The sequence below is a fragment of the Pseudoflavonifractor capillosus genome, from assembly GCF_016899775.1.
Taxonomy (GTDB): Bacteria; Bacillota; Clostridia; order Oscillospirales; family Oscillospiraceae; genus Lawsonibacter.
On sequence record NZ_JACJJE010000002.1, the window covers coordinates 1 to 110793 of the forward strand.

Annotated in this window: 114 protein-coding genes, 8 tRNA genes, 1 pseudogene and 1 other annotated feature (1 of these 124 only partly in view); of the genes and pseudogenes, 61 read left to right on the plus strand and 62 right to left on the minus strand. The window is 62.1% G+C overall.

Going from position 1 to position 110793, the window contains the following annotated elements:
* Positions 1-30: 30 nt before the first annotated feature.
* Positions 31-657: pseudogene (locus H6B31_RS00810) on the plus strand (stage V sporulation protein AD); the annotation flags it as partial.
* Between the two features lie 29 nt (positions 658-686).
* Positions 687-1043, plus strand: a complete 357-nt coding sequence (spoVAE, locus tag H6B31_RS00815) for a stage V sporulation protein AE (RefSeq protein WP_204896772.1) — start codon at positions 687-689, stop codon at positions 1041-1043.
* A gap of 41 nt (positions 1044-1084) precedes the next feature.
* On the opposite strand, the gene H6B31_RS00820 is transcribed toward spoVAE, so the two are convergent.
* Positions 1085-1255, minus strand: a complete 171-nt coding sequence (locus tag H6B31_RS00820) for a hypothetical protein (protein WP_204896773.1) — start codon at positions 1253-1255, stop codon at positions 1085-1087.
* A 211-nt stretch (positions 1256-1466) separates the two neighbouring features.
* On the opposite strand from H6B31_RS00820, the gene H6B31_RS00825 reads away from it, so the two are divergent.
* The 3 genes from H6B31_RS00825 to H6B31_RS00835 all read left to right on the plus strand — a co-directional run bounded on the left by H6B31_RS00825 (position 1467) and on the right by H6B31_RS00835 (position 3025).
* Entirely contained in the window at positions 1467-1823 is a 357-nt protein-coding gene (locus H6B31_RS00825; protein ID WP_204896774.1) for a helix-turn-helix domain-containing protein, read from the plus strand.
* Positions 1824-1838: 15 nt separating this feature from the next.
* Entirely contained in the window at positions 1839-2207 is a 369-nt protein-coding gene (locus H6B31_RS00830; RefSeq protein WP_204896775.1) for a helix-turn-helix domain-containing protein, read from the plus strand.
* Positions 2208-2383: 176 nt separating this feature from the next.
* Positions 2384-3025, plus strand: a complete 642-nt coding sequence (locus H6B31_RS00835) for a YitT family protein (RefSeq protein ID WP_204896776.1) — start codon at positions 2384-2386, stop codon at positions 3023-3025.
* Between the two features lie 166 nt (positions 3026-3191).
* Here the strand turns inward: H6B31_RS00835 and cysK are convergent, their stop codons facing one another.
* Positions 3192-4121: a cysteine synthase A gene (cysK, locus tag H6B31_RS00840; protein ID WP_204896777.1), complete on the minus strand. Its 930-nt coding sequence runs from the start codon at positions 4119-4121 to the stop codon at positions 3192-3194.
* A 156-nt stretch (positions 4122-4277) separates the two neighbouring features.
* On the opposite strand from cysK, the gene H6B31_RS00845 reads away from it, so the two are divergent.
* Positions 4278-5129 carry a patatin-like phospholipase family protein gene (locus tag H6B31_RS00845; RefSeq protein ID WP_204896778.1) on the plus strand — a complete coding sequence of 284 codons (852 nt, stop codon included), beginning with the start codon at positions 4278-4280 and terminating at the stop codon, positions 5127-5129.
* Here the strand turns inward: H6B31_RS00845 and H6B31_RS00850 are convergent.
* Entirely contained in the window at positions 5116-5298 is a 183-nt protein-coding gene (locus H6B31_RS00850) for a hypothetical protein (protein WP_191343037.1), read from the minus strand. The two genes, H6B31_RS00845 and H6B31_RS00850, sit on opposite strands and share 14 nt — an antisense overlap.
* Positions 5299-5398: 100 nt before the next feature.
* Between H6B31_RS00850 and H6B31_RS00855 the strand changes: the two genes are divergently transcribed.
* Complete coding sequence (locus H6B31_RS00855; protein ID WP_204896779.1) at positions 5399-5818, plus strand: DUF3842 family protein; 420 nt, start codon at positions 5399-5401, stop codon at positions 5816-5818.
* 53 nt (positions 5819-5871) lie between these two features.
* On the opposite strand, the gene rpmB is transcribed toward H6B31_RS00855, so the two are convergent.
* Entirely contained in the window at positions 5872-6060 is a 189-nt protein-coding gene (gene rpmB, locus H6B31_RS00860) for a 50S ribosomal protein L28 (protein WP_087288054.1), read from the minus strand.
* A gap of 227 nt (positions 6061-6287) precedes the next feature.
* Here rpmB and hprK point away from each other — a divergent pair, with 227 nt between their 5' ends.
* Together hprK and H6B31_RS00870 are read left to right on the plus strand one after the other, a co-directional pair.
* Positions 6288-7238: an HPr(Ser) kinase/phosphatase gene (gene hprK, locus H6B31_RS00865; protein ID WP_204896780.1), complete on the plus strand. Its 951-nt coding sequence runs from the start codon at positions 6288-6290 to the stop codon at positions 7236-7238.
* A 2-nt stretch (positions 7239-7240) separates the two neighbouring features.
* The gene (locus H6B31_RS00870; protein ID WP_204896781.1) at positions 7241-8188 is read left to right on the plus strand and encodes an ROK family protein; all 948 of its coding nucleotides are present in this window, start codon (positions 7241-7243) and stop codon (positions 8186-8188) included.
* Between the two features lie 341 nt (positions 8189-8529).
* Here H6B31_RS00870 and H6B31_RS00875 read toward each other — a convergent pair.
* Positions 8530-8606, minus strand: a tRNA-Arg gene (locus H6B31_RS00875).
* Between the two features lie 193 nt (positions 8607-8799).
* Here H6B31_RS00875 and rlmD point away from each other — a divergent pair.
* The 4 genes from rlmD (at position 8800) to H6B31_RS00895 (ending at position 13149) form a co-directional block, all read left to right on the plus strand.
* Positions 8800-10161: a 23S rRNA (uracil(1939)-C(5))-methyltransferase RlmD gene (rlmD, locus tag H6B31_RS00880; protein ID WP_204896782.1), complete on the plus strand. Its 1362-nt coding sequence runs from the start codon at positions 8800-8802 to the stop codon at positions 10159-10161.
* 151 nt (positions 10162-10312) lie between these two features.
* Positions 10313-10981 carry a response regulator transcription factor gene (locus H6B31_RS00885; protein WP_204896783.1) on the plus strand — a complete coding sequence of 223 codons (669 nt, stop codon included), beginning with the start codon at positions 10313-10315 and terminating at the stop codon, positions 10979-10981.
* Positions 10959-12479, plus strand: coding sequence for an ATP-binding protein (locus tag H6B31_RS00890; protein WP_204896784.1), 1521 nt, complete (start codon positions 10959-10961; stop codon positions 12477-12479). The genes H6B31_RS00885 and H6B31_RS00890 overlap by 23 nt, the downstream gene beginning before the upstream one ends.
* Positions 12480-12519: 40 nt before the next feature.
* Positions 12520-13149: an alpha/beta fold hydrolase gene (locus tag H6B31_RS00895; protein ID WP_204896785.1), complete on the plus strand. Its 630-nt coding sequence runs from the start codon at positions 12520-12522 to the stop codon at positions 13147-13149.
* Positions 13150-13264: 115 nt separating this feature from the next.
* On the opposite strand, the gene H6B31_RS00900 is transcribed toward H6B31_RS00895, so the two are convergent.
* On the minus strand, positions 13265-13786 hold the full coding sequence (locus tag H6B31_RS00900; RefSeq protein WP_204896786.1) for a methyltransferase family protein: 522 nt from the start codon (positions 13784-13786) through the stop codon (positions 13265-13267).
* Positions 13787-13952: 166 nt separating this feature from the next.
* Here H6B31_RS00900 and H6B31_RS00905 point away from each other — a divergent pair, with 166 nt between their 5' ends.
* The 3 genes from H6B31_RS00905 to H6B31_RS00915 are packed head-to-tail and all read left to right on the plus strand — an operon-like array spanning position 13953 to position 17705.
* Positions 13953-14813 carry an ABC transporter ATP-binding protein gene (locus tag H6B31_RS00905; protein ID WP_204896787.1) on the plus strand — a complete coding sequence of 287 codons (861 nt, stop codon included), beginning with the start codon at positions 13953-13955 and terminating at the stop codon, positions 14811-14813.
* Positions 14810-16999 carry a M1 aminopeptidase family protein gene (locus H6B31_RS00910; RefSeq protein WP_204896788.1) on the plus strand — a complete coding sequence of 730 codons (2190 nt, stop codon included), beginning with the start codon at positions 14810-14812 and terminating at the stop codon, positions 16997-16999. Before H6B31_RS00905 ends, H6B31_RS00910 begins: the two co-directional genes overlap by 4 nt.
* Positions 16992-17705 carry a hypothetical protein gene (locus H6B31_RS00915; RefSeq protein WP_204896789.1) on the plus strand — a complete coding sequence of 238 codons (714 nt, stop codon included), beginning with the start codon at positions 16992-16994 and terminating at the stop codon, positions 17703-17705. The genes H6B31_RS00910 and H6B31_RS00915 overlap by 8 nt, the downstream gene beginning before the upstream one ends.
* 102 nt (positions 17706-17807) lie before the next feature.
* Here the strand turns inward: H6B31_RS00915 and folD are convergent, their stop codons facing one another.
* Genes folD through yfmF form a run of 4 tightly spaced genes read right to left on the minus strand, consistent with a single transcriptional unit; the run spans position 17808 to position 22186 of the window.
* Positions 17808-18653, minus strand: a complete 846-nt coding sequence (folD, locus tag H6B31_RS00920; protein ID WP_346014020.1) for a bifunctional methylenetetrahydrofolate dehydrogenase/methenyltetrahydrofolate cyclohydrolase FolD — start codon at positions 18651-18653, stop codon at positions 17808-17810.
* A gap of 3 nt (positions 18654-18656) precedes the next feature.
* Entirely contained in the window at positions 18657-19619 is a 963-nt protein-coding gene (gene lgt, locus H6B31_RS00925) for a prolipoprotein diacylglyceryl transferase (protein WP_204896790.1), read from the minus strand.
* A 2-nt stretch (positions 19620-19621) separates the two neighbouring features.
* Complete coding sequence (gene yfmH / locus H6B31_RS00930) at positions 19622-20899, minus strand: EF-P 5-aminopentanol modification-associated protein YfmH (RefSeq protein ID WP_204896791.1); 1278 nt, start codon at positions 20897-20899, stop codon at positions 19622-19624.
* A gap of 6 nt (positions 20900-20905) precedes the next feature.
* On the minus strand, positions 20906-22186 hold the full coding sequence (gene yfmF, locus H6B31_RS00935; protein WP_204896792.1) for an EF-P 5-aminopentanol modification-associated protein YfmF: 1281 nt from the start codon (positions 22184-22186) through the stop codon (positions 20906-20908).
* Between the two features lie 240 nt (positions 22187-22426).
* Between yfmF and ylxM the strand changes: the two genes are divergently transcribed.
* The 8 genes from ylxM to H6B31_RS00975 all read left to right on the plus strand — a co-directional run bounded on the left by ylxM (position 22427) and on the right by H6B31_RS00975 (position 29302).
* Positions 22427-22792, plus strand: a complete 366-nt coding sequence (ylxM, locus tag H6B31_RS00940; protein ID WP_204896793.1) for a YlxM family DNA-binding protein — start codon at positions 22427-22429, stop codon at positions 22790-22792.
* Between the two features lie 3 nt (positions 22793-22795).
* Positions 22796-24181, plus strand: coding sequence for a signal recognition particle protein (gene ffh, locus H6B31_RS00945; RefSeq protein ID WP_204896794.1), 1386 nt, complete (start codon positions 22796-22798; stop codon positions 24179-24181).
* Between the two features lie 66 nt (positions 24182-24247).
* Positions 24248-24487: a 30S ribosomal protein S16 gene (rpsP, locus tag H6B31_RS00950; RefSeq protein WP_087287972.1), complete on the plus strand. Its 240-nt coding sequence runs from the start codon at positions 24248-24250 to the stop codon at positions 24485-24487.
* Between the two features lie 17 nt (positions 24488-24504).
* The gene (locus H6B31_RS00955; RefSeq protein ID WP_162612506.1) at positions 24505-24735 is read left to right on the plus strand and encodes a KH domain-containing protein; all 231 of its coding nucleotides are present in this window, start codon (positions 24505-24507) and stop codon (positions 24733-24735) included.
* A gap of 88 nt (positions 24736-24823) precedes the next feature.
* Positions 24824-25321 carry a ribosome maturation factor RimM gene (rimM, locus tag H6B31_RS00960; RefSeq protein WP_204896795.1) on the plus strand — a complete coding sequence of 166 codons (498 nt, stop codon included), beginning with the start codon at positions 24824-24826 and terminating at the stop codon, positions 25319-25321.
* Between the two features lie 80 nt (positions 25322-25401).
* Entirely contained in the window at positions 25402-27012 is a 1611-nt protein-coding gene (locus tag H6B31_RS00965) for a sensor histidine kinase (RefSeq protein WP_204896796.1), read from the plus strand.
* A gap of 2 nt (positions 27013-27014) precedes the next feature.
* A complete protein-coding gene (locus H6B31_RS00970) occupies positions 27015-27722 on the plus strand; it encodes a response regulator (RefSeq protein WP_204896797.1) in 708 nt (235 codons plus the stop codon).
* Between the two features lie 374 nt (positions 27723-28096).
* The gene (locus tag H6B31_RS00975) at positions 28097-29302 is read left to right on the plus strand and encodes a sodium/glutamate symporter (protein WP_204896798.1); all 1206 of its coding nucleotides are present in this window, start codon (positions 28097-28099) and stop codon (positions 29300-29302) included.
* Positions 29303-29486: 184 nt separating this feature from the next.
* Here the strand turns inward: H6B31_RS00975 and H6B31_RS00980 are convergent, their stop codons facing one another.
* On the minus strand, positions 29487-30002 hold the full coding sequence (locus H6B31_RS00980) for a nitroreductase family protein (protein WP_204896799.1): 516 nt from the start codon (positions 30000-30002) through the stop codon (positions 29487-29489).
* Positions 30003-30224: 222 nt separating this feature from the next.
* On the opposite strand from H6B31_RS00980, the gene nrdR reads away from it, so the two are divergent.
* Positions 30225-30680, plus strand: coding sequence for a transcriptional regulator NrdR (gene nrdR, locus H6B31_RS00985; protein WP_087287948.1), 456 nt, complete (start codon positions 30225-30227; stop codon positions 30678-30680).
* A gap of 108 nt (positions 30681-30788) precedes the next feature.
* Here the strand turns inward: nrdR and rplL are convergent, their stop codons facing one another.
* From rplL to H6B31_RS01005, 4 genes are all read right to left on the minus strand, one after another.
* Entirely contained in the window at positions 30789-31166 is a 378-nt protein-coding gene (gene rplL, locus H6B31_RS00990) for a 50S ribosomal protein L7/L12 (RefSeq protein WP_087287946.1), read from the minus strand.
* 55 nt (positions 31167-31221) lie between these two features.
* Entirely contained in the window at positions 31222-31767 is a 546-nt protein-coding gene (gene rplJ, locus H6B31_RS00995) for a 50S ribosomal protein L10 (protein WP_204896800.1), read from the minus strand.
* Between the two features lie 248 nt (positions 31768-32015).
* Positions 32016-32213, minus strand: coding sequence for a 50S ribosomal protein L32 (rpmF, locus tag H6B31_RS01000; protein ID WP_087287942.1), 198 nt, complete (start codon positions 32211-32213; stop codon positions 32016-32018).
* Positions 32214-32270: 57 nt separating this feature from the next.
* Positions 32271-32774 (minus strand): YceD family protein, encoded by a 504-nt coding sequence (locus H6B31_RS01005; RefSeq protein ID WP_087287937.1) that lies wholly within the window; start codon positions 32772-32774, stop codon positions 32271-32273.
* Positions 32775-32940: 166 nt separating this feature from the next.
* Here H6B31_RS01005 and H6B31_RS01010 point away from each other — a divergent pair, with 166 nt between their 5' ends.
* The 5 genes from H6B31_RS01010 to H6B31_RS01030 all read left to right on the plus strand — a co-directional run bounded on the left by H6B31_RS01010 (position 32941) and on the right by H6B31_RS01030 (position 38297).
* Positions 32941-33930 carry an RluA family pseudouridine synthase gene (locus H6B31_RS01010; RefSeq protein ID WP_204896875.1) on the plus strand — a complete coding sequence of 330 codons (990 nt, stop codon included), beginning with the start codon at positions 32941-32943 and terminating at the stop codon, positions 33928-33930.
* Positions 33931-34195: 265 nt separating this feature from the next.
* Positions 34196-35371, plus strand: a complete 1176-nt coding sequence (locus H6B31_RS01015) for an ABC transporter ATP-binding protein (protein WP_204896801.1) — start codon at positions 34196-34198, stop codon at positions 35369-35371.
* Entirely contained in the window at positions 35361-36233 is an 873-nt protein-coding gene (locus tag H6B31_RS01020; RefSeq protein ID WP_204896802.1) for an ABC transporter permease, read from the plus strand. Before H6B31_RS01015 ends, H6B31_RS01020 begins: the two co-directional genes overlap by 11 nt.
* Positions 36230-37090, plus strand: coding sequence for an ABC transporter permease (locus tag H6B31_RS01025; protein WP_204896803.1), 861 nt, complete (start codon positions 36230-36232; stop codon positions 37088-37090). The genes H6B31_RS01020 and H6B31_RS01025 overlap by 4 nt, the downstream gene beginning before the upstream one ends.
* Positions 37091-37175: 85 nt before the next feature.
* Complete coding sequence (locus H6B31_RS01030) at positions 37176-38297, plus strand: ABC transporter substrate-binding protein (RefSeq protein ID WP_204896804.1); 1122 nt, start codon at positions 37176-37178, stop codon at positions 38295-38297.
* A gap of 435 nt (positions 38298-38732) precedes the next feature.
* On the opposite strand, the gene H6B31_RS01035 is transcribed toward H6B31_RS01030, so the two are convergent.
* Positions 38733-40751, minus strand: a complete 2019-nt coding sequence (locus H6B31_RS01035) for an LTA synthase family protein (protein ID WP_204896805.1) — start codon at positions 40749-40751, stop codon at positions 38733-38735.
* A 539-nt stretch (positions 40752-41290) separates the two neighbouring features.
* On the opposite strand from H6B31_RS01035, the gene H6B31_RS01040 reads away from it, so the two are divergent.
* The 4 genes from H6B31_RS01040 to H6B31_RS01055 all read left to right on the plus strand — a co-directional run bounded on the left by H6B31_RS01040 (position 41291) and on the right by H6B31_RS01055 (position 45460).
* Positions 41291-42808 carry a carbon starvation CstA family protein gene (locus H6B31_RS01040; protein WP_204896806.1) on the plus strand — a complete coding sequence of 506 codons (1518 nt, stop codon included), beginning with the start codon at positions 41291-41293 and terminating at the stop codon, positions 42806-42808.
* Between the two features lie 191 nt (positions 42809-42999).
* Positions 43000-43341 (plus strand): PadR family transcriptional regulator, encoded by a 342-nt coding sequence (locus tag H6B31_RS01045; RefSeq protein ID WP_204896807.1) that lies wholly within the window; start codon positions 43000-43002, stop codon positions 43339-43341.
* Positions 43334-43984: a DUF1048 domain-containing protein gene (locus H6B31_RS01050; RefSeq protein ID WP_204896808.1), complete on the plus strand. Its 651-nt coding sequence runs from the start codon at positions 43334-43336 to the stop codon at positions 43982-43984. Before H6B31_RS01045 ends, H6B31_RS01050 begins: the two co-directional genes overlap by 8 nt.
* A gap of 96 nt (positions 43985-44080) precedes the next feature.
* Positions 44081-45460: an alanine/glycine:cation symporter family protein gene (locus tag H6B31_RS01055; protein WP_346014021.1), complete on the plus strand. Its 1380-nt coding sequence runs from the start codon at positions 44081-44083 to the stop codon at positions 45458-45460.
* Positions 45461-45489: 29 nt separating this feature from the next.
* Here H6B31_RS01055 and nrdG read toward each other — a convergent pair whose 3' ends face one another.
* Together nrdG and nrdD are read right to left on the minus strand one after the other, a co-directional pair.
* The gene (gene nrdG / locus H6B31_RS01060; RefSeq protein ID WP_204896810.1) at positions 45490-46014 is read right to left on the minus strand and encodes an anaerobic ribonucleoside-triphosphate reductase activating protein; all 525 of its coding nucleotides are present in this window, start codon (positions 46012-46014) and stop codon (positions 45490-45492) included.
* A gap of 267 nt (positions 46015-46281) precedes the next feature.
* Entirely contained in the window at positions 46282-48408 is a 2127-nt protein-coding gene (nrdD, locus tag H6B31_RS01065) for an anaerobic ribonucleoside-triphosphate reductase (RefSeq protein WP_204896811.1), read from the minus strand.
* 279 nt (positions 48409-48687) lie between these two features.
* Here nrdD and mnmA point away from each other — a divergent pair, with 279 nt between their 5' ends.
* The 4 genes from mnmA (at position 48688) to metG (ending at position 53264) form a co-directional block, all read left to right on the plus strand.
* Positions 48688-49779 carry a tRNA 2-thiouridine(34) synthase MnmA gene (gene mnmA, locus H6B31_RS01070; RefSeq protein ID WP_243418782.1) on the plus strand — a complete coding sequence of 364 codons (1092 nt, stop codon included), beginning with the start codon at positions 48688-48690 and terminating at the stop codon, positions 49777-49779.
* Between the two features lie 40 nt (positions 49780-49819).
* Positions 49820-50134, plus strand: coding sequence for a hypothetical protein (locus tag H6B31_RS01075; RefSeq protein WP_204896812.1), 315 nt, complete (start codon positions 49820-49822; stop codon positions 50132-50134).
* A 273-nt stretch (positions 50135-50407) separates the two neighbouring features.
* Positions 50408-51265, plus strand: a complete 858-nt coding sequence (locus tag H6B31_RS01080) for a hypothetical protein (protein ID WP_204896813.1) — start codon at positions 50408-50410, stop codon at positions 51263-51265.
* A 31-nt stretch (positions 51266-51296) separates the two neighbouring features.
* Positions 51297-53264: a methionine--tRNA ligase gene (gene metG / locus H6B31_RS01085; protein ID WP_204896814.1), complete on the plus strand. Its 1968-nt coding sequence runs from the start codon at positions 51297-51299 to the stop codon at positions 53262-53264.
* 820 nt (positions 53265-54084) lie between these two features.
* Here the strand turns inward: metG and H6B31_RS01090 are convergent.
* From H6B31_RS01090 to H6B31_RS01100, 3 genes are read right to left on the minus strand one after another with little or no spacing between them, the layout of a single operon-like run.
* On the minus strand, positions 54085-54558 hold the full coding sequence (locus H6B31_RS01090) for a stalk domain-containing protein (protein WP_204896815.1): 474 nt from the start codon (positions 54556-54558) through the stop codon (positions 54085-54087).
* Entirely contained in the window at positions 54559-55482 is a 924-nt protein-coding gene (locus H6B31_RS01095; RefSeq protein WP_204896816.1) for a hypothetical protein, read from the minus strand.
* 3 nt (positions 55483-55485) lie between these two features.
* Entirely contained in the window at positions 55486-55962 is a 477-nt protein-coding gene (locus H6B31_RS01100; RefSeq protein ID WP_204896817.1) for an RNA polymerase sigma factor, read from the minus strand.
* Positions 55963-56144: 182 nt separating this feature from the next.
* Positions 56145-56384 (plus strand) — a binding site (T-box leader).
* 54 nt (positions 56385-56438) lie between these two features.
* Here H6B31_RS01100 and ilvB (H6B31_RS01105) point away from each other — a divergent pair.
* The 7 genes from ilvB (H6B31_RS01105) (at position 56439) to H6B31_RS01135 (ending at position 62843) form a co-directional block, all read left to right on the plus strand.
* Positions 56439-58067: a biosynthetic-type acetolactate synthase large subunit gene (gene ilvB / locus H6B31_RS01105; RefSeq protein WP_204896877.1), complete on the plus strand. Its 1629-nt coding sequence runs from the start codon at positions 56439-56441 to the stop codon at positions 58065-58067.
* 18 nt (positions 58068-58085) lie between these two features.
* Positions 58086-58571 carry an acetolactate synthase small subunit gene (gene ilvN / locus H6B31_RS01110; protein ID WP_087289898.1) on the plus strand — a complete coding sequence of 162 codons (486 nt, stop codon included), beginning with the start codon at positions 58086-58088 and terminating at the stop codon, positions 58569-58571.
* A gap of 176 nt (positions 58572-58747) precedes the next feature.
* Positions 58748-60457, plus strand: a complete 1710-nt coding sequence (gene ilvB / locus H6B31_RS01115; RefSeq protein WP_207752227.1) for a biosynthetic-type acetolactate synthase large subunit — start codon at positions 58748-58750, stop codon at positions 60455-60457.
* 15 nt (positions 60458-60472) lie between these two features.
* The gene (gene ilvN, locus H6B31_RS01120; protein WP_087289894.1) at positions 60473-61039 is read left to right on the plus strand and encodes an acetolactate synthase small subunit; all 567 of its coding nucleotides are present in this window, start codon (positions 60473-60475) and stop codon (positions 61037-61039) included.
* Positions 61040-61202: 163 nt separating this feature from the next.
* Entirely contained in the window at positions 61203-62222 is a 1020-nt protein-coding gene (ilvC, locus tag H6B31_RS01125; RefSeq protein WP_204896819.1) for a ketol-acid reductoisomerase, read from the plus strand.
* A 132-nt stretch (positions 62223-62354) separates the two neighbouring features.
* On the plus strand, positions 62355-62519 hold the full coding sequence (locus H6B31_RS01130; protein ID WP_191345794.1) for a CopG family transcriptional regulator: 165 nt from the start codon (positions 62355-62357) through the stop codon (positions 62517-62519).
* Between the two features lie 108 nt (positions 62520-62627).
* Positions 62628-62843, plus strand: a complete 216-nt coding sequence (locus H6B31_RS01135) for a hypothetical protein (protein ID WP_204896820.1) — start codon at positions 62628-62630, stop codon at positions 62841-62843.
* A 38-nt stretch (positions 62844-62881) separates the two neighbouring features.
* Here H6B31_RS01135 and H6B31_RS01140 read toward each other — a convergent pair whose 3' ends face one another.
* Positions 62882-63304, minus strand: coding sequence for a hypothetical protein (locus tag H6B31_RS01140; protein WP_204896821.1), 423 nt, complete (start codon positions 63302-63304; stop codon positions 62882-62884).
* 386 nt (positions 63305-63690) lie between these two features.
* On the opposite strand from H6B31_RS01140, the gene pyrB reads away from it, so the two are divergent.
* The 7 genes from pyrB to H6B31_RS01175 all read left to right on the plus strand — a co-directional run bounded on the left by pyrB (position 63691) and on the right by H6B31_RS01175 (position 67022).
* Positions 63691-64752, plus strand: coding sequence for an aspartate carbamoyltransferase (gene pyrB / locus H6B31_RS01145; protein WP_087289886.1), 1062 nt, complete (start codon positions 63691-63693; stop codon positions 64750-64752).
* A 308-nt stretch (positions 64753-65060) separates the two neighbouring features.
* Positions 65061-66395, plus strand: a complete 1335-nt coding sequence (locus H6B31_RS01150) for a CNNM domain-containing protein (RefSeq protein WP_204896822.1) — start codon at positions 65061-65063, stop codon at positions 66393-66395.
* 127 nt (positions 66396-66522) lie between these two features.
* Positions 66523-66596, plus strand: a tRNA-Gly gene (locus tag H6B31_RS01155).
* Between the two features lie 3 nt (positions 66597-66599).
* A tRNA-Arg gene (locus H6B31_RS01160) sits at positions 66600-66676 on the plus strand.
* A gap of 50 nt (positions 66677-66726) precedes the next feature.
* Positions 66727-66803: transfer RNA gene (locus H6B31_RS01165), tRNA-His, on the plus strand.
* A 59-nt stretch (positions 66804-66862) separates the two neighbouring features.
* Positions 66863-66937, plus strand: a tRNA-Gln gene (locus tag H6B31_RS01170).
* Positions 66938-66946: 9 nt separating this feature from the next.
* Positions 66947-67022 (plus strand) — tRNA-Lys (locus tag H6B31_RS01175).
* 515 nt (positions 67023-67537) lie between these two features.
* On the opposite strand, the gene H6B31_RS01180 is transcribed toward H6B31_RS01175, so the two are convergent.
* Positions 67538-68683, minus strand: coding sequence for an aldo/keto reductase (locus H6B31_RS01180; protein ID WP_204896823.1), 1146 nt, complete (start codon positions 68681-68683; stop codon positions 67538-67540).
* Positions 68684-69033: 350 nt separating this feature from the next.
* Between H6B31_RS01180 and H6B31_RS01185 the strand changes: the two genes are divergently transcribed.
* Positions 69034-69110: transfer RNA gene (locus tag H6B31_RS01185), tRNA-Pro, on the plus strand.
* A gap of 847 nt (positions 69111-69957) precedes the next feature.
* Here the strand turns inward: H6B31_RS01185 and H6B31_RS01190 are convergent.
* The 5 genes from H6B31_RS01190 to H6B31_RS01210 all read right to left on the minus strand — a co-directional run bounded on the left by H6B31_RS01190 (position 69958) and on the right by H6B31_RS01210 (position 74527).
* A tRNA-Ala gene (locus tag H6B31_RS01190) sits at positions 69958-70033 on the minus strand.
* A gap of 168 nt (positions 70034-70201) precedes the next feature.
* Positions 70202-70384, minus strand: a complete 183-nt coding sequence (rpsU, locus tag H6B31_RS01195; protein WP_008981822.1) for a 30S ribosomal protein S21 — start codon at positions 70382-70384, stop codon at positions 70202-70204.
* Positions 70385-70535: 151 nt separating this feature from the next.
* Entirely contained in the window at positions 70536-72959 is a 2424-nt protein-coding gene (gene leuS / locus H6B31_RS01200; RefSeq protein ID WP_204896824.1) for a leucine--tRNA ligase, read from the minus strand.
* Positions 72960-73378: 419 nt separating this feature from the next.
* The gene (locus H6B31_RS01205; protein WP_204896825.1) at positions 73379-73939 is read right to left on the minus strand and encodes a 4'-phosphopantetheinyl transferase family protein; all 561 of its coding nucleotides are present in this window, start codon (positions 73937-73939) and stop codon (positions 73379-73381) included.
* Between the two features lie 72 nt (positions 73940-74011).
* Positions 74012-74527 (minus strand): DUF6512 family protein, encoded by a 516-nt coding sequence (locus H6B31_RS01210; protein WP_204896826.1) that lies wholly within the window; start codon positions 74525-74527, stop codon positions 74012-74014.
* Positions 74528-74673: 146 nt separating this feature from the next.
* Here H6B31_RS01210 and H6B31_RS01215 point away from each other — a divergent pair, with 146 nt between their 5' ends.
* A complete protein-coding gene (locus H6B31_RS01215) occupies positions 74674-75114 on the plus strand; it encodes a SpoVA/SpoVAEb family sporulation membrane protein (RefSeq protein ID WP_204896827.1) in 441 nt (146 codons plus the stop codon).
* A gap of 138 nt (positions 75115-75252) precedes the next feature.
* Positions 75253-76470 (plus strand): serine/threonine transporter SstT, encoded by a 1218-nt coding sequence (gene sstT, locus H6B31_RS01220; protein ID WP_204896828.1) that lies wholly within the window; start codon positions 75253-75255, stop codon positions 76468-76470.
* Positions 76471-76737: 267 nt separating this feature from the next.
* On the opposite strand, the gene H6B31_RS01225 is transcribed toward sstT, so the two are convergent.
* Positions 76738-77916 (minus strand): YibE/F family protein, encoded by a 1179-nt coding sequence (locus H6B31_RS01225; protein ID WP_204896829.1) that lies wholly within the window; start codon positions 77914-77916, stop codon positions 76738-76740.
* Positions 77917-78278: 362 nt separating this feature from the next.
* Positions 78279-80285 (minus strand): S-layer homology domain-containing protein, encoded by a 2007-nt coding sequence (locus H6B31_RS01230; protein WP_204896830.1) that lies wholly within the window; start codon positions 80283-80285, stop codon positions 78279-78281.
* A gap of 341 nt (positions 80286-80626) precedes the next feature.
* On the opposite strand from H6B31_RS01230, the gene H6B31_RS01235 reads away from it, so the two are divergent.
* Positions 80627-81559 (plus strand): Ppx/GppA phosphatase family protein, encoded by a 933-nt coding sequence (locus tag H6B31_RS01235; protein ID WP_204896831.1) that lies wholly within the window; start codon positions 80627-80629, stop codon positions 81557-81559.
* A gap of 19 nt (positions 81560-81578) precedes the next feature.
* Positions 81579-83705, plus strand: a complete 2127-nt coding sequence (ppk1, locus tag H6B31_RS01240) for a polyphosphate kinase 1 (RefSeq protein ID WP_204896832.1) — start codon at positions 81579-81581, stop codon at positions 83703-83705.
* A gap of 44 nt (positions 83706-83749) precedes the next feature.
* On the opposite strand, the gene H6B31_RS01245 is transcribed toward ppk1, so the two are convergent.
* The 19 genes from H6B31_RS01245 to H6B31_RS01335 form a co-directional block, all read right to left on the minus strand.
* Entirely contained in the window at positions 83750-84472 is a 723-nt protein-coding gene (locus H6B31_RS01245; protein WP_204896833.1) for a hypothetical protein, read from the minus strand.
* Complete coding sequence (locus H6B31_RS01250) at positions 84469-85278, minus strand: hypothetical protein (protein ID WP_204896834.1); 810 nt, start codon at positions 85276-85278, stop codon at positions 84469-84471. The genes H6B31_RS01245 and H6B31_RS01250 overlap by 4 nt, the downstream gene beginning before the upstream one ends.
* A gap of 24 nt (positions 85279-85302) precedes the next feature.
* Positions 85303-86031 carry a hypothetical protein gene (locus H6B31_RS01255; protein WP_204896835.1) on the minus strand — a complete coding sequence of 243 codons (729 nt, stop codon included), beginning with the start codon at positions 86029-86031 and terminating at the stop codon, positions 85303-85305.
* Positions 86028-86789: a permease prefix domain 1-containing protein gene (locus H6B31_RS01260; protein WP_204896836.1), complete on the minus strand. Its 762-nt coding sequence runs from the start codon at positions 86787-86789 to the stop codon at positions 86028-86030. Before H6B31_RS01260 ends, H6B31_RS01255 begins: the two co-directional genes overlap by 4 nt.
* 15 nt (positions 86790-86804) lie before the next feature.
* The gene (locus H6B31_RS01265; protein ID WP_204896837.1) at positions 86805-87566 is read right to left on the minus strand and encodes a hypothetical protein; all 762 of its coding nucleotides are present in this window, start codon (positions 87564-87566) and stop codon (positions 86805-86807) included.
* On the minus strand, positions 87563-87751 hold the full coding sequence (locus tag H6B31_RS01270; RefSeq protein ID WP_204896838.1) for a hypothetical protein: 189 nt from the start codon (positions 87749-87751) through the stop codon (positions 87563-87565). The genes H6B31_RS01265 and H6B31_RS01270 overlap by 4 nt, the downstream gene beginning before the upstream one ends.
* A gap of 42 nt (positions 87752-87793) precedes the next feature.
* On the minus strand, positions 87794-88351 hold the full coding sequence (locus tag H6B31_RS01275) for a permease prefix domain 1-containing protein (RefSeq protein ID WP_204896839.1): 558 nt from the start codon (positions 88349-88351) through the stop codon (positions 87794-87796).
* Between the two features lie 40 nt (positions 88352-88391).
* Positions 88392-89033 carry a hypothetical protein gene (locus H6B31_RS01280; RefSeq protein WP_204896840.1) on the minus strand — a complete coding sequence of 214 codons (642 nt, stop codon included), beginning with the start codon at positions 89031-89033 and terminating at the stop codon, positions 88392-88394.
* Positions 89030-89911, minus strand: a complete 882-nt coding sequence (locus tag H6B31_RS01285) for a permease prefix domain 1-containing protein (protein ID WP_204896841.1) — start codon at positions 89909-89911, stop codon at positions 89030-89032. Before H6B31_RS01285 ends, H6B31_RS01280 begins: the two co-directional genes overlap by 4 nt.
* A 45-nt stretch (positions 89912-89956) precedes the next feature.
* Complete coding sequence (locus H6B31_RS01290; RefSeq protein ID WP_204896842.1) at positions 89957-90691, minus strand: hypothetical protein; 735 nt, start codon at positions 90689-90691, stop codon at positions 89957-89959.
* Entirely contained in the window at positions 90688-91566 is an 879-nt protein-coding gene (locus H6B31_RS01295) for a permease prefix domain 1-containing protein (RefSeq protein ID WP_204896843.1), read from the minus strand. The genes H6B31_RS01290 and H6B31_RS01295 overlap by 4 nt, the downstream gene beginning before the upstream one ends.
* Before the next feature lie 36 nt (positions 91567-91602).
* On the minus strand, positions 91603-92124 hold the full coding sequence (locus H6B31_RS01300; protein ID WP_204896844.1) for a hypothetical protein: 522 nt from the start codon (positions 92122-92124) through the stop codon (positions 91603-91605).
* Between the two features lie 78 nt (positions 92125-92202).
* Positions 92203-92346: a hypothetical protein gene (locus H6B31_RS01305; RefSeq protein ID WP_204896845.1), complete on the minus strand. Its 144-nt coding sequence runs from the start codon at positions 92344-92346 to the stop codon at positions 92203-92205.
* Positions 92343-93194 (minus strand): permease prefix domain 1-containing protein, encoded by an 852-nt coding sequence (locus H6B31_RS01310; RefSeq protein WP_204896846.1) that lies wholly within the window; start codon positions 93192-93194, stop codon positions 92343-92345. The genes H6B31_RS01305 and H6B31_RS01310 overlap by 4 nt, the downstream gene beginning before the upstream one ends.
* Before the next feature lie 22 nt (positions 93195-93216).
* Entirely contained in the window at positions 93217-93981 is a 765-nt protein-coding gene (locus H6B31_RS01315) for a hypothetical protein (protein WP_204896847.1), read from the minus strand.
* Positions 93978-94763, minus strand: a complete 786-nt coding sequence (locus tag H6B31_RS01320; RefSeq protein ID WP_204896848.1) for a permease prefix domain 1-containing protein — start codon at positions 94761-94763, stop codon at positions 93978-93980. The genes H6B31_RS01315 and H6B31_RS01320 overlap by 4 nt, the downstream gene beginning before the upstream one ends.
* 31 nt (positions 94764-94794) lie before the next feature.
* Positions 94795-95544 carry a hypothetical protein gene (locus tag H6B31_RS01325; protein WP_204896849.1) on the minus strand — a complete coding sequence of 250 codons (750 nt, stop codon included), beginning with the start codon at positions 95542-95544 and terminating at the stop codon, positions 94795-94797.
* Complete coding sequence (locus tag H6B31_RS01330; RefSeq protein ID WP_204896850.1) at positions 95541-96389, minus strand: permease prefix domain 1-containing protein; 849 nt, start codon at positions 96387-96389, stop codon at positions 95541-95543. The genes H6B31_RS01325 and H6B31_RS01330 overlap by 4 nt, the downstream gene beginning before the upstream one ends.
* Before the next feature lie 13 nt (positions 96390-96402).
* On the minus strand, positions 96403-96732 hold the full coding sequence (locus tag H6B31_RS01335) for a PadR family transcriptional regulator (RefSeq protein ID WP_191345235.1): 330 nt from the start codon (positions 96730-96732) through the stop codon (positions 96403-96405).
* Between the two features lie 266 nt (positions 96733-96998).
* Here H6B31_RS01335 and H6B31_RS01340 point away from each other — a divergent pair, with 266 nt between their 5' ends.
* A complete protein-coding gene (locus H6B31_RS01340) occupies positions 96999-97619 on the plus strand; it encodes a cytidylate kinase-like family protein (protein ID WP_204896851.1) in 621 nt (206 codons plus the stop codon).
* A gap of 73 nt (positions 97620-97692) precedes the next feature.
* Here the strand turns inward: H6B31_RS01340 and H6B31_RS01345 are convergent, their stop codons facing one another.
* From H6B31_RS01345 to H6B31_RS01385, 9 genes are all read right to left on the minus strand, one after another.
* The gene (locus H6B31_RS01345; protein ID WP_243418784.1) at positions 97693-98850 is read right to left on the minus strand and encodes a bifunctional histidine phosphatase family protein/GNAT family N-acetyltransferase; all 1158 of its coding nucleotides are present in this window, start codon (positions 98848-98850) and stop codon (positions 97693-97695) included.
* Positions 98851-98938: 88 nt separating this feature from the next.
* A complete protein-coding gene (locus H6B31_RS01350; RefSeq protein ID WP_204896853.1) occupies positions 98939-99259 on the minus strand; it encodes a DUF1622 domain-containing protein in 321 nt (106 codons plus the stop codon).
* A gap of 51 nt (positions 99260-99310) precedes the next feature.
* The gene (locus H6B31_RS01355; protein WP_191343130.1) at positions 99311-100234 is read right to left on the minus strand and encodes a dihydroorotate dehydrogenase; all 924 of its coding nucleotides are present in this window, start codon (positions 100232-100234) and stop codon (positions 99311-99313) included.
* Positions 100227-101006 carry a dihydroorotate dehydrogenase electron transfer subunit gene (locus H6B31_RS01360; protein ID WP_204896854.1) on the minus strand — a complete coding sequence of 260 codons (780 nt, stop codon included), beginning with the start codon at positions 101004-101006 and terminating at the stop codon, positions 100227-100229. The genes H6B31_RS01355 and H6B31_RS01360 overlap by 8 nt, the downstream gene beginning before the upstream one ends.
* 72 nt (positions 101007-101078) lie before the next feature.
* Positions 101079-101666, minus strand: coding sequence for a hypothetical protein (locus tag H6B31_RS01365; protein ID WP_204896855.1), 588 nt, complete (start codon positions 101664-101666; stop codon positions 101079-101081).
* Between the two features lie 13 nt (positions 101667-101679).
* On the minus strand, positions 101680-102105 hold the full coding sequence (locus H6B31_RS01370) for a hypothetical protein (protein WP_204896856.1): 426 nt from the start codon (positions 102103-102105) through the stop codon (positions 101680-101682).
* A gap of 56 nt (positions 102106-102161) precedes the next feature.
* On the minus strand, positions 102162-103088 hold the full coding sequence (gene pyrF / locus H6B31_RS01375; RefSeq protein WP_204896857.1) for an orotidine-5'-phosphate decarboxylase: 927 nt from the start codon (positions 103086-103088) through the stop codon (positions 102162-102164).
* A 4-nt stretch (positions 103089-103092) separates the two neighbouring features.
* The gene (locus H6B31_RS01380) at positions 103093-103443 is read right to left on the minus strand and encodes a hypothetical protein (RefSeq protein WP_204896858.1); all 351 of its coding nucleotides are present in this window, start codon (positions 103441-103443) and stop codon (positions 103093-103095) included.
* Positions 103444-103472: 29 nt separating this feature from the next.
* On the minus strand, positions 103473-104753 hold the full coding sequence (locus tag H6B31_RS01385; RefSeq protein WP_204896859.1) for a dihydroorotase: 1281 nt from the start codon (positions 104751-104753) through the stop codon (positions 103473-103475).
* A 243-nt stretch (positions 104754-104996) separates the two neighbouring features.
* Between H6B31_RS01385 and H6B31_RS01390 the strand changes: the two genes are divergently transcribed.
* Both H6B31_RS01390 and cdd read left to right on the plus strand, forming a co-directional pair.
* Positions 104997-105173 carry a hypothetical protein gene (locus H6B31_RS01390; RefSeq protein WP_191342565.1) on the plus strand — a complete coding sequence of 59 codons (177 nt, stop codon included), beginning with the start codon at positions 104997-104999 and terminating at the stop codon, positions 105171-105173.
* Positions 105174-105262: 89 nt separating this feature from the next.
* Positions 105263-105658, plus strand: a complete 396-nt coding sequence (cdd, locus tag H6B31_RS01395) for a cytidine deaminase (protein WP_204896860.1) — start codon at positions 105263-105265, stop codon at positions 105656-105658.
* 76 nt (positions 105659-105734) lie between these two features.
* Here the strand turns inward: cdd and H6B31_RS01400 are convergent, their stop codons facing one another.
* The 4 genes from H6B31_RS01400 to gluQRS all read right to left on the minus strand — a co-directional run bounded on the left by H6B31_RS01400 (position 105735) and on the right by gluQRS (position 110418).
* Complete coding sequence (locus H6B31_RS01400) at positions 105735-106268, minus strand: VanZ family protein (RefSeq protein ID WP_204896861.1); 534 nt, start codon at positions 106266-106268, stop codon at positions 105735-105737.
* Between the two features lie 39 nt (positions 106269-106307).
* On the minus strand, positions 106308-107663 hold the full coding sequence (locus tag H6B31_RS01405; protein ID WP_204896862.1) for an MATE family efflux transporter: 1356 nt from the start codon (positions 107661-107663) through the stop codon (positions 106308-106310).
* 220 nt (positions 107664-107883) lie between these two features.
* Positions 107884-109290, minus strand: a complete 1407-nt coding sequence (locus tag H6B31_RS01410) for an alanine/glycine:cation symporter family protein (RefSeq protein WP_204896863.1) — start codon at positions 109288-109290, stop codon at positions 107884-107886.
* Between the two features lie 207 nt (positions 109291-109497).
* Positions 109498-110418, minus strand: coding sequence for a tRNA glutamyl-Q(34) synthetase GluQRS (gene gluQRS / locus H6B31_RS01415; protein ID WP_204896864.1), 921 nt, complete (start codon positions 110416-110418; stop codon positions 109498-109500).
* A 191-nt stretch (positions 110419-110609) separates the two neighbouring features.
* Between gluQRS and H6B31_RS01420 the strand changes: the two genes are divergently transcribed.
* Positions 110610-110793, plus strand: partial view of an RNA polymerase sigma factor gene (locus H6B31_RS01420; RefSeq protein ID WP_204896865.1) — the start only. It continues 395 nt past the right edge of the window; only the first 184 of its 579 coding nucleotides appear in the window; the start codon lies at positions 110610-110612; its stop codon lies off the right edge, out of view.

Sequence of the window (110793 nt, forward strand, 5' to 3'; positions counted from 1 at the left end):
AGATGTGTATAAGAGACAGGCTTTGGGGAGCGGGCGGGGGTGGTGGTCTCCTCCCACTTCTGCACGGCGGAGCGCCAGTACCGCACTCCCCTGGAGTACGGCTGCCAGCGCACCCCCACCGCCCAGTGGACGGTGACGGGGGCGGGAGCGGTCATTCTCCAGCGGGGGGGAGACGGCCCCTGCATCACCCATGTCACGCCGGGAAAGATCGTGGACAAGGGCGTCACCGACACCAACAACATGGGGGCGGCTATGGCCCCCGCTGCCTATGACACCCTATGCACCCACTTTCAGGACACCGGCCGGGGGCCGGATTTCTACGACTGCATCGTCACCGGCGACCTGGGGGAGCTGGGGGGCGAGCTGCTGTGCGAGCTGTTCCGCCGGGATGGGGTGGACCTCTCCCCCAGCTACACCGACTGCGGCAGGCTGATATTCGACAGCCGGCGCCAGGACGTCCACTGCGGGGGCTCCGGCTGCGGCTGTTCCGCCGCGGTGTTCACCGGCTATCTCCTTCGGGAGCTGCGGGCGGGGCAGATCAAGCACCTGCTGTTCTGCCCCACCGGGGCCCTCCACTCCCCCACCACCGCCTTTCAGGGGGAGAGCATCCCCGGCATCTGCCACGCCGTGGCTGTCTCCGCCCGGCGGGACGGCTGACGGTTTTTTGGGAAAGAAGGGTTTTTTGTATGGAGTATCTCAACGCCTTTCTCTGCGGCGGCGCGCTGTGCGCCCTGGGCCAGCTGCTCATTGACAAGACCAAGCTCACCCCCGCCAAAATTCTGGTTTGCTATGTCACCGCCGGGGTGATTCTGAGCGCGCTGGGGATCTACCAGTACGTGGCGGACTGGGGCGGGGCCGGAGCCGCCGTCCCCCTCACCGGATTTGGGAACACCCTGGCCAATGGGGTGCGGGAGGCTGTGGCCCAGCAGGGGCTTCTGGGGGCTCTCACCGGGGGCATCACCGCCACCGCCGGCGGGATCGCCGCCGCCATCTTCTTCGGCTTTCTGGTGGCCCTGATTTTCAAGGCCAAGCCGAAGCGCTGACACAGAAAAAACGTGCGGGCGGTTTCCATCCGCCCGCACGTCTATTGCTCCGGCCAGCGGTCCTCCAGCCGCTTGGTCTGGAGGGCCAGCGCGTGGACCCGCTCTCTGGACAGTCCGGTCCAGCGGGCAATCTGCGCTGAGGGAATCAAGGTCTCTTTCAGCATTCGGACCGCGATCGCCTCCCGGACCCGCGTATCTTCTTCCATACACATATACATCTCTCCTTTATCCAACCGCTCTGCCTATTATTGGTGTATTCTTTTCCTGTATTCCCTCTTCATCCCCGCTCTGCCGGTATTAAAGCATGTATAACTATCATAACTCACACGCGTGTATTGCACAATATTTTTAAGTGCATTGAACACTGTTTTTGAAACTGACCATCTCTTATGCTGAGTGCATCAAACGCAGGAGGGTATGGGCATGCGACAGACCTATAAGCCAAGCAACGTGGAAATCGGCGCCCGAATCCGCGCCGCCCGGGAGGCCGCCGCTCTGACCAGGGAGCGCTTTGCCGAGCTGACGGGCATTTCCGCCCAATTCGCGGCAGACCTGGAGCGCGGGCGTACCGGGGCCTCTCTGGAGACTATCAGCCGGATCTGTCTGGCGCTGGGCGTCTCAGCGGACCAGCTCCTGCTGGGCGCGCTTCCCGAACCTGGGGACGAGGCCCGTCAGATCCAGGCCATGCTGGAGGAGGTCAATCCCAAATACCGCCCCTATCTGATCTCCTCCCTCCGCAGCCAGATCGAGCTGATCCAGGCGCTGGAACAGCCGGACTGATGGGAGGTGTCCTCGATGGCGCGCACTTACACCCAGCTGAATCGGGAATTGGGCTCCCGCATTCGAGCCAGACGGGAGGCCCTTGGGATCAGCCGGGAGGCGCTGGCGGAACGGCTGGATGTAACTCCCCACTATCTGGGCGAGGTGGAGCGGGGCAGCACCGGCCTGGCCCTGCCCACCTATAAACGGGTATGCGAGGTATTGGGCGTTCAGGACAGCTTTCTTCTGTTTGGAGAGCAGGCTCCCGCCCGGGCCTCCGCGGAGGAGATTCGAAACTTTCTCTCCGGCGTCTCTCCCTGCCTCTATCCCCGCCTGATGGCCTCCCTCCGCAGCCAGATCGAGCTGATTGAAGCGGCGGAGCACCTGGGCACAGAATCAGTATAATCCGCTCCCCCGTCGAAAACAGGCGAAACGCCGTCCCGGACTGCCGGGACGGCGTTTTTGGTCCTATCAGCTCCCAAATTTGCCACAAACTCCCCCAAACTGTGCCGGGGGGTTGCCAAACCGGCCATTCTCGGCTATAATAGAAGTGCGTGGAAGGCATCAAAGGAGTTGTTATTTTGTTTTCCCTCATAAAGCCGAAGAAATGTGCCCTGGCCCTGCTGGGCAGCGCCATTCTTGCCTTCGGCCTGTACAATGTCCATGCCCTGTCCGGTGTGACCGAGGGCGGTGTGCTGGGCATGACCCTGTTCCTGTACCACTGGTTGGGACTCTCCCCGGCGGTGACGGGACTGGTGATGAACGCAATCTGTTATCTCATGGGCTGGAAGCTGCTGGGAAAGGAGTTTATCGCCTACTCCATCGTGGCGGGGGGCGGATTCTCCGTGTTCTATGCCATTGTGGAGCAGTTTGACCCCCTGTGGCCCCAGCTGGCCGACCACCCCCTGCTGGCGGCGGTGCTGGGCGCCCTGTTTGTGGGCTGTGGCGTGGGGCTGAGCGTCCGGGCCGGCGGCGCGCCGGGCGGCGACGACGCCCTGGCCATGAGCATTTCCAAGCTCACCCGCTGGGACATCCAGTGGGCCTACCTCATCAGCGACCTGGTGGTGCTGGCCCTGTCCGCCACCTACATCGACCTGAGCCGGCTGGGCTGCTCCCTGCTGACCGTGATTCTGTCCGGTCAGATCATCGGCCTGGTACAGCGAGTGGGCCGACGAGAAGATGCTCCAGTGAAGGCGGAAGCCGCCGTTGAAGAACAGCTGTAACTGATATCGCGCGGGGCGTGTAAAAACTTCCACGCCATGCCAGGTCTCAAATTTCCGCTTTGGGCGGACCCCGCGCAGGCAACCAGAAACACGCGGCCCCTTAAGGGGTCCGGAGGGGAGAAACATCCGCTTCGGACGGCCTTAAGGGGCCTTTTTCTATATTCTGTTATGCAAACATGGCGGAGGACAGGTACCGGTCCCCGGAGTCGGGCAGAACCACCACGATGGTCTTTCCGGCATATTCCGGCTTTTTGGCCAGCTCGCCCGCCGCCCACAGGGCGGCTCCCGAGGAGATCCCCACCAGAATGCCCTCGGTCCGGACAATCTCCCGGCCGGTGGCCAGGGCGTCCTGGTCCGTCACCCGGATCACCTGATCATAGATGGAGCGGTCCAGGGTGTCCGGAATGAAGTTGGCCCCGATGCCCTGGATCTGGTGGGGGCCCGCCTGCCCGCCGGAGAGGAGGGGGGATGCGTCGGGCTCCACCGCCGCCACCTGGAGGGCAGGGTTCTGCTCCTTCAAGTACCGGGCGGTGCCGGAGATGGTGCCGCCGGTGCCCACCGCGGCCACAAACACGTCCACCTTGCCGTCCGTATCCGCCCAGATCTCCGGGCCGGTGGTGCGGTAGTGGGCCTCCGGGTTGGCGGGGTTGCCGAACTGGTCGGGGATGAAGCTGCCGGGTAGCTCCCGGGCCAGCTCCTGGGCCTTGTCCACCGCCCCCTGCATGCCCTGGGCCCCGGGGGTGAGGACCAGCTCCGCCCCGTAGGCGGCCAGCATGGCCCGGCGCTCGGCGCTCATGGTGTCGGGCATGGTGAGGATCACCCGGTAGCCCCGGGCGGCCGCCACACTGGCCAGACCGATGCCCGTGTTGCCGGAGGTGGGCTCGATGATGACTCCGCCGGGCTTCAGGAGCCCCTTCTCCTCCGCGTCCAGAATCATGGACAGGCCCACCCGGTCCTTGGCGGAGCCGGCGGGGTTGAGATATTCCAGCTTGGCCAGCACCCGGGCCTGAAACTGGTGCTTGGCGCCGTAGCGGTTCAGCTCCAGCAGGGGGGTGTGACCGATCAGTTCTTCCAGATTGTGCGCAATGGCAGGCATAGCAGTTCCCTCCTATGGAATGTCTGAACCGATCATACTACTGAAACGATAGGTTGTCAACGGTTCCCCTTGCAAAGACGGCGGGATTCCGTATAATAAAAGACATGGGGCGGCTCTCAGCCGCTTCTTCCGGCAAACGAAAAGGAGGAGCAAAGCATGAAAGTCGGACTGGTGCTGGAGGGCGGGGCCCTCCGGACCATTTTTTCCACCGGCGTCTTTGACGCCCTGCTGGAGAAGAACGTGATGGCGGACTATGTGGTGGGGGTGTCCGCCGGGATCGCCTACGGGGTGAGCTATGTCTCCAAGCAGCCCCGGCGGAACCTGGAGATCCTGACCCGGTTTGTGAACGACCGGCGGTACATGGGCCTGAACAACCTGGTGGACCGGCACAACCGCAGCTACTTCGGTCTGGAGTTCTCCTACTGCACCATCCCCAACGAGCTGGTGCCCTTTGACTACCAGACCTTCGAGGCGTTCCCCGGCCATGTGGAGGCTGGGGTGACCAACCTGGAGACCGGCGAGGCCGAATACAAGGAGGTCACCACCGAGGACAAGCACTTCCGCCTCCTCCAGGCCACCTGCGCCATGCCCCTTATGTTCCCGGTATTTCACCTGGACGGCAAGCCCTATCTGGACGGGGGCGCGGCCGACGCGGTGCCCTACCGCCGGGCCTTTGTGCAGGGGTGCGACCGGGTGGTGGTCATCCTCACCAAGCCCCGGAGCTTTGTCCGAAAGCCGGAAAAGCTTCTCCCCTTGATCCAGCGCCGCTACCGGGAGTACCCCAACTTCTGCCGCACCATGGAGGAGCGGCCGGAGCGGGACAACCGGAGCCGTGCGGAACTGTTTCAGCTGGAGAAGGAGGGCAAGGCCCTGGTCATCGCCCCCAACACCCTCCACGGGGTGGGGCGCATCGAGCACAACGTGGACAAGCTGCGCATGCTGTGGGCCGAGGGCTATCAGCAGGGCATGGAGAACATGGAGCAGATCCGCTCCTTCATGGATCGATGACTGGCCCCTCCCCAGGGGCATCCAGGGCAAAGGCGTCCAGCATCTCCCCCAGCAGGGAGAAGAAGGCGGCCATCCGTTCCAGCTCCTCCCGGGAGCGGCCCTGAGCCAACGCGGCGGCGGCCGCCGCCGCTCCAGAGATCAGCGGGCCGGAGGGCAGAGAAAAGGACATGGCAAACACCTCCCCGTGGAATCTATGCGGACAGGTCTGTTTTTGATGCACGATGCTCCGGCACAGAAAAAGAAATCAGAAATAAGCGGAGGGATTTAATATGGCAAAAATTGTGGTGATCGACGGCCAGGGCGGCCGGCTTGGAAAGCTGCTGGTGGAGGAAGTAAAGGCCCGCCTGCCCCAGGCGGAGCTGCTGGCCATCGGCACCAACGGCATCGCCTCCTCCGCCATGCAGAAGGCCGGGGCTTCCCAGGTGGCCACGGGAGAAAACCCGGTGGTCCGGGGCGTCATGGACGCAGACGTGGTGCTGGGCCCCCTTGGCATCGTGGTGGCCCACGCCATTCTGGGCGAGGTGACTCCTAAAATAGCCGAAGCGGTGGGGGGCTGCCGGGCCAAGAAATTCCTCGTCCCCATGAACAGCTGCGGCGTGGTGGTGGCCGGAGTGCAGGAGCTGAGCCTGTCCGCCCACGTGCGTCAGGCGGTAGACCGGGCGGTGGAATTTTTGGAGGGCGCATCATAAAAAAGGAAATCCCCTGTGGAATACCACAGGGGATTTAACTTGCCATATACCGATCACACAGCGCGGGTGACCTTACCGGAACGGAGGCATCTGGTGCAGACGTACACGTGAGTGGGAGTTCCCTTCACGATCGCCTTCACGCGCTTCACGTTGGGCTTCCAGGTGCGGTTGGAACGGCGGTGGGAGTGGGAGACCTGGATGCCGAAGGTGACGCCCTTGTCGCAGAATTCGCATTTGGCCATGTTGCTTACCTCCTCGCTATGAGAGTACGCTTTCCAATGAAGCATCGAATGATATATTACCAGATATTTTAGGGAAATGCAAGGATTTTTTTCAAAGGGGCCGAAATTTTTTTGCCGCGTTCCGGCCGAAAGAACCGGCAGAAAACGCCGGGAGCCCTTGCGAAATGGAAGGAGATAGGATATACTAAGCAAAAGCGCCAAGTGACGAAGCGAAGGAGGACGATCCAATGGCAGAACATACGAAAAGCGTAAAGCTGGGAGAGATCATCCGGGAATTTGATCTGGAGATTCTCCATAAGGGGCCCGACTATGAGGACACCCCCCTGACCACACTGGATGTAAACCGGCCCGGCCTGCCCCTGAGCGGCTTTTTTGAGCACTTTGACACCCGGCGGCTGCTGGTCATCGGCCTGACGGAGCACACCTTCCTGAACCAGATGACCCCTGAGGAGCGGCGGACCAGCTTTGACAAACTGCTGTCCTATCCGGTTCCGGCCCTGATCCTCACCCGTGCTCTGGAGCCCTACCCCGAGTGTATGGAGATGGCCATTAAGCATGACCGCACCGTGCTGCGCACGGCGGAGCACACCTCCGCCTTTATGAGCCGCCTCATCGGCAGCCTGTTCAATCACCTGGCTCCCCAGATCACCCGCTCCGGCGTGCTCATGGAGATCTACGGCGAAGGGGTGCTCATCCAAGGGGAATCCGGCGTGGGCAAGAGCGAGGTGGCCATTGAACTCATCCAGCGGGGCCACCGGATCATCGCCGACGACGCGGTGGAGATCAAGGTGACCAATCACAACACCCTTATGGGCAGCGCCCCGGATCTGATCCGCCACTACATGGAGCTGAGGGGCATCGGCGTGGTGGATGTGCGCAGCCTGTTCGGCATGCGGGTCACCAAAATGGAGCAGGAAATCGAGCTGGTAGTCACTCTGGAGCCCTGGGATGACCACGCGGTGTATGACCGGTTCGGCCTGGAAGGGGCCACCACCGAAATTTTGGATGTGGAGGTCCCGGCCGTCACCATCCCGGTGAAGCCCGGCCGAAACCTGGCCAGCATCCTGGAGGTTGCAGCCATCAACAACCGCAGCCGGAAACTGGGCCACAACGCTGCCCTGGAGCTGACACAGCGGATGGACGAGCACTTCAAAAAGCTCATGGACGAGGAGGGCTGACCGTGTATATTGGAATTGATGTGGGAGGCACCAATCTGGTGGCCGGTCTGGTGGATCAGGAGGGGACCATTCTCCACAAATCCGCCTGCCCTGTGAATCGGAGCTGGTCCGCAGAGGAGCTGGTGTCCCAGCTGGCCCAGCTGTCCGTCCGTGCCGCTCAGGAGGGCGGCATCTCTCTGGAGGACGTGGAGGGCGCAGGCGCAGGCATCCCCGGTCTGGTGGACAATGAGGCGGGCATTGTGGTGAAAACGCCCAACATGCCCTTTCGGGACACCCCCTTCCGGGAGCTGTTTCAGCGGGAGCTGAATATTCCCGTCCACCTGGGCAACGACGCCGACTGCGCCGCCGCAGGGGAATACTGGGCCGGAGCCGCCAAGGGCTGCGACCCGGTGGTCATGGTCACCCTGGGCACCGGCATTGGGACCGGACTGGTGCGGGGTGGAAAGCTCTATACCGGCCTGGGCGGCGCGGGCATGGAGGCAGGCCATCTGATGACACACCCCAACGGCCTGCCCTGCGGCTGCGGCGGCCTGGGCTGCTGGGAGCAGTACGGCTCGGCCACCGCTCTTATCCGCATGACCCGGTCAGCCATGGAGTCCTCCCCCAAGAGCCTGCTCTGGGAGGTGTGCGGCGGCAGTCTGGACCGGGTCGAGGGCCGCACCCCCTTCCAGGCAGCCCGGGCCGGGGATGAGACCGCCCTCCAGGTGCTGGAGGAATATCAAAAGGAGCTCTCCTACGGGCTGATCAGCCTGAGCAATATTCTCTTTCCCGAAGTCATCTGCCTGGGCGGCGGAGTGAGCAGCGCGGACAGCGACCTGCTGCTGGACCCTGTGCGGGAACTGGTCCATAAGGGATGCTTTGACAAGGACCGTCTGCCCAAGGTGGTGCGGGCCAGCCTGGGCAACGACGCCGGCGTGGTGGGCGCCGCCATGCTGTGCCGGATGGCATAAAGATCAGGCTAAACACCAGAAAGCATAAAAGAAATCCTGTAACCGTTGTGGCTGCAGGATTTCTTTTTGGCTTGGCCGGTTAAAATGGATATTTGGGATCGACGGGACCGTTGCAGGAGAATCACCCCACCGGCCTCCTGGCCGGCAGCGCTTTTGCACCGTACAAGCGTTTTCGCCGCAGGCGAAAACCTTGGCGCAGCTTTTGGGGTGGATTTGCCCCAGCACCCGCCCCAGCGGTGAATTGTATTTCAGTGTATTAGAATACCATTTATATTTTCGATAAGGGAAAACAAAAAGTCCCTCGAAGTGCTGATTTTCAACACTTTGAAGGACTCTTTGAGTGGTACGCCCGAAGGGACTCGAACCCCCAACATTCAGAACCGGAATCTGACGCTCTATCCAATTGAACTACGGGCGCTTATCAATCGCTCAGTTATTATAGCAGGATTGCCGTGAGTTGTAAAGTGTTATTTTCAATTTTTCTTTCTTTTTTCAAAGTCTTCTTGGAATAGCCGGCACGGAGTCAACTCCAGAATCGTTCCGGTGCCCTTTACTCCCGCCGGTTGATATGGTATGATAGATTGATTTTTATATTAAAAGGACGGTTTTCCATGGACGGGTGGAAGAAAAACGCATCGCTTACACTGGAGATCACTGGTTATACGGCAGAGGGGATGGGAGTTGCCCGCTGGGAGGGCCGGGTCGTCTTTGTCCCCGGGACGATCCTGGGGGAGCGCTGGGAGGTCCAGCTTTTAAAGGTAAAGACTAACGTGGCCTGGGGGCGGGCCGTCCGCCTGCTGGACCCGTCGCCGGAGCGCGTGGAGCTGGACTGCCCCCTGGCGGGGCGGTGCGGCGGCTGTCAGTACCGGCACATGACCTATGAGGAGGAGCTGCGCGCCAAGCGGCAGCGGGTCCAGGACGCGCTGACCCGGGTGGGCGGAGTATCCCTGGAGCTGCCCCAGGTGCTGAGGGCGGAGACCCCCCTGCGCTACCGAAACAAGGTACAGTTCCCGGTGGCCCAGGAGAAGCGGGGGCTGGCGGTGGGCTACTACCGCTCCAGGAGCCACGACGTACTGGACGTGGACGACTGCCTGCTCCAGCCCGAGACTGTCACCGCCCTGCGCCGCGCCTTTAAGGGCTGGATGGAGCGGTATCGGGTTCCCGCCTATGACGAGGGAACTTGCCAAGGCTTGATCCGCCACCTTTATGTGCGCACCAATCAGGCGGGCGAGGCCCTGTGCTGTGTGGTGGCCAATGGGACCCGCCTGCCCCACGCCCCCGAGCTGGTGCAGTCCCTCCGGCAGGCGGTGCCCACCCTGGCGGGGCTGGTGCTGAACACCAACACCAAGGACACCAACGTAATCCTGGGCCCGAACTACCGGACCATCTGGGGGCGGGATTTTCTGGAGGAGCGGCTGTGCGGCATGACCTTCCGCCTGTCCGTCCCCTCCTTCTTCCAGATCAACCGGGCCCAGACCGAGCGGCTGTACACCCAGGCCCTGGAATTTGCCGGCCTCACCGGCCAGGAGACAGTGTTGGACCTGTACTGCGGCATCGGGACCATCTCCCTGGCCCTGGCCCAGCGAGCCGGTCAGGTAATCGGGGCGGAGATCGTCCCGGAGGCCGTGCAGGACGCCCAGGCCAACGCCGCCCGCAACCAGGTGGACAACGCCCGGTTCCTGTGCGGCGATGCGGGGGAGGCCGCCTTCCAGCTGGCCGCCGAGGGGATCCGCCCCCAGGTCATCTGCGTGGACCCGCCCCGGAAGGGGCTGGCTCCGGAGGTGCCGGAGATTCTGGCCTCCATGGAGCCGGAGCGCATCGTCTACGTCTCCTGCGACCCGGCCACCCTGGCCCGGGACGTGAAGCGCTTCGGGGAGCTGGGCTACCCGGCGGTCAAGGCCCAGGCGGTGGACCTGTTCCCCCGGACCTCCCATGTGGAGACCGTCGTGCTGCTGCGGAAAGCGGCCCCATAACCGTTCCACCTCTCCGCCCTGTCTCCGCATTCTGTGGAGGCAGGGCGGATTTTCTTCTCAGAAGCAGAAGCTGAGAGATCTCGGAAATAAAATTCCCCCTCTCCACGATAAATTCACAATTCCATGGTATACTCCCTCCAGGTGATGGCTTATGAAACACATTTTAATCGTAGAGGATGAGCCGGATATCCAGGAGCTGCTGTGCGCCTACCTCCAGGACGCGGGGTATGGGACCGCAGCGGCCGGAGACGGGGTGGCAGCCCTGGAGCTGTTCCAGTCCCGTTCCTTCGACCTGGTGCTGCTGGACCTGATGCTGCCCAAGATCGATGGCTTTGGGGTCTGCGAGCTCATCCGGCGGCAGTCCCAGGTGCCTATTTTGATGCTCACCGCCCTGGATGGTGAAGGGGAGCAACTCCGGGGATTCCGGCTGAACATTGACGACTATGTCACAAAGCCCTTCTCCATGCCCGTTCTGCTGGAGAAGATCCGGGTCATCCTCCGCCGGAGCGGCGGAACTGTGGAGGACGGCCCTCTGCGCTACCGGGATCTCTCCCTGGATCTGGACGCCCGGGAGGTCCGCCTGGAGGGCCGCCCCCTGGAGCTAACCGCCCGGGAATTTGAGCTGCTCCACACTTTTCTGTCCGCGCCGGGCCGGGTGTTCACCCGGGAGATGCTGCTCTCCAAGCTGTGGGGCTATGACTTCTTCGGCGACGAGCGGGTGGTGGACAGCCACATCAAAAACCTGCGCCGCAAGCTGGGGCGGGACTACATCGAGACGGTGAGGGGGGTGGGCTACCGTGCTGCCAAGGAAGCTGAGTGAGAGCCTCACCGCCCGGGTGTTTCTCATCACCCTGCTGATCCTGCTCTCCGCCGGGGCAGTCACCTTCGGGCTCATCGCCTGGGCCACCCCCAGCACCTACACCGCGGTGGTCACCGACGACCTGACGGTCCAGGTGGACCAGCTGGTGGACCAACTGGCCGGGACGGAGGAGCAGAGCTGCGGCCCTCTGCTGGACCAGTTTATCCGCACCTCCGGGGCGGAGGCCATGCTGGTGGGGCCGGACGGCCGGATTGCCGACACCGGCTCCCAGCTGGCTGTCCAGTCGGTATATGAGGACAGCTCCCTGGTCATCACATCCGTCCAGGGGGATTCCACCGTCACCTATGACGCGGGAACCTCCCATACAGACGACACGGTGGCCGTCACCATGTCCGAGCAGGCCACCATCACTGCGGAGGTGCGCTTTGCTGGCCAGGAGGACCCCTATACCCTCTATGTCACCCCCCGGATGGAGGCGGAAAACCTGGCGGTCCGCGCTCTGGCCCAGATGGCCCCGTGGATTCTGCTGGTGCTGTTGATCTTTTCCCTGCTGTGCGCCCTGGTGTACTCCCGGTACATCACCCGGCCCATTGTACGCCTGAGCGGAATCGCCGGAAAAATGGCACAGCTGGACTTTCAATGGGAGAGCGGCGAGAAGCGCAGGGACGAGATCGGCCGGCTGGGCCGCAGCCTGGACCAGATGGCCCGGAAACTGTCCGCCGCCCTCACCGACCTGGAGGGGGCCAACCGGGCCCTGCGGGGGGAGGTGGAGCGGGAGCGGGAGCTGGACCGGCAGCGAATGGCCTTCTTCAACGCCGCCTCCCACGAGCTGAAAACCCCGGTCACCATTTTGAAGGGACAGCTCTCCGGCATGCTGGAGGGGGTGGGGGTATACCAGGACCGGGACAAATATCTGCTGCGCTCCCTCCAGACCACCGGGCGGATGGAAAATCTCATTGGGGAGATGCTGGCCATCTCCCGGATGGAGTCCGGCGCAGCCGCCCTCCGGCAGGAGACGGTGGACTTGTCCGCCCTGACGGCGGAGCGGCTCCAGCAGGACGGGGAGCTGTTCCGCCAGCGGGAACAGGAACTGGTTTCCGCACTGACCCCGGGGGTCTTGGTCACCGGAGACCCCTCTCTGCTGGGCAGGGCGGTGGGGAACCTGCTCTCCAACGCTGCCCTCTACTCCCCCCAGGGGGCCCGAATTCGGGTGTGGTGCGGCTTCCGAGACGGCCGCCCCGCTTTGACGGTGGAGAACACCGGGGCCCGCATCCCGGAGGAGGCCCTGCCCCACCTGTTCGAGGCCTTCTACCGGACCGAAAACTCCCGGAACCGGAGCACCGGCGGCAGCGGTCTGGGACTCTACCTGGTGAAGATGATTTTGGAGCGGCACGGGGCAGAGTGTACCATTGAAAATACGGAAGACGGGGTGAAGGTCACGGCACAGTTTTTACCCTGTCCCAGTCCTGGACTTCCCACGGAAGATATGGTACGATGAATAAAACAAACTTGAAATGCCGAATTGGGAAGGGATACCTATGGAGAAAGTCATTCTGATCCACGGCTCCGGGCACAAGGCGGCCAGCTGGAACGAGACGGTTCTTCACCTGGATTGCCGCAAGGACGTTCTGTGCCCCGAGCTCTCCTCCCTGTTGCTGGGGAAAGAGGCCAGCTACCCCAATCTCCGCGCCGCTTTTGGGGCGTACTGCGCCCAAGCCGGCGGTCCGGTCCACCTGTGCGGCCTCTCTCTGGGCGGCATTTTGGCCCTGGACTACACGCTGGAGCACCCGGAGGCCGTCAAAACACTGGTGCTGATCGGCACGCCCCACAAGGTTCCAAAGGCGGCCTTCGCCCTCCAGAACGTGGTGTTCCGCCTTCTTCCCCAGTCCACGTTTGCGTCCATGGCCTTTGATAAGAAGAATACCTTTGCTTTGGGAAATTCTATGAGAGATCTGGATTTCAGCGGCCAGGTGAGCGCTGTCCAATGCCCCACTTTGATCCTCTGCGGGGAGAAGGACCGGGCAAACATCCAATCCGCGCGCTTTCTGTCCCAAAACATCCGCGGCGCGCAATTACAGCTGATCGCCCAGACCGGCCATGTGGTGAATGAGGAAAACCCCAGTGCTTTGGCTGAACGATTGAATGAATTTTACTCTCTGTATTCTTGAGTACACCATGGATTTACAACAAAAAGAAGCGGCCCGCCGCGGGAAACACCATCCCGCGGCGGGCCGTTTCACTTGCAATTTCCTGTATTTTACACTCCACACAGACCATAGAGGTTTAAAGATAGCGCCTGACCCGCTTTCTATACTGCGCATAGGCATCCCCGAACTGCTCCAGGCACCAGCGTTCCTCGGCAAGGATGATCCAGTGGGCGGAAATCTGAAAGATCAGAACCAGTCCCAGCAAGGGGAAAGACCGGGTCAGGAGGGCCATTCCTGCAAAGCAGATAAAATAGGCCACGTACATAGGGTTGCGGGAAAATCGGTAGACGCCGTTCGTATTCAGGCCAGACTCATCGGGGAAAGAAAACGCAGAGACGGACGCCGCACACAGACACAAGCCGACTAGATAGCAAATGATCCCGCACCAGAACAGAGCAGAAAAGTCCATGTCTACCCACAGAAACAGCAGGGACAAAAACAATCCGAGATTGGAGAGCTGGTAAATCACATAAGCGCACCGTTCCGCCCCCTGCATGGGAGCAAAGTATGCCGCCCGGGGGACCGCCTTGGGATTCAGCGCCAACAGAAGCCCAAATCGGAGGATGAAAAAAGGAATCAGCAACAGGAAGCCATTCATATACATCTACTCCACGGTTTGTCGTATACTGCCAATATGATTTTACCCCATTCCCGCAAAAAAGTCGATTCCCCCTATCTCCACACAAACCACACAGAACCTCCAACTTCTCTCCACACAGCCCTGGTATCCTTTCCCCATCCCAAGGAGAAAGGAACCAGATCGTATGGAAATCAGCATTCAAAATGTCAGCATGACCTATCCCAACGGGAAACAGGCGCTGAAGGACCTGAACCTGGACCTGCGTAGTCCCAGCCTTATCGGCCTGCTGGGCCCTAACGGGGCAGGCAAGTCCACCCTGATGAAGCTGCTGGTGGCCGCCCTGCTGCCCACCTCCGGCTCCATTCTGGTGGATGGGCAGCCCCTGGCCAAGGGGGAGCGGCAGCTGAAAGCCCGGCTGGGCTATCTGCCCCAGGACTTCGGGCTGTTCGACGAGCTCACCGTCACCCAGTTTCTGGACTATATGGCGGCCCTGAAGGGGCTGCGGGAGGCGAAAGCCGCCATCCAGCGTGCCATTCAGGCCGTCAACCTGGAGGAGAAGGCAAGGGCCAAGATCCGCACCCTGTCCGGGGGCCAGCGCCAGCGGGTGGGCATCGCCCAGGCCCTGCTGGGGGACCCCGCCTTCCTGATCTTTGACGAGCCCACGGTGGGGCTGGACCCGGAGGAGCGCATTCACTTCCGCAACCTGTTCTCCCAGGCCGCCCGGGACCGGCTGGTCCTGCTGTCCACCCACATTATCGAGGACGTGCAGTCGGTATGTGACCGCCTTGTGGTCATCCACCACGGCCAAATTTTATTTACCGGCACGCCGGAGCAGCTCATCCAGTCTGCCGCCGGCCACGTGGGGGTCTTCTGGGAACAGGACGCAGCCCAGGAGGAGGGGCTCCACATCACCGCCCGGGTGAACACCGGCCGGGGCGTCCGGTGCCGGGCGGTATCGGACATCCTTCCGCCCTTTGCAGAGCCCTCGGAGCCCACCCTGGAGGACGCCTACCTCTATCTCATCTCCCGGGAGGCGGTCCAATGAAAACGATCCGGCTGTTTTCCCTGGAGCTGGGGCGGCTGCTGCGCAGCCGCCTGACCTGGCTGGTGATCCTGCTGACGGCGGTCTCTCCCGCGGCGGGTCTCATCCTCTACCAGCCCGCCTACTCCGACACCATGCTCTCCCTGTATCTGGCCAACCCGGCCCTGGCGGGCGGCGTGGGGGGCGGCATTCTGTTCGCCCTGCTCACCATCTTCGAGCTGGACCGCACCGGCCGCAGCCGGGTGGACATGCTCATGGACGCGGCGGTCTCCCCCCACACCATGGCGTGGGTGCGCCTGCTGGCCCTGCTGGCCGGAGCGATGCTGGCCACCGCCCTCACCATGGCGGTGTGGCTCCCCATCAGTTTGGGGCTCATCGGCTCCGTCTTTACCGGGACGGACTATGTGCTCTCCTACCTCCTGTTTCTGGGGCTGGCCCTGCCCCTGTCCATTCTGGCCGCCGCCTCCGCCTATCAGATTACCCGGCGGGCGGACCTGTCCCTGGTGCTCTTTGCCGCCTTCGCCGGTCTGAGCCTCACCGTGTGGGCGGACCAGTGGCAGCTGTGCTGGCTCAACCCCAGCGTATGGGCCATGTCCGACGACTTCACCAACTTCCGGCTGTTCCGGTCGGTGGCCTATGTGCGCCTCACCTGGCTGGGAATCCTGGCGGGGGTGTGGGCCGTGTCCTACCTGTGCATCCGCCGGTACGGAAAGGGGCTTCTGGGCTCCCTGGCCCGGGGGCTCCGGCGGCTCTACCGCCCGGCCATCGCCCTGGTGCTCCTGGCCTGCTCCGGGACGGCCTATGCCGCCCAGCCTTTCTACGACAACAGCAACCCGGACCTGAACGCCATGGAGCTCTACAATCTGGACTACGCGGAAGGGGTTACCTTTCTGGACCGCACCGTGCAGGTATTCCCGAACACCCAGGCCGGCACGGTGGAAGGCCGGGCGGTCTACCGGTTCCAGAACGCCTCCGGCCAGGGGTGGGCGGTCTATTTTGGCGTGGACCCGGGCTATGACCTGACGGCCGCCGTGGACGGGGAGGCGGTCCCCGCCGTCCGCACTGGCTATGAGGAGAGCAACATGGCCCTGTGGGAGATCACCCTCCCGGCGAACGAGCAGGTGGAGCTGGCGCTGGAGTACGGAGGCTTTCCCAAGGACTGGAACCTCTCCTCCACCAGTCAGGGGAAGCCGGAGATCAGCGAGACGTACCTGTGCCTGGAGAATCAGCGGCTGTTTCCCTACCTGCTGAATGTGATGCCCGGGGACGAGGGCTATCCCACCACCGTGGAGATCACCTTGCCCGCCGCCATGACTGCCATTCCCTTCGGGACAGAGGACGCAGCGGTGGTCGCGGAGAACGGGGACGGCACCAAAACCTGGAGCTACGAGAGCAATCACCTGGGCGGCATTCTCTACGCCGGAGACTACATCCGGGAGGATATCCAGGCCAGCGGCATCACCGTGGCGTTCTACTACGGCCGCAAGCACCAGGCGGTTATGGAGGCCGCCGGGGCGGCGGACGCTGTAAGGGCGGTGATAAGCTACTGTACCCAGCACTACGGCTTTCCCTCGGCCTTTGGAGCGACGGGCACCCTGAAGCTGATCCAGAGCCGGGTGGCCGGCGGCGGCTACGCCTCAGACGGCGCCAGCCTGCTGGACGAGGCGGACTTTACCACCGCCAACCTGGGAAACACCAGCAAGGGGGCTGTCCCGGGCGAGACATTCATCCACGAGCTGGTCCACCAGTGGTGGGGTCTGGGCAATATGTTCGACGTGGCGGATGAGACCAGCCCCTGGTCCTCTGAGGGCCTGACGGTGTACACCACCTACCACATCGTCAAAGAGCTCTACGGCGAGGACTATGCGCAGAAACACTATGTGGACCAGTGGCAGCAGGAAGTGGACGACTACTTTTTGAACTTCTACGTCCGCCGCCCGGAGTATCTGGAGAAGCTGCCCGAGGCGGAACGGCTGAACATCGCGGGCAGCCTGTCCGGCGTGCGCCACTACAGTGAGATGCCCCTGAAAATTTTGAAGGCGGAACAGCTGGTGGGCGGCGAGAAGGCCATGGACCAGATTCTCCACGACCTGTTCAACCGGGAGATCGACTACACCTATCCCTATCTGACCTATCAAGACTTTTTGGACGCCTGCGGGCTGACGGAGGAGGAGCTGGACCTTGGGTAAGATTTTTCAATACGAGTGCAGACGCCTGCTGTGGAACAAATTTTTCGGGGGACTTCTGCTGGTGCTCCTGTTCTACGGATGGCAGGTGCTGAGCCGCGTGACCATCCTGGGGGTGTCCCACACCGCCCCCTTCTCCCCCTGGAGCTTCGGGGACTTTTTGAGCCGGATGGTCCCCCTCTTGTGGATCGGAAGCCTGTTCTTTCTGACCTTTTTCACCTCAGGAAAAGCCCGGCGGGCGGCGGTGCTCACCGACGCCGCCCCCATGGAGCCCCGGCGGTACGCCCTGGCCCGGTGCGGAGCCGCCCTGGCGGGGACGGTCCTCCTGGCGCTGGCCGCTCTGGCGGAGGCCGCCGTGTTCTACGGCTGGTACTTCGGCTGGTACGGGTGGATAGAGCTGATTACCCCCGCCCTGGTCACCCTGGCCCCGCCCCTGGTGTTCGCCCTGGGCAGCGGGTGGCTGCTGGGGCGGGTCCGGCCCTGGCTCCTCTATGTGTGGATGCCCCTCCCCTTTGCTCTGGCCCTCCTGCCCCTGCCAGAGGCGCTGGAACTGTGGAACGGGAGCTTTTTCACCCAGTATCCCCTGACCCTGGGGACCCTGGACCCGGCCTTTTCCCTGCCGGCGGCCGTCCTGCTGGTCCAGTGCGCCCTGCTGGCGGCCGGAATCGTCCTGCTGGCCCTCCCTCCCCGCAGGCGGCACGTGGAATAATATCCTTCACAGAAAAAACGCGACCCCTGGGACCATACCGGTCTCCCAGGGGCGCGCGTTTTTCTGTTCTCTCCGGTCCTGTCCCAGATTGGGGAACCGCCGTCAATTCTTCCCGTGGCTCCGGGCGGCGTACAGGGTGTTCTCCATGAGCATGGCCCGGGTCATGGGGCCCACTCCCCCGGGGACCGGAGTGATGTAGGAGGCCCGCTCCGCTGCGGCGGCGTAGTCCACGTCCCCGCACAGCGTTCCGGCCTCGTTCCGGTTCATGGCCACGTCGATGACCACGGCGCCCTCCTTCACCATGTCGCCGGTGATGAGGCCCACCCGGCCGGCGGCGGCCACCAGGATGTCCGCCCGGAGGCACTCCGCCTTCAGGTCGGGGGTCCTGGTGTGGCAGATGGTCACGGTGGCGTTCTCCCGGAGCATGAGCATGGCCTGGGGTTTGCCCACGATGTTGGACCGGCCCACAATGACGCAGTGCTTGCCGGCGGGGTCGATGCCGTACTCCTGGAGCATCCGCATGACGCCGGCGGGGGTGCAGGGCTGGAAGCCGTTCTCCCCGATCATCAGCTGCCCCACATTGAAGGGGTGGAAGCAGTCCACATCCTTGTCCGGCCGGATGGCCAGCAGTACCTCCTTCTCGTTCAGGTGCTTGGGCAGGGGGAGCTGCACCAGAATGCCGTCGATGTCCTCCCGGCCGTTCAGGGTGTCCACCAGCTCCAGCAGCTCCTGCTGGGTGGTCTCCGCCGGGATGGCGTACTCCTCGCTGTAGATGCCGCACTCCCCGCAGTCCTTTTTCTTTCCGTTTACGTACACCCGGGAGGCGGGGTTGTCCCCCACCAGCACCACGGCCAGTCCGGGCTTGCGCTCCATCCGCTCCACCTGGGCGCGGACCTCCTCCTTCACCTTGGCCGCCAGGGCCTTTCCATCCATTACTACCGCTGCCACGGATTACTCCTCCTTGTTATCGCTTTTTTCGTCGGATTTCTGCTCCGCCTGGGCTTTGAGGCGGTTCACATACAGCTTGGCCGGGTCGTGGGGCCGGAACCGGTTGTAGATCAGGATGGCTCCCGCCGCCACAAAACACACCGCCGCCACCATCTGGGACACCCGTATGGGCGACCCGAACAGCTCCAGGCCGAAAAAGTACAGGCTGTCGGTGCGCAGGCCCTCGATCCAGGCCCGGCCCAGGCCGTACCAGCACAGGTAGAACAGGAAGCACTCCCCGTCGTACTTCCGCCACCGCTTCCCGATGAGATACACTAAAATCAGGCCGATAAAGTTCCAGGCCGACTCATAGAAGAAGGTGGGATGTACCCCCAGGGTCCCGTCCAGGATGGCCTGAAAGCCCGCCTGGTCCACATAGCCCTGGGCGAGCATGTCCTGGGCTATGGACTCGCTGCACATGCGCCAGGGCAGGTCGGTCACCCCGCCGTAGGCCTCCACGTTCATAAAGTTGCCCCACCGGCCGATGAGCTGGCCGATAAACAGCCCGTGGACCCCCAGGTCGGCAAAGGCCAGGAAGCTGACCTTCCGCACATGGCAGAAGATGAGCAGCACGATGGCCGACGAGATGATGGCCCCGTAGATGGCCAGCCCCCCGTCGCTGTACCGGAAGATAGCCGCCCAGTTCAGAGAGCCGTCCACATTCTTATACAGATCCAGATTAAAGATCACATAGTAGGCCCGGATGGCGATGAGGGCCGCAGGCACCGCAAAGATCATCAGATCCAGGATGTGGTCGGGCACCACGCCGAACCGGGGGGCCCACTTGGAGCACAGGTACACCGCCAGCAGCAGGCCGCAGGCGATGATGATGCCATACCAGTACACCGGCCGGCCGAAGATCTCAAAGGCCACCCGGTTCAGGGTAAATTCCAGTCCCAGGCCGGGGAAGGACACCACATGCACCATAGTCAGCCCACCTCCTTCGGTCGGATGACAGACAAGGAGGTGCGCGCCGGGGTCACCCACCGGGCGATGAGGGCCTCCACGTCCTCCTTCCGGATGTCCGCGAACAGGTCGGCAAAGCGCAGGTACTCCCGTCCGGCAAAGAAGTTCTGGGCCTGATTCACACACAGGGTCTCAAAGGAGTTGAGGCTTCGCACCCTCCACCCGTAGACCCCCTTCTTCACCCGGTCCCACAGGCCCGGGTCCACGCCCTCGTCTCCGATGCGGCGGGCCTCCGCCTCCACAGCGGCCCGGACGGCCTCCGGGTCCCGGGACTCGCCTCCCGCCGCCAGAAAGGCGCAGCCGGGGACGCTGTCATATCCGTAGCTGAAATTCCGGTTGATGAGCCCCTCCTGATAGAGGCGGGCATACAGGGGGGTGGAGTTGCCCAGCAGCACCTCACAGGCCAGCTCGCCCAGCATCTGCTGGCGCAGGCCCGCCTCCCCCCGCTCCGGGGCATCCCCCTTGCAGCCCAGCTGGAAGATGGGGCCGGACACCGCCAGACGCTCCTCCACCAGGCTCTGGAAGGCCCCTTCCGGCTCCTGGGGGCCGTAGTCCTTCTGGGCGATGGGCCCCGCCGTTTTGGGCAGAATCTCCCGGGCGATCCGGCACACCCGCTCCGGGTCCTGATTGCCCGCCACGCACAGCACCATGTTGGCCGGGTCGTAGAAGGCCTTGTGGCAGTCGTACAGGGTCTGGGGGGTGATGCGGGCAATGGACTCCGCCGACCCGGCCACGCTCAGGCGGATGGGGTGGTGCTCGTACAGCCCCTTCATCAGGTTGGTGAACACCTTCCAGTCCGGGTCGTCCTCGATCATGCCGATCTCCTGGCCGATGATCCCCTGCTCCTTATCCACGCTCTCCTGGGTGAAGTAGGGGACGGAGACGAAGGAGAGGAGGGTCTTCAGGTTCTCTTCAAACTGCTCGGTGCACTCAAAGTAGTACCCGGTGATGGCGTTGCTGGTGAAGGCGTTGGGGGAGGCCCCGTTGGCCGTCAGCTTCTGGAGGGCGTTGCCCTCCTGGGTGTCGAACATCTTGTGCTCCAGGTAGTGGGCCACCCCGGCGGGGGTATCGTGCCAGGTCCCGTCCAGGCAGAACCGCAGGTCCATGCCGCCGTAGTTGGCGGCAAAAAAGGCGTAGCTCTTTTGAAACTCGGGCTTGGGAAAGACGAACACGTGGAGGCCGTTCTCCAGCACCTCCCGATACATCCGCTCCCCTACCCGGGGAAAATCCAGGTAATTCATGGGTTCTCAGCCCTCCTTTCCGTTGAGGAAATAGACGGTGTCCAGCTCCAGCTTTTGGGCGGCGGCGGCCACCTGCTCCCGGGTGACGGCTTTCAAGCCCTCCACCAGCTCCTCAATGCCGGTGTCCAGGCCGGCCGCCGTCTGGCCCAGCCAGAACTCCTCCAGGCGGCTCTGGTCGTCCAGGGTGGACCGGTGCCCTCCGATGAGGGTGCGCCGGGCGCCCTCCAGCTCCCAGTCCTCGATCTCCCCCCGGCGGACGGCCTCCAGCTGGGCCAGGATCTCGTCCCTGGCCTGCTGGTACTGGCCAAACTCGATGCCGGAGGACACCAGCAGCAGCCCCTTCATCTTCTCCAGGTTGGAGCTGGCGTAGTAGCACAGGGAGCGCTTCTCCCGCACGTTCAAAAACAGCTTGGACAGAGGGGTGGCCCCGAACACGGCGTTGCACATCACCAGGGCGGGGTAGTCCTCCTCCCAGCAGGTGATCCCGCCGGTGCGGAAGCCCAGGGCCAGCTTGCCCTGGGTCACGTCCATCCGCTCCTCCTCCAGACGGGGCTCCGCCCCGGCGTGGAGGCGCACCTCACAGTCCGCCTCCAGCCGCTCTTCTGACCGGGGCAGGCCGGACAGGGCGGCGGACAGGGCTTCAGCCACCCGGTCCGGGGCGGCGGAGCCGCAGTAGTAGAGCTCGATCTCCGCCGTGGACAGCAGCTCCTGATAGCGCTTCCACAGCTTCCGCGGGGTGAGGGCGGCGGCGCGCCCCTCGTCCCCCAGCTTGTCCACCCCGAAGGCCTCCCCCTCACACATGAGCTGGGTGAGGCGGGACAGGGCGTAGTACCGCTTGTCGTTTACCTGGGCCCGGATGCGGTCCACCAGGTTAGACCGCTCCCCCGCCACATAGTCGGGATAAAACATCCCCTTCTCGGTGCGGGGCCGCAGGAGCAGCTCCCCCAGCAGAGCGGCAGCCCCCTCCAGGACCGGCTCCCCCTCCAGGGCGTAGGCGTCGTCCAGGAAGCTGGCCGCAAACCCCACGCACTGAGTCTCCCCCTTCTTGCGGACGATGGGCTCGACGGCCCCGCCGTACAGTTCGTCCAGGGCGGCGGACAGGGACTCCAGGTCCGGGTGGTCCGCCGTCCCCCGGCGGAGCACCGAGGGGATCAGGGCGTTGGCCGAGGCGGTCTCCGCCGACAGAGGGGCCATCAGGGTGAGGGACAGGTATGAACTTTTAAACTTATGGGTGTGGACCGTCCGAAGCCACACCCCGGGAAACAGCTCCCGTCGCAATACTTCCATGGGGTTTCCTTTCCTTGGGAAATGCTCCCAAAATACAAATGCGGATCATATTATACCATGCCAGATCAATTTAATCAATTTTTCCCTTCCATCCCAGTGTCCCCGCCCTATGGTGGAATATACCAAAGCAGTCCCGGCTCTTTGGGCGCAATTTCGGATTGACAAACGAGGGAGAATGTGGTATAGTTCCGTTTGTAAAGTTTCTAGGCTTTACATGAAACTGAGAGGAGGCCGAAGAACATGAAAAGCCAGGCATACCGGATGGCCCTTCTGTATGATTTTTACGGGGACGTCCTCACCCCCCGGCAGAAGGAGTTCTACGACCTCTACTATAATGAGGACCTGTCTCTGGCCGAGATCGCCGAGAACAACGGCATCACCCGCCAGGGGGTCCGGGACGTGATCGTCCGGGCGGAGGCCATCCTCACCGACCTGGAGGACAAGACCGGCCTCATCAAGCGTTTCCACGCCATGCAGAAGCAGCTTCAGGAGGTGGAGGGCGCCGCCCAGGCCATCCTGGCTCGCAGCGCCCGCTACGACGACCCGGAGCTGGAGGCCCAGGCCCGCAAGATCCTGGACCTGGCCCAGCAGATGGAGAAGGAGTGACCCATGGCATTTGAAGGACTGACCGAAAAGCTCTCCGCCGCCTTTAAAAAGCTGCGCGGCAAGGGGCGGCTGTCCGAGGCCGATGTGAAGGAGGCCATGCGGGAGATCCGCCTGGCCCTGCTGGAGGCCGACGTAAGCTATAAGGTGGTCAAGCAGTTCATTGCCCAGGTCACCGAGAAAGCGGTGGGCGCCGACGTGCTGGAGGCCCTCTCCCCCGCCCAGCAGATCGTTAAGATCGTCAACCAGGAGCTCACCGACCTGATGGGCGGCGAGAGCACCAAGCTGACCATCGCCTCCAAGCCCCCCACCGTGGTGATGATGGTGGGCCTTCAGGGCGCGGGCAAGACCACCAACTGCGCCAAGCTGGCGGGTCTCATGAAGCGCAAGGAGGGCAAGCGCCCCCTGCTGTGTGCCTGCGACATCTACCGCCCCGCCGCCATCCAGCAGCTGGAGGTGGTGGGCCAGCAGCTGGACATCCCCGTGTTTCAGATGGGACAGACCGACCCGGTGGACATCGCCAAGGCGGCCATCGCCCACGCCAAGGAGCACGGCAACGACCTGGTGTTCCTGGACACCGCCGGACGGCTCCACGTGGACGAGGAGCTGATGGATGAGCTCAGACGCATCAAGGCGGCGGTGGAGCCCACCGAGATCCTGCTGGTGGTGGACGCCATGATCGGTCAGGACGCGGTGAACGCGGCCAAGGCCTTTGACGACGCCCTGGACATCGACGGCGTGGTGCTCACCAAGCTGGACGGCGACGCCCGAGGGGGCGCGGCCCTGTCCATCCGCGCAGTCACCGGCAAGCCCATCAAATTTGTGGGCATGGGCGAAAAGCTGGATCAGATCGAGGTGTTCCACCCCGACCGCATGGCCAGCCGCATCCTGGGCATGGGCGACGTGCTCTCCCTCATTGAGAAGGCGGAGCAGAACTTCGACCAGAAGAAGGCCCTGGAGCTCCAGGAGAAGCTGCGGAAAAACAAGTTTACCCTCACCGATTTCTATGAGCAGATGGCTCAGCTTCAAAATATGGGCTCCCTCACCGAGCTGGCCGGGATGCTCCCCGGCGTGAAGGCCTCGGATCTGGAGGGGGCGGATCTGAACAACGGGATGTTCAAGCAGATGTCTGCCATCATCCAGTCCATGACCCCCTACGAGCGGGAGAACCCTGGGGTGCTCAATTCCAGCCGGAAAAAGCGCATCGCCGCCGGCTCCGGCACCCAGGTGGTGGACGTGAACCGCCTTCTGAAGCAGTTCGAGCTGCTCCAGTCCTTAACCCGCCAGTTCTCCGGCGGCAAGCTGCCCCGGGGCCTGCGCAAGCGCATGGGCAAGAAGGGCGGCATGATGCCCGGAATGGGCGGCGGCATGCCGGGAGGGTTTCCCTTTTAACTGACGCTGGAAGCGCGTGGCACACGCGTTCCATATACAAAAGAATTCATTTGGAGGTGAATATAAATGGTCAAAATCAGACTGCGCCGCATGGGCGCCAAGAAGGCTCCCTTCTACCGCATCGTCGTGGCCGACTCCCGCTATCCCCGGGATGGCCGTTTCATCGAGGAGATCGGCACTTACAACCCCGTCGTCAACCCCGCTGAGCTGAAGGTGGACGTGGACCGCGCCCAGGCTTGGATCAAGACCGGCGCTCAGCCCACGGAGACCGTCCGTGATCTGCTGAAAAAGGCCGGCGCAATCTAAGGCTGGAGGTCTGCACAATGAAAGAGCTTCTGACCTATGTGGCCCGGAATCTGGTGGATCACCCGGAGCAGGTCTCTGTCAATGAGATCCAGTCCGACGGCGAGACCATTCTGGAGCTGCGCGTCGCCCCGGAGGACACCGGCAAGGTGATCGGCCGCCAGGGCCGCATCGCCAAAGAGATCCGCACCCTGATCCGCTCCGTGGCCCAGCGGTCCGGCAAGCGCGTCTCGGTGGAGATTGTCGACTGATCCCCCCACAAGGAGTCTCCTGCCCGCGCCGGACGCGCCGCAGGAGATTTTTTGTTCACTGAACCCCTTACTAAGGAGATTTTCAACCATGAAGCAGCAGTATCTGGAAGTGGGAAAGATCACCAACGTCCACGGCCTCATGGGCGAGGTGCGGGTCCAGCCCTGGGCGGACTCCCCCGACTTTCTATGCCGGTTCAAGACTCTCTATGTGGATGAGACCCACTGGCCCATCCAGGTGGAGCGGGCCCGGGTCCATAAAAACATGGTGATTCTGAAGCTGAAGGACATCACCGACGTAAACGGCGCACTGGCCCTGCGCAACGCCATCCTGTACATCGACCGGAAAGACGCCGATCTGCCCGAGGGCAGCTTCTTCCTGGCCGACCTGATGGGCATGGAGGTGCGGAACGCCAAGGACGGGGCGGTGCTGGGAAAGATCGCCGATGTGCTCACTCTCCCCGCCAACAATGTGTATGTGGTCCGGGGGGGCGAACGGGAGTGGATGATCCCCGCCGTGCCGGAGTTTGTCGCCGAGGTCAATATCGACGAGGACTATATGCGGGTCAACCTGATGGAGGGACTCTGACCGCCTGATTTCTCTGGGCGCGGGGGGCGGGCTTCGCCTCTGCGCCCGGTTTCTATTTCCCAACGAGACGGAGGTGCGCTATGTTTCATACCTTCCAGCGCTTTTCCCTGGAAAAGCAGCTCTTTGCCAGCTTTGTGGGCTTTGCCGCCGTCCTGCTCCTCCTGACCATGGGGGTGAGCCTGATCCTGGACATCAACCGGCAGATGCAGTCCACTGACAGCCTGATCCGCTCCTCCGCCTCCTACATCGCCTCTCTGGACTCGGTCAAAAACATGCTGAAGCAGGGGTACCCAGACCCGGAAGTCACCAAGGAGCTGGACTCCTTCAACGAGAGCCTGGAGGACCTGCACGTCATTGTCATCTGTGACGCCAACAGCCTGCGCTTTTATCACACCAACCGTCAGGACGTGGGAGATTCCTTTGTGAATGGGGATCAGGAGGCCATTCTCCAGGGCAGCGAGCCATACATCACCACCGGCTACGGCACCTATGGCACCCAGCGGCGCGCCTTCCACGCCGTGGAGGATGCCGACGGGACGATCCTGGGGTTTGTGATGACCTCCACCTTTACGGCGGAAATTTCCGCCCACATCCACCGCCTGGTGCTCTACTGCCTGGTGCTGTTCGGCGCCGCCCTGGCGGTGGCCCTGGGCCTCTCCCGGGGGCTGGTGGCCCTGCTGCGCCGCTCTCTGCTGGGCTATCACCCCACCGAGCTGCTGGAGCTCTACCTGCAGCAGGGGGAGGTGCTCAACGCAGTGGAGGACGGCCTGGTGGCCACCGACCCCAAAGGCAAGGTGGTCTTTGCCAATCAGACCGCCTGCCGGCTGCTCCAGAAGAGTGAAAAGGCCCTGAAGGGCCGGAAACTGAACCAGGTCTTTCCGGAGAGCTCCTGTGTCCAGGCGGCCCGTACCGGGGAGGCGGTCCACAACCGCTCCTGCGTCATCAGCGGCCACCCGGTGCTCTCCAGTGAAATTCCCATCCCGGGAAAATCCGGCTCCAGCGGAGTGCTGAACGTCTTTCACGACAAGACCGAGCTTCAGAAGCTGTCCGACGAGCTCTCCGGTGCCCACTACATGCTGGACACCCTGCGCTTCTTCAACCATGAGTTTATGAACAAGCTCCACGTGATCCTGGGCTATCTCCAGACTGGGGAGACAGAGAAAGCGGCCTCCTTTATTATCAACAGCAGCCTGGTGTCCAGCCAGGCCATCCGGGAGACCGCCGACTGCATCCGGGTCTCCCGCATCTGCGCCCTGGTCATCGGCAAGATGATGCACGCCGCCGAGCTGGGCATCCGCCTGGCGGTGGCCCCGGACAGCTACTGCCGCCAGGAGGACCTGCTGCTGCCTGAGGAGGACTATGTGACCATCGTGGGCAATCTGCTGGAAAACGCGGTGGAGGAGCTCTCCCGGGGCGAACATGACCTCAAGGAGATCCGGCTGGCCCTCTACTGCCGCCCGGACTGCAATGTGATCGTCTGTGAGGACACCGGCGGCGGCGTGGACCCGGAGATCCAGCCCCATATCTTTGAAAAGGGTGTCTCCTCCAAGGGGGAGGGGCGCGGATTGGGGCTGTGCCTCATCCACCAGCTGGTGGAGCAGCACCACGGAACCATTGACGTAATGACCGAGGCCGGGGCGGGCACCTGCTTTACCCTGACCTTTACCGACTCTGTACCTGAGGAGGCGTAACTATGGCATATCAAGTGATCATCATTGAGGACGACCCCATGGTGGCCGCCATCGACCGGCAGTATGTGGAGACGGACTCCCGCTTTCAGGTGGCCCACGTTCTCAAGAGCGGCGGAGAGGCTCTGGGCGTGCTGGAGCACTGCCGCCCGGATCTGATCATTCTGGACTACTACACCCCCTCCATGGACGGGATGGAGTTTGTAGACCGCCTCCACGCCATGGGACAGTACCCCGCCATCATCATGGTCACCTCCGCCAACGACCGGGAGATCGTCCAGGGCCTCTTGTCCCGGGGGGTGCTGGACTATTTGGTCAAGCCCTTCGCCTTCGCCCGGTTCCGGCAGGCCATGGACAAATTCCTTCAGACACAGAATCTGTTCTCCTGCCCCCAGGAGAGCAGCCTGCTGGACCAGCAGGCCATCGACCGTCTGATCCGCCGTCAGGAGCACCCGGAGCCGGGCGGGAACCAGATGAGCAAGGGGCTCAACGCCGCCACCCTGGAGCGGGTGCGCAGCTTTCTCTCCGCCAGCCGCGGACAGGCGCTCACCAGCGAGGAGATCGCCGAACAGGTCCACCTGTCCCGCATCACCATCCGGCGGTACGTGAACTATATGGTGGAGACAGGGGAGCTGGCCAGCTCCATCGACTACCAGACTGGCGGCCGGCCCTCCATCCGTTACAGCTACACCGGGCAGACCTCTGAGCCGTAATTTTCTATATTCAAAACCGACAAAAGTCTCTTGCAAATTTTGTGCAAATCTTTCAATTCCAGTGACCACCCTCCCCTCGACTGTGCAGATATGCCGGTCCGGGGGAGATTTTTTTCTTTTCTTTGGATGTATCATCCAAAGCCATTCTGGTTACTTTACGTACAAAAGTCATTCCATAGGTACAAAAATTGACTTTGTCTCCGGGCAAGATTACACTTTTCTCCAGAGATACGGACCGGACGGCATGGGGCGCGGACCGTTGGGAGGCAGTCCGCCGGACTGGTTTTCCCCGCCGCTCCGGACGGTATCAAACCAATTTTGAATCGCCGGATGAGAGATGTAAAACTATTCCGGCGGAAAGGAAGTGTGTGTGTATGTTGGAGATCTCCTTTGACGTCATGCAAAGCGCCGCCATCGCAGCTCTGGTTGCCCTGGTGGGACGGGCCATCGTCAAGCGGGTCAAGTTCTTCCAGACTTACTGCGTGCCCGGAGTCGTGGTCGCCGGCTTGGTGGTCAGCATTGTGCTGGGCATCCTTCGAGCCAGTAATGTCCTGCAGGTGGACTTCGACGTCGCGGTGCTGAAAGAGTGGTTCATGGACATCTTCTTCACCGGAGTCGGTCTGACCGCCTCCTGGAAGCTCATTAAGTCGGGCGGCAAGGTGTGTATCGGCATTGCCGTCGCCACCATTGGTTTGATCCTGTGGCAGGATGTCCTGGGCGTGGTCTTGTCCATGGCCCTGGGTATGCATCCCCTCCAGGGCCTGGGCCTGGGCTCCCTGTCCCTGATGGGCGGCGTGGGCACCTCCGGCGCCATCGCCCCCACCTATGAGGCCCTGGGCGCCGAGAACGCCACGGTTCTGGCCATTATGTGCGCCACCTTCGGCATGGTGTTCGCCAGCCTGACCGGCGGCCCTGTGGCCCGCGCTCTGATCAAGCGCCATCACCTGCACGGTGAGGACCGCAGCGAGAAGAACAAGGAAGAGATCTTCCCCCTGAACAACAAGAACCTGCTGAGCAGCGTGTGCCTGATCATCGTGGCGGCCGGCCTGGGCTCCTATATTGCGATTCTGGCCGGAATGATCCCCATGATCGAGTTCCCCTACTTCATCGGCTGTATGATCGGCGGCATCATCCTCCGGAACATTCTGGACGTCGTTCACGTGGAGGTCCGCCCTGAGGAGCTGGACGCCTTCGGCGACATCTGCCTGGAGATCTTCCTGGGCATGACCATGATGACCATTGACGTCACCAAGATTCTGGACGCCATCGGTCCCTTCGTAATCATCTTTGCCGCTCAGGTCATCACCACCTGTATCTACTGCTACATCGTCACCTTCCGCTGCTGCGGCCGCAACTACGATGCCGCCGTCATTGTGGCCGGCCACATCGGCATGGGCCTGGGCAACGGCCCCAATACCATGGCCAACGAGAAGGCCGTTATGGCAGAGCACGGCTTCTCCCACATCGGCTGGGTAGTGTATCCTCCCTTTGGCCTGCTGGTGCTGGACATTTTCAATCCCATCTTCTGCTCGGTGATTGCAGAGCCTCTCACCAAATTCCTGGGGTATATGCCCTCATAATCCGAGACCATTTCTATCTTCTCTCCCGCATACCTCCGCTCCTCCAGGGGCGGGGGTATTTTATTGCTCTTCGTCTGGACACGCCGGGAACAGCAGATGGAGAGGATCTCCCCTACATCGGAAAACCCTCTCCATCTCTATCAGAACATACTCAAATACATCCGCCGGAGCAGGCGCTCCATCCTCAGGGCCGGACAATGTACCCCTCTTTTCTGGCCTTGGGCGCCGGGATTTCACCGTCGGCGTAGCCCAGAATGCAGTTGCCCACCCCCTGGAGGTCCTCCGGCAGCCCCCACTTGCGCAGCAGCGCCTTGCCCTCAGGCCGCTCAAAGAGCTCTCGGGCCCGGTTGATCCAGCAGGAGGCCACCCCCAGGGACCAGGCGGCGTTCATCAGGTTGCCCATCACCAGAGAGCCGTCCGGAACGGCGTTGGCCCCCTCGGCCAGCACCACCACCACGGTGGGCGCTCCATAAAAGGGGTCTGTCCCCGGCGCGCCCTGGATCTCTGCATTGAGCCTGGACATCTCCTGGATGGTCTCCCGGTCCTGCACCACCACCATGACGGCGGACTGCTTCCCCATGGCGGAGGGGGCCCAGGTGCCGGCGTCCAGAATCGCCTCCAGCTCCTCCGGCTTGATCTGTTCCGGGCGGTAGCGCCGAACGCTCCGGCGCTCTCTCAAGGTCTTCAACGTCTCATTCATAGCAAAGCCATCCTTTCCCGTTTGTTGGAGATGGCTCTATTATAAGGCGAATCGCCGGGCTGTGCAAGCATCAGTAGGATCTCCCCGCCTGTCCCAACACCGGAGTTCAGTTTTCTGTCTTCACGAGGAGAGAATTTGCAATTTAGGGCTACCCTCCTGGGGCAAAATATGGTACACTCAAGTATAAAACCTATCGGGAAGAGATTTTGGAGGAACACAGCTATGAAATGCCCCTACTGCGGATATTTAGAGAGCAAAGTGGTGGATTCCCGCCCCGCCGACGAGGGGGCCAGCATCCGCCGCCGCCGGGAGTGCCTGTCCTGCCACAAGCGGTTCACCACCTATGAGATGATGGAGAGCCTGCCCCTGGTGGTGGTAAAGAAGGACGGCAGCCGCCAGAGCTTTGACCGCAACAAGGTGATGAGCGGCCTGATCCGGGCCTGTGAGAAGCGGCCGGTGTCCATCAACACCCTGGAGGAGATTGTCACCGAGATCGAGCAGGTGCTCCAGAACGAGATGGAGCGGGAGGTGAGCTCCGCCGAGATTGGGGAACTGGTGATGGAGCGGCTGAAAAAGGTGGACGAGGTGGCCTATGTGCGCTTCGCCTCGGTGTACCGCCAGTTCAAGGACATCAACACCTTTATGCGGGAGCTGAACAAGCTGCTGGCGGACAAGTAAAAAGAAGACGGCCTGAAAATCCAGGCCGTTTTTCATGACATAAAAACGGGACCCGGAGGAATTTCTCCGGGTCCCGTCTCTTTCGGATCAAATTCGAAGGGGAAGAACTTACTTCAGCTCCACCTTGGCGCCGGCCTCTTCCAGCTTCTTCTTCATCTCCTCGGCCTCGTCCTTGGACACGCCCTCCTTCAGAGCCTTGGGGGCGCCCTCGACGGTAGCCTTGGCCTCGGCCAGGCCCTGGCCGGTGATCTCACGGACGGCCTTGATGACCTTGATCTTGGCGGCGGCGTCGAAGCTGGCCAGGATCACGTCGAACTCGGTCTTCTCCTCAGCGGGAGCAGCAGCAGCGCCGCCAGCGGCGGGAGCGGCCATAGCGGCGGCGGACACGCCGAACTCCTCCTCCAGAGCGTGAACCAGCTCGGACAGCTCCAGAACGGTCAGGCCCTTTACTTCCTCGATGAGAGCGGTAATCTTCTCGCTAGCCATGGTAAAATACCTCCTAAAATGATAAATTCAAATATTAAAGTATGTGCCGGATCAATTACTCGGCGGGAGCGGCCTCGGGCTCGGCAGCGGCCTCTACGAAGCCGCCCTTCTCCTCGGCGATAGCCTTGAGCACGATGGCCAGGCTGGTGATGGGGGCCAGCATGGTACCCAGAACCTGGGCCTGCAGGACCTCCTTGGCAGGCAGCTCGGCGATGGCCATGATCTCCTCCAGGGGGAGGATCTTGCCGTCCATAAAGCCGGCCTTGATGGTAAACTTAGCGCCGTTGAACTGCTTGGCAAACTTGTTGATGACGCGCATGGGCGCGATGGGATCATTGTGGCTCAGAGCCAGAGAAGTGGTGCCGTTCAGGCACTCGCTCAGCTCACTCAGACCGGCGCCCTCCACGGCGAACCGGGTCAGGGTGTTCTTCACAACGGCGTACTCAACCTCGTTCTTACGCAGCTCGTTGCGGAGAGCGGTATCTTCCGCCACAGTGATGCCCTTATAGTCGACCAGGACGCCGGAGGCGGCGTTCTGCAGCTTCTCGGTCAGCTCGGCCACAACGGCCTTCTTCGCTTCCAGAACTTTTGCGTTGGGCATTTGGGTTTCACCTCCAGAGAATAATAAAACGCTGTTCTGCGCGCAAAGACACAAAACAGCGTAAACAAACCATATCTGTTTCCACCGCATCCTCGGCAGGACTTCCGCTTTCGCCGCCTGCTGTCTTTGAACGCAAAGAGCATTATAAAGGAGCGCTCGACAAAAGTCAAGCACATTTTTGGCGGCTTTTCACCGCCGGGCAGGGGAGGAAAAGACCACCCGTCTTGAAGCGGTCTTTTCACCCAGGCTTACTGCTGCTGGGTCTCCGCCTGCTGCTGGCCGAAGGAACGGCCGTTGTAGGTCAGGCAATTTTTGCACATCCGGTGAGGCAGCCGGTAGGCACCGCACTTGGGGCAGGTCACGATACCGGGAGTCTCCAGCTTCCAGTGGGAGCTGCGCCGCTTATCGCGCCGGGCCTTGGATACTTTTCTCTTAGGAACCGCCATGGGTGACACCTCCTTTAGTCTGTGTGCCGTGAGAGCACGCTCTTTGTAGTGGAATACTCAGCTTTCGTCATCCAAGAGCTGCGCAAGCGCCGCCCATCGTGGATCTACGTCAGGTCTGCACCCGCACGGGCCGAGGTTGAGATCGGCGCCGCACTTGGCGCACAGCCCTTTGCAGTCTTCTGAGCAAAGGTTCTTTGTATCCATGGCGAGGACGAAGGCCGTAGTGACCACCTCGTCCAGATCCAGCTCGTTTCCGTCAAGCAGAATGATATCGTCCTCGCTGTCCTCATTCTCCAGCTTGTCAGCCAGCAGACTGTCCAGCGGGACGACCTTCTCCCGGGAAAATTCCTTCCCACAGCGGTCACAGACCAGATCCAGCTCCGAGCGGGCCGTGCCGCTCAGCACTAAGGCGCCCGCGTGGTTGGTCACGCTGCCCTCGACTGAGACGGGCCGGGTAATCGGCTTTCTCCCCCAAAAGTCCAGATCGGACAGGTCCATCTGGTACTGGAAGGTCTTCTCCGCGTCCGGTACGTGGATGATGTTCCGCAGATCCAGCCGCATGTGAGACCCCTCCTTCGGGGATACAGCCCCCTTACTCGCGTAATGGTACGGAGGATATTATACCCATGCCGAGGGGAATTGTCAAACATTTTTTTGTGTTGACAAAAGGAATTTTTTATGCTGGAATGGCAGTAGATACGACATGATCCACAAAAGGATGGGAACGATGAAGGAATTTACCATTGGCAAGAACGACGCCGGGCAGCGGCTGGACCGCTGGCTGGCCAAAACCCTCCCCCTCCTCCCGGCCCCCCTGGCCCAGAAATACATCCGCCTCAAGCGGGTGAAGGTAAACGGCAAGGGGTCCAAGCGGGACGTGCGCCTGGCGGTGGGGGACGTGCTGCAATTATACATCAACGACGAGTTTTTTGAAAAGCCCACCCCGGAGAACGCCTTTCTCTCCCTGTACCAGCCCAAGCTGAACATTTTATATGAGGACGAGCACATCCTGCTGGTGGACAAACGCCCCGGCATGGTGGTCCACCCCGACGAGAGCGAGCGGGTGAACACCCTGCTCACCCACATCCAGGCCTACCTGTACCAGAAAAAGGAGTGGTCCCCCTATTGGGAGAACTCCTTCGCCCCCGCTCTGTGCAATCGCATCGACCGGAACACCGGTGGCATCGTCATTGCGGCCAAGACCGCCGAGGGGCTGCGGATCATGAATCAGAAGATCAAGGACCGGGAGCTGGAAAAATACTACCTGTGCGTAGTCCACGGGACCATGTCCCCCCGGGAGGGAAAGCTGGAGAGCTTTCTTCTGAAAGACGAGGGGAAGAAGCTGGTGTCTGTCCACAAAAAGCCGGTGCCCGGTGGAAAGACGGCGGTCACCTTATATAGGACCCTGGCGGTGGGGAAGGGGCTCTCCCTGGTGGAGTGTGAGCTGATCACCGGCCGCACCCACCAGATCCGGGCCCAGTTCGCCGCTGCCGGCCACCCTCTCCTGGGGGACGGCAAGTACGGCCGCCAGCAGCAGGACAAGCCCTACGGCCGCCACGGCCAGGCCCTGTACTCCTATAAACTGGCGTTCCGCTTCACCACCGACGCCGGACCCCTGAACTGCCTTAACGGCCGCACTTGGCAGGTGGACACGGTGGACTTTGTGACGGAGTATTTTCCGGAATTTTCTCAGGCGGCGGGGACGCGGAAAACCTAGTGTCCCGCCCCGCGTCCCCCTATTTTGGAAAATCCGGTCTTTCCCTTGGCACGCTTGACTTGAGCTCACATTTTTCTGTGCAAAATTTCACCAACATTTTCGACAAAATCCATTGACAATTCCGCGGTAAACAGATATAGTGTATCTCGCTATCCGTGAAGCCCCGCTCCGGCGCATTTTTGTCCGTCTCAGAAGGACAGCCGAACGGGGACAAAAACAAGGGAGCTGACATTTGATTCGTAATTGAGGAAATGGGGGAGGATACATGTCTAAAGAATTGATCCGCCTGGCCAACTGCACTATGGCGTTTGACGGCGAGGTCGTGCTGGACAACATCAACCTATATATCAACGACAAGGAATTCCTCACGCTGCTGGGTCCCAGTGGGTGCGGCAAAACCACCACGCTTCGTATTATAGGCGGTTTTCAAGAGCCCACCTCCGGGGATGTTTTTTTTGACGGCGTGAGGATTAACTCTATTCCGCCCCACAAACGGGCGGTAAATACTGTGTTTCAGCGGTACGCCCTGTTCCCCCACCTCAACGTGTTTGAGAATATTGCCTTCGGTCTGCGCATCCCCAAGGTGGACCCGGAGACCAAACAGAAGGTCAAGCTGTCCGAGCAGGAGATCCACGACCGGGTCATGGAGATGCTCCAGGTGGTCAACCTGAAGGGCTTTGAAAAGCGCCGGATCACCCAGCTCTCCGGCGGACAGCAGCAGCGGGTGGCCATCGCCCGGGCCCTGGTGAACCGGCCTAAGGTCCTGCTGCTGGACGAGCCCCTGGGCGCTCTGGACCTGAAGCTGCGCAAGGACATGCAGAATGAATTGAAGCGCATCCAGCAGTCCCTGGGCATCACCTTTATCTACGTCACCCACGACCAGGAGGAGGCCCTGGCCATGTCCGACACGGTGGTGGTGATGGACGCGGGCAGAATACAGCAGATCGGCACCCCGGAGGACATCTACAACGAGCCGAAAAACGCCTTTGTGGCCGACTTCATCGGCGAGTCCAACATTCTGGACGGCATCATGCGTGCCGACGGGGTGGTGGAGATCTTCAACCGGAAGTTCCAGTGCTTGGACAAGGGTTTCCTCCCGGACGAGCCGGTGGACGTGGTCATCCGGCCCGAGGATGTGGACATCGTCCCCGAGGATCAGGGCCAGCTGAAGGGCACCGTCACCTCTGTGACCTTCAAGGGGGTCCACTACGACACCATCGTGGACTTCTACGGCTTCAAGTGGCTGATCCAGACCACCGACTTCTGCCCGGTGGACAGCCGCATCGGCATCAAGATCGACCCCGACGGCATCCACGTGATGAAAAAGAGCCAGTACTCCGGCATGTTCGGCGATTATTCCTCCTACTCCGAGGAGTATGATGAGATCGGCGACGCCACCCTCGAGCCCGAGGAGGAAGAGGAGGAGCGGGATGAAGAATAAGCTCTCCTGGCTGGCGGGCCCCTATGTGCTTTGGATGGCTCTGGTGGTCATCGTCCCGATTCTGCTGGTGGTGGTCTACGCCTTCACCACCTCCGGGGAAACCGCCGCGGACATCGGCGGCTTTACCCTGGACAATTTCTCCCGGATGGGCACCTACACGGTGATCTTCGCCCGCTCCTTCCAGCTGGCCCTGGTGGCCACCTTGGTGTGCCTGCTCATCGGTTACCCCCTGGCCTATGTGATGGCCAAGGAGGGCCCCGGCTTTCAGCGGGTGGCCATGGTCATCATCATGCTGCCCATGTGGGTCAATTTCCTGCTGCGCACCTACGCCTGGATGGCTATTCTGGAAAACAACGGAATCCTGAACAACTTCTTTGAGGCCATCGGCCTGTTCAGTCTGATCAACAGCATCTTCGGCACCGACATCTCCTTCTTCCCCATGATCCGCACCCAGGGGGCGGTGGTGCTGGGCATGGTGTATAACTACCTGCCCTTTATGGTGCTGCCCATCTACTCGGTCATCATCAAGCTGGACCACTCCCTGGTGGAGGCCGCCCGGGATCTGGGCGCCAGCTCGGCGGGGGTGTTCCGCCGGGTAACCCTTCCCCTGTCCCTGCCGGGGGTGCTGTCCGGGGTGACCATGGTGTTCGTCCCCTCTGTGTCTACCTTCGCCATCTCCCGGATGATGGGCGGCAACAACCAGATGCTGCTGGGCAACCTCATCGAGCAGCAGTTCCTGGGCGGAGCCTATAACCCCCACCTGGGCAGCGCCATCGCCCTGGTGATGATGATTATTGTGGTGGCCTGCATGTGGATCATGAATCGCTTCGGTGAGGGCGAGGAACAGGCGGTGATCCTATGAGACAGCATCGCATTGGAAACCGGCTTTTTATGGCCCTGGTCTTTTTGTTCCTGTACGCCCCTATTCTTCTGCTGGTGGTGTTTTCCTTCAACGCCGGCGGGAGCAACGTGGTGTGGGAGGGCTTCTCCCTGCGCTGGTATCAGGAGCTCTTTCAGGACCGCCGGATGATGGAGGCGGTCTACACCACCCTGTTGGTGTCGGTTCTGGCCACCCTTATTTCCACTGTGGCCGGCACCTTCGCCTCGGTGGGCCTGTACGGCATGAAAAAGCGCTGGCGGGAGCCCATTTTGTCGGTGAACAACATCCCCATTATGAACGCGGACATCGTCACCGGCGTGGCCCTGTGCATCTTCTTTGTGGCGGTCATCGGCGGCTGGAACGACTTTGTCACCTTCCTGGAGGAGAATTTCCGCCGCACCCTCCCCCGGCTGGAGATGGGCTTCGGCACCCTGCTGCTGGCCCACCTGTCCTTCGACATCCCCTATGTCATTTTGAACGTGCTGCCCAAGCTGCGGCAGATGGACAGCAGCCTCATCGACGCGGCCCAGGATCTGGGCTGCACCTGGATGGGAGCCTTCTGGAAGGTGATCGTCCCGGAGATCAAACCGGGCATCGTCTCCGGCGCCCTCATCGCCTTCACCATGAGCATCGACGACTTCGTCATCTCCTACTTCACCGCCGGTTCGGCCTCCACCCTGTCCATTGAGATCTACGGCATGGTGCGCCGCCGGGTGAGTCCGGAGCTCAACGCGGTATCCACTCTGTTGTTCGTGGTGGTCCTGATCCTTCTTGTGATCATCAACGTGCGGGAGGCCCGTCAGGAAAAGGCCCTTCGCCGCAGTACAGCGCAGAAATAGCGCCCCCCATCCCCTTCCCCCCCTGTTCTCACGGCCCGCGGGCCTGGAGATACACCAAATCAAATCATATTGGAGGAATGATCAGTTGAAAAAAATCGTAGCTTTGACCCTCGCCACCAGTGTGGCGGCGGGCCTGTTCCTGTCCGGGTGTGCCATGAATGAGACTTCCAGCACTTCCGGCAGCACCGGCAGCAATACCAGCTCCGGCCAGCGGGAAGTAAATGTGTGCAGTTGGGGCGAGTATATCGACACCGATCTGATTACACAGTTTGAGGAAGAAACCGGTATCAAGGTAAACTACAATACCGCTCCCTCCAACGAGGAGCTCTACTCCCAGCTTCAGACCGGCGGCGTCAACTACGATGTCATCGTCCCCTCTGACTATATGATCGCCCGGCTGATCGAGGAAGACTGGCTCCAGAAGCTGGATTACAGCAAGATCCCCAACTACGAGAAGATCGGCGAGCAGTACAAAAACCTGTCCTTTGATCCCAACAACGAGTACTCCGTCCCCTACACCTGGGGCACCCTGGGCATCATCTACAACACCACCATGGTGGATGAGCCCATCACCAGCTGGGGGGCCATGTTCTCCGACGACTACGCCGGAAACATCCTGCTCATTGACAACTCCCGGGACGCCTTCGCCATGGCTCTGTACTACCTGGGCTATGATGTGAACACCACCGATGAGGCCCAGATCCGGGAGGCCTATGAGCTGGTGGCCGACGCCAAGGCCCGGGGCGTGTACGCCGGCCAGGGCATGGACGAGATCTTCCAGATCATGGAGGGCGGCAACCTGGCCATCGCCACCTACTACGCCGGCGACTTCCTGACCATGTACGAGGCCAACCCTGACCTGGCCTTCGTCATCCCCGAGGAGGGCTCCAACTGGTTTGTGGACTCCATGTGCATCCTGAAGGACGCCCAGAATGTGGACGAGGCCCACGAGTGGATCAACTTCATCGCCTCCACCGAGTCCAACCTGAAGAACATGGACTTCATCTGGTACGCCTCCCCCAACACCGAGGCCCTGGAGCAGTACCCCGCCTACTATGAGGAGACCTACGGCGAACCCCTGGACATGGATCTGTACGAGATCATGGCCGCCCCCGACTCCGTGCTGGAGAACTGCTCCATGTACGAGAACCTGCCGGCGGACACCCTGGCCCTGTACAACGACCTGTGGATCGAGCTGGGCACCTAACATAAAACTGCAAAGCCGCGCGGAGCAATGCTCCGCGCGGCTTTTTCTCTTTGTGAAAGGTGCCGAAAGATTCACAATTTATTCACGTTTTTGTCCCAATTTCTTGATAATTTTTTGGGCCGATGTGGTATCCTGTTCTTGGATCAAGGATCCACATGTTTTCCCCCTTTGACAGCGGCGTATCCCTCCAAATGCGCCGCACCTGGACCACAGGTCCCGCACGCCTGCGGTCCCCAGGCTCCCCGCCCGCTTTGACGGGCCGGCACCTGAACCTATGGCGCAAAAGCGCCTCACTGCCACCCGGCCCGGACAACGGTCTGCTCCGGGTGGCAGACCAAAGATACTCCGGCCCCTGGGCTGGTTTAAATAAAAAAATTACCCGCCTCCCTCTTGAGGGAGGCGGGCTTTTTGCTTTCGGAGGGCTTGGGATGGAAGCTACTCCGACCCAAACACCACCCGGTAGTAATCCCAGTCCAGGATGGCCGCCGAGTAGGCCACCCGGTTCTGCACCTCGGCCACCCGCTCGGCCACATAGTCCGGGTCGGGCTCGCTGCCGTCGAACATGGTGAAGGTGTCGGTGGTGGAGTCGTAGGCCCCCTGGTCGGTGAGAAAACTGTAATTGGAGAAGATGACCAGGCCCGGCTCGTCGGACAGGATATCCCGCCCCGCCATCAGACGGGAGTCGTACTCCAGGCCGAACAGATTGGCCAGGGTGGGCATCACGTCCAGGCTGGAGCAGTACTTGTCCACATGGACGGGCTCCTCTAGGTCGGCGCTCCACAGGATCAGGGAATTTTCATAGATCTCAAAGACCGGGTCCACTGGGTGGCCGAAGAGCTCGCTGTACTCCTCGTCGGTGAGGCCGTAGGGGTAGTGGTCTGCGGAGAGGACGATCACCGTGTCGTCCAGCTTGCCCGCCGCCTCCAGCTGATCCATCAGGCTCTCCATGGCCAGTTCCAGCTCCATTTGGCTGGCCAGGTAGCATTTCACCGGCTCACTGTAGGGCAGGTCGGCCACCTCGTCGTAGTGACGGTCCGCCTGGGCGTTCTCCTCCCGGGTATAGTTGAGGTGGCCGCTCACGGTGAGAATATAGACCATGAACTGGTCCTCATTCACAAACTGGGGAACGATCTCCTCCATCATCTCCCGGTCGGAGGGGGGCTGAACCTGTTCCAGCTCCAGGCCGTTCCCAATGCCGTAATACTCATAGCCCATGTTGGGGTGGGACAGGTTCCGGTCGTAGTAGGTGTAGAGGTAGTCGTGGTAGGCCAGCGTCCGGTACCCCAGCTTCTGGAACTGATTTCCGAAACCGAAGGGCATATAGTTGTCCGAGGACTCGGAGTAGCTCCACACACCGGGCTTGGGAATCAGGCCGGTGGTGGTCACATACTCCCCATCTGAGGTGGATACCCCCCACAGCGGGGTATAGAAGTTGTCGCAGATGATCCCCTCATGGGACAGCTTCCACAGGGTAGGGGTCCGCTCCGGGTCCAGCATCTGGTCGGAAAAGGCCTCTGCCACGATCCAGATGAGGTTTTTTCCCTGAAAACGGCCGGTCCACTCATTTTTCGCCGTGGGCTTTACCTTGGAGAAGTAGTCGTGCATGTCCACCAGCTCCGGCACGTCCGCGTCCCGCTCCTTGAGGGCCTCAAAGTCGATGTCCATAGCGTGGACCTCCGGCTCAGTCCCCTCCATGGCCGTCTGGCTCTCCAGGATGCGCCCGGTCCGCCGAAGCTCCTGTTTGGGGAGGACCTGATCGTCCGGCTGGATGCCAAAGAGGACCCGCCGCACCTCCAGCTGGGTCTGGGTGAGCATGCCGAAGTTCTGTACCTCCAATACGGGGGCGGCGGCCTGGTAGTAGATATACCGCAGGGAGAGCACCCCGCTGCCGCAGCACAGCACGATTCCCATGGCAATCAGCTGGACCGCAGCGGCCAGCCCCACCCATTTCAGCGGCATTCTGGACAGCAGGGGCTGTCCAGAACACACCCTGTTTCGGAACTGGAAAGCCAGAACCACAGGGACGGCCATCATCAGAATGGGGAACCAGTTGAGCAAAATCTCCCCCACCGCCATGTCGCCGAAGGCCCCGGCCACCATGGCCATTTTGGTCAGGGAAAAGAGCGTCAGGAAGGTTTTGAACAGGTGGTAGTAGATAGTCTGCGACCCCATCCACAGGGAGATCAGGGCGGTGAGCCCCACCAGGAGCCCCGGTCCCCACCGGCGCCCCGCACCGCCGCACAGCGCCCCCAGCACCAGGGCGGGCGGAGCGGAAAACAGCAGGGTGAACAGGAGACCGGGGAGAGACACCCCATGGAAACAGTAGAGCTTTAAGAAAAGCTCCTCGTAGTAAATCACCGCCAGAAAAAAGAGGGATGGGCCGGCCAGACGCCGCCAGCGATTCCAGAATTCTTCCCGGCTGGGGATATGGATTCGGACCGGTCGAAAGGCCATCGCGCCGCACCTCCTCTCCCGTCCGTTTGGAATTTGCAAGCCTCATTGTACCCGATGCCCCCTGTTCTGTCAATCGCTGTCGGGCGCTTGGCCGCGTTTCTCTTATTTCCGCTCTTAATTTCACTGCAGAGGCCGCTTCAGGGGACAGCGACCGTCCTACACGCTGGTCTTTGAGTCATAACCCACGCCTTACTCCCCTTTTTACAGCCTTTCTAAAATTTAAGTGAATCTTAAATCTGTTCCTGTTCAATTTTTCTTCCTCCTTTTGAAAATTTCGTCAGAAATACCCCTTTACATTTACAAATTCTGTGCTATACTAAAAACCGCTTTGGGGCTGCCCGCAGGTCACGCGTGCCGGCGGTCCCCGGGCGAGAGAGCGCCCGCCGGTGTGGGCGGGCGGAGGGCTTATGCCGTCCCCTTTGTACATATCCTTCGACATGGCCTCCCAAACCAGCCAGCCGGCGCGGAAGGGAGGCGTTTTGCCAGGCGTCTGTCCAAGCGGGCCGGTGAGCTCAAGAGAGTAAAAGGAGAGTGTGTGTATGGCAACCTTCATCATCGGCCTTGTCATCCTCTTCGGCGGCGCCGCCCTCTATGGCACGCTGTGCGAAAAGGTCTTCGGGCCGGACGACCGGGCAACCCCCGCCTATGCCAAGCAGGACGGCGTGGACTACGTGCCCATGCGCTGCTGGAAGAACAGCCTGATCAACCTGCTGAACATCGCAGGCACAGGCCCCATCCTGGGCCCCATTCAGGGCATCCTGTTTGGCCCCATCGCGTTCATCACCATCCCCATCGGCAACATCATCGGTGGTGCAATGCACGACTACTTCTGCGGTATGATCTGCCTGCGTGACGGCGGTACCCAGATGTCTGAAATGATCCGTAAGTACACTAACAAGGGCATCTTCACCGTGTACAACATCTTTGTGTGCGTGCTGCTTCTGCTGGTGGGCGCCGTGTTCGTGTACACCCCCGGCGACATCGCCGCCAAGCAGGTGTTCGGCTTCTCCGGCGCTGCCACCGATCCCAAGACCTGGATCATCTACGGCGTGATCTTCCTGTATTACCTGATCGCCACCGTGTTCCCCATTGACGCCATCATCGGCCGCATCTACCCCATCTTCGGCGCCATCCTGCTGTTCTCCGCCGTGGGCGTGTTCGTGGGTATCTTTGCCCATGGCTATCCCCTGCTGAACCTGTGGGACGAGTGGGTGGCTCCTTTGGCTTTCACCACCGGCGCTGACGGCGCTCAGGCGGCTTTCAGCTATCAGGATTACTTCTTTAGCAACCCGGGTCACTTCCTGCCCGTGTTCTTTGTCACTGTGGCCTGCGGCATCCTGTCCGGCTTCCACTCCACTCAGACGGCCATCATCAGCCGCACCGTGAAGAGCGAGAAGCAGGGCCGCATGACCTTCTACAACATGATGGTTCTGGAGGGCTTCATCGCCATGGTGTGGGCCGCCGGCGCCATGGGCGTTTACAACCTGGGCCTGCAGGCCGCCGACGCCTCCCTGGCCACCGACACCATCGGCGTGGTCTGCCGAGACATCCTGGGCAATGTGGGCGGCATCATCGCTCTCCTGGGCGTTATCGTCCTGCCCATCACCTCCGGCGACACCGCGCTGCGGGCTCTGCGCCTGACCCTGTCTGAGTCCTTCCATTTGGACCAGTCCACCAACGGCAAGCGCCTGGGCCTGGCCGCCCCGGTGTTCGTGCTGGTGGCCGCCATTATCGTGTGGGCCAAGATGGACAGCAACGGCTTCAACACCCTGTGGCGCTACTTCGCCTGGTCCAACCAGACCCTGTCTCTGTTCGCCTTTATCTGTATCTCTGTGTGGCTGTTTGAGAGCGGTAAGTCTAAGTTTGCATGGATGCCCCTGATTCCGGGCGCCTTCTACACCTTTATCTGCTCCAGCTTCATTGCCAACGCCACCATCGGCTTTAACCTGCCCTGGACCGTCGCCTATCCCATTGGCGTAGTCCTGATGGTCGCCTATGTTGTAGCCATCGTCGCTTACGGCAAGAAGCGCGCCGCCCGCGCCGCTCTGAAGAACTAAGCGCAAAGTCAGCTATCATCAGCTATCAAAAGCGGACCCGAATCACTCGGGCCCGCTTTTTTGCGTCCTTCTCTCCCCAGTGCGCAAAAAATTTGGCGGGACTTGATTTTCGCTCTTGACAGCGCAGCTATCTTGTTTTACAATATAGTCGCAAGGTACTTTGTAATGCAAGATAGATAGGAGGTCCGCCCATGATCCCATCCCAAATGCTCAAGGGGACCCTGGAGGGGTGCATTCTGGGCATTCTCTCCCAAAAGGAGACCTACGGCTATGAGATCTCCAGCCAGCTGGCCGCCTACGGCTTCGGAACCATTCCAGAGGGCACCATCTACCCCCTGCTGCTGCGGCTGGAGAAAAACGGCCTGGTGGCCGCCGCCTTCCGCCCCTCGGAGCTGGGGCCAAAGCGGAAATACTACTCCCTCACCCCGACAGGGGAGGCCGAGCTCCAGCAATTCATTCAAAACTATAACGAGCTGTCTCAAGCGGTGGGCAATCTGCTCTCCGCCCTGAAAGGAGATGCTGACCATGAATAAAGCCACCAAACAGCTGCTGGAGGAGAATAACCAGCGTGAAAAGGAGCTCTCTCCGGACAATCAGAAGGTCCTCACAGACATTGTGGCCTATCTGCGGGGCTCCTCTACTCCTATTCTGCAGCAGGAGCAGGTGCGCCGGGATATTACCGAGATGCTTCTGGAGGGAGAGGCCCGTGGTCAGAGTGCCCAGACCATCATCGGGACAAACTATCAGGCCTTCTGCGATGAGATTCTGGCGGAGCTGCCCCGGCGCAGTGCCAGAGAGCGGACCATCTACGGTTTGAGCGTGGTCAGCCTGTCCGCTGCGGTGCTGGTGGTCATCTGGTTGGGATTCAGTCTGTTCACCGCTGTCATTCAGGGACCATTCACCCTGTGGCTGCCTGTCAAGCTGGGACAGCTGCTGGGGGGCGCCCTCATCATTGCCTTTTCCTATGGTTTGGTGGAGTATGTCTGCCGCACTTCATTTGAGGACCGGAGTCCCACCAAGGTGCAGGTGATTGGGATATTTGTAGGCATGGTGCTATTCTTCCTCATCTGCATGCTCCTGCGGCAGACTCTGTTCTCCCTCCACGCGGGGATTGCTGCCGTCCTGGCGGTGATCCTGTATCTAATTTACAAGGTCACCGACCGGATGGAGAGCTGAAATCAGGACTACCTCTCCCCCGCCCCTCATACACTGAACCAGCCGGGGACCGCCTGCGGGCGGTCCCCGGCGCTCTTGTTTGGGAGGTGGTGTTCCGTGTCTCTCCTGGGCCGGCTGGCCGACGCGCTGTGGAACCCCTGGCTGCTGGGGCTCTTTCTGTTCACCGGCCTGGTGCTGACGGTGGGGAGCGGTTTCTTCCCTCTGCGGCATTTCCGACTGTGGTGGCGGGTGACGGCGGGGAGCCTGCTCCACACCAGTCGCGCCTCTAAAGGCGGCGGCATCTCCTCCCTCCAGGCCCTGGCCACCGCCCTGGCCTCCACCATCGGCACGGGCAGCATCGCCGGGGTGGCCATGGCCATCTACCTGGGAGGGCCGGGGGCGGTGTTCTGGATGTGGGCGTCCGCCCTGCTGGGCATGTCCACAGGGTGTGTGGAAAAACTGCTGTCTGTGCAGTATCAGACCGCCGTCCCCGGGGGAGGGCGGCAGGGCGGCCCCATGTTCTACCTGCGGGACGGCCTCCACGCCCCCCGGCTGGCCGCCTGGTTCGCCCTGGCCTGCCTCCCCGCCGCCTTGGCGGGCGGGAATCTGGTACAATCGGGTTCCATCGCCTCCGCCCTCCAGTCCGCCTTCGGCTGGGACCGGCTGCCGGTGGGGATGGGGACCGCCCTGCTGGCCGGGCTGGTCATGGTGGGGGGCATGGGCCGGGTGGCCCGGGTGTCGGAGCGGCTGGTGCCCGCTATGGCCCTGCTGTACCTGGGGAGCGGCGCCCTGGTGCTGCTCGTCCGGGCGGAGGAGCTGCCCCGGGCCTTCTCCCTCATCTTCTCCTGCGCTCTGAACCCGGAGGCCGCCCTGGGGGGCGGGAGCGGCTACGCCCTGTCCGCCGCCTTGCGCCACGGGGTGGCCCGAGAGGTGTTCACCAATGAGGCGGGGCTGGGCACCTCCGCCATGGCCCACGGGGCCGCCCAGGCGGACCACCCCGCCCGGCAGGGGATGTGGGGCATCTTCGAGGTGTTTGTCTCCACCCTCCTGGTGTGCTCCGTCACCGCCTTGGTCATCCTGGTCAGCGGCGTGTACGTGCCGGAGGATGCTCTCTTTCAGCTCCAGAGCGGCCAGGTCCCCGGCTCCAGCCTGGGGGTCCCCCTCACCGCCCGGGCCTTCGCCTCGGTGCTGGGTCCCGCCGGGGAGTGGGTGGTGGCCCTGAGCCTCATTCTCTTTGCCTTCTCCTCCATTCTGGGGTGGAGCTGCTACGGACAGCAGGGGCTGCGCTACCTCACCGGCGGGGACCGGTTTCTGCCCCTCTACCGTGCGGTCTTTCTGGGGTGCATCGTGCTGGGGGCCGTATCCGACGTCTCCCCCCTGTGGCAGCTGGTGGACCTGTGCAACGCCCTCATGGCCCTGCCCAATCTGACCGCCCTGCTCCTCCTGTCCCCCCAGGCCCTGGGCTGCCTGCGCGCCTGGGCCAAAACGCAAAAATAGAGACGGCCAACGGCCGTCTCTATTTTTTCTTATTCCACTGAGGTCTCGTCCCACAGCACCGGCTCCCCCCGCTCCAGGGAGGGCCGTACCTCTATGATCCGCTGGTTGGAGGAGCCCCGGAACCGCAGGCCCAGGTTTTTCAGGCCGATGACAAAGGGCCCGTCCACCAGCACGTCCAGCTGCTCCAGCAGCGCCCGGCCGTGCTCTCCCACCTTTCCGGCGGCCAGGTCCTCGAACAGATACCCGGTGTAGCACCAGATGTCCTTCTCTGGGAAGCGCTCCCGCACCTGGCGCACCAGATCCAGCACCGCCCCCTGGTTCCGGGGGTGGCAGGGCTCGCCCCCCAGGAGAGACAGCCCCTTGATGTAGGGCTTCTCCAGGGCCTTCAGCACCGTGTCCACCGACTCCTGGGTGAAGGGGTTCCCATATTCAAAATCCCAGGCCTCCGGGTTGAAGCACTCCGGACAGGCGTGGGTGCAGCCGGACACAAAGACCGAGACCCGGATGCCCGGCCCGTTGGCCACGTCAATGGGGCGGATATCAGCGTAGTTCATTCCTCTTTCACAGCCTCGCAGAGTTTCCGCCGCAGGCGGAAAGAATTTAAAAAAGTCCGAAGGCGAATTGACTGCGTAGCCGTTGGCGGCTTTGCCGCCTTACGGATACGGCGTACCCCTTGCGGGTGCTTCGCCGCAGGACACCTCGACCCCTGGCCGCGGCGGCCAGGTCCGCCTTTTCCGTGAAAAGGCGAGGGGGGTATCGGCGGCGGTTTCCTTGGGAACCGCCGCCGTATCTAGGGGGGACAACGTCCCCCCCTGGAGGGATTACAGGTGCAGGACCCGGGACTTGATCTCCTTGGTCTTGCCCACGTTCCAGTAGTTTTCACCCAGGTATCCGCAGGTGCGGCGGGTGACATTCATCTTGTTCTGGTCCTTGTTGTGGCACACGGGGCACTCCCACTGGAAGTCGTCGTTGATCATGATCTCCCCGTCGTAGCCGCAGCACTGGCAGTAGTCGCTCTTGGTGTTGAACTCGGCGTACTGGATGTTGTCGTAGATAAACCGGACCACCTCTTTCAGGGCCTCCAGGTTGTGGCGCATGTTGGGGATCTCCACATAGGAGATGCACCCGCCGGTGGAGATCTTCTGGAACTGGCTCTCAAAGGTGAACTTGTCGAAGGCGTCGATGTGCTCCCGCACGTCCACGTGGTAGCTGTTGGTGTAGTAGCCCTTGTCGGTGACGTCGGGGATGGTGCCGAAGCGCTCCTTGTCGATGCGGGCAAAGCGGTAGCACAGGCTCTCCGCCGGGGTGCCGTACAGGGCAAAGCCGATGTTGGTCTCCCTCTTCCACCCGTCGCAGGCGGCGCGGAGCCGGTTCATCACCTGCATGGCGAACTCCCGACCGCCGGGCTCGGTGTGGGAGCAGCCCCGCATGAGCTTGGTCACCTCATACAGACCGATGTAGCCCAGGGAGATGGAGGAGTAGCCGCCGTACAGCAGGGGCTCGATGGGGGCCCCCTTGGGCAGGCGGGCGATGGCCCCGTACTGCCAGTGGATGGGGCTGGAATCGGAGCGCACGTTCTTCAGAGCGTTGTGGCGGCACATGAGAGCCTCGAAACACAGCTGGAGGCGCTCATCCAGCAGCTTCCAGAACTTGTCCTCGTCCCCCCGGGCCAGAATGCCGATCTGTGGCAGGTTCAGGGAGACCACGCCCTGGTTGAAGCGGCCCTCGAACTTGTAGTTTCCGTTCTCGTCCTTCCAGGGGGCCAGGAAGGAGCGGCAGCCCATGGGGGAGAACACGTTGCCCTCATAGTTCTCCCGCATCTTCTTGGCGGAGATGTAGTCGGGGTACATCCGCTTGGCGGAGCACTTGACGGCCAGCTCGGTGATGTAGTCGTACTTGCCGCCCTTCAGGCAGTTGTGCTCGTCCAGCACATACACCAGCTTGGGGAAGGCGGGGGTGATGTACACACCCTTCTCGTTCTTGATGCCCTCCAGCCGCTGGCGGAGCACCTCCTCCACGATCATGGCGTTCTCCTCCAGATAGGGGTCGTCCTCCTGGAGGTTCAGGAACAGGGTCACGAAGGGGGACTGGCCGTTGGTGGTCATCAGGGTGTTGATCTGGTACTGGATGGTCTGCACGCCGCTCTTCAGCTCGTCGCGCAGCCGGTCATTGACCAGCCGCTCCAGGGTGGCCTCGTCCACCTGACCGGCGCACTCATAGGACATGTGCTTGCGGAACTTCTCCCGGCTCCGACGCAGGTACTTGCCCAGGTGGCGCAGGTCCACGCTCTGGCCGCCGTACTGGTTGGAGGCCACACAGGCGATGATCTGGGTCATGACGGTGCAGGCCACCTGGAAGCTCTTGGGGGACTCGATGAGCTTGCCGTTCATCACGGTGCCGTTGTCCAGCATGTCCCCGATGTTGATGAGACAGCAGTTGAAGATGGGCTGGATGAAGTAGTCCGCGTCGTGGAAGTGGATGGTCCCCTCGTCGTGGGCCTTGGAGATGTACTCGGGCAGGAGGATGCGGCGGGTCAGGTCCCGGCTCACCTCGCCGGCGATGTAGTCCCGCTGGGTGGCGGCGATCATGGTGTTCTTGTTGGAGTTCTCCTCGGCCAGCTCCTTGTTCTCGTTGCGCAGCAGGGAGAGGATGGACTCGTCGGTGGTGTTGGCCTTCCGCACCAGGGCCCGGTTATAGCGGTAGATGATGTAGGTCTTGGCCAGGTGGAACTTGTTCTCGGCCACCAGCCCCTGCTCCACCAGGTCCTGGATGTCCTCCACCAGCATGCGGGGACGCTTCAATCCCTCGATGCGGTCGATGATGGCGTCGATGCCCTTCTGGGACAACCGTTCCTCCTGGGGCACCTCGGCGTTGGCCTTTCCAATGGCAGTGGCAATCTTGCTGCGGTCATAATCCACAACAGAGCCGTCCCGTTTGATCACTTTCATTGGTCGCTCTCTCCTTCTCTCGGTCTTATGATAAAGCCGGCGGGGCCGGCCGCAGTTCACGGGTCCTGATTATAGCACATGCCGCCCCCCTTGTCCACTATATCTTGTGTTTTTTCCGGTGCAAGTTTTCATTCAATACTAAATGTATATCCGCCTCCCGGCCGCTCTCCGCCTCAGAGGGCGGGAAAAGCCAAGGGGCTCCGGCGGTTGCGCCGGATCGTAAAGTGTGGTATACTTTCAGTTAATCGCGTTCGGCCTTGCCGGAAAGGAGGACCCCTTTTGCACAACACCATTGCCGTAGCCATGAGCGGCGGAGTGGACAGCTCCGTGGCCGCCTGGCTGCTCCGGCAGGAGGGCTGGGAAACCGCCGGCGTCACCCTGCGCCTGTTTCAGCCGGAGGACCTGGCCCCGGGCCGGGGAGAAGCCTGCCACGCCCTTCAGGATGCGGAGGACGCCCGGGCGGTGGCCGCCCAGCTGGGCATCCCCCACTACACCCTGGACCTGTCCGACCGCTTTGCCCAATGCGTCATGGACCCCTTCGCGGCGGAGTATGAGGCGGGCCGCACCCCCAACCCCTGTGTGGTGTGCAACCGGACCATCAAATTCGGCGCCCTTCTGGAGGAGGCGGACAAGCTTGGCTATCCCCTTCTGGCCACCGGCCACTACGCCCAGGTGGAGCGGGACGAGAGCTCCGGCCGCTTCCTACTGAAAAAGGCCCTCCACCCGGAGAAGGACCAGAGCTATGTCCTCTGGTCTCTCACCCAGGCGCAGCTCGCCCGGGTGCGCCTCCCCCTGGGCCGGCTGTCCAAAGAGGAGATCCGGACCATTGCCCAGGAGCACGGCCTGGTCAGCGCCCGGAAGCGGGACAGCCAGGACATCTGCTTTGTCCCCGATGGGGACTACGCCGCCTTTCTCCGGCACCACACCGGCCGGGAGTACCCCTCTGGCCCCTTCCTGGATACGAGTGGGAACGTGCTGGGGACCCACCAGGGGATCATCCACTACACGGTGGGCCAGCGCCGGGGGCTGGGGGTGTCCTCCAGCCAGGGGCGGCTGTACGTGCAGCAGGTCCGGCCGGAGGACAACGCCGTGGTGCTGGGGGACAACGCCTCCCTGTTCCGCAGAACCCTCACCGCCCGGGAGCTGAATCTGATCCCTATGGAGCGTCTGGAGGCCCCTCTGAAGGTATGGGCCAAGGTGCGCTACCGCATGGCCCCCCAGCCCGCCGTGCTGGAGCAGACCGGTCCGGACACCGCCCGGGTCACCTTTGAGCAGCCCCAGCGGGCCATTACCCCGGGGCAGTCGGTGGTCTTTTACGACGGCGACCTGGTGGTGGGCGGGGCCGTCATCCAGAGAACTTTGGATTTCTGAGGAAAATTGAGACTGATTTTAAGTAAGGAGCAGACATTCCATGAGTCAGAAGAAACATAAAAAGCGCCATCCCCAGCAGAAAAGAAACGCGGCCAGCGCCCCGGCCATGGAGTCGGAGTTTGCCTCCGACGGCCGCCGCAAGCGTATGAACCGCACCTCCCGAAACCTCCTGCTTCTCTCCCTGGTGCTGGTGGCGGCGGTCAATCTCCTGGTCAATATGGGCATGATGGGGCAGGCCATGGCCAACGTCCTCTCCCTGGTGGGCATCATTCTGCTGGTCCTGGCCCTGTGGTTCCAGTTCCGGGACCCCACCGGCGGCGGACAGTCCGGCGTCAATGCCCCCCGGCTGAGGTAATCTGGGCAGAAATTGTGCTGCAGAGGAAGATCCCGGCGGCCGCTGGGATCTTTCTCCTTTTATTCTTGCGTTTTTGGGGAAAATAGGCTATGATAATGTCTGCTGAATCAACCGCTTTGCGGTTGATTTGCGCGGCACACCCGTGCAAATCTCCACTTGAACAAAGCCGAACGCCTTGAACGCTTCGGCTTTCGGCTTTGTTCCGCACGCATTATGATAAACACCTGTTGGGCCGCATGCGGCCCCGTTTTCCCCGAGGAGGTTTTTTGAACCATGCGAAAAGACATTTTCCTGCCCGTCCTGGCCCTGGCCGGCGGGGCGGTGGGATTCCTGCTGCGGCTGTGGCAGTATGCCTCCGCCTACGATCCGTCCACCGAGCTCTTTGCCCACGGCGCCCCCGCCTCTCTGGCCCTGGTGGTCTGGACGGTGCTGATGGGGGCGCTGGCCCTGCTGCTGGGCCGGGGGGGCACGGCGGCGGAGAAGCCGGAGCAGTCCTTCCTCTGCCCCAGCACCGGTTACATGACGGTGATGACCGCCGGCGGCATGTGTTTCCTGCTCTCCGCCGCAGCCGGCGTGCCTGAGCTGATGTATCAATACCAGGCCTGGCAGATCGACCCCCAGCACAACATGCTCCCCGTGGCCTTTGGGCTGTCGGTGCTGTTCTGCCTGGTGGGTTCCATCGGGGCCCTGGTCTCCGGGCGGAACAACTACCGCGGCATCACCGGGCTCCAGGTCCGGGCTCCCGCCGCCCTGCCCGCCTACGCGGCCCTGCCCTGGCTGATGGCCCTCTATCAGGAGGACTCCCGGGACCCCATTCTGATCCGGGTATTCATTCCCCTGCTGGCGGCTGTGTTCCTGCTGCTGGCCCTGTATCAGCAGGCGGCCTTCTTCTACCGCCGCCCCCACCCGGTCCGCTTCACCTTCTTTGCAGTGATGGGCATCTCTCTGGGGCTTGCATCCCTGGCAGACCGCCCCGGCCTGTTCCAGATCCTCAGCACCCTGTCCTTTGTGCTGTGCACCCTGGGAGCTCTGATGGCCCTGTCCCGGAACCGTTTCGGCCCGTCCCGGCCGGTCCAGACGCCGGACGGCCCGCGAATGCCCCAGCCGGAGTCCGGCCCCGTGGAAGAATAATTTGGAATTGAATTTGGGAGGAGCATCACCCATGGAAAATAAAAAGTTTTATATCACCACCCCCATCTACTACCCCAGCGACAAGCTGCACATCGGCCACACCTACTGCACCGTGGCCACCGACGCCATGGCCCGGTATAAGCGGCTCACCGGCTGCGACGTGCTGTTTCTCACCGGCACCGACGAGCACGGCCAGAAGATCGAGGACAAGGCCAAGGAGGCCGGCGTCTCCCCCAAGGAGTTCGTGGACCGCATCGTGGAGGGCCCCCGGGGGGTCAAGGACCTGTGGAAGCTGATGAACATTTCCAACGACCGTTTCATCCGCACCACCGACGACTACCACGTGTCCGCCATTCAGAAGATTTTCAAGAAGATGTACGAGAAGGGGGACATCTACAAGGGCCGCTATGTGGGCAAGTACTGCAAGCCCTGCGAGTCCTTCTGGACCGAGTCCCAGCTGGTGGACGGCAAGTGCCCCGACTGCGGCCGGGAGGTCCAGGACGCGGAGGAGGAGGCCTACTTCTTCCGCCTGAGCAAGTACGCGGACAAGATCCAGCACCTGCTGGAGGACACCGACTTCCTGGAGCCCCGCAGCCGGGTGAACGAGATGGTGAACAACTTCATCAAGCCCGGCCTGGAGGACCTGTGCGTCTCCCGCACCTCCTTCACCTGGGGCGTGCCGGTGGACTTCGACCCGGGCCACGTGGTCTATGTGTGGGTGGACGCCCTGTTCAACTACACCACCGCCCTGGGCTTCCTCAACGATCAGTACCACGACTACGACAAGTACTGGCCCGCCGACGTGCATTTCGTGGGCAAGGAGATCGTCCGCTTCCACTCCATCATCTGGCCCGCCATGCTCATGAGCATGGACATGCCCCTGCCCAAGAAGGTATTCGGCCACGGCTGGCTGCTCCTGGACGGCGGCAAGATGTCCAAGTCCAAGGGCAACGTGGTGGACCCCTATATCCTGGCGGAGAAGTTCGGGGTGGACGCCCTGCGCTTCTTCCTGCTGCGCACCTTCCCCTTCGGCTCCGACGGCAACTTCTCCAACGAGGCCCTCATCAACACCATCAACGTGGACCTGGCCAACGACCTGGGCAACCTGCTCAGCCGCACCGTGTCCATGGTGGGCAAGTACTTCGGCGGCACCCTGCCCGAGGCGCGGCAGGCGGACGCCCTGGACGAGGAGCTGATCTCCCTGGCCTCCGGCCTGCGGGGCCGCTATGAGGAGCAGATGGAGCACTACGCCTTCCAGAACGCCCTGGCGGAGGTCTTCAAGGTCATCGGCCGGGCCAACAAGTACATTGACGAGAACGCCCCCTGGGTGCTGGCCAAGGACATGGAGGCCAACGGCACCCGTCTGGCCACCGTCATGTATAACCTCCTGGAGGTGCTGCGCATCTCCGCCATCCTCCTCACCCCCTTTATGCCCGACTCCGCCGCCGAGATTCTGCGGCAAATCGGCGCCTGTGAGGCCTGCTCCACCTGGGAGAGTGCCGCTCAGTACGGCTCCCTCCCCGCCGGCGTCACCGTGGTCCGGGGCGACAACCTGTTCCCCCGCGTCGACGCCGCCAAGGCCCTGGAGGAGCTGGACAAGGCCGCTGAGGAGGCCAAGAAGGCCGCCCTCCCCGACCTGGAGGTGGAGCCCCAGCTCACCGAGAAGGTGGACTTCGACACCTTCTGCAAGAGCGATTTCCGGGCCGTCAAGGTCAAGGACTGCCAGCCGGTGAAGAAGTCCAACAAGCTGCTGCGCTTCACCCTGGACGACGGCACCGGCACCGACCGGCAGATCCTCTCCGGCATCGCCATGTACTATAAGCCCGAGGAGCTGGTGGGCAAGACCCTGGTGGCCATCGTCAACCTGCCCCCCCGGAAGATGATGGGGCTGGAGTCCAACGGCATGCTCATCTCCGCCGTCCACACCGAGAAGGGCGAGGAGCGCCTGAACCTGCTGATGATCGACGACAAGATTCCCGCCGGCGCAAAGATGTGCTGAGTTTTTCTGGAATATGATTTTGGGCGGAGGCCGTTTGGCCTCCGCCCTCTGCTTTTCTTGAAAGAAAAGCAGCAAAAGAACTTTGTGCGAAACTGCGTTTCGCCGCGCATCCCCAAGCCTTCCCCCTCGAGGGAAGGTGCCCCAGTGCGCACACTGGGGCGGATGAGGGGCCAATAATAGAACGCTTTTTTGTAGGGCCCGATGCCCTCATCGGGCCGCTGGGTGGCTCTTTTCGCAGGGGAGTTTCGCCGCCTGCGGGCGGCGAGGTACTTTCCCAGCGATGGGGAAAGTACCCAAAGGATCGCCGGGGACGCGGCCGATGGACTACGGCTCCGCTATGCTCCGCCTAGGTCCATAGGACCGCTTTCCCCGGACCCCCTTTACGAGGGACGCGTACCTGTTAGGTCTTGCAATAGTTTCGGCGCGCAAAATCTGAGTGGCTGGTCTGAGTTCCTGCCGGGCCACTGGGCCCTGTCTTCCCCAAAATTGCAACGGCTGCGATTTCACACCTGCGCCTGGCGTTGCCGAACAAACGCGCCTGGTTCAAAACACAGACACCTCATCCGCCCCCTTCGGGGGCACCTTCCCCTAAAGGGGAAGGCTTTGAAATCCAAGCCTTTTGCCTTCCCCTTTAGGGGAAGGTGGCACGGCGAAGCCGTGACGGATGAGGGAAACGGTGCTGGTTATGAGGGCGGTCCGTTTGAACCGTAGGGGCGGGTCCCAGACCCGCCCGTCCCTGAGATTCCATCCCACGCAGGGCGCGGCCTCCCGGACGCACCACCTCAGGTCATTCCGTAGGGGCGGCACACCTGGCGCCCGGTCAGGGAATGACAATCCAATCCAGCCACTCCGTCTCGGCAACAGGCTGACCGTCCACGTGGTCAATCGTCCGTATATAGTCCTGGGAGAGGCCGATCTGCCACGCCGCCTCAAAAATACAGGGGTGGACGGCGACGGTGTCTCCGTTTTGAATGGCCTGGTAGCTGTGGGTGTACTCCTGGATTGGGGTAGACATCTCGTCGATCTCCGCAGTTCCAGACCCGGCGGTAAGCCGCAGGGTTACGTCGCGATAGACTCCGGTGGCCGTTTTGGTCTCCGGGTCCCAGGCGTAGTCCGCCCCTAGTTTTTCACACAGCTCCTCCATGGAGGACACGTAGGATGTGGGATTGCCCTGGGTGTCCTGATAGTCCATGGCTTCCGCATAGAAGGGGAGCAGGGCCTCGTCCATCTGAACTTCCTTGGGGTCCGACCCGTCCATGGGGAACTCCATTCCGCCCACGATCAGGGATTCCACCTAGGTGGGGTCGATGACGATATTAAAATGGTCAATGATTCGGTCCATCCGCTTTTCTTCCGGAAGTCCTTCCACATCCAGAATCTGTTCCTCTCCCGCAGGGCCCAACCCCAGCTGGGAGCGGGTCAAAATGCTTCCGTCTTTCATTTTCAGGAAGATCAGCGGGTCCGCCACACCGCGTCCACCGTTTAACATTGTATAGCCGCGTTCATTCTGTACGCTGGTATAGGAGAACCGGGTGGAGGAGATGGTCACATCCGTCCAGTATTCTGTCTCCCCGATGAGGGGATTCACCTCAATTTCCTGGTTGATACTCCGGCTTGCCGTGGGGGCGGACTGGTCGATGGGCAGCTGGAGGGTGCAGTCCTCCGCCATGAAGTTGGTGGAAAAGGTAATGGGTTCCAGGGTCTCCAGTGCTTTTAAGGTCAGATTCGTCTCAATGGAGAAGGAGCGGCTGACCTCCGGATTGGTGGTCTCCTCCGATTCCCACCAGCCTTTTGTCATGCCGGGGGTGAAGGAGAAGGTATCCGGTCCCCACTGGATTTCTGGAAGGGCCTGAGTGGCCTGCTCGGTTTTTGGCTCTACCGTGAGATACAGATACAATCCGTCTCCGTCCCGCAGGCTGTCCACCGTCAGCCGGTAGTTCTCATCCTCGGTAGACTGGATGGTGCGGTAAGACTCCAAACTGCTGGTATCTCCCCGGAAGAAAATATCCAGCACCCCCGCCTGGTAGGCGGCGGCAAAGGCCGACCCGGTGAGCACCACCAGGGCGGCGGCCAGGGCCAGAATCAATTTCTTTTTATGCATGGGTCTCCTCCTGTTCTGTCTCGGTTCCGCATGGGCGCCGGCCTGGGCCAGCACCTGCTCCACCAGCTCCTCCCGGGGGGAGAGCTGGTCCATCATCTGCTTATACTCCTTACGCATGGGTCATCCCTCCTCCACCAGCAGTTTTTTCAGCTTCGCCCTCGCCCGCAGCAGCTGGGAGCGCACCGTGGCCGGGTTCCGGTCCAGCATTTGAGCGATCTCCTCGGTGGTCATGTCCTCATAGTAGTAGAGGTGCAGAACGGTGCGGTCCTTCTCCGGCAGCCGCCGCAGCTCCTCCCACAGGTCCTCCCCCTCCGGGGCGGGGACGGACAGGGCCTCGCTGAGGGGCTCGGTGCGCTTTCGCCACGGGGCGGTGTGGAAGCGGTTGGCGCAGTTCACCGCCACCCGCAGCAGCCAGGCCTTCCGGTGCTCCTCCGAGGTGAAGGCGGGCGCGCGGGTGAGGTACCGGAGAAAGACCTCCTGGTACAGGTCCTCCGCGTCGCTGCGGTTCCCCGTCCGGGCAAAGGCCAGGCGGTAGACCATGTCCGAGTAGCGCCGGATGACCGCCTCCGGGCTGTCCCGGTCCTGAGTTGGGTCCATGTCCTCTCCTCCTTTCACCCCAAACACCCCGCAGGGAGCAAAAATGTTGCAGGCTGTGTTAAAAAATATTTTACCACATCAGAAGATCTGGTTCGAAAAAAAGAATTGACAATTCCCCGAGGTTGGGAGTAAGATAATTGCAAGTTACATTTTGCCGGTATCGTCCGGCGGTTCAATCAGATACCATGGCAATGACCGGGAAGTAAGCGGGTCTGGACGCACAGAGAAGGAGCGGCTGGTGAAAGCTCCAGGAAAGGACCCAAGTCTGAAGCTCGCCCGTGAGCCGTCCTGCTGAACGGGACATTTTTCGAGTCCTGAGTAGGCGGGGACGGAGGCCCACCGTTATCGGGGCAATGAGCGCACAGGCCCTGCCTGTGAAGTTAGGTGGTACCACGGAGTAAATATACGGCTTCGTCCTATCGAATGAGATGGGACGAGGCCGTTTTTGTTTTGTGATTTGCGGAGGTGACGGTGTGATGAATGGAGCGCAGGCTTTGATCGAGAGCTTGAAGCGAGAGAATGTAGAGCACATGTTTGGATACGCGGGAGCGACCATCTGCCCGGCGGTGGACGCCCTGAAGGAGCACCCGGAGATTGCCTACACCCTGGTGCGGACCGAGCAGAACGCGGGGCACATGGCCTCGGGTTACGCCCGCATGAGCGGAAAGGTCGGGGTGTGCATGGTGACCAGCGGCCCGGGGGCCACCAACCTGATCACCGGCATCGCCACCGCCTACATGGACTCCATCCCCATGGTGGCCATCACCGGCCAGGTGCCCAGCAATCTGCTGGGCCGGGACATCTTTCAGGAGGTGGACATCACCGGGGCCGTGGCCCCCTTCTCCAAGCACAGCTATCTGGTGAAGGACGCCAACGACATCCCCCGGGTGGTAAAGGAGGCCTTTCACATCGCCTCCACCGGCCGCCCCGGCCCGGTGCTCATCGATATCCCCATCGACGTGCAGGAGCAGACCCTGAAAAAATTCCAGTACCCGGATGCGGTGAACATCCGGGGCTATAAGCCCAGCGTCAAGGGCAACGATCTTCAGATCAAGCGGGTGGTGGAGGCCATCGCCCGGGCCAAGCAGCCCCTCATCTGCGCCGGCGGCGGCGTGTGGCTGGCCAACGCCCGGGACGAGCTGCTGGAGCTGGCGGAGAGCTGTGCCATCCCGGTGGTCAAGACTATGATGGGCATCTCCCTCATGGCCACCGACCACCCCCTGAACATGGGCATGATCGGGGCCCACGGCAATCACTGCGCCAACCAGGCACTGGCCAAGGCGGACCTGCTCATCATGGTGGGCACCCGTGCCGCCGACCGGGCCATGGTGGACCCCAAGGAGATTCAGCGGCGCATGGCCACCATCCACATCGACGTGGACCCGGCGGAGATCGGCAAGAACATGGAAGCCGCCATCCCCCTGGTGGGCGATGTGAAGGTCATTTTGAGACAGATTCTGGACCGGGGTGTGCCGGTCACCGACTCCACTGCCTGGCTGGACCAGCTGAAGGACTACCGGAAGGCGGAGCTGAACCGGGTCTTCCCCCGGCGGGAGGGCTCCGTGTTCCCCGGCACCCTCCTGCGGAAGCTGGGTGCCAAGCTGGACGACGACGCGGTGGTCAGCGTGGACGTGGGCCAGAACCAGATTTTCACTTGTAAGTACCTGCCCCAGAAGCACGGGCGGCTGCTCACCAGCGGCGGCCTGGGCACCATGGGCTACGCCCTGCCCGCCGGCATCGGGGCCAAGGTGGCGGCGCCGGAGCGCCAGAACATCGTGGTGTGCGGCGACGGCTCCTTCCAGATGGCTATGAACGAGCTCTCCGCCATCCGGGCGGCCGACCTGGACGTGAAGATCGTCCTGTTCCAGAACAACACTCTGGGCCTGGTTCACCAGATTCAGAAGTCCGCCCCCTACCACGGCCCCTTCGGCGTGGCCCTGGACGGCTCCCCGGACTTCTCCGCTGTGGCCGGAGCCTACGGCATCCCCAGCCTGACCGTGGACGACGAGGACAAGGTGGACGAGGTGCTGGACCAGTTCCTGGCTGTCCGCGGCTGCTGCCTGCTCATCGTGAAAGTCCACCCGGACGTGGGCACCAACGACTAAGGGAGGGGAGGAGATCTTATGAAACAGACCATTTCCATTCTGGTGGAAAACCAGGCCGGCGTGCTCAACCGCATCACCGGGCTGTTCTCCCGCCGGGCCTTCAACATCGACTCCCTGGCGGTGGGGGTCACCGACGACCCCACCATCTCCCGCATCACCATCATCGTGGACAGCGGAAACAGCGTGGTGGAGCAGGTGGAGAAGCAGCTCAACAAGCTGGTGGACGTGATTAAAGTCCGCACCCTGGAGGAGAACAACCTCATCGGCCGGGAGCTGATGATTTTAAAGGTAAACGCCAACAACAAGACCCGCCAGGACATTATGACCATCTGTGAGATCATGGGGGCCAAGGTGGACGACATCTCCCCCAGCTCCATGACCATGGAGCTCTCCGACACTCCGGAGCGGCTGGACACCTTCCAGTCCATGATGCGCCCCTTCTCCATCCTGGAGGTGGCCCGCACCGGCGTCATCGCCGTGCAGAAGGGCGGAGGGAAGATCTGAGAATGCAGAAGGCAGAATGCAGGAATGCAGAATGGACTGTGTTTTTGCGCGATGCCTTCCGCCAGTGAGAAAAATTCGCGCAGAATGTTCCAAATTTCGCAGAATATTCGCAGAAACGGGCGGTATCGTCCATTCATTCTGCATTCTGCACTCTGCATTCTGCATTTTTTGGAGGCATGAATGTGAAAGTAAGAGCAACCCAAGCCATCCTGGAGTGCCTGCTGGAGCAGGAGGTGGACACCGTCTTTGGGTATCCCGGCGGGACCATCCTGAACCTCTATGATGAGCTTTACAACTATCAGGACAAGATTCACCACATTTTGACTGCTCACGAGCAGGGGGCCTCCCACGCCGCCGACGGCTATGCCCGTTCCACCGGCAAGGTGGGAGTGTGCTTCGCCACCTCCGGCCCGGGGGCCACCAACCTGACCACCGGCATCGCCACCGCCTACATGGACTCCTCCCCCGTGGTGTTCATCACTTGCAACGTCACCGAGGAGACCCTGGGCAAGGACGCCTTCCAGGAGGTGGACATCACCGGCATCGCCATGCCCATCACCAAGGCCACCTACCTGGTCCGGGACCCCAAGACCATCCCCGACGTGATGCGCCAGGCCTTCGCCGTGGCGGCCACCGGCCGGCCCGGCCCGGTGCTCATCGACTTTTTGAAAAACGTCACCGCCCCCAGCGTGGAGATCGACTATGAGTTCATCCCCTGGACCCAGAACCGGGAGACCAACAGCATCCGGCAGCTGGCGGTGAGCCACGGCCTGAAGGCCCCCGAGCCCGACCTGGGCGACGTGGACAAGCTGGTGGAGATGATTGCCCAGTCGGAGCGGCCTCTGCTCATCTGCGGCGGCGGCGTGGTCCGGGGCCGGGCGGACAAGCAGTTCCGGGAATTTGCCGAGAAGCTGGACGCCCCGGTGGCCATCACCGTCATGGGCGGCGGCGGCTTCCCGGGTGCCCATCCCCTCACCACCGGCATGATCGGCATGCACGGCTCCCAGGCCAGCAACGTGGCCTGCAATGAGTGCGATTTACTGATTGCCGTGGGCTGCCGGTTCTCCGACCGGGTGGCCCTCCAGCCAGACACCTTCGCCAGCCAGGCCAAGATCGTCCACATCGACATCGACCGCTCGGAGATCGACAAGAACGTGCTCACCGACCACCACATCATCGGGTCGGCCAAGCGGGTGCTGGAGCTGCTCAACGAGCGCCTGCCCCAGTACCACCACCAGTCTTGGAAGGAACATATCCTCCCCCTGCGGGAGCCCCAGGTGGTGGAGGAGGGGGACAAGCTCACCCCCGGCCAGATTCTGGACGCCATTGAGAAGGCGGTCCCCCGGGACGCCATCGTGGCCACCGATGTGGGCCAGCACCAGATGTGGTCCATCCAGCACTTCCACTTCAACTACCCCGGTCAGCTGCTCACCAGCGGCGGCTTCGGCACCATGGGCTTCGGCCTGGGGGCGGCCATCGGGGCCAAGATCGGCAACCCGGACAAGGTGGTGGTCCACACCACCGGCGACGGCTGCTTCCGCATGAACTGCCACGAGCTGGCCACCGTGGAGCACTACCATCTGCCTATTATCACGGTGGTATTCAACAACGGCACCCTGGGCATGGTGCGCCAGTGGCAGCACCTCATCTACCACGAGCACTACTCCCAGACCACCCTGGACCGGGGGCCCGACTTTGTGAAGCTGGCCGAGGCCTACGGTCTGAAGGGCAAGCGGGTCACCAACCGCGCCGAGATGGAGCAGGCCCTCCAGGAGGCCCTGTCCTGCGGCTGCGGCTATGTCATCGACTGCCAGGTGGATATGGACGAGATGGTCCGGCCCATGGTGGCCGGCGGCGCCCACATCACCGATTTTCTGCTGAAGTAAGGAGGGCGTGAAGCGATGAAAAAGACCTTTGACACGGAAAAGAAGCTCTACACCCTCTCCCTGCTGGTCCAGGACATCCCCGGCGTACTCAGCCAGGTGGCCCGTCTGTTCTCCCGCAAGGGGTACAACATCGAGTCCATCGTCTCCGGCGAGACCAGCCAGCCCGGGCTCACCCGCATCACCATTGTGATTCTGGGGGACGAGCTGATGGTCAACCAGATCGCCGCCCAGTGCCGGAAGCTGATTCCGGTGCAGGTGGTAAAGATTCTGGACGAGGAGACCTCCATCCAGCGGGAGTTCGCCATGATCAAGGTCATGGCGGTGGACCGCACCACCCGGGACGAGATCATCCAGATGGCCAACATCTTCCGGGCCAACATCATCGACGTGAGCCGGGAGACTCTCACCGTGGCCATCTTCGGGGACAAGAGCAAGACCGGCGCCCTCATCAACCTGCTGTCCGACTTCGGCATCCTGGAGATGGCCAAGACGGGCACCCTGGCCATCGAGCGGGGCCGCAGCTCCATCTACGACGACAGCAAGCTCCGGGAGGAGTACAACTACGGCAAAAACGTGCTGTAACAGAGGCGGGCGACCGCAAGGGTTGCCCCTACCAAATGCCCGCAAACTGGGGCGCATAAGAGCCGCCCCCACACCCTGTCAATCCGCCAAGAGGACCGAGGACCGGTCCCCTGGGGTTTTGAATTTGAATCTTAATGCCATCAGCAAAAAGGAGTGTATTATCATGGCAAAGATGTACTACGCGAAGGACTGCGATATCAACTACCTCAACGGTAAGAAAATCGCCATCATCGGCTACGGCTCCCAGGGCCACGCTCACGCCCTGAACCTGAAGGATTCCGGCTGCGACGTGTGCGTTGGCCTGCGCGCCGGCTCCAAGAACTGGAAGAACGCCGAGGAGGCCGGGCTGAAGGTCATGACCATCCCCGAGGCCGCCAAGTGGGGCGACATCGTGATGATTCTGGTCAACGACGAGGTCCAGGCCGACGTGTACAAGCGGGACATCGCTCCCAACCTGGAGGCGGGCAACATGCTGATGTTTGCCCACGGCTTCAACATCCACTTCAAGCAGATCGTGCCCCCCGCCGACGTGGACGTGACCATGATCGCTCCCAAGGGCCCCGGCCACACCGTCCGCTCCACCTATGTGAACGGCAAGGGCGTGCCCTGCCTGATCGCCGTGGAGCAGAACGCCACCGGCGACGCCTATAAGCTGGCTCTGGCCTATGCCGCCGGCATCGGCGGCGCCCGGGGCGGCGTGATGGAGACCACCTTCCAGGACGAGACCGAGACCGACCTGTTCGGCGAGCAGGCCGTGCTGTGCGGCGGCGTGGTGGAGCTGATGAAGCTGGGCTTCGAGACTCTGGTGGAAGCCGGCTACGAGCCCGAGAACGCCTACTTCGAGTGCATCCACGAGATGAAGCTCATCATCGACCTGATCAACAAGGGCGGCGTGGCTGCCATGAACTACTCCATCTCCGACACCGCGGAGTTCGGCGAGTATGTCTCCGGCCCCCGTGTCCTGCCCTATGAGGAGACCAAGAAGAACATGAAGGCGGTTCTGACCGACATCCAGGACGGCGTGTTCGCCGGCAAGTGGATCGCCGAGAACAAGAACGGCCGCACCTTCTTCAACGCCAAGCGGGCCCAGCTGGCCAAGCACCAGATGGAGACCGTGGGCGCCGAGCTGCGCAAGAACATGCTCTGGGGCGACGACACCGACCTGGACACCGCTTCCAACTAATTTTTGCCTTACAGATCAAGCATCCCCCGGCAGCTGCCGGGGGATGCTTTTTGCGTAATATTCAAAATAGGCTTGACTTTTCTGTCCGCACAATATATATTTAATGTGCGGACAGAAAAGGAGGGTTAGTCTATGTCCCCATCCCAAGGGCGGCCGAAGATTGAAAACCCCAAAACGGAACGGCTCTACATCCGCATCACCCCGGAGGAAAAAGCAGAAATTCAACAGTTCTGCCTCTCAACCGGGTATTCGCTGCTGGAGCTGATTCGATTGGGAATCAAATCGGCCCAAAAATAGAGTGTTGGCCAGCCCGGAAAGCAACACCAACACTCTAAGCACCAAACCCGGAGGTCCGGTAAATTTGATTATGCCACACCTCCCGGGAAAATACAAGGAGGTTTTATCATGTTTGATCTGCGCACGAAGCTGCTGGACCTGGATGAGGACCTGGAGCGGCTCACCTGGGGCGTCCAGGCGGCCAGGGCCGTTTCGGCGGCCATTTCCCTGGACCACGCCTATGGAGAGGGACTGTACGCGGTCAGCGACTATCTGTATGAGGTGCAGGAAAAAATGCGCGGAGACCTGGACCTGTGCCTGGCACAGGTGCGGGAAACCATCTGAATCTACCAGCAGTCCCCCGGCAAAAGCCGGGGGACTTGTTATTTCACATCGCCGGGAACCGCGTCAATGCGGTACAATTCTGGAATGGTTAGGGAGATGGCCTGGGGAACCCCGCCGGACGGAGTATCCTGCATTTGAAGCACGGTGACCTCAAATTCATTTCCGGTCTCTGTAAACTCGCTGGTCTGATACGAGTAATAGGCCGTATAGAGATCGGCGGGCTCTACCGACATATCGGCGCTCCGGATTACACCGCTGTACTCCCCCTGGCCGGGAACTGCGGCCGAAATCAGGGAACAGCGGCCGGAATCGTCGCTGCCCCCGGCGGCCTGAAATCGGATGGTATATTCCCCCTCACCGGATCTGGAGACCTGGCTGACGGTGATGCTGCATCCGTCCTCCTGAAACACCACCTGTCCCTCCAGGTCCTCCGGGGAATCGGTGGAAATACGAAGGGACAAGGGGGATGCGGTTGATACGCAGGTCAACTCATAGTCCGAGGGCAGGCTCGCCCACGAGGGCTCCGCCCCTTCCCCGGCACAGCCGGCAAGCAGCCCGCAAAGAAGCACTGCGGAAATTTTTCTCAGTCTTCCGTCCACGAAAACGTCCCCTTTCCAACTAAAACTGCTGCCTGGGCCCTGCGGATAGGTATATTCTACAAAAAAACTCCGATCTTGTCCACCTGTTTCTCCTCCTGCCAAGGGCTGCAACCGTGTGGAGAAAAATCTGTTTTTTAGTGTTGAAGGGACCCCTCTCCGTGTGATACAATGATATGAAATGACAAGAGATCCTCCCGGCGTGCTCCGCCGGGAATTTTAGAGCTGTACCGGGGAAAGGAAGGTCCGTGATGCGACATCTGATCGACTTTGGAGATATGACCCGTGAGGAGTGGGAGGCCCTGTACGCCCGGGCCAGTGAGATCATGGATGCGCCGGAGCGCTTCGTGGACGTGTGCCACGGCAAGGTGTCCTGCAACCTGTTTTACGAGCCGTCCACCCGCACCAACTTCTCTTTCCAGACCGCTATGATGCGGCTGGGCGGGTCGGTGTTCGGCTTTGCCGACCCCAACTCCTCCTCGGTGGCCAAGGGGGAGAGCATGAAGGACACGGTGCGGATGGTGTCCAACTACGCCGACGTGGTGGTCATGCGCACCCCCTGGGAGGGCTCGGCCAAGGCGGCCTCCCTGTACTCCCATGTACCGGTGGTGAACGCCGGGGACGGCGGCCACATGCACCCCACCCAGACCATGGCCGACCTGACCACCATCACCCGCCTGCGGGGCGGTGTGGATGGGCTGTGCCTGGGGCTGTGCGGCGATTTGAAGAACGGCCGCACCGTCCACTCCCTCATCAAGGCCATGGCCAAGTTCCGGGACATCAAATTCTTCCTCATCTCCCCCCGGGAATTGGCGGTCCCCGACTACATGCGGGTCTTTATGCGGGAGCACAATATGTGGTTCACCGAGGTCACCGGCCTGGAGGCGGTCATCCCCCAGCTGGACGTGCTGTACATGACCCGCATCCAGAAGGAGCGCTTTGTGGACCCCCTGGAGTACGAGCGGAACAAGGGCATCTATGTGCTCACCCGCCGGAAGCTGGAGCGGGCCAAGAAGGACATGCTGGTGATGCACCCCCTGCCCCGGGTGGATGAGATCGCCGTGGACGTGGACGACGACCCCCGGGCGGTGTACTTCCAGCAGGCCCGCTACGGCATGTTCGCCCGCATGGCCCTGCTGGAGCATCTGGCCCTCCAGCCCCGGGACGAGCACCCCGCTCCGGTGGAGATCGGCACCAAGCCCATCTGCCGCAACCCCCGCTGCATCACCCAGATGGAGCGCTACCTGCCCCCCCTGATCAAAAAGATCGGCGGCGCGGACTGCTGCGGCTTCTGCGACGCCCCCCTGGAGTGAGGCTCTGAAATGCAGGATTTCTGTCAATGTTGTGTTAAGGAATAAAATTACATCTTGACAGAAGGCTGGATCACAGGTATAGTTATAGGAAAGCGGCTGCAAAGTGCCGTATGGAAGAAGGCGGGAAGGGTCCCGCCGCTTGAGAAGGAGACGCCTGTTTTATGGATTCCGACAGCGACGAAACGACTGCTGGAGACAATAGAACTGTTTTGAAAAAGCATAGTCTGCCCGACCGACCTGGCCGGGGCAGGCCGTGCTTTTTTGCGCTTTTTTTCAGGTAACGGATTTTATTAGGAGGAACGAGTACCGTGCAAACCATTGTGTTTCAGCTGCTGGTCCAGGTCATTCTGATCTTGATCAATGCATTTTTCGCCGCGACGGAGATCGCGGTGATCTCGCTGAACGCCAATAAACTGCGAAAACTGGAAGAAGAGGGCGACAAGCTGGCGCCCAAACTGCTGCACATGGTGGAGGACAGCTCCGGCTTTTTGTCCACCATCCAAATTGCCATCACTCTGTCGGGTTTCCTGGGCGCCGCCTTCGCCGGGGACGCCTTCGCCGAGTACTTAACCGCCTGGCTCCTGAGCCTGGGGGTGGGCATTCCCGCGTCGGTGCTGGACACCATCTCTCTGGTGGTGGTAACCATCATCCTGTCCTATTTCACCCTGGTATTCGGCGAGCTGGTCCCCAAGCGGATCGCTATGCAGAAGTCTATGGAGATGGCCCGGCTGTCCTGCCGCGTGGTCTCTGCCATCGCCACCATCGCCAAGCCGGTGGTAAAACTGCTGTCCCTGTCCACTAATGGGGTGCTCCGCCTGCTGCGCATGAAGACCGATGTGGAGGAGGAGCAGGTCACAGAGGACGAGATCCGCATGATGATCGACCTGGGCAACGAGAGCGGCTCTATCAATGAGGACGAGAAGGAACTGCTGCACAACGTGTTCGACTTCTCGGACCAGACCGTCAGCGATGTGATGACCCATGCGGCGGACGTGGAGTCCATCTCCGTGGACGCCACCCGGGAGGAGGTTCTGGACACCATCCGCTCCACCGGCCTGTCCCGCTTCCCGGTGTACGGGGAGGATGAGAGCGACATCCTGGGTGTGCTCAACACCCGGGACTTCCTGGTGGACTGGGTCTCCGACGGGACCAAGTCTGTGCGGGATCTGATGCGCCCGGCCTATCTGGTGCCGGAGAGCCTGTCCGCCGACGACCTGCTGCGGGATATGCAGATCAAGAAGATCCATCTGGCCGTGGTGCTGGACGAGTACGGCGAGCTGGCCGGCGTCATCACGGTGGAGGACCTGCTGGAGGAGATCGTGGGCAACATCTACGACGAGTTCGACCCCGCCGAGCCCCAGGAGCTGGAGCAGCTGGGCGAAAACCTGTGGCGGGTGAGCGGCTCCCTCAGTGTGGAAGACCTGGCCGAGGAGCTGGATATGGAGCTGCCCGAGGACGAGGACTATGATACGGTGGGCGGCATGCTGCTCAGCTGCCTGCGCACCATCCCCGAGGACGGCAGCCGTCCCCTGGTCCAGGTCCACGGCCTGGAGCTCCAGGCGGAGAAGGTGGAGGACCACCGGATTCGCTCCGTTCTGGTCCGTAAGCTGCCTGACGATACTGAGGAGCAGGAGAGCGCCTGATAGGCTTTTCATGGCCGCCCCTATTTCAGGGGCGGCCAAAATAGAAAAATGTGAAAAAAGGGATTGACAACTCCCTGCAAAATGTGGTATTATTTCATGGCTGACGTGAGAGGAACAAGCCATCCATGCGGGTGTAGTTCAATGGTAGAATCCCAGCCTTCCAAGCTGGTCGCGTGGGTTCGATTCCCATCACCCGCTCCATATGCGCCTGTAGCTCAGGTGGATAGAGCAACTGCCTTCTAAGCAGTGGGTCAGGGGTTCGAATCCCTTCAGGCGTGCCACTTTTTTCTGTGTGGCTGCCGCTGGTTTCCCTCATGGACAGTCAGATATGGTGGGTGTAGCTCAGTTGGTTAGAGCACCGGATTGTGGTTCCGGGTGTCGAGGGTTCGAGTCCCTTTACCCACCCCACACAAGGCGGAAGGGCCGGAGCTTCGGCTCCGGCCCTCGCCATTTTTCCCTTGCGAGATAGGGGTGTAGCCAAGTGGTAAGGCAAGGGACTTTGACTCCCTCACTCGCTGGTTCGAGTCCAGCCATCCCTGCCAATTTTATATGACCCAGTAGCTCAGTTGGCAGAGCACCTGCCTTTTAAGCAGGGTGTCCGGAGTTCGAATCTCCGCTGGGTCACCAAAAAGAAAGACACGCTTTCAGCGTGTCTTTCTTTTTGGGTTCCGGCCGCCGAAGGCGGCCTCCTCCCTTTTGTATTTGAATGCTCGGGCGAAGTGAATTCGCCCTGCGCCAAGGTTTTCGCCAGAGGCGAAAACGCTTGTACGGCGCACCCGCGCCGCCGGCCAGAAGGCCGGTGGACAAGATTTAAGATGGTCCGTCCAAAATTTGAAATATCCAGACTTGCCAAAAAGAAAGACACGACTCACGTCGTGTCTTTCTTTTTGGGTTCCGGCCGCCGAAGGCGGCCTCCTCCCTTCGGGATTGAAATGCTCAGGGCGGCAAAGCCGCCCTTCCGCCGAGGTTTTGCCTGCGGCAAAACGCTCGTACGCCGCACCCGCACCGCCGGCCCTGCAGGCCGGTTTGGAAATCCTGTCCCTGCGTGTCTATTTTATGGCTCACGCTACATCAAATTGGCTTGGACCATTCCTTCCCTGCTGCGCTTCTCCCCCATCTGCCAGCTCAATACGGGCGGCTGCTCAAACCAAATGGAGCTGTTTGATCTGTTCCATCCGCTGGATGACCGGGACGCCAAAGGGGCATCTCTTTTCACAGCTCCCGCAGGCAATGCAGTCCTCCGCCTTTGCCTGGAGCGCCTGGTAGTGCGCCCGAATGGAGTTCGGAGTCCGGTCCTGCATAGCCGCAAGGTCATACAGCTTGTTCACCATTGCGATATCAATGCCCTTGGGGCAAGGCGCGCAATGGCCGCAGTAGGTGCATTGGCCGGAGTAAGCGTGGCGCGGGGCGCCCGCCAGCGTGCTGGCATAGTCCTTTTCCTCCTCGGAGGCGTCTTCATACGCGACCGCTGCCAGCACATGCTCAGGCGTATCATACCCGGCCAGCACACTGGCCACGGCGGGCCGGGTCAGGGCATAGTGAATGCACTGCACAGGGGTCAGCGCCACTCCGAACGGCGAGGTCTCGGCGGAGAACAGGCGGCCGCCCGCATACCCCTTCATCACCGTGATTCCAATTCCCTGCTGCTCACATACCTGATAGAGCCGCGCCCGGTCCGGGTGGATTCCTCCCAGGTGCTCCTCATAGTCGGGCGCAAAATAGGTATTGATGTCCTCGCTGGCCGGGAGCAGATCAAACGCCGGATTGATGCTGAACAGGAGCATCTCGATCTCCCCGCTTTGGGCCGCCAGAACTCCCACCTTGGGGTTGTGCGTGCTCAGACCGATATGGCGGATCACACCTTTGGCCTTCTGCTCCTTTACATAGGCAAAAAACGCTCCGTCCATAATCCGGTGAAATTCCGCCTCCTCATCCACAAAGTGTATCATACCCAAGTCAAGATAATCCGTCCCCAGACGAGACAGCAGGTCCTCAAAGGCCGGCTTGACCTTCTCCATGTCCCGGGTGCGGACGTACTGCCCGTCCTGCCAGGTGGAGCCGAAGTGCCCCTGGATGATCCACCGCTCCCGCTTCCCGGCGATGGCAGCGCCAATATTCGACCGCACATTGGGCTCCGCCATCCAGCAGTCCAGAATGTTGATTCCCTGCGCCTCACAGCAGTCAATGACCGCTTTTACCTCCTCCGCATTATGGCGCTCCAGCCACTCCGCTCCAAGGCCGATTTCACTGACTTTCAGCCCCGTCTTCCCCAGTTCTCTGTATCGCACAGCGTTCTCCTCCCTTTTGATGGAACTGCACGGCAGGGGGGTGCTCGCTTCACCTGCGGCCGCCCACGCATTGCCCCCGCCCATTCCGAATCATGTCAGCTACATTATACCACCACCATCCACAGGATGGTCAAGCCCCACATTCCAGACAGGGTGGGAATTGGCTTCACACCGGATGTGCTCTGGGCACGCCCCCACTCTCCATCGTAAAGTTGTATAAGAAACACTGATTTACACAGACTTTTTTGTCGCAAAAGCCCATCAAAAAACTCAAAAAAAGACTTGCTTTTTGGAGCAAACTATGGTAATCTATATAAGCCGTTCGGGTGAAACACCTGCGGCAAGAAAATCCGGGTGTGGCGAAGTTTGGTATCGCGCTTGAATGGGGTTCAAGAGGCCCTGAGTTCGAATCTCAGCACTCGGACCAAACAAAAGGCAACTGCAAAAGCAGTTGCCTTTTGTTTTTGCTTTCAGCTCCCAAATGTCAACCGCCCTGCGGACCGGTAAGGTGGTTTTGTCTCTGTATGTCCATTTTATGACTCGCGTTTCAAAATATTGACTTTAACCATCCCTTCTAAACGACAGAAGCTTGAACTAAATGCCCCCAAGTGGGTAATGTGTTCGGATTTATAATCAGCAAGGCGGGAGCACCGTTATATATGTTCCCGCCTTGTACGTTGAGATCTGTCTCCCAGCAGTATTCCTCCACTGATTATACTCCAGCTCGCTGTTCCTCCGAGCCCCCAACCCCATCGGTTACACATCCCCGTAACCGGGCCTTTGAGATGCGCTTCAATACGCAACACACCAAAATTCCACAAATATCTCCAAATTATGATTCCATGTCCTCAACTACATCCCAATCAAACATTGCCTCAAAATCTCTAAAACACGCATGGCAAATCCAATGGTAGTTGTCCTCTGTTGTATATCCCTCATGCCTGTCTCCATCTGCATCAGAAAATTTTCCCCAGCAAAATTCACAGTGATCATGATCCCATTTTAGGGATCGTGTCCTCCAGTTTCGATGAAATAGAGTTTTTCCTTTCAAATAACATCCTTGATTTCTCAATCTCCAGTCATTTTTTTGGATCATATGAGTATCACCGGCTCAGATCATTTATTGTAACTGATTATACCCCTCGTAAAGCAACATATCAAGCTCATACATAATATCATCGTAAAGACACCGTCCAGTCGCTTCACAGGACTACGGAACTTTTTCGCTGAACGCGAAAACAAAAAGGACATCCAAAAGGATGTCCTTTTTGTTTTGGTGGAGATAAGCGGGATCGAACCGCTGACCTCTTGAATGCCATTCAAGCGCTCTCCCAGCTGAGCTATACCCCCATCTGAATTGTCTGCGCACAACCTTCTGTTGTCCAGCGCAGGTAATATGTTACCAGAATCTCATTGTTTTGTCAAGCAAAAATTCAAAAAATTTCTGCACTATTTTAACTCTTCCATCTCCCTCATAGAAAAACCGCTGCGGCACAATGCCGCAGCGGTTTTCGTCGCTTAATAGTACTTTTTACGGTTCTTGCGGGCAGCCTCGGACTTCTTGCGGCGCTTGACGCTGGGGCTCTCGTAGTGCTCACGCTTACGGACCTCGGCCAGCACACCAGACTTGGCGCAGCTGCGCTTAAAGCGCTTCAGAGCGCTCTCCAAAGACTCGTTCTCTCTTACACGGACTTCCGACATATATTTCCCTCCCTCCGGCGCGGTGGGGCATCCCCTTCCGCGAAAGGGCCATGTGTATGGCTTTAACAGAACCATTATATTTGACTTTCCGTCAAATGTCAAGTTCTTCTTTCCGGTGGAAATTTGAATTTTTTGTAACGAGCTGCCGCGCTCAGGCCTTGGGCTTGAAAATCAGGCTGACCAGACGGCCCTTGACGACGACAGACTTCACCAGTTCCTTGTCCTCGGACAGCTTGACGATCTTGGGCTCGGCCAGGGCGGCGGCCACAATCTCCTCGTCGGAGGCGTCGGTGGGCACCACGATGTTGGCCTTCACCTTACCGCTGACCTGGACGGCCATCTGGGTGGTGGCGGTGACGGTCTTGCTCTCGTCATAGACGGGCCAGGACTGCTGAGACACCTGTCCGCCGTAGCCCGCCATCTCCCACAGCTCCTCACACATGTGGGGGGCGAAGGGGGAGAGCATCAGCAGCAGAGCCTTCATGTCGCCCCGGCTGGCGCCGTTGGCGTAGAAGTCGTTCACCAGGGCCATCAAAGTGGCGATGGCGGTGTTGAACTTCATGGCCTCGATGTCCTCGGACACCTTCTTGATGGCCCGGTGGACGGCCACCTCGTTCACCTGGGAGTACTCATCCCCGGTGTGCTCCTGCTCAGTGGCCAGATTCCAGACCCGGTCCAGGAAGCGCTTGCAGCCCTTCACCGCGTTGTCCGACCAGGCGGCGGCCTTCTCGAAGTCGCCGATGAACATGATATAGGTGCGCATGGTGTCCGCGCCGTAGGCCTCGATCACGTCGTTGGGGTTGACCACGTTGCCCCGGGACTTGGACATCTTCTCGCCGCCCTCGCCCAGGATCATGCCGTGGCTGGTGCGCTTCTGATAGGGCTCCTTGGTGGGCACCACACCGATGTCGTACAGGAACTTGTGCCAGAACCGGCTGTACAGCAGGTGGAGGGTGGTGTGCTCCATGCCGCCGTTGTACCAGTCCACCGGGGACCAGTACTCCAGGGCCTCCTTGCTGGCCAGGGCCTTGTCGTTGTGGGGGTCCATATACCGCAGGAAGTACCAGCTGGAGCCCGCCCACTGGGGCATAGTGTCGGTCTCCCGCTTGGCGGGGCCGCCGCAGCAGGGGCAGGTGGTGTTCACCCAGTCGGTCATCTTGCTCAGGGGGGACTCGCCGTCGTCGGTGGGCTCATAGCTCTCCACCTCAGGCAGGAGCAGGGGCAGCTGGTCCTCGGGCAGGGGCTGCCAGCCGCACTTCTCACAGTACACCATGGGGATGGGCTCGCCCCAGTAGCGCTGACGGGAGAACACCCAGTCACGCAGCTTGTAGTTCACCTTGGCGTGTCCGATGCCCTTCTCCTCCAGCCACTTGGTGATGGCGGGGATGGCCTCCTTCACGGTCATGCCGTTGAGGAAGTCGGAATTGACCAGGATGCCGGTCTCGTCCTTGGCGGTGAAGGCGGCCTTCTGCACGTCCTCGCCGCCGGAGACCACCTCGATGATCTCACAGCCGAACTTCTTGGCAAACTCCCAGTCGCGGTCGTCGTGGGCGGGCACGGCCATGATGGCGCCGGTGCCGTAGGTAGCCAGCACGTAGTCGGAGATGAAAATGGGGATCTCCTTGCCGTTCACCGGATTGACGCCCTTCACGCCGTCCAGGCACACGCCGGTCTTCTCCTTGTTCAGCTCGGTGCGCTCCAGGTCGGACTTGGAGGCGGCCTCCTGCTGATAAGCCTGGACGGCGTCCGCGTTCTTCAGCAGGGGCATCCACTTACGGATGAGCTCGTGCTCCGGGGAGAGGACCATATAGGTGGCGCCGAACAGGGTGTCCGGCCGGGTGGTGTACACCACGATGTCGTCGCCGGTGGTGGCCTTGAAGGTGACCTCGGCGCCGGTGGAGCGGCCGATCCAGTTCTTCTGCTGGATCTTCACCCGCTCGATGAAGTCCAGGTCGTCCAGGTCGTCGATGAGGCGCTGGGCGTACTCGGTAATCTTCAGCATCCACTGGGACTTCTCCTTGCGGATGACGGGGGAGCCGCAGCGCTCGCACACGCCCTCCACAACCTCCTCGTTGGCCAGCACGCACTTGCAGGAGGTGCACCAGTTCACGGGCATGGTGGTCTTATAGGCCAGGCCGTGCTTGTACAGCTGCAGGAAGATCCACTGGGTCCACTTGTAATACTTGGGGTCGGTGGTGTCCACCACCCGGTCCCAGTCAAAGGAGTAGCCCAGCATGTGTAGCTGCTTGGTGAAGTTGGCGATGTTGTCGTGGGTCACCTTAGCGGGGTGGATGTGGTTCTTGATGGCGTAGTTCTCGGTGGGCAGGCCGAAGGCGTCAAAGCCGATGGGGAAGAGCACATTGTACCCGTCCATGCGGCGCTTCCGGGCCACCACGTCCATGGCGGTGTAGGGCCGGGCGTGTCCCACATGGAGGCCCTGGCCGGAGGGATAGGGGAACTCCACCAGGGCGTAGAATTTCTTCTTGTCCGTGTCACCGGTGCGGCAGGCGAAGGTCTTCTCCTCCCGCCACTTGTTCTGCCATTTCTGTTCGATGGCGGTAAAATCGTACTTCAAAATCCATCACACTTTCTGGTCGTTCTTTCCGCACAGAGCGGGGATACCTCTTATAATCCGTAATATTATACCCGGATACGGGCCGGATTGCAAGAGGTTCCGGCGCAAAAGGGGGAGTTTTGCCGCCGCTTTGAGGCGCAAAAACAGAGGGCCCGCCCCTTGGCTCGGCAGGCCCTCCAGGCTGTCAGAAAAGTCCAAAGACTTTTCTAACAGCCTGCAAAAATGCCGTTACTTTTGCGCCGCACAGCGGCACAAAAGTCCGTACTTCGCTTGCCGGAAGGCTTGTACAGCAAGCCTTCCGGGGCATTCGATCCCATTCGAGGCGGGCGGCTGCCCCCTCGAGCTCCTCCGCCCCAACTTGAGCGGATTCATTGCTACAGAGGTTTTTTGACAATCTGAGAGGGCCCGATTTGCAATGCTCAGGGCAGCGACAGCCACCGAATCTCCTCCGGCGGCTCCTCCCAGGCGCACACCGCCCCCCGCCAGCCCCGGCCGGCGTAGACCCGGAGCCGCCGCCCCTCCAGGAGATACGCCTCCCCCGGGCGGAGCGGTCCCCCGTCTCCGGGCAGCGGGACCGACAGCCGGTAGGGGGGATAGGGCAGCCCATAGCCGCTCTCCTTCCCCATACTCTCCTTGCAGGCCCAAAGGGCGGCGAAATCCTCCGGCCGGTCCCCCAGCGCCGCCAGCCAGTCCCGCTCCTCCGGCGTGCAGCTGCGGTCCACCAGCTTTGGGGACCAGTCGGGGCGGACCACCTGGATGTCCACCCCCACCGGACGGTCCGACAGGGCGCACAGGGCAAAGGGCCCGCTGTGGGAGAGATTGAAGTGGTACTGAGGAGCTCCGGGAAAGTAAGGCTTTCCCCGCTCTTCCCTGGCCAGCTCCGGCAGCCGGTCCCAGCCCCAGTGGAGGCGGGCCGCCCGCCTCAGCAGGTCATAGGCCTGCGCGCGCTCCGTCAGATGCTCCGCCCCATACAGTACCATGGCTGCTCCTCCCTCCCGCTGTCACCCGTTAGTATAGTCAGTATACCAGAGGCGCGGGGGAAAGAAAAGAGGTCAGCAGGGCAGCTGGCTCCAGGTGTCCGCCCCGGATAGATCCACAAACAGCAGATGGTCCGGGGACGACAGGGTAAACAGGACCATCAGCAGCAGGAGGACCAGCACCCCCGCCAGGGGCAGCTTCCATCTCACCCCCTCAAAGGGGCCGGAGAACCGCCGGGGAAACCAGAAGCCAAACAGCAGGAGGAGCAGATACAGCACCAGGTCCGGCCAGAAGGACTCGCTCCCCAGAACGATGTGGTACAGGTACCCCGCCCCCAGCATCCCGGCGCACATGAGCAGCAGACTGAGCAGCCAGGGCCGAATCCCCGTAGGGCGGTTCCAGGTGAGAACCAGGGCGGCTGCCAGATAGGGCCAGACCAAAATTTTCAAGTGCTCCCAGAGGCTCTCCCAGATGGGAGACACCAGAGCTGTAAATGCGTTAGGCCAGAGAGCATACAGCCCATGGAGCAGACATCCGGCCAGAGCGGTGAGCAAAAAGGCGAGTCCGATCTGTTTTTTCCCGTATACCATTCCCATACCACCTCTTTCTGGTGTCACTGTATGCGGAAAAGGGCCGGTCCATACCTCCCGGCGCATAGTTTTCTGCCCGCCGGGCAGGCTAACATGCGCCCGGACTGTCCGAAGTCCGCACTTTCATATAGAAGGGGTGTCTCACAATGGAGATCAGCAATCAGGAGTACAGCCGTCTGGTCCAGGCCCGCGTAAAACCCTCCCCCCTGTGGCGAGATGTGGCATGGGCCTTCGGGGTGGGCGGGGCCATCTGCGTACTGGGGCAGGCCCTGCTGAATTGGTACCAGAGCCTGGGACTGGACCGGGATCAGGCGGGGACCGCTGTGTCGGTGACGCTGATTTTCGCCGCGGCGGTGCTCACCGGCCTGGGGTGGTTTGACAAGCTGGCCAAGCGGGCGGGGGCGGGCACCCTGGTGCCCATCACCGGCTTTGCCAACGCTATGGTGTCCCCCGCCCTGGAGTTCAAAAGCGAGGGGTTCATCACCGGCACGGCGGCCAAGCTCTTTGTGGTGGCCGGGCCGGTGCTGGTGTACGGCATCAGCGCCAGCATCCTCTATGGTCTCCTGCTGTATTTCCTAGGCGGATAAGGGGAAATTTGTCGTTCCTGCCTGAATTGTCCCTCCTAAAAAGACAGTTGTTCTCCAAAATGCAGGGTAGGCGGCCCGGGCCAAATCGTGGTATACTAAAATTCCCACTCGAAAAAGGGAAGGAATGGATGGAAAACCATGAAAAATCTGTTAAAAAAGTGGAATGAGAGCAGTCTGGTGCTCCGAATCCTGGGCGGTCTGATTATTGGCGTCGTGCTGGGGCTGGCGGTTCCCCAGGCTGCTCCCATCGGACTGCTGGGCGATTTGTTCGTGGGTGCCCTGAAGGCGGTGGCCCCTCTGCTGGTGCTGTTTTTGGTAATGACCGCCCTCTCCCGCCACCGGGAGGGACAGAAGACCAACATGTCCCGGGTCATTCTCCTCTATCTGCTGGGCACCTTTATTGACGGTTGCGTGGCGGTAATCACCAGCTTTTTATTCCCGGTCACTCTGAAGCTCACGGAGGCGCAGAGCCAGACCGCCTCCCCCGGCGGCATCGGCGAGGTGCTGAACACCCTGCTGATGAACCTGGTGTCCAATCCGGTAGATGCCCTGGTAAACGCCAATTACATCGGTATTCTGGCCTGGGCGGTTTTGCTGGGCATCGCCCTGCGGAAAGCCGGAGACGGCACCAAGCGGGCCCTGGGAGAGCTGGCGGACGCAGTCTCTCAGGTGGTGCGCTGGATCATCGGCTGCGCCCCCTTCGGTGTTCTCGGCCTGGTGTTCAACTCCATTTCCCAGCTGGGAATCGACTCTCTGGCCAGCTATGGACAGCTTCTCCTGCTGCTGGTGGGTACCATGGTGTTTGTGGCCCTGGTGGTCAATCCGCTTATCGCCTTCATCTTCCTGCACCGCAACCCCTATCCCCTGGTGCTCAAATGCCTGTGGCGCAGCGGCCTGACCGCCTTCTTCACCCGCAGCTCCGCCGCCAATATCCCTGTTAACCTGAAGCTGTGCGAGGAGCTGGGCCTGGACGAGGACACCTACGCCGTGTCCATCCCCCTGGGCTCCACCATCAATATGGGCGGTGCCTCCATTACAATCTCCATTTTGTCGCTCGCCGCGGCCCATACCCTCGGCATCCCGGTGGACTTCCCCACCGCGGTGGTGCTGTGTGTGCTGTCCGCCATCAGCGCCTGCGGCGCCTCCGGCGTGGCCGGCGGTTCCCTGCTGCTGGTTCCCCTGGCCTGCAGCCTGTTCGGCATCTCCAACGACGTGGCCATGCAGGTGGTGGGCGTGGGCTTCATCGTGGGCGTCGTTCAGGACTCCTGCGAGACCGCCATCAACTCCTCCACCGACGTGCTCTACACCGCTGTGGCGGAGCTGTCTCAGCGCCCCCGGGCACAGCGGAAAGTTTGACCGCACCCTCCGCCCCGCAATTTGAAAAACTCCCGCTCCGGATGGCTCCGGAGCGGGAGTTCAGCTTGTCGAAAAAGTCTTTTCAACAAGCTGACAGCACTTTCCAGAACGATAAACCGTTCTGGAAAGTGAGGTGATTGCACGTGAAAGACAACCCTGACGGTTTTCTTTCACACTATCTTTCCCTTTGAACCCTTAAAGTATAAGGTTTTTGACAGTTTGACTCCCGCTCCGGACGGCTCCGGAGCGGGAGTTTTCTCTGCCTATTCAGTTTTCAGACGACTGGGAGAGCGGCTCCCCCGAGGCCGGGGCCGGCTCATGGGTGTAGAGCAGCACCGCCAGCAGGACGGTCACCGGAACCGCCAGCACAATGCCGAAGCTGCCGGACAGCCCCTGCATGATGGCGATGCCGATATTGTTGGAGTTGATGATCTGCTGATAGGGCAGGTCATAGGCGTAGTCCAGCACCAGCATGCTCACACTGCCGCCGGCAAAGGCCAGAATCAGGGTGTTACTGTCGGTGCCCATCATATCCCGGCCCACGTGCATCCCCGCCTTAAACAGCTCCTTTCGGGAGATCGTGGGGTTCTGGGCATGAATCTCTCCAATCGAGCTGCCGATGGACATGGCCACGTCCATCACAGCACCCAGACTGGAGATAAGCAGGCCGGAGAAAAGCAGGCCGCCCACCTGAATCCCGCTCACATTCCAGAGGGTGAGCAGGCTCTCAATATCCGACACATTCCATCCGGAAATCCCGGAGGCGATGCTGAAAATTGTAGCGGAAAACCCGGCGATCACCACTCCGGCCACGGTCCCCCCCGTGGCCACCACCGTCTTTTTGGTGGGCCCGCCGATGAGGTACATGGTGACCAGCGTGGTGATGATGCACACAAATACTGCCACCCAGAAGGGGGAGTATCCCCGGTACACCAGCGGCAGATATACAAACAGGATGCACAAAAAGGTAAACACCAATCCCAGGGCCCCCTTCAGCCCCTGCTTTCCGCCCACAAGGCAGAGCACCACCAGATAGAGGGCGGCAAAGATATAAATGGTCATCTCTCTGTCCTGGGTATAAACGGTGTTGATCACCGTATCCCCGGCAATGCTCTGCATCACCACCACGTGCATACCCACGGTGCATCCGGCACCGAACAGGTACCCGGAGCTGCTGGTAGTCTCCAGCTCCTCCCCCTCCTTGGGGCCGGTGAGCATGCGGACCATGATCCGCTGTTCTCCCACCCGGCTTCCGTCCGGCATGAGGTTGTCCTGGATAATTTCGGTGACTACCGCCTTTTCAAAGGTCTGCCCCTCCCGGGATACCAGCTGTGTCTTGTCCACCTGATTGATCCAGATGACAAAGGCCAGAAAGGCCAGCAGCAGCAGAATGGGGGGACCCCACCGCTTCAACAAATACTTGGGGTCCAGATTGAGATTGCGCATCCGTATTTCCTCATTTCCTCACAGTCTGAAAGCGGGCACACCCCGGCGTCGGCCGGGGTGCGCCTCAGGCTGTCGAAAAAGTCCATGGACTTTTCCGACAGCCTGCAAAAATGCCATTACTTTCCCGCCGTTCAGCGGCGGAAAAGTCCTCGCTGCGCTCGCTGAACGCCTTGCCAAGCAAGGCATTCAGGGCATTTGATCCCACTCGAGGCGGGCTGCTGCCCCCTCGAGCTCCCCCGCCAAAACTTGGGCTAATTCGTCTTAACAGAGATTTTTAACAAGCTGGGGCACACCCCGGCGTCAGCCGGGGTGCGCCCGTAAGTAACATCAGGGGGCTTCAACGCCCCATTCCCGTCCGCTGATTACAGCTGGGCGAGGGCGTTGGCCAGCTCGTCGGTCATGGCAGTCGCCTTGGGCGCAAACCGTCCATTCTCCGCAGTGAGCAGCCCGCCGTTGAGCACCTGCGCCACACTGCTCTGGGCCCAGCCGGAGACAGACGCGGCGTCGGAGCAGGCATTCAGGGCATCCTGGCCCGCAGACAGGGCGCGGCCCTGAAGGGCGGCATAGCGGCTGAGCATTACAGCCAGCTGCTCCCGGGTGACGGGGGCATTGGGGGCAAAGGTACCGTCCCCATTGCCGGCCGCGATGCCGTTCTGTGCGGCCCAGGCCACGGCCTGGGCGTAGGCGGCGTCGCCGGACACGTCGGTGAAGGAGGAGCCGGAGGCCGCGGGGGAGCCGGCGTCCTCATAGAGGGCCTGCACCGCGTCAGCGCGGGTCATGGGCTGGGCCTCCACCGGAGTTTCAGGGGCGTTCTCCTGCTTCTCAATGGTGAAGGTCTGGTCAATGGCCTCCACCTGGCCGTCGGCAGTGATCTGATAGGTGTCGATGGTGAAGGAGTCGTCGTCCATCTCAATCACCGAGTAGCTGGGCAGCCAGTTCTGGCTGCGGACAGCGATGTAGTCCTGCTGGGTGGCCAGCAGCTCGTAGAACTTGGAGCCGGAGGCGGAGTTGGCGGTCATGTACAGGGTGCCCTGGGGATTGACCACGGTGGTGCCGCTCACGTCCTCGATGGTGTAGCACAGGTTGTCCTGCTGGAAGGCGGACTGAAGGGCCTGGCCCGCCGTGTCGCCGTCCTCAGGGTACAGGGGGATCTGCTCGCCGGTGGCGATGTTATAGGCGTGGTCCCAGTCATAGTCCATGCCGGTCTCATCCAGCTGGAACTGGTAGGCGCCGTGGGTCTGGCCGTCCCCGTAGAGGATCTTGGAGCGGCTGTAGGTGTGATCATGGCCCTGGAGCACCACGTCGATGTCGTACTCATCGAAGATGGGGGTGAGCTGGGTGCGCAGGATCATGCCGTCGGTGTCGGAGTGGTCCAGGCCGGAGCCATAGATGTCCTGGTGGATGGTGACCACACGCCACTTGGCGTCGGGGTAGGCGGCCACGGCCTCGGCGATGGCCTGCTCATGCTCGGCGGCGTTGTAGTTGTTGGTGTTCAGTACGATGAACAGGCCCGGGCCGTAGGAGTAGTAGTAGTCGCCGCCGGCCTGGGTGGTGCCGTAATCGGTGGTGTTGGGGTTATTGAAGTGGTAGGTGTAGTCGGGATTCAGAGAGTCGTGGTTGCCGATGGTGGTGGCCACAGGCAGAGAGGCCAGCACCTCCGGGTCCAGATACCCCGCGTACTCCTCCTCCTTGGCCTGGCCGGTCTTGTTGACCTGGTCGCCGGCGGAGATGATGAAGTTCAGGTCGGGGTTCTGCTGCGCCGCGATCTCCAGGGTCCGGTTCCAGCCGAAGCTGTCGTTCCGGGCGGCGGTGTTGGCGGCGCCGGAGTCGGCGTTCAGGGACTCGCTGCCCTGAGTCTGGCCCTTGGAGGCGCCGATCTGGGGGTCGCCCACATAGAGCATCTTGATAGAGGAGAAGCTTCCGGTGGTGTACTCCACGGGCTCGGTCTGGACCCCGTTCTTCTCCACGGTGTAGTAGTAGGTGGTGTTCTCCTGCAGGCCGGTGACCGTCACATGGTTGTAGTCATAGGCCACGCCGTCGGTCAGGCTGGTGTCCACCGCGGCGGCGGTGCCGGTGAAGGCGGTGAGGCTGTTGGGATCGGTGCCGAAATGGACCACCGGGGTGGCGGCAGAGCCGTTGTTCTGGCTGTACCAGGCGAAGTTCAGCTGAGTCTCATCCTCGCCGGGGGTCAGGGACACCTTGGTGTAATCCGTGGCGACCGTCTCCCACTCCTGGACCCACTGGTTCCAGGCCTCGGAGCCGCCGGTGACGCTGCTGTCGTTGTACGGGGTGGCCAGCGCGGGGATACAGGCTCCCGCCAGGGCCAGCGCGCTCAGAGAGCAGGCCAACACAGTTCGATATCTGCGCATTTTGTTTGACTCCCTCTTTCTTCCTTAGAGTTTCCAACGGGGCCGTCCGAGGCCGGTACAGGCGGCGCACATCCGGTCCGAATTGGGGACGTTTTCCGTTCCGCGCCACAGTATAGCACCGGAAAAAACCGGCTTCAAGGGCATTTAATCAAGGATTTTCAAACATTTAAATTAGACTTAACAAAACCAGCCTAAAGTGTCCGGCTGGAAAAATCTTCTCTTTTTTACGAAAAACATACACCAATTTTACGAAGGTGTGGTATACTAAAAATTACTTATGCTCACGTTCGGCGCCTCTATCCCCGCGTCAGGCGGAGCGTTTAAAGCGAGGGAACAGCATTATGATCTACGGAATCGCGGACGTGGGGTCCAACACCGTCCGCCTGTCCATTTACAAGTGCGAGGGCGGGGAGATCCGCCTGCTGATGAACCGAAAGGTGATGGCCGGCCTGGCCGGCTACGTTCGCCACGGGGCCCTCACCCCCGAGGGGATCGAGGTGGCCTGTCAGACTTTGCAGGGCTACCGCTCCCTCATGGACAACCTGGAGCTGCCCGACCTGCGGGTGTTCGCCACCGCATCCCTGCGGAATATCTCCAACACGGAGGAGGCGGTGGGGGCGGTGATGGCGGCCACCGGGCTGCGGGTGGACGTGCTCACCGGCCGGGAGGAGGCCGAGCTGTCCTTCCGGGGGGCCATCCAGAACGCCGGACTGTACACCGGACTGCTGGCCGACCTGGGCGGCGGCTCCACTGAGCTGGTCTCCTACCGGAGCCGGGCCATCCAGAGCGCATGCAGCCTGTCGGTGGGCTCCTTGTCCCTGTTCAGCAAGTACGTCTCCAAGCTCCACCCCACCAAGGAGGAGCGGCGGGCCATCCGCCGGGCCGTGGAGGAGCAGCTGGAGCAGTTCGTCCCCCAGCATCCCCCCGCCCGGCACATCTGCGGCGTGGGCGGCACCGTCCGGGCCGCCTGCAAGGTGGCCAACGCCATGTTCGACCGCCCCGCGGGGGACCGGAGCCTGGACCGGGACGAGCTGAAGGAGATGCTCCAGCGGCTGAAAAAGCCGGGCAGGGACGAGCTGCGGCTGCTGCTGAAGACCGTCCCGGACCGGATTCACACCATCATCCCCGGCCTTCTGGCCCTGGACACCATCGCCAAGGCCTATGGGGCCCAGACCATCACCGCCAGCGCCTGCGGCGTGCGGGAGGGCTATCTCCTCGCCCGGGTGCTGGGGGAGCCCCTGGAGGACCAGAGCAAAATCACGCCATCCACATAAAAGAGAGGGAATAGAAGCTATGGCAAAAGAAGTAGATACCCGATATACCCAGGACCGGGAGCTGTCCTGGCTGCGCTTCAACGAGCGGGTGCTGGAGGAGGCCAAGGACGAGAGCGTCCCCCTGATGGAGCGCCTCAAGTTCGCCGCCATCTTCACCAGCAACCTGGACGAGTTCTTCATGATCCGGGTGGGCTCCCTGTACGACATGACCCTGGTGAAGGAGGAGCACATCGACAGCCGCACCGGCCAGACCCCGGAGCAGCAGCTCCAGGCCATCTTCAAGGCGGTGACTCCCCTGTACAAGCAGCGGGACAAGGTGGTGGAGCAGCTGGAGAGCCGCCTGCGGGCCTGCAACATCTGCCGCATGTCCATGGACGAGATGGACACCAAGGAGCGCAAGCAGGTGGAGAACTGGTTCCAGGATGAGGTGCGCCCCATCCTCTCCCCCCAGGTGGTGGATTCCCGCCACCCCTTCCCCCACCTGTCCAACAAGACCCTGAACGTGGTCCTGCGCCTGGAGAGCGAGGGCCAGCAGTTCCTGGGACTCATTCCCGTGCCCCAGAGCCTGCCCCCCTACTTCACCCTCCGGGAGCGGGGGCTGCGGTACATTCTCACCGAGGACGTGATCGCCGAGTACGCCAAGCGCCTGTTCCCCGCCTTCGACGTGAAGGGGAAGGCGGTGGCCTCGGTGACCCGGAACGCGGACATCAGCCCCGAGGATGAGACCTACGAGGTGGACGAGGATTTCCGCCAGCACATGCGGAAGATCGTGAAAAAGCGCAACCGCCTGGCCCCGGTGCGTCTGGAGCTCCAGGGCGGCCGGGACGACCGGGCCATTGACTTTCTGTGCAGGCAGCTGAACCTCTCCCGGGAGCAGGTGTTCTTCTCCAAATCCCCCCTGCGCATGAAGTACGTCTTCTCCCTGGAGGGCCAGCTGCCCCCCGAGAGCAAGACCGCCCTGTGCTATCCCCCCTACACCCCCAAGGCCAGCAACTTCCTCCGGCCGGAGGAGAAGGTGCTGCCCCAGGTGCTCCACCACGACGTGCTGCTGTTTTACCCCTTCCAGTCCATGGACCCCTTCCTGCACCTGGTGCGGGAGGCCTCCTCCGACCCGGACGTGCTGTCCATCAAAATCACCATCTACCGCCTGGCCTCCAAGGCCAAGCTGGCCGAGTACCTGTGCGCCGCCGCCGAGAACGGCAAGGAGGTCACCGCCCTCATGGAGCTGCGGGCCCGCTTTGACGAGCAGAACAACATCCAGTGGGCCGAGCGCATGGAAGAGGCGGGCTGCACCATCCTGTACGGGGCGGAGAACATCAAGGTCCACTCCAAGGTGTGCCTCATCACCCGCCGGGACAAGGGCAAGATCCAGTATATCACCCAGGTGGGCACCGGCAACTACAACGAAAAGACCGCCAAGCAGTACACCGACCTGTGCCTGATGACCGCCCGGCCGGAGATCGGCGAGGACGCCGCCGCCCTGTTCCGGAACATGGCCACCGCCAACATGGAGGGGAACTACAAGCAGCTGCTGGTCTCCCCCTATCAGCTGCGGGACAAGTGCATGGAGCACATCGACCGGGAGATCGCCAAGGGCAGAGACGGCTATATCTTCCTGAAACTCAACTCCATCACCGACCGGAAGCTTATCGACAAGCTGGCCCAGGCCTCCCAGGCGGGGGTGGAGGTGGTGATGAACGTGCGGGGCATCTGCTGCCTGCTGCCGGGCATCGCCGGCCTCACCGACCGCATCACCGTGTTCTCCATCGTGGGCCGGTACCTGGAGCACACCCGCATCTACCGCTTCGGCCGGGGTGAGGATGCGGCCCTGTACATCTCCTCCGCCGACTTTATGACCCGGAACACTGAGCGGCGGGTGGAGGTGGCCTGCCCGGTGCTCTCCCCGGAGGTGCGGAAGAAAATCTTCCACATCATCGACGTGCTCACCTCCGACAACGTGAAGGCCCGCCAGCTGGGCCCCGACGGGGAGTGGCACGCCCGGAAGGTGGGCAGCGCCCCTTGCTGCAGCCAGGAGGTCTTCCAGGAGGAGGCCATCCAGGAGGAGCAGTCCATCCCCGAGCGCCCCGCCAAGCCCAAGAAGGGCAAGGAGTCCCTCTGGAAACGGCTGTTCGGCCGGGGAAAATAATCTCAAACACCACAGCGGGCGGCTCCAGATGGAGCCGCCCGTTTTTATCTCTCCCAGGCTTCGGCGTTTTGGAGCTCCACCCGGTCCAGCTCCTGCCCGGATTCATCGTAAAAGACCGCGGTCATACGGCAGTTGATGGGGGGAATCCAGTGGTATCCATGGTAGAGGCCCCAGTCCGCCACATAACTCCAGATAAAATCTCCAGTGCCCTGCATTTTCTCCTCTCCCAGGACAAATTGAAAGGCCCCCTCCTCCAGGGCTTCCCCCTCCAGGGTGACGGTTCTGGCGCGGTACTCTGTCGAACTCTCCGGCCAGCTCCTCAGAATGTCCTCCCGCTGGGAACTGTAGGAGGAGCTTCCCCCGAATGAAGCGTACCAGTAGGAGATCTCCAGGGTCAGCTGGGCGGAAGTGGTCCCCTCCGGCGCGTCCGCCGCTACGATACGGATTCCCCCCGTGGAAATAACCTGCTCCGGCACCGGGGCCAGCACCGGCCCATCCCCCTCCCGGGGCCATAGGCAGAACTCGTTCTGCCGCCCCATCACCAGCCAGCGCGGGGTCAGCCCCACCAGCCACTCCCTCCGCCCCACCTGAACGCTCCCCTGAAATTGGGAGTGGGGGGACAGAAGGGCCTCCCGCTCCAGACGGCGCAGCTCCCGCCGGGCGGGGACGGGCCAGCCGGCGCACGTCCAGATCACCGCGCCCAGCACCCCGGCCAGCAGAAAGTTGCGGAGAATCCGCCCCCGGCGGCCCAGTTTTCCTCTCTTCACGGTCCATCCTCCTCCCGCTCCAGCAATATGGTGATGGGCTCCTCCCCGATGTCCAGCACCAGGCAGACCCACTGGGCGTCCCGGGGCACGCTGCTCACCTGGCCGTCATCCCACCACCCCAGGCCGGAGCGCCTCCAGCTGGGCCCGGAGACATTCCGGCGCTGGTTGTATCCATTCTGGTCCACCACCAGCCCCCGGAGGACGTTGCTCATCCGCCCCTCAGCCCGGCTGATGTAGATATTTCCCTGGTCATCCTCGGCCGACCAGTACTCGTTATAGGAGGGGCTCTCCCAGAACCGGGGGCTCGACGCCCGCCAGGCCACCTCCAGGGTCCCCAGGTCGTCCCCCTGCTCCAGGAGGCACAGGGTCCCCTCCGCCTGAATGGTGTACTGCCCCGCCTGGACCGTCCCGCCGGAGAAGGGGATCTCCACCGCCCAGCTGTCCTGGGTGCCCCCAACGTTCGGGGCGGTGACCTGGGTCCAGAGCCACCCGCCAAACTGGCAGACCCCCACAGCCAGCACAATGCCCAGGGCAACCTGGCTGGCCCGCCACAGGTACCCCAGCCAGGGCTTGTGAATTTTGGCCAGCTCCTTCCCAATCTCCTCCGGGTCGCCCATGCCGGACAGGGCCATCTGGGTGGCCTCCCATGCGGACAGGTCCGGGAAGATGCGCTGTAAATCCTGAATTTTGTCGTCCAGGTGGGCGTCCAGCTCCGCCCGGACCGCTTTCCGGTCGGGGCCGAATTGAATCCCCTCCGTGGCCTTGTCCAGCCACTGGGCCACGGGGTGGCCGTTATCCTGCTCCATGGTCTCATCCCCTTTCCGAACAATCTATTGGTTCAGAAGAATATCATTCAGAACATCATACAGTCCTGGGTCATAGATGACGCCCGGCTGGAAATTCTCCGGCAGGGTCCCCTCCTGCTCCGTAAGCGGACCCCCGTCCGTCCGGTACAGCTCCAGGGTATAGGGCAGGCCCTCCAGATCCTTGGTACCGTACTTCAGATCCCCGTCGGTGGTGAGGGCGGAGTCGATGGGAAACCAGAAGGCCCACACCCCGTCGGCCCAGCGCTCCCCCTGAATCGTCTCCACCGGCTCCTTTGCGTTCTCGATCCGGTCTGTGATGGTCGCCTGGGCTCCGGCCGCCTCCTCCGGGACCTCCAGGAACAGCAGCACATGGAACAGAGTCCCGTCCTCTCCCTGGAGAAGGGCGGACAGAGGAACCGGCGTGATCCCCTCCTCCCGGGGCCACAGGGTCAGCCTATTGCCAAAGGGGTTGTTGGGCTGAAAGAGGCAGCCCACGGCAATCTGATCGGTATACCGGCCCACCAGGACGGTCCTGGCGGAAGAGGTCCCCAGCTCCCCCACGGAGAGGGGCGTTTCCCAAGTGCACATAATTTCGCTTCGGGCGAGAAATCTGGTCCGCTCCATCTGCCGGAAGGTCAACTCCGCCGTGGGCATGGGCCCGCCCCGGCTGGCCCAGACCACAAAGCCGAAGCACAGGGTCAGCAGCAGATTGCGCGCGATCTTTTCCTTTCGGCTCAGCGTTCTCTTTTTCATTGCGTCTCCTCCCGCTCCAGCACCACGGGGATGGTCCCTTCACCCGTCTCAATGTTGATTTGAATCCACTGTGCCTCCTGGGGCACGCCATAGACGGTCTGTTCCCCACTCCACACCAGAGCACCTGTAAATTGCACGGAACCGACATAGGGGAGTATACGTTCCCCATCCCAGGTCCGGTCCCAGATGCTGGTATAGACGGTTCCCCGGTCGTCCACCGCGGTCCACGCCTGGCTGAACTCCCCGTCTGGCATCTCCCAAAAGCGGGGGCTGGCCGCCCGCCAGGTGATGTGCAGCTCCCCCATCCCCTGGATCAGGGCCGCTTCCTCCACCCAAAAGGTATAGTTGTTGATCCGCACCGGCTCCTGTCCCGCAAAAGCTGCTTCCACAACCCATTCGGGCTCCGCTTCCCTATCACTTCGGATACCCGCATGGGGGGCCAAGGTCCCCACCTCTGCCAGAAAGCTCAGCAGTACCAGACCCAGCAGCACCTGACTGACCCGCCATATATACCCCAGCCAGGGCCTGTGCACCTTGGCCAGTTCCTTTCCAATCTCCATCGGATCGCCCATCTCTGAGACCGCCCGCTCCCGGGCCTCCGCCTCGGTCAGGTCGGGGAAGATGCGCTGAAAGTCCAGGGCCTTATCCTCCAGGTGGGCTTCCAGCTCCGCCCGTACCTCTTTCCGGTCGGGGCCGAAGTGGATGCCCGCCGTGGCCCTGTCCAGCCACTGGGCCACGGGATGCTTGCCGCTCTCCATACGATCTCCCCCTCCTTACAGATTGCCGCCGGACACGTCATTGGCCGCCAGCTCCGTCCGGCCCAGTTCCCCGCCGGCCTGGTCAAAAAAGACCACAGTGATGTGACAGCGGATTGGCATGCTCTGCGGCAGATAGTACCCCTGGTAGAGCTTCCAGTCCACCGCCGCCAACAGGGCGGTCTCCCGGATGCTCTCATCCTGCAGGCTCCTGGGGAGCTCCGGGTCCCAGACCTGGAACCGGAAGGCAAAGGCCCCCTCCCCCAGAGGCTCCCCCTCCATCTGGTAGGTGTGTTCCCAGTAGGCGGGGGTCTCTCCAAACCAGTCCCGCTCCCGCTGGGCGCAGGTGAACCAGGGACTGGTGTACCAGCAGGAGACGTCCAGGGTCATCCGGGCGGAGGCTGTTCCCTCCGGCGCGCCCGCCGCGGCAAAGGCCACCTCCCGCATCTCCAGAGTATACATGGGCTGGGGGGCCACCGCCGGGTCGTCCGGACCGGTCCTGGGCCACAGGTAAAACTGGTTTCCTCCGCCCAGATCCCCAAACACCAGCCAGCGGTCGTTGAGCCCCAGGGCCCAGGGCCCCCACCACGCCGTCTCCAACACCCCCTGAAACTGGGAGTGGGGGGTGAAGAAGCTCTCCCGCTCCAGCCGCCGCAGGGTCCCCGCCGCCGTAAGGGGCGGCGCACCCTGGAGCAGCCAGATCAAGATGCCGGCCAGGAGAGTAATCAGCAGGTTGCGCCCGATACGCCCCCGGCGGGACAGGATCTTCTTTTTCCTCACGGTGCTCCCTCCTCCCGCTCCAGCACAATGGTGATGGGCTCCTCATCAAAGTCCAGGATCAGACGCACCCACTGGGCCTCCCGGGGCACGTTCCACACCCGGCACCGCCCCGTCCAGCCCAAGCCGGAGCGCTCCCAGGTTGTGGCGGGCACATATCGGTAGCTCTCGGCCACATAGATAGCCATGTCCAGATCCGCGTGGGAAAAATAGACATTCCCCAGATTGTCCTACGCCCGCCAGTACAGGTGGCTGGTGGGCTCCTCCCACACCAGAGGGCTGAAGGCCGTCCAGGCGAGCGCCAGTTCTCCCACGTCGTGTCCTTCTTCCATCTGTAAGACCCCCTCCACCTGGAGGGTATAGCCGCCCGCCTGGACGGGCCCCTGGCTGGAGAATGGGATCTCCGCCTCATAGGTCCAGAGGGACTCCTCCGTCTCCGTCTCTCTTGGGTTCAGCCAACTCCAGGCCAGGGGGACGGCCACCGCCACAAGCCATATCAGAGCGCCCCCCGCCAGCACCTGACTGGCCCGCCACAGATACCCCAGCCAGGGCTTGTGAATTTTGGCCAGCTCTTTCCCGATCTCCACCGGGTCGCCCATCTCGGCGGCGGCCCGTTCCTGAGCCTCCGCCTCGGTCAGGCCGGGGAAGATGCGCTGAAAGTCCAGGGCCTTGTCCACCAGGTGGGCCGAGAGCTCCGCCCGGACTTCCTCCCGATCCGGCTTGAAGCGGATGCCCGCCGTGGCCCTGTCCAGCCACTGCTCCCAGGGGATGTGATGTTGATTTTCCATGGGCGCACCTCTCCTTCCACATCTCGGTCCCTCGTCCCGTTCAGCTCAGCCAGGTCCGGTGGACCGTCCGGGGGATCGTCCCTTCCAGGGACTGGAGCAGTCCGCCGTCCGCGCCATACAGCTTTAACTCGTAGGCACAGCCGTCCAGCTGGTCCGTATTCTGGACCACGCCGTCCTCCTCCACCCGGCGGACACCATCGAGGTCCTCAAAATACCACACGCCGTCTCCCGCGTCCTGTCCCTCTACAGGCCCCGCGGGCTCGTACAGCAGTTCCCCGAAAAGTTCCAGCTCCGCCCGGGCCGTCTCCTCCGGGACATGGAGCACCGCCAGCCTTCTCTCGTCCAGCGGCACCGGGCTGGGCCCCTGGGCGATGGGGCAGACCCACAGATCCTGCCAGCTCCAGGTGTACGGCCGGGACGGGGAATCCACAAAGCCGCACACCGCCTGATTCCCCGCCTCGTCCACAAACCAGTACCCGCTGAGCCACGTCCCCCGGCGAAACACCACTTCCCCCTGGGGCAGCATGTAGAGCCGCTCCATCCGCCGGAAGTTCATCTCATAGGTGGGCAGGGGGTACCCGTAGCGCGCCCAGAGGACGGCCAGCAGTGCCAGACAGACCAGCAGGTTCCGCACCACCCGCCCCTTCCGGCTCAGCCTGGGCATTTTCAGCTTCCGTTTCATGGGGTTCCCCCGCCTCCTTCCCGCGACAGGTCAATGGTCAGGGAGAACACCGGCTCCAGCGGCCCGTAGTCCAGCCGCACCCACTGGGCCGCCGGGTCCACGTCCGATAAATAGAGCTGCCAGCCGGCGAAAAAGGGGCCGCAGTCTGTCTCCCCGATGCAGTTTTGGACGCCGCTTCCCTCCCCGGACAGATCATACACATTACCCAGGTCGTCCACGACGGTGAACCAGTTCCGGTCCAGCACAGACCGCTCCCAAAAGCGCCAGGTCTCCACCCGGAAGTAGGCGTACAGCTCCAGCTCCCCCCACCTCTGCCACTGGACGGAGCGGAGCAGAGAGACGGTCTGCCCACCGACCTGCACCTCTTCTCCCAGGTACTCCCGCACGGAAAGCTGGTCCGGGTCGCCGCAGGGGGTGTAGAGCTCCTCCGAGGTGTGCCGGACCGCATGGATGCTCTCCGGACTGCCGTACCAGCTCTGCCGCTCCTCCCCCGCCCCGGGCAGGTCGTCAAAATCCCACAGGACCCGCCCCGTGTGGGTGTCGTAGTAGTGGTCCATGTACATTCCGCACCAGAGATGCCAGAGCACCAGCAGAACGATCAGCACCCTGGAGGCCCGCCACAGGTACCCCAGCCAGGGCTTATGAATCCTGGCCAGCTCCTTCCCGATCTCCTCCGGGTCGCCCATGTCCGAGGCCGCCCGCTCCCGGGCCTCCGCCTCGGTCAGGCCGGGGAAGATGCGCTGAAAGTCCAGGGCCTTGTCCTCCAGGTGGGCTTCCAGCTCCGCCCGGACCTCCTCCCGGTCAGGCTTGAACCGGATGCCCGCCGTGGCCCTGTCCAGCCACTGTCCGGCGGGGTTTGAAGTTTTGTTGTGTTCCACGGCGCAAGCCTCCTCTCCTTCCCAGCGGGGCCCGGCCCGCCCGGTCTATGGGGAAAACGTGTAGCCATATTTAATTGGGTAAAACGTGGAGGTATGAGTTTCCTCCAGGCCGCTGTCGGGCAGATTCCCCGACTGCTCCCACAGCAGGCTCCCGTCCTCCCGGTACAGCTCCAGGGTGTAGGGCAGTCCCTCCAGGCTCCGGCCGCCGTACCGGACTGGCCGTCCGGCGGTATAGTCCGCGCTGAGCTCCCCCGCGATGGGGTAGCGGAACATCCACACGCCCTCCGCCATTTTCTCCCCCTGGGCGGTCTCCACCGGCTCTATCAGATTTTCTATACGCCCGGTGATGGTGAGCTCGGTCTTTGCCGCCTCCTCCGGCACCTGGAGGAAGAACAGGACGTTATCCGTGTCCATCTCATTCCGGTGCAGCGGCTGCGACAGGGGAACAGGTGTGGGCTCCTCCCCCACCGGCCAGGGCTCCAGAGTATTCGTGCTGGAGCGAAGGGGTTCATAGAGATAGCCCACGCTGTATTGGTCCCCGCTGCGCCCAATGACGATGTGCCGGGGCTCGCCGGAGCTGGTCGTCCTCACCGGGAACGGATTCTCCCAGAGGCACACGATCTGGCTGCGGGGGACCAGCGACCGGTCCTCCAGCTGCCGGAACCTCAGCTCCGGGGTGGGCATGGGACAGCCCAGCAGCCCCCAGAGGGGGACGGCGCACAAAATAGCCGCCGCCAAATTCCGGAGGATTCGGAACCCCCGGGTGCGTGTCTTTTTCATTCCGTGCCGCCTCCCTCATCCAGTTCCAGCGTCATGGAGAACAGGCGCTCCGCGCCGAACCAGTAGTCCAGCCGCACCCACTCCGCCGCCGGGTCCACGTTCTGGACCCGGAGCTGGATTCCGTCGTGGAATGGGCCGCCGCCCGTCCAGCCGGTTCCGTCAAAGAAGCGGGCGTCCCGGTCCTCCGTTTCCGTAGGGTTGTAGGGGTACTGATTCCCCAGGCTGTCGGTCACCGTGAACTGGTCCCAGCGCAAATCCCCCAGCGCCCAAAATTTGGGGGACTCCACCCGGAAGTAGCAGTACAGCGCCAATCCGCCCCTGGACTGCCACTCCTGCCACAGGGCGGCCCGGCGCAGGCGGACGGTGCTCCCCGCAACCTGGACCGCGGGGCCGTCCTCCCACACCTGAAGCTGGTCCGGGTGGCCGGAGGGCAGATAGGTCTCCCGGGGCGTGAGCCCGTTTCCAAACATGTCGTAGGCCTCATTGCTCATGGGCAGGCCGTCCGCATCCCACAGCTCCAAAAAGATCTGACCGTCGTCCACCGAGAAGGCGCTGTAAAAAACCATCCCGCTCCACAGCAGGGAGAGGCAGGCCAGCCCCAGCACGACCTGGCTCACCCGCCACAGGCAGCCCAGCCAGGGCCGGTGGAGCCTGGCCAGTTCCTTCCCAATCTCCATCGGGTCGCCCATCTCCGAGACCGCCCGCTCCCAGGCCTCCTCCTCGGTCAGCTCCGGGAAGATGCGCCGCAGGTCCATGGCCTTGTCCTCCAGGTGCTCCTCCAGCTCCGCCCGCACCGCCTTCCGGTCCGGCTTGAAGCGGATGCCCGCCGTGGCCTTGTACAGCCACTCGATCACCGGACCCAGAGTGGTTTTCATGGCTTTTCCTCCCCTCTGCTCTTGCTGCAATGCGCCTCAGGGCTCTGTCGCCCACGTCACAGGCCGCTCCCCCATAGAGCCGCCGTCCCCGTCAAACAGCTCCAGCCGGCAGTCCGCTCGGGTGATGGTGCAGTCCCGCCAGGGTTCTCCGTCCTCTGTTGTCTCATAACCAAAGCCGTCAAACAGCTCCTTCAGCAAAATTCCCTCCCGGGGCGTTCCGGCATGCATCTCCAACTTCATCAGACCGGAGTCCTCCAAAGTTCCCCGGGCCGAAAGGATAGTCGAACCCTGCTCATAGTCCTGATTCTGGGAACCATCTCCCAACTCATACTCCAACAAGATGGTCAGTTCCGCCCCTACTGCCCCCTCTGGGGGATTAGGATACAGCCAGGTCCCCCGCTCCATAAAACCGTCGTTGCTGTATGGCTCTGTCCACCGGAACAGCACCGGCCCCTCGTCCAGAGAGGCGTACTCCAAAGGGGAGCTGACCTCGCTCCAGAACAACTCTGACTGGTATATGGCGGCCGTATATGCGTAGTTCTCTCCGGTGACCAGCACCTGGGGGGAGTCCCACAGGCCGCCCCACTTCTCCCGGCACCGGACCGTCCCCGGCTCCAGGAGCAGGGTGCGCTCCAGCTACCTCAGGGCCCCCGCCTCCGTCCAGGCGGGACAGCCCGCCAGCACCCAAGAGGCAATCACCAGAAAGGCGGCGAAGAACAGGTTGCGCGCCAGTCTGGCCCGCCGGGACAGTCTGGGCAGGCGGAATTTCTTCTGTCTCATGGCTCGGTCACCTCCAGGGAGATGGGGATGGTCAGATCCGCCCCCATCTCGGTGTAGCGCAGGTCCACCCGCTGGGCCGACCGGTCAATGATCTCTATGGACACCTCATACCGGTCGGTGAAGATGCCGTCGTCCAGCCGGTCAATATGTAAAACATGATAGAGGCCCCGCTCCGGGTAGACCATATCATCGTAATACTCCCGCGAGGAGAGGATCACGCCGCCCCGGTCGTCCTGGGCCCACATGTTTTCCTCCACCAGGTAGTTCAGCCGCTCCATGGGCCGGGGGTGACGGACCTCCAGCTGGAAGTACACCACCCGGGACGTCTCTCCGTTCCCCATGGCAACATTCCACAATTCTCCGCAGTCTGTGGAAAAGGTGTACTCCCCCGCCTGGACCGGCCCGCTGTCCGCCAGGGGTCCCAGATAGTCCAGCCCCGACTCCTCGTAGATAGCCGCGATGGGGGGATCATAGTCGCCGTACCAGGAGTGAGGGCCGTCCAGCAGGTTGGAGATGCCGTACTGATAGGTCCGGTTGGCAAACAGCAGCACCGCTGCCCCGATCACCAACCCCAGCAGCACCTTGGAGGCCAGCCAGGCGTACCCCAGCAGGGGTCTATGCAGCCGGGCCAGCTCCCTCCCGATCTCCTCCGGGTCGCCCATCTCGGCGGCCGCCCGCTCCTTTGCCTCGTCCTCGGGCAGGCCGGGAAAGATGCGCTGAAAGTCCAGGGCCTTGTCCTCCAGGTGGGCCGAGAGCTCCGAGCGCACCGCCCGCCAGTCAGGCCCAAAGCGGATGGCCTTGGTGGCAGCATCCAGCCACTGCCCCACCGGGTCCCGTTCCATTTTCATGGCGCTTCCTCCCTTCGTGGTGTTATGACGGAAATTTCTGTGCCTCCCCAGAAAGCATTCCTTGGGCGGACGGGAGGGGCGCGCCAGTCGCGTCCCAGAACTCCAGCCGGTATTCGGCCTGCACGTCCTGGCAGGTCCTGACCCAGCGGTTGTCCGCCGCGGCCTCGTATCCCACGCCGCCCATCAGAGCGCAGAGGGCCATTTTTTCCTCCGGGCTGTCCGCCTGGACGAGAAAGGAGACCACGCCGTAGGCGTCCCGCTCCCCCTCCGCGGAAAACCGGAGGGTCTGGGACTCCTCCCGCCCGTCCTCCCACCGCCACAGACAGGGGGCGCGGAGGGTCAATCGGGCGGAGACCGCCCGATCCGGGGGATTTGGGCAAAACAGCCGCCAGCTCTCCCGCTGGCCGCCCAGCAGGTCCCATCCGGACAGGGAGAGAAGACCGGGGGACTGGTCCAGGGAAATGGCTTGATAGAGGACCGCATTTCGCCCGAACAGGCTGCGGCCCAGGTCCCGATTGCGGACCACGCCAGTGTAGGCGTAGGTGTCTCCAAGGACAAAGACCCACTGCTCCCCGCTTTGGCCGCCGTCCCGCTGGGTATAGAGGGTCTGCCCCGGGTGGAGGAGCAGCCCCGTCTCCATACGCCGCAGCGCCCCCTGGGTCGTCCAGGCACTCCGCCCGGTCCCCAGGCAGAAGGCCAGGATCAGGGCCGCGGCCAGGGCCAGATTCCGGAGCACTTTGGCCCGCCGACTGAGCCGGGGCAGGCGGCGCGAAATGGTTCTTCTCATGGCGCTGCCTCCTTCCACATGACCGGCATGGAAAATTTGGCCCCCAGGTAGTCATACCGGAGGGTAATCCCCTCCGCCGCCGGGTGGGGCAGAGGGATGAGAAAAGAAAACTGCTCCCGGAAGGGACCGTCCCAGCCGGTCTGCCCGCCGGAGATGGCCGGAGCGGTTCCGGCCTCCTGTTGGCTGGGGATGGGAGTTCCAAAGGAGTCCTCTGCCCAGAGGCACTCCCCAAAGGCGGAGGACAGCCCCTCCCACGGGCGGGGGGTCTCCGCCTCCAGCACCAGATAGACCGCCTGGGCCTGGCCGTCCGGGGCGGTCCAGAGCTCCGCCTCCCGCAGTCGGAAGGTGTACGCCCCGGCGGTCTGCTCCCCCCAGCAGGCCAGGGGCTGCCGGCTGAGCCCCTCCGCCTGGCCGCTCAGCTCAGAGGGGATGCTCTCTCCCCCGGGCCACAGGACATAGGACGGAAGGTCGGAGAGCAGGACGGCCAGACCGATGACCACCGCCGCCAGCAGCAGTTGGGAGACCCGCCAGAAGTACCCCAGCCAGGGCTTATGTACCTCGGCCAGCTCCCTCCCGATCTCCTCCGGGTCGCCCATCTCAGAGGCGGCCCTCTCTTTCGCCTCCTCCGCCGTCAAGTCCGGAAAGATGCGCTGGAGGTCCAGGGCCTTGTCCTCCAGGTGCTCCTCCAGCTCCCGGCGCACCTCTCTCCGGTCCGGCCAAAAGCGGATGCCCGCCGTGGCTTTGTCCAGCCACTTGCCCGTCTTTTCTCTGGACTCCTTCACCGCCCATCCTCCTTCCCGAATCATCTTCCGCCTAGGCCCCGCCGTCCCAGTCCCCCTGGATGCTCCCGATGAGGCCGCCGTCCGCCCGGTAGAAGTCCACCTGATAGCGGGTGGCCTGGGGGACCCAGTGGCTGGACTGCCCGTCTGTGATCTGGCCAAGTTCTCCGGAGCCGTGGAGCAGGCCGGAGAGAACGTCCTGCTGTTCCTCGTCCTCCACCGTAAAGTCCAGGCGGACCAAATTCTCATCCAGCGCCTCCCCCTGGCCGTGGAAGGTCAAGGTCTCCTCCCGGCGCTCCAGAATTTGTTCCACATCCCCCTGATACTCCCCGACGGTGTGCACATAGTCCCCGGTGAGGGTCATCTCCGCCCGGGCGGTCCCCTCCGGGGGGTCCAGGCAGAACACCGGCAGGGTCTCCTGTCCTCGGTCATCTATCATCCCGGAAAAACCCCAGGTGAGCAGGCGCGGCTCGCCCTCCAGGGAGATCAACTCTAAAATGGAGGCGCTGTACCACAGGCGGGTGCGCTGTACGATCCCGGTGTAGGCGTAGCCCTCCCCGGTGACCAGCACCCGGTTTCTGTCCCCCATCTCCTGGTACTGTACCGTCCCCGGCGGGAGGAGCTGCCTGCGCTCCGCCCGGTCCAGAGCGCCCCCCGCCGTCCAGGCGGAGAACCCGCTGTTGAACCACAGCAGCCCCAGCAGAAGGGCGGACAGGGACAGGTTCCGCACCGTCTTTCCAAGCCGCCCCAGGCGGCGGCGTGATTTTTTTCCGGCTGCTTTCATGTCTCATTCACCTCCAGGGAGATGGGGAGGGTGAAATCCACCCCGAACTGGTCATACCTCAGGAACACCTGCTCCGCTTCCAAGCTGGGCAGCTCCAAAAACAGAGTATAGGAGTCCCGGAAGACCCCGCGGCTCCCCTCCGTGATCCATATGCAGTTTCCCACATCCTCCCCCTCAGGGGGATCAGACAGGAAGGGCAGACGGCTCCCCTGGCCGTCCTCTGCCCACATTCGGTCCCATACGGTAAAGTACAGCATCTCCCCAGGACGGTCGTGCCGGACCTCCAGGGGGACGGCGGCTACATACCGCCGCGCCCCGTTCCCGGTGAGGGACCACAACTCCCCGGAACCGGCGGTAAAGGTGTATTCTCCCGCCTGCACCACTCCGCTCTCCTCCAGCTCCCCCAGGTAGTTCAGGGTCCCTTGGTCCCCGTACTGCTCCTCCACCGGGCTTGCCGCCGGAGAAACCTCCCGGCCGCCGCCGGAGAGCAGGGCCACAGGGACCGCCAGAAGCAGCAGCGCCAATTTCAGCAGCAGGAAAAACGACAGCACCACAGAGCACACTAGCAGGACACGGCTGAACATCCACAGCCGCCCCAGCCAGGGCTTATGTACCTTGGCCAGCTCTTTCCCGATCTCCGCCGGGTCGCCCATCTCAGAGGCGGCCCGCTCTTTGGCCTCCTCCGCCGTCAAGTCCGGAAAGATGCGCTGAAGGTCCAGGGCCTTGTCCTCCAGGTGCTCCTCCAGCTCCCGGCGCACCTCTTTTCGGTCCGGGCCGAAGCGAATGCCCGCCGTGGCTTTGTCCAGCCAGCCCTCCGCCGGGGTCCGTTCTTGCTTCTCTCCCATGGCGTTCCTCCGCTCAGGTGAAGGAGAGGACCTGGTCCACCCCGTGGGAGAACTGCGCCCACTCCGCCTTTTTCTCGGACAGGAGCTCCAGTCCCCGGCGGGTGACGTGGTAGTACTTCCGCACCCGGCCCGTGGGGGCCTCCTGCTGATAGGAGGAGAGGTACTTCCCCTTCTCCAGGGCGTGGAGGATGGGGTACAGGGTCCCCTCCTTCATCTGGAAGGTATCGTTGGAGCGGCGGGAGAGCTCCGTGATCATCTGATACCCGTACATGTCCTCTTTCTCCAGCAGAGAGAGGACCAGCAGCGTGCTGCTGCCCGCAATCAATCCTTTGTCCAGCTTCATCCAAAAAACCTCCTTTTAAAAACTTTTATCCACTCTTGATACCTTGTCCTTCTAGGTATAGAATACCTTGATATTCTAGGTATTGTCAAGGGGGAGCGGCCCGTACTTTTTCACAAGATTTTCCGGGCATTTTCAGCAATGCTGCCTATCCGCCGGCTTTTCAGAACCACACACAAAAAAACTGGCGCAGAGGGGTGGATGTGTTGTATAATAGGGGCATCCATACGGGAGTTGGGCTTCCGGAAGCGCAAAGGAGGCATGTTTCCATGAAAAAGAACATCATCACCATCAGCCGGGAATTCGGCAGCGGCGGCCGCACCATCGGGAAAACCGTGGCCGAGCGGCTGGGAGTCCCCTGCTATGACAAGGAGTTGGTGAAGCAGGTGGCTCTGGAGAGCGGCTTCGATCCCAAATTTATCGAGGAGCGCGGCGAGTCCGCCCCCGGGAAAAACCGCTTTGCCTACGCATTTCTGGGCCGAGGAACGCCTGGCGTGATGGGGGGTATGTCCGCCTCCGACTTTCTGTGGACCATCCAGTACCGGGTCATTCAGGATCTGGCGGAGAAGGGGCCCTGCGTCATTGTGGGCCGGTGTGCCGACTACATCCTCCGGGAGCGGGAGGACTGCCTGCACACCTTCATCCACGCCAGCGTCCCCTTCCGGGCCGACCGCATCGTCCGGCTGTACGGCGAGTCGGAGAAATCCCCGGAGAAGCGGCTGGCGGACAAGGATACCCGCCGCCGGGTGAACTACAAGCACTACACCGACCGGGAGTGGGGCATGGCCCAGAACTACCACATCACCCTGGACTCCGGCGTGCTGGGTATCGACCGGTGCGTGGAGATCATCCTGGACCTGGCTCAGCGGGACTACCCTGAAAATAAGTAAATAAAAAACGGGCCTTCGGCCGCTTTCAGCGGCCGAAGGCCTCTTTTCTTTTCTATAGCAGGACGCACAGCCGTCACACGATCTGGCCGGCCGGCTCGCCCATGCCGATGTACTTCTCCAGAATATCCAGGGTGCGTCCCCCCACCTGTTCCTCGCCGGCCTTGTGGAAGTCGTGCTTGGCACAGAAACGCTGGACCGGCTCATTGGCGGCGGAACACCGCAGGCGCAGGCTGGTGCGGCCCTTGGGGCGGTAAAAGGAGACCGCCTGGCCCAGCAGCTGGACCCCAAGTCCCTTCCCCCGGAAAGCGGGAGTCAGGTAGCACAGGGACAGGAAACCGGCCCCCTCCTCCTGGCAGCGCTGGGGGGAGAGCTGGAGCAGCCCGGCAAACTCCTCCCTGGCCATGACGGCAGTCACCGCCCAGGGGTCCTGGTCCATGACCTGGAGGGCCCCCTCCCAGAAGGCGGGACCGTCAAAGGGCACGTCCGCCCCATGGATGGAGATCCAGGCGTCCCGCCGGGCGGCCAGGTAGGCCTCCCGGTCCTTCTCCCGGTCCAGGGGCCGGAACCACAGATTCACGTCCTCCCCCTTGTTGGGTCCCTTCCGCCACCAGGACTGGCGGGCCAGGGTGGAGATGGAGTCGTCCAGGTGGGTGTTGTCCCCCTCGAAGATCACGTGGAAGCTCTCTCCGTCCCAGGCCAGGCAGGTAACGGCGGTGTTGTCCGCGTGGGGCAGGGTGTGCCAGTCCTCCGGCTTTATCCCCCGGACATTGGCCAGAAACTGGCGGATGGCGGTGCCGTGGCTGAACAGGGCCACCGTCTGGTCCGGGTGTTTTTGCGCGATGGCCCGGATGGTGCGCTCCATCCGCTCCCCCACCTGGCCCAGGCTCTCCCCGTTGGGGGCCCGCCAGGAGGGGTCGCTGCGGTTAAAGAGGGTCAGCCGCTCCCCGTCGGTCTCCCGGATCTCTCCCCAGGGGCGGTCCTCCCAGTCCCCCATGTGGACCTCCCGCAGGCCGGGGTCGGTGTGCAGAGATAACCCCTTGGGGAGGTAGACGGCCTTGGCCGTGGTCTTGGTGCGGTACAAATCGCTGGAGTACACCGCGTCCACGGGCACACCGGCAAAGCGGCCCTCCAGGGCCTCGATCTGGCGCAGTCCGTTGGGGGTGACCAGGGCGTCGTACCACCCGTGGATGCGGCGGTATAAATTCCCCTCCGCCTCAGCGTGTCGGATCAAATAGAGTGTGGTCATATGGAGTTCCAGTCCTTTATGTAAGCGTTGAAACACGGCCTGGGCGGAGGACCCGCTCCTCCGCCCGGAGCCGTCAAGTATGGTGCTCCTTCATCTCAAAATGGATGAGCAGGGAGAGCAGGGCCCGGAGAAGGACCACCGCACCCAGCACGATGAGTTCGTTCAAATCCCGCACCAGGACGGTTTTCAGAATCTCCGCCGCCATCTTAAACTCCAGGCTGGTGGCCAGGCCGTTGGCCAGCTCGAACTTCACGTCCCGGGGCGTGCAGCTGACCAGCCCCCGGCAGTAGTGCCAGAAGGCCCGGAGGGCGGACACCGCCACCACGAAAATGCCCATCAGCTCGCAGATGGAGATGATCGGGGGCAGGATATCAATGATCAGTTCCTCCAGCATGGCGGGACCTCCCAACCAGAAATCACAGGGGCGGACATGCCCCCGCCGCAGTTACCAGGGCTTCACTCCGCCGGTGAGCTCCGACACCTTCGAGAGCCCCTTCCGGGCGGCGATCTGCTCCAGGCCGTCCCGGACGGAGATGGGGGCGTAGGGGTCGGCAAACAGGGCGGTGCCCACCGCCACGGCGGAGGCCCCCGCCAGCATCAGCTGGGCCGCGTCCTCCCCCTTGGACACCCCGCCCATGCCCAGGATGGGCATGCCGGGAAGGGCGCAGGACACCTCCCACACCATCCGCACCGCTACGGGCAGGACGGCGGGGCCGGACAGGCCTCCGGTGTTCATCTTCAAAATGGGCCGGCCGGTGTTCACGTCGATGCGCATCCCCCGCAGGGTGTTGATGAGGGACAGGGCGTCCGCCCCGGCGTCGGCCACCGCCTTGGCGATCTCGGTGACGTCGGTGACGTTGGGGGAGAGCTTCACCATCACCGGGGTTTTCCCGGCGTGGGCCTTGGCCACCTTGGTGACCTCGGCGGCCAGCTCGGGCCGGGTGCCGTAGGCCAGTCCCCCCGCCTTCACGTTGGGGCAGGAGATGTTCACCTCAATCATGTCCACGCCGGCCCCGGACAGCTTCTCACACATGACGCCGTACTCCTCCGGGGTGTTGCCGGAGATGTTGGCGATGACTTTTGTATCAAACTGCCGCAGGAAGGGGAGCTCCTCCTCGATAAACGCGTCCACCCCGGGGTTCTGAAGCCCCACGGAGTTTAGGATTCCCATGGGCGTCTCGGCGATACGGGGGGCAGGATTTCCCTCCCGGCGGTGGAGGGTCAGCCCCTTGGCGCAGATGCCCCCCAGCTCCCCCAGGTCGTAAAACTGGTTGTACTCCCGGCCGAAGCCGAAGGTGCCCGAGGCCACCACCACGGGATTTTTCAAGGTCACCCCCGCCAGGGTGACGCTCATATCCACATTAGGCATCCCAGTCCACCTCCTTGGAATCAAACACCGGGCCGTCCTTGCACACGTGCTTCCGGCTGCCGTCCTTCATGTCGCAGGCGCACACCAGGCAGGCCCCCACGCCACAGCCCATGCGCTCCTCCATGGACACCTGGCAGGGCACGCCGAACTCCTGGGCCGCCTTGGCCACATTGCGCAGCATGGGTTTGGGGCCGCAGGCCAGGACGGCGTCGTAGTTCCTGTCTTGTTCCAGCTCCTGGCGGACCAGGGCGTCTACAAAGCCGTGGTAACCCAGAGAGCCGTCGTCGGTGGCGATGAGCACCTTGGCGCACTCGTTCGCGAAACAGTTTTGCAGGATGATCTTGTCCGCCGACCGGCCGCCCAGAATGGCGGTGGAGCGGCCCTGGGTGTACTGGGCGCAGCCCCGCATGGGGGGAATGCCGATGCCGCCCCCCACCAGCAGATAGCGGCCCTCTGGCTTCATGGAAAATCCGTTGCCCAGCAGGCCCATCACGTCCACGCTGTGGCCCACGGGGCGGTTGGCCAGCCACTGGGTGCCCTCGCCCCGGACCTCAAAGACGATGGCCAGGGTGTCCTCCGGCTCCTCCTCCATGCAGGAGCACACGGAGATGGGCCGGCGCAGGAGCAGGGAGTCCCCGCACTTGACGTGGACGAACTGGCCCGGCCCCTTCCAGGAGGTGCGGACCATGTCCCCCACCTCCAGCACCATATAGACGGCGTCCTGGTTGAGCCAGTCCTTGGATACGATCTTGCACTTGCGTTCTACTTTCATACTTGGCATCACCCTTTCGGGAAATTCTAATTCTCTGTTACAAAACGGTTCAAACGGCGGCGGTCCGGGGCGTTACCCCTCCCAGGGGGGCTTCTCCCACTTCTGCCAGGGGAGGTGGAAACCGGATGCCTCCCCCTCTGAGCCGCGGTTTTGGGGCGGAACCCGCTCCTCCTCGGTATCCTGGGCCGCCTCTTTCTCTGTGATCGCCTTCAGGTGCTCTTCCATTGGGATGCACGCCTCCCGGCAGCCGGGACAGTTGGGGGTGAAGCTGCCCTTGCTGCAGCGCTCACACCAGAAGGGAGCCCGGCGGGTACCGGGGGTGTACCACTCCATCCGGCCGCACTGAGGACAGAGATACAAGTCCGCATTACAATAGCAATAGCCACTTGTCCCAAGAAGCATATTTTCAAATTTCAGCTCCAGCAGCGCCCCGCAGTTGGGGCAATGATGTCCGGTGTCGATTTCGGTCTGGGCCAGTGCCCGCTGGACTGGGTCCATGGACTCCATTATTTTTTGTTCCATGTCCATCCGTTCGCGGCCAGAGGCCCGGACAAACCGAATATGGCAGTCGTCACACAGGACCTGCTGCGTCCCGTGGAACTCAATTTTTATCTGTTCAAAGCGTCCAATTTCTTTGCCGCAGAGCACACAGTTTGCCATGGCCAGACCTCCTCTACTTCTCCCAAGGGGGATTCTCCCGCTTCTGCCAGGGGAAGCGGAAACCATGAGGCTCATTCGAGCGTTCCTCCTGGGCAGGTTCGGATGCGGCGGCGGCCTGATCGGACGCCTCTTTTGCTTGCTTGCACAGGTGGTCCTCCATAAGGTCACAGACCTGGTGGCACTCCGGGCACAGCCGGTCCTCCCGTTCCTTGCCGCAGTGCTCGCACCAGTAGGGGGCGCGGCGGGGCGCTCTGGAATAACCAGCGGTGTACAACTCCACCCTCCCACACTGCGGACAGGCAAACAAGTCTACCTCGTACTGATCGGCCAGAAGGGTCATCAGGCCGCCGCCTCCATCCGCCCCAATTGAGAAATTTTGCAGCTTGCACTCCATGGCCGTCCCACAATTTGGGCAACGCCGTTTCATCATTTCGTTCATGGGACCGTCCTCCTCTTTAGAAAACGTAAAGCGTGGATTCTGCGGGGCGGAGACGTTTACTGGATGGTCACGAACTGGCCGATGTCCTCCTTCATGGCGATGGCGGCGTCCCGGGCCGCCTGGGCGAAGTCCAGGCCGTTGTTCCCCGTCTTCTTCCAGGCGCACATGATGCCCCGGGAGGAGTTGACGATGGCCCCGTGGCCCTTCTCATTGAAGGCGTGCTTCACGTCGGCGGCGGTGCCCCCCTGGGCCCCGTAGCCGGGCACCAGGAAGAAGGTGTGGGGCAGCCGGGCCCGCAGCTCCTGAATCTGCTCGGGGTAGGTGGCCCCGGTGACAGCCCCGGCCATGGTGAAGCCGTACTTGCCCTGGGTGCCGGCGGCGATGGACTCGTTGAGCTCCCCCATGGCCTCATAGATGGTGCGGCCGTCGGACAGTTTCAGGTCCTGGAGCTCCCCGGAGCCGGGATTGGAGGTCTTGACCAGCACAAAGGCGCACTTGTCCTCCCCCTTGGCGGCCTCCAGGAAGGGTTTTACCGAGTCGGAGCCCATGTAGCCGTTGAGGGTGACGCAGTCGGCGTCAAAGGACTTGAACACCTCGCCCTCCACCGGCACGCCGGAGAGCCACCCCTCGGCGTAGGCGGTGGCGGTGGATCCGATGTCACCCCGCTTGATGTCGGCGATGACGAACAGCCCGCGGCGCTTGGCGTAGGAGATGGTACGCTCCAGCAGCTCCATCCCCCGCCAGCCCAGATTCTCATAGTAGGCCGCTTGGGGCTTCACCGCCGGGACCACGCCGCATAGGGCGTCGATGAGCCCCACGTTGAACTGCCAGATGGCCTCGCAGGCCCCCCGGAGGCTGAGGCCGTACTGCTCATAGCAGGCCCTGCGGATGTGCTCGGGCACATACTCAATGCGGGCGTCCAGCCCGGCCACAGTGGGGTTTTGGGTCTCAATGATCTTATCCTGCAATACGTCAAAAGACATGTCTTCAAATTCCTTTCTTTTTATAATACTGATGCGCGGCAAATAGAACGAGCAGAACCGGTATTCCTGTCACAGCCTGAAGCCATCCCTGATCTGCCTGGGGATGCATCGAAACCGGAATCCACACAAGCCCCAGTACGAGGATGGAAACCCCATAGATGACCATATGGCGCTTGGGCTCTACGTGAAAAATTGGATTCTGATTCAGCAGTAACAGGCATCCATTCCACAGAAAGAACAGAGCCAACAGGAATGTCGTCGTATTTTGCGTGGGGATGAGACGAGTCCAGACGGCGGCCATCCCGCCGCCGAGCAGCAGGAGATAGCCAAGCCAGTAGAGGATATGCTTTCTCACAAAAATCCCCCCAAGATTTCAAGATGAAATCAGCGCTCCTGGTAGATGATGTTCCCGCCTACGATGGTATACTTCACGCGGCCCTTCACCTTCCGGCCGGCGAAGGGGGTGTTCCGGGCCTTGGAGGCGAACTGCTCCGGGTCGATGGTCCACTCCTCCTCGGGGTCGAAGATGGTGATGTCCGCGTCGCTGCCCAGGCTCAGCCGCCCCTTGGTGGGCAGGCGGAGGATGGAGGCGGGGTTGTAGGTCATCCGCCGGATCAGGTCGGGCAGCTTCATCCTCCCGGTGTGGTACAGCTCGGTGAGGGTGATGGCCAGGGAGGTCTCCAGGCCGATCATGCCGCTGGGGGCCTTGGCCAGGGGGCGGGCCTTCTCTTCGGCGGAGTGGGGGGCGTGATCGGTGGCAATGGCGTCAATGGTGCCGTCCTTCAGCCCGGCGATGATGCCCTTGATGTCCTTGGCGGTGCGCAGGGGCGGGTTCACCCGGGCCATAGAGCCCTGGGTGAGCACCTCGTCCTCGGTGAGGGTGAAGTATTGGGGGCAGGTCTCACAGGTGAGGGCGATCCCCCGCTTCTTCATCCGGCGCACGATATCCACCGCCTTGGCGGTGGATATATGACAGATGTGCACATGGGCCCCGGTCTCCTCGGCCAGCATGGCGTCCCGCATGACCATGATCTCCTCGGCGATGGCGGGGCGGCCCTCCATCCACAGCTGGCGGGAGACGCTGCCCTCGTTCACCGCCCGGTTGGCCACCATGGAGGTGTCCTCGCAGTGGCACAGGACGGGGAGCTCCAGCCGCTTGGCGTGGATGAGGGCGTCCCGCATCAGATTGGCGTTGTCCACATTGCACCCGTCGTCAGACAGGGCGATGGCCCCCGCCTTTTTCAGGGCGTCGGCGTCGGTGAGCTCGCCCCCCTGAAGGCCCACAGACACCGCCCCGATGGGGTACACATGGACGCCGCAGGCCTGGGCGGCCTTCTCCCGAATATACTGGATCTGCTCCGGGGTGTCCACTGTGGGCTTGGTGTTTGCCATGCAGGCCACGGCGGTGACGCCCCCCCGGGCGGCGGCAGCGGTTCCGGTAAAAATATCCTCTTTATAGGTCAGCCCCGGGTCCCGGAGATGGACATGCATATCCACCAGTCCGGGACACACTACCATTCCGGTGGCGTCAATGACCTGATCGGCCTCCGCCCGGATGTCCCGCTCCAGCTGGAGCACCCGGCCGTTTTCCACATACAGGTCCAGAATGGAGACGGTGCCGCTCACCGGGTCCACCACCCGGCCGTTTTGAATCAAAAGACTCATGGTTTTGTTCCTCCGTCATCCAGCCCTCGGCTGGAACGTAAAATCAAGGTAGTCAAATGTGTAAAAAATGCGCAAAGGGCACTACGTTAAATTATAGCGGAAGCAACAGGATTTAGCAACGGATTTTTCCCCGCTTCGGGAAAGAATAAGCACAGGCCGGCCGCGCCCGCTTTCGACGTGAGATCTCCCGCATTTCTCTTTCGCCGGAAGCCGGCGGGGCGGCGGAAAAGGAGGAGACGCGGAATGAACGGACACGGTTTTGGCACATTTATGCTGGGCCTGACCGCCGGAGCGGCGGCGGGCGCAGCCCTGGGCATGACCATGGCTCCTTCCCAGCGGCGGGTGAAGCGGGCCGCCCGCAAGGCGGCCAAGCATGTGAGCGAGGCGGTGGAGACCCTCACCGACGCCATGGGCATGTGACCCCATCCGCGCAGGGGAAAAGCCTTCCCTTGCGCGGTACTTATCCGCGGTCTATAATGGGGACAGACCATCTCAAGGAGGGATGCCCCATGACCGACCAGGAGCTGGTGGAGCGAGCCTTTGCCATGCACCAATTTTCCTATGCGCCCTACTCCAAATTCCCCGTGGGGGCGGCGCTGCTGTGTGAGGACGGGACGGTGTTCACCGGCTGCAATGTGGAAAACGCCGCCTTCGGCTCCGCCATCTGCGCCGAGCGCACCGCCCTGCTGAAAGCCGTCAGCGAGGGACACCGGGACGACTGGACCACCCTTGCCATCGCGGGCCGGGGACAGGACTACTGCTGGCCCTGCGGAAGCTGCCGCCAGATGCTCTATGAGTTCGCCCCAGACCTGCGGGTGCTGGCCGCCCGGTGGGACGGAACATTTCAGGAGGCTCTCCTCTCGGAGCTGCTGCCCTGCGGCTTCGGTCCCAAATCACTGGAGTGACTCCCTATCTCCGCTGGCAGAGCCAGAGCCTGCCGCACAGGACATGTGCGACAGGCTCTTTTTGTTTTCCAAGGCCTCATACGCCCGGCCTGATGTTCACGGTTCTCCCGCGCAGACATGCCAGGAGGCGGTATGTAACCGGCCGGAACGCCGCATAGCACCCATACCCCAGCACGCCTCCCGCTGTGTTGGTGATGACGTCCGTGAGATCGGAGGACCGGTAATCATGGATCAGCGGCTGCAGCAGTTCAATGCCAAGACTCATCAAAAAACAGAACCACATAGTTCGGAGAAATCCGCCCCGCCTGTTTCCGGTCAGCGGGAATAGGAAGCCGAAGGGCAGGGTCATGATCACATTCAGAACGACCTGCCTCGCAAAATCCCCCCGTCCCTCCAAAACATCGAGAAAGGGCACCAGATTCATCGGCACATAGGAGTGCTGGAAGATAAAGGGCAGGGATGCAATGACCGGCATCAAGGTGACATAGAGCACCAAGACCAGGTATCCGTACAGCAGCGTATTGACCAGCAGCACGTCGGCTCCCCTGTCTCTCCACGTCCTAAAAAAGACCAATCCATATACCAGCGCCAAAACGGCAAAATCAATCATATACTCCACAGAAATACCTCGCTGAACATAGATACAGAACTATTGGTGTGCCAGGGCGCGGATCTTGGGCCGGATGGTCCTCCGGTAGAGGGCCGCGGCGGCCAGGCAGGAGAGGACCTCGGCACACAGGAAGGACAGCCAGACCTGACCGGGGACAACATACAGAAACAGAGCGGCAATGGGCAGCAGCAGGACGATCTGCCGCAGCAGGGACACCAGCAGGGAGAGGGTGCTGCGCCCCAGAGACTGGAAGGAGGCGGAGAGGATGATGCTCACCGCCGCGATGGGAAAGGCCAGGGCGGTCATCCTCAGGGCGGGGACCCCCATGGCCGCCGCCTGCGCTCCCGCCTGGAAGCAGTACCGCAGCAGGGGCGAGGCGGCCAGACACAGCAGAACCGCACCCCCCAGTCCGATACCCACCGCCAGAGCCAGGCTGAACCGGATGGACCGGGTGATCCGCCCGGGGGATCTGGCCCCGTAGTTGTAGCTGAGGATGGGAATGAGGCCGTTGCTCACCCCGAAGATGGGCATAAACACGAAGGTCTGTATCTTGAAGTAGACCCCCAGCACGAACACCCCCGTCTGGGACCACAGGGTGAGCAGCTGATTGAGCCCCAGGGACATAAAGCTGGACAGGGACTGCATGACCACGGCGGGGGCGGCGATGCGCAGCATCTCCCCCGAGAGGGCTCCGCTGGGCCGGAAGCCCCGGAAGGAGACGGAGAACTCCCGGCGGATGCGCCACAGCAGGAAAAAGCCGATGCAGGCCCCGGAGATCTGCCCGATCACCGTGGCCACCGCCGCTCCGGCCACCCCCATGTCCAGGCCGAAGATGAACACCGGGTCCAGGACGATGTTCAACACCGCCCCGGAGCCCTGGACGATCATAAAGCCCGCGGGGTGCCCGGTGGTCTGGAGCAGCCGCTCGGTCAAAAACTGCATGCACATGCCGATGGACGCCCCGCAGCAGATGGTGAGGTACTGGACTCCCGCCCGGGCCACCACCGGGTCGCCGGTGGACAGTCGGAAAAACAGGGGGGCTCCAAACAGAGCAAAGGCCAGGAACAGCAGCCAACACAGGGTATAGAACAAAAATCCGTGACAGGCCACCCGGTTGGCCTCCTCCCCCTTCCCCTCCCCCAGGCGCTGGGCGAAGGTGGCGTTGAAGCCCACCCCGACGCCGGTGCAGAAGGCCACCATCATCAGCTGCACCGGGTAGGCGTAGCTGAGGGCCAGGAAGTCCAGGTCGCTCACCTGGGCCACATAGATGCTGTCCACCAGGTTATAGACGGCGCTCACCAGCATGGAGACCATGATGGGAGCGGACATGGTGAGCACCAGCCGGTCCACCGGCATGGTCCCCAGGATGTTTCCCTGGTCCCGTGTGCCGCTCATGGCGCTCCCCTCCCCTCAAATGTCCTGACGTACCGCAGGTCGGTGCACGCTATTACGAAGGCAGGCATCACAATCCCTCCATTCTCACCTTGCATCATAGCAGACCGGGCGGTCTTCCGCAAGAGCAGAACCGCAGGACAGACGGGCGTGGAGCGTCCGCTCCGCAAAAGAGCGGCCCCCGGCCATGGGCTGGGAGCCGCTTCGTCTGCTTTTGAACTGTTTAGTTCCAGTAGTCGGTCTTCTCCTTCAGATCGATGCTCGCGGCCTTGAACACGGGGTTGCGGCCCATCTTCCGCTGGGCTGCATAGTCCTTCAGGGCGGCGAGCGCCGGGCGGGAGAGAATGAAGATCACCGGGATGTTGATCATCACCATGACGCCCATCAGCACATCGGCCAGGTTCCACACCAGATCGATGCTCAGGCCGGCGCCCACAAAGATCAGCAGCACGGCCACGATGCGGAACACCACCATAAACTGCTTGGAGGGGACCTTCTTCATCAGATAGGCCAGGGCGTTATCCACATAGTACAGGTTGCCGATGAGGGTGGTGAAGGCGAAGAGAACCATGGCCACCGTGATAAAGATGGGGCCCACGCTGCCGAACACAGCGGACAGAGCCGACTGCACATAGGGGGCGCCCTGGGCGGCTTCGGTGGGCTCCACGCCGGAGCACAGGAGCATCAGAGCGGTGGCGGAGCAGATGAGCAGGGTGTCCAGGAAGACGGACAGCATCTGCACCAGGCCCTGCTTCACCGGGTGGCTCACGTTGGCGGAGGCGGCGGCGTTGGGGGCGGAGCCCACGCCCGCCTCATTGGAGAACAGGCCGCGCTTGATGCCCTGCATCAGGGCGGAGCCGGTAAAGCCGGCAAAGATCGCCTGGAAATCGAAGGCGCCCTGGAAGATGCGGGCAAAGACCGTGGGCACCAGCTCCAGGTTCATCACAATGACAATCAGCGCCACCAGCACATACAGGCCGCCCATGAAGGGCACCAGGGTGGAGGCCACGGCGATGATCCGCTTGCCGCCGCCCATGACGCAGAAGGCGGTGAGCAGGGCGGCGATGCCGCCGATGATCCAGGGGGTGACGCCCTCGTTGTAGAAGCTGTAGCCGGAGAAGGTGGACTGGAGGTTGAAGGAGCACAGCATGTTGAAGCCGCCGGCGTAGGTGGCGATGAGGCTCAGGGCAAAGAGCATGGCCAGGGGGCGGCTGTGGAGGGCGGCCTCAATATAGTAGGCGGGGCCGCCGTAGCTCTCGCCGGTCTCCGTGTTGCGGCGCTTGTAGATCTGGGCCAGGGTGGACTCGATGAAGGCGGTGGCGCCGCCGATGATGGCAATGAGCCACATCCAGAACACGGCCCCGTAGCCGCCGATGCAGATGGCCACGGACACGCCGATGATGTTGCCGGTTCCCACGCGGGAGGCGGTGGACACCATCAGGGCCTGGAAGGAGGAGACAGAACCGGCCCGGTCAGGGCGCTCTGTCACCACCCGCAGGGACTCCCGGAACATCCGGAACTGGATGAAGCGGGTGCGGAAGGTGAAGTAAAATCCTCCGGCCAGCAGAATGATAATGAGCAGGTAGGTGTACATGAAATTGCTGATTGCTAGAACGATGTCGTTTAGCATGTCTGATTCGCTCCCTTTCTTTTGTTTTCCTCTCTCTACACATGCCGCCCCGCGGGAGACAAGAATGCCCCGGGCGAAAGAAAGCCCTGCGGACCGTTGTGCGGGACGCGGGGCTTTGGGTGCGCTTCATTATACCGAAAGGCGCGGCCTTTTTCCAGTGCTTTTTGTTGGTTTCCGACGATTTGTGAAAGATGACGAAAAGCGGGGCTACCTGGGTGCGGTCCTGTCCTCTTTGGGGAGCTTTTCCCAGGAAAACAGGGGAACCAGCTCCGCCGGGGTGACGGGGGCGGGCTCCGGGATGAGCCCCGCCAGATGGGCCAGCCGGCCCACCAGATCCGGTGCGGTGTATCTGGACTGGAGCTCCCCCAGCTCCTGGTCCCGGTCCCGCTTGGCCAGCCGCCGCCCGTCGGGGGCCAGAAGGAGGGGCACATGGCCGTACTCCGGGTGGGGGAGCCCAAGCTCCTCCTGGAGCCAGAGCTGCCTCGGGGTGGAGTCCAGCAGGTCGCTCCCCCGCACCACCTGGGTGACCCCCATGGCGGCGTCGTCCACCACCACCGCCAGCTGGTAGGCGTACACCCCGTCCGACCGGCGGAGGATGAAGTCCCCGCACTCCCGGGCCAGATTCTGGGAGAAGGGCCCCTGGATGCGGTCCGCGAAAGAGACGGTCTCCTCCGGCACCTCTACCCGCCAGGCGGGCCGGCGGGTGCGGGAGAGCTCAGAGCGCTCCTGGGGGGAGAGGCGGCGGCACCGGCCGTCGTAGATCACCACCCCGTCGGAGCGGTGGGGGGCGGAGGCGGCCAGGCGCTCCGCCCGGGTGCAGTAGCAGGGGTAGATGAGGCCCCGCTCCTCTAACTGAGTGAAGGCGGCGCGGTAGATGTCAGTGCGGCGGCTCTGATACACCGGCTCATTGTCCCAGTCGAGTCCCAGCCACTCCAGGTCCCGCATCACCTGGTCGCACCAGTCCTGGGTGCACCGGTCCGGGTCCAGGTCCTCCAGCCGGAGGACCATCCGCCCCCCCTGGCTCCGGACAGCCAGCCAGGCCAGCAGACAGGACCACAGGTTGCCCAGGTGCATCCGCCCGCTGGGGCTGGGGGCAAAGCGGCCGCACACCGCCGGTTTCTTCTCCATGGTCTCAGCTCCTTTGCTTGTTCGCCTCTACCATACCACACCTGCCCGTCCGGCGCAAGGACCCCCTTGGCAAATGGGACGCAAGCTCCTATAATAGAGGAGAGAAAAAGGCGCCGCCAAAAATATTTTTTCTGTGGATGCAATAAAAGGCCCTTTTGCTGCATTATACAGATGACAGGAGTAACGAAGCCATGTGGACTGTGCTTGCCGCGCTGCAAATGGAATACGGAGCCATCCGGGGGGAGGAGCTGGAGCCCCTGATGGCGGGGCTGGCCGCCGGGGACCAGGAGGCCCTGGGACAGCTGTACCGCCGCACCAGGACGGCGGTGTACGGCCTGGCCCTGTCCATCCTCCGCCACGGCCACGACGCCGAGG

Excerpts from the sequence above, each read along its gene's own strand:
- H6B31_RS00850 (WP_191343037.1), bottom strand. The coding sequence starts at position 5,298 with ATGTCCTTTTCTCTGCCCTCCGGCCCGCTGATCTCTGGAGCGGCGGCG.
- H6B31_RS00965 (WP_204896796.1), top strand. The coding sequence starts at position 25,402 with ATGTTTCATACCTTCCAGCGCTTTTCCCTGGAAAAGCAGCTCTTTGCC.
- ilvB (WP_207752227.1), top strand. The coding sequence starts at position 58,748 with ATGAATGTGAAAGTAAGAGCAACCCAAGCCATCCTGGAGTGCCTGCTG.
- H6B31_RS01330 (WP_204896850.1), bottom strand. The coding sequence starts at position 96,389 with ATGGGAGAGAAGCAAGAACGGACCCCGGCGGAGGGCTGGCTGGACAAA.
- H6B31_RS01365 (WP_204896855.1), bottom strand. The coding sequence starts at position 101,666 with ATGGCAAACTGTGTGCTCTGCGGCAAAGAAATTGGACGCTTTGAACAG.
- ilvC (WP_204896819.1), top strand. The coding sequence starts at position 61,203 with ATGGCAAAGATGTACTACGCGAAGGACTGCGATATCAACTACCTCAAC.
- H6B31_RS01305 (WP_204896845.1), bottom strand. The coding sequence starts at position 92,346 with ATGAGACAGAAGAAATTCCGCCTGCCCAGACTGTCCCGGCGGGCCAGA.
- H6B31_RS01310 (WP_204896846.1), bottom strand. The coding sequence starts at position 93,194 with ATGAAAATGGAACGGGACCCGGTGGGGCAGTGGCTGGATGCTGCCACC.
- H6B31_RS01205 (WP_204896825.1), bottom strand. The coding sequence starts at position 73,939 with ATGGTACTGTATGGGGCGGAGCATCTGACGGAGCGCGCGCAGGCCTAT.
- H6B31_RS01360 (WP_204896854.1), bottom strand. The coding sequence starts at position 101,006 with ATGAAAGTAGAACGCAAGTGCAAGATCGTATCCAAGGACTGGCTCAAC.
- cysK (WP_204896777.1), bottom strand. The coding sequence starts at position 4,121 with ATGCCTGCCATTGCGCACAATCTGGAAGAACTGATCGGTCACACCCCC.
- H6B31_RS00885 (WP_204896783.1), top strand. The coding sequence starts at position 10,313 with ATGAAACACATTTTAATCGTAGAGGATGAGCCGGATATCCAGGAGCTG.
- ilvB (WP_204896877.1), top strand. The coding sequence starts at position 56,439 with ATGAATGGAGCGCAGGCTTTGATCGAGAGCTTGAAGCGAGAGAATGTA.
- H6B31_RS00975 (WP_204896798.1), top strand. The coding sequence starts at position 28,097 with ATGTTGGAGATCTCCTTTGACGTCATGCAAAGCGCCGCCATCGCAGCT.
- H6B31_RS01020 (WP_204896802.1), top strand. The coding sequence starts at position 35,361 with ATGAAGAATAAGCTCTCCTGGCTGGCGGGCCCCTATGTGCTTTGGATG.
- H6B31_RS01050 (WP_204896808.1), top strand. The coding sequence starts at position 43,334 with ATGAATAAAGCCACCAAACAGCTGCTGGAGGAGAATAACCAGCGTGAA.
- H6B31_RS00820 (WP_204896773.1), bottom strand. The coding sequence starts at position 1,255 with ATGTGTATGGAAGAAGATACGCGGGTCCGGGAGGCGATCGCGGTCCGA.
- H6B31_RS00955 (WP_162612506.1), top strand. The coding sequence starts at position 24,505 with ATGAAAGAGCTTCTGACCTATGTGGCCCGGAATCTGGTGGATCACCCG.
- H6B31_RS00905 (WP_204896787.1), top strand. The coding sequence starts at position 13,953 with ATGGAAATCAGCATTCAAAATGTCAGCATGACCTATCCCAACGGGAAA.
- H6B31_RS00830 (WP_204896775.1), top strand. The coding sequence starts at position 1,839 with ATGGCGCGCACTTACACCCAGCTGAATCGGGAATTGGGCTCCCGCATT.
- ffh (WP_204896794.1), top strand. The coding sequence starts at position 22,796 with ATGGCATTTGAAGGACTGACCGAAAAGCTCTCCGCCGCCTTTAAAAAG.
- rpsP (WP_087287972.1), top strand. The coding sequence starts at position 24,248 with ATGGTCAAAATCAGACTGCGCCGCATGGGCGCCAAGAAGGCTCCCTTC.
- H6B31_RS01235 (WP_204896831.1), top strand. The coding sequence starts at position 80,627 with ATGATCTACGGAATCGCGGACGTGGGGTCCAACACCGTCCGCCTGTCC.
- rpmF (WP_087287942.1), bottom strand. The coding sequence starts at position 32,213 with ATGGCGGTTCCTAAGAGAAAAGTATCCAAGGCCCGGCGCGATAAGCGG.
- H6B31_RS01045 (WP_204896807.1), top strand. The coding sequence starts at position 43,000 with ATGATCCCATCCCAAATGCTCAAGGGGACCCTGGAGGGGTGCATTCTG.
- H6B31_RS00910 (WP_204896788.1), top strand. The coding sequence starts at position 14,810 with ATGAAAACGATCCGGCTGTTTTCCCTGGAGCTGGGGCGGCTGCTGCGC.
- rplJ (WP_204896800.1), bottom strand. The coding sequence starts at position 31,767 with ATGCCCAACGCAAAAGTTCTGGAAGCGAAGAAGGCCGTTGTGGCCGAG.
- H6B31_RS00845 (WP_204896778.1), top strand. The coding sequence starts at position 4,278 with ATGAAAGTCGGACTGGTGCTGGAGGGCGGGGCCCTCCGGACCATTTTT.
- H6B31_RS01225 (WP_204896829.1), bottom strand. The coding sequence starts at position 77,916 with ATGCGCAATCTCAATCTGGACCCCAAGTATTTGTTGAAGCGGTGGGGT.
- H6B31_RS01075 (WP_204896812.1), top strand. The coding sequence starts at position 49,820 with ATGAGTCAGAAGAAACATAAAAAGCGCCATCCCCAGCAGAAAAGAAAC.
- H6B31_RS01280 (WP_204896840.1), bottom strand. The coding sequence starts at position 89,033 with ATGAAACGGAAGCTGAAAATGCCCAGGCTGAGCCGGAAGGGGCGGGTG.
- H6B31_RS01325 (WP_204896849.1), bottom strand. The coding sequence starts at position 95,544 with ATGAAAGCAGCCGGAAAAAAATCACGCCGCCGCCTGGGGCGGCTTGGA.
- nrdR (WP_087287948.1), top strand. The coding sequence starts at position 30,225 with ATGAAATGCCCCTACTGCGGATATTTAGAGAGCAAAGTGGTGGATTCC.
- H6B31_RS00895 (WP_204896785.1), top strand. The coding sequence starts at position 12,520 with ATGGAGAAAGTCATTCTGATCCACGGCTCCGGGCACAAGGCGGCCAGC.
- rimM (WP_204896795.1), top strand. The coding sequence starts at position 24,824 with ATGAAGCAGCAGTATCTGGAAGTGGGAAAGATCACCAACGTCCACGGC.
- sstT (WP_204896828.1), top strand. The coding sequence starts at position 75,253 with ATGAAAAATCTGTTAAAAAAGTGGAATGAGAGCAGTCTGGTGCTCCGA.
- H6B31_RS01025 (WP_204896803.1), top strand. The coding sequence starts at position 36,230 with ATGAGACAGCATCGCATTGGAAACCGGCTTTTTATGGCCCTGGTCTTT.
- rpmB (WP_087288054.1), bottom strand. The coding sequence starts at position 6,060 with ATGGCCAAATGCGAATTCTGCGACAAGGGCGTCACCTTCGGCATCCAG.
- cdd (WP_204896860.1), top strand. The coding sequence starts at position 105,263 with ATGACCGACCAGGAGCTGGTGGAGCGAGCCTTTGCCATGCACCAATTT.
- rlmD (WP_204896782.1), top strand. The coding sequence starts at position 8,800 with ATGGACGGGTGGAAGAAAAACGCATCGCTTACACTGGAGATCACTGGT.
- H6B31_RS01010 (WP_204896875.1), top strand. The coding sequence starts at position 32,941 with ATGAAGGAATTTACCATTGGCAAGAACGACGCCGGGCAGCGGCTGGAC.
- H6B31_RS01410 (WP_204896863.1), bottom strand. The coding sequence starts at position 109,290 with ATGCTAAACGACATCGTTCTAGCAATCAGCAATTTCATGTACACCTAC.
- H6B31_RS00980 (WP_204896799.1), bottom strand. The coding sequence starts at position 30,002 with ATGAATGAGACGTTGAAGACCTTGAGAGAGCGCCGGAGCGTTCGGCGC.
- H6B31_RS01015 (WP_204896801.1), top strand. The coding sequence starts at position 34,196 with ATGTCTAAAGAATTGATCCGCCTGGCCAACTGCACTATGGCGTTTGAC.
- nrdG (WP_204896810.1), bottom strand. The coding sequence starts at position 46,014 with ATGAACTACGCTGATATCCGCCCCATTGACGTGGCCAACGGGCCGGGC.
- H6B31_RS01040 (WP_204896806.1), top strand. The coding sequence starts at position 41,291 with ATGGCAACCTTCATCATCGGCCTTGTCATCCTCTTCGGCGGCGCCGCC.
- hprK (WP_204896780.1), top strand. The coding sequence starts at position 6,288 with ATGGCAGAACATACGAAAAGCGTAAAGCTGGGAGAGATCATCCGGGAA.
- H6B31_RS01230 (WP_204896830.1), bottom strand. The coding sequence starts at position 80,285 with ATGCGCAGATATCGAACTGTGTTGGCCTGCTCTCTGAGCGCGCTGGCC.
- pyrF (WP_204896857.1), bottom strand. The coding sequence starts at position 103,088 with ATGTCTTTTGACGTATTGCAGGATAAGATCATTGAGACCCAAAACCCC.
- H6B31_RS01005 (WP_087287937.1), bottom strand. The coding sequence starts at position 32,774 with ATGCGGCTGGATCTGCGGAACATCATCCACGTACCGGACGCGGAGAAG.
- H6B31_RS01405 (WP_204896862.1), bottom strand. The coding sequence starts at position 107,663 with ATGAGCGGCACACGGGACCAGGGAAACATCCTGGGGACCATGCCGGTG.
- rplL (WP_087287946.1), bottom strand. The coding sequence starts at position 31,166 with ATGGCTAGCGAGAAGATTACCGCTCTCATCGAGGAAGTAAAGGGCCTG.
- H6B31_RS01130 (WP_191345794.1), top strand. The coding sequence starts at position 62,355 with ATGTCCCCATCCCAAGGGCGGCCGAAGATTGAAAACCCCAAAACGGAA.
- H6B31_RS00970 (WP_204896797.1), top strand. The coding sequence starts at position 27,015 with ATGGCATATCAAGTGATCATCATTGAGGACGACCCCATGGTGGCCGCC.
- nrdD (WP_204896811.1), bottom strand. The coding sequence starts at position 48,408 with ATGAAAGTGATCAAACGGGACGGCTCTGTTGTGGATTATGACCGCAGC.
- yfmH (WP_204896791.1), bottom strand. The coding sequence starts at position 20,899 with ATGAATTACCTGGATTTTCCCCGGGTAGGGGAGCGGATGTATCGGGAG.
- H6B31_RS01290 (WP_204896842.1), bottom strand. The coding sequence starts at position 90,691 with ATGAAAAAGACACGCACCCGGGGGTTCCGAATCCTCCGGAATTTGGCG.
- rpsU (WP_008981822.1), bottom strand. The coding sequence starts at position 70,384 with ATGTCGGAAGTCCGTGTAAGAGAGAACGAGTCTTTGGAGAGCGCTCTG.
- H6B31_RS01385 (WP_204896859.1), bottom strand. The coding sequence starts at position 104,753 with ATGAGTCTTTTGATTCAAAACGGCCGGGTGGTGGACCCGGTGAGCGGC.
- metG (WP_204896814.1), top strand. The coding sequence starts at position 51,297 with ATGGAAAATAAAAAGTTTTATATCACCACCCCCATCTACTACCCCAGC.
- lgt (WP_204896790.1), bottom strand. The coding sequence starts at position 19,619 with ATGGTGCATGTGGTGTCCTTCCCCGGCCTGGGACTGGAATTTACCCTG.
- H6B31_RS01275 (WP_204896839.1), bottom strand. The coding sequence starts at position 88,351 with ATGGAAAATCAACATCACATCCCCTGGGAGCAGTGGCTGGACAGGGCC.
- yfmF (WP_204896792.1), bottom strand. The coding sequence starts at position 22,186 with ATGGAAGTATTGCGACGGGAGCTGTTTCCCGGGGTGTGGCTTCGGACG.
- H6B31_RS01350 (WP_204896853.1), bottom strand. The coding sequence starts at position 99,259 with ATGCTGGAGGAACTGATCATTGATATCCTGCCCCCGATCATCTCCATC.
- H6B31_RS01370 (WP_204896856.1), bottom strand. The coding sequence starts at position 102,105 with ATGAACGAAATGATGAAACGGCGTTGCCCAAATTGTGGGACGGCCATG.
- ylxM (WP_204896793.1), top strand. The coding sequence starts at position 22,427 with ATGAAAAGCCAGGCATACCGGATGGCCCTTCTGTATGATTTTTACGGG.
- H6B31_RS01080 (WP_204896813.1), top strand. The coding sequence starts at position 50,408 with ATGCGAAAAGACATTTTCCTGCCCGTCCTGGCCCTGGCCGGCGGGGCG.
- H6B31_RS01135 (WP_204896820.1), top strand. The coding sequence starts at position 62,628 with ATGTTTGATCTGCGCACGAAGCTGCTGGACCTGGATGAGGACCTGGAG.
- H6B31_RS01270 (WP_204896838.1), bottom strand. The coding sequence starts at position 87,751 with ATGGCTATCTATGTGGCCGAGAGCTACCGATATGTGCCCGCCACAACC.
- spoVAE (WP_204896772.1), top strand. The coding sequence starts at position 687 with ATGGAGTATCTCAACGCCTTTCTCTGCGGCGGCGCGCTGTGCGCCCTG.
- H6B31_RS01260 (WP_204896836.1), bottom strand. The coding sequence starts at position 86,789 with ATGGAGAGCGGCAAGCATCCCGTGGCCCAGTGGCTGGACAGGGCCACG.
- gluQRS (WP_204896864.1), bottom strand. The coding sequence starts at position 110,418 with ATGGAGAAGAAACCGGCGGTGTGCGGCCGCTTTGCCCCCAGCCCCAGC.
- H6B31_RS01100 (WP_204896817.1), bottom strand. The coding sequence starts at position 55,962 with ATGGACCCAACTCAGGACCGGGACAGCCCGGAGGCGGTCATCCGGCGC.
- H6B31_RS01340 (WP_204896851.1), top strand. The coding sequence starts at position 96,999 with ATGAAAAAGAACATCATCACCATCAGCCGGGAATTCGGCAGCGGCGGC.
- H6B31_RS00900 (WP_204896786.1), bottom strand. The coding sequence starts at position 13,786 with ATGAATGGCTTCCTGTTGCTGATTCCTTTTTTCATCCTCCGATTTGGG.
- H6B31_RS01210 (WP_204896826.1), bottom strand. The coding sequence starts at position 74,527 with ATGGTATACGGGAAAAAACAGATCGGACTCGCCTTTTTGCTCACCGCT.
- H6B31_RS01250 (WP_204896834.1), bottom strand. The coding sequence starts at position 85,278 with ATGGAGCAGGATAACGGCCACCCCGTGGCCCAGTGGCTGGACAAGGCC.
- ppk1 (WP_204896832.1), top strand. The coding sequence starts at position 81,579 with ATGGCAAAAGAAGTAGATACCCGATATACCCAGGACCGGGAGCTGTCC.
- H6B31_RS01095 (WP_204896816.1), bottom strand. The coding sequence starts at position 55,482 with ATGCGTAAGGAGTATAAGCAGATGATGGACCAGCTCTCCCCCCGGGAG.
- ilvN (WP_087289894.1), top strand. The coding sequence starts at position 60,473 with ATGAAAAAGACCTTTGACACGGAAAAGAAGCTCTACACCCTCTCCCTG.
- H6B31_RS01390 (WP_191342565.1), top strand. The coding sequence starts at position 104,997 with ATGAACGGACACGGTTTTGGCACATTTATGCTGGGCCTGACCGCCGGA.
- H6B31_RS01255 (WP_204896835.1), bottom strand. The coding sequence starts at position 86,031 with ATGAAAAAGAGAACGCTGAGCCGAAAGGAAAAGATCGCGCGCAATCTG.
- H6B31_RS00825 (WP_204896774.1), top strand. The coding sequence starts at position 1,467 with ATGCGACAGACCTATAAGCCAAGCAACGTGGAAATCGGCGCCCGAATC.
- H6B31_RS01035 (WP_204896805.1), bottom strand. The coding sequence starts at position 40,751 with ATGGCCTTTCGACCGGTCCGAATCCATATCCCCAGCCGGGAAGAATTC.
- H6B31_RS00855 (WP_204896779.1), top strand. The coding sequence starts at position 5,399 with ATGGCAAAAATTGTGGTGATCGACGGCCAGGGCGGCCGGCTTGGAAAG.
- H6B31_RS01400 (WP_204896861.1), bottom strand. The coding sequence starts at position 106,268 with ATGATTGATTTTGCCGTTTTGGCGCTGGTATATGGATTGGTCTTTTTT.
- ilvN (WP_087289898.1), top strand. The coding sequence starts at position 58,086 with ATGAAACAGACCATTTCCATTCTGGTGGAAAACCAGGCCGGCGTGCTC.
- pyrB (WP_087289886.1), top strand. The coding sequence starts at position 63,691 with ATGCGACATCTGATCGACTTTGGAGATATGACCCGTGAGGAGTGGGAG.
- H6B31_RS01295 (WP_204896843.1), bottom strand. The coding sequence starts at position 91,566 with ATGAAAACCACTCTGGGTCCGGTGATCGAGTGGCTGTACAAGGCCACG.
- H6B31_RS01315 (WP_204896847.1), bottom strand. The coding sequence starts at position 93,981 with ATGAGAAGAACCATTTCGCGCCGCCTGCCCCGGCTCAGTCGGCGGGCC.
- H6B31_RS01215 (WP_204896827.1), top strand. The coding sequence starts at position 74,674 with ATGGAGATCAGCAATCAGGAGTACAGCCGTCTGGTCCAGGCCCGCGTA.
- H6B31_RS01355 (WP_191343130.1), bottom strand. The coding sequence starts at position 100,234 with ATGCCTAATGTGGATATGAGCGTCACCCTGGCGGGGGTGACCTTGAAA.
- H6B31_RS01335 (WP_191345235.1), bottom strand. The coding sequence starts at position 96,732 with ATGAAGCTGGACAAAGGATTGATTGCGGGCAGCAGCACGCTGCTGGTC.